The 103462-nt window shown below is 70.4% G+C and carries 141 protein-coding genes and 2 pseudogenes; 104 read left to right on the forward strand and 39 right to left on the reverse strand.

Annotated elements, in window-relative coordinates; genetic code table 11:
* Positions 1–383: 383 nt before the first annotated feature.
* Complete coding sequence (locus ACZ7GZ_RS06190; protein ID WP_471021386.1) at positions 384–800, reverse strand: helix-turn-helix domain-containing protein; 417 nt, start codon at positions 798–800, stop codon at positions 384–386.
* A 174-nt stretch (positions 801–974) separates the two neighbouring features.
* Between ACZ7GZ_RS06190 and ACZ7GZ_RS06195 the strand changes: the two genes are divergently transcribed.
* The 22 genes from ACZ7GZ_RS06195 (at position 975) to ACZ7GZ_RS06300 (ending at position 10896) form a co-directional block, all read left to right on the forward strand.
* Complete coding sequence (locus tag ACZ7GZ_RS06195) at positions 975–1238, forward strand: helix-turn-helix domain-containing protein (RefSeq protein ID WP_471021387.1); 264 nt, start codon at positions 975–977, stop codon at positions 1236–1238.
* A 3-nt stretch (positions 1239–1241) separates the two neighbouring features.
* Positions 1242–1544: a DNA-binding protein gene (locus ACZ7GZ_RS06200; RefSeq protein WP_471021389.1), complete on the forward strand. Its 303-nt coding sequence runs from the start codon at positions 1242–1244 to the stop codon at positions 1542–1544.
* A gap of 93 nt (positions 1545–1637) precedes the next feature.
* On the forward strand, positions 1638–2042 hold the full coding sequence (locus ACZ7GZ_RS06205) for a hypothetical protein (protein ID WP_471021390.1): 405 nt from the start codon (positions 1638–1640) through the stop codon (positions 2040–2042).
* 44 nt (positions 2043–2086) lie between these two features.
* Positions 2087–2464, forward strand: a complete 378-nt coding sequence (locus ACZ7GZ_RS06210; protein WP_471021392.1) for a hypothetical protein — start codon at positions 2087–2089, stop codon at positions 2462–2464.
* Between the two features lie 208 nt (positions 2465–2672).
* Positions 2673–3023 (forward strand): hypothetical protein, encoded by a 351-nt coding sequence (locus ACZ7GZ_RS06215; protein ID WP_471021393.1) that lies wholly within the window; start codon positions 2673–2675, stop codon positions 3021–3023.
* Positions 3020–3307 (forward strand): hypothetical protein, encoded by a 288-nt coding sequence (locus ACZ7GZ_RS06220; RefSeq protein WP_471021394.1) that lies wholly within the window; start codon positions 3020–3022, stop codon positions 3305–3307. Before ACZ7GZ_RS06215 ends, ACZ7GZ_RS06220 begins: the two co-directional genes overlap by 4 nt.
* Complete coding sequence (locus ACZ7GZ_RS06225) at positions 3304–3504, forward strand: hypothetical protein (protein WP_471021397.1); 201 nt, start codon at positions 3304–3306, stop codon at positions 3502–3504. Before ACZ7GZ_RS06220 ends, ACZ7GZ_RS06225 begins: the two co-directional genes overlap by 4 nt.
* Positions 3501–3764, forward strand: a complete 264-nt coding sequence (locus ACZ7GZ_RS06230; protein WP_471021398.1) for a hypothetical protein — start codon at positions 3501–3503, stop codon at positions 3762–3764. The genes ACZ7GZ_RS06225 and ACZ7GZ_RS06230 overlap by 4 nt, the downstream gene beginning before the upstream one ends.
* Complete coding sequence (locus ACZ7GZ_RS06235; protein WP_471021399.1) at positions 3761–4666, forward strand: YqaJ viral recombinase family nuclease; 906 nt, start codon at positions 3761–3763, stop codon at positions 4664–4666. Before ACZ7GZ_RS06230 ends, ACZ7GZ_RS06235 begins: the two co-directional genes overlap by 4 nt.
* Positions 4663–5523 carry a recombinase RecT gene (locus ACZ7GZ_RS06240; protein ID WP_471021400.1) on the forward strand — a complete coding sequence of 287 codons (861 nt, stop codon included), beginning with the start codon at positions 4663–4665 and terminating at the stop codon, positions 5521–5523. Before ACZ7GZ_RS06235 ends, ACZ7GZ_RS06240 begins: the two co-directional genes overlap by 4 nt.
* On the forward strand, positions 5520–5942 hold the full coding sequence (locus tag ACZ7GZ_RS06245) for a hypothetical protein (RefSeq protein ID WP_471021401.1): 423 nt from the start codon (positions 5520–5522) through the stop codon (positions 5940–5942). The genes ACZ7GZ_RS06240 and ACZ7GZ_RS06245 overlap by 4 nt, the downstream gene beginning before the upstream one ends.
* A 70-nt stretch (positions 5943–6012) precedes the next feature.
* On the forward strand, positions 6013–6408 hold the full coding sequence (locus tag ACZ7GZ_RS06250) for a hypothetical protein (protein WP_471021403.1): 396 nt from the start codon (positions 6013–6015) through the stop codon (positions 6406–6408).
* Positions 6408–6887: a hypothetical protein gene (locus tag ACZ7GZ_RS06255; protein WP_471021404.1), complete on the forward strand. Its 480-nt coding sequence runs from the start codon at positions 6408–6410 to the stop codon at positions 6885–6887. The genes ACZ7GZ_RS06250 and ACZ7GZ_RS06255 overlap by 1 nt, the downstream gene beginning before the upstream one ends.
* Complete coding sequence (locus ACZ7GZ_RS06260) at positions 6884–7117, forward strand: hypothetical protein (RefSeq protein WP_471021406.1); 234 nt, start codon at positions 6884–6886, stop codon at positions 7115–7117. The genes ACZ7GZ_RS06255 and ACZ7GZ_RS06260 overlap by 4 nt, the downstream gene beginning before the upstream one ends.
* Entirely contained in the window at positions 7114–7404 is a 291-nt protein-coding gene (locus ACZ7GZ_RS06265; RefSeq protein ID WP_471021408.1) for a hypothetical protein, read from the forward strand. Before ACZ7GZ_RS06260 ends, ACZ7GZ_RS06265 begins: the two co-directional genes overlap by 4 nt.
* The gene (locus tag ACZ7GZ_RS06270) at positions 7401–7769 is read left to right on the forward strand and encodes a restriction endonuclease (RefSeq protein WP_471021409.1); all 369 of its coding nucleotides are present in this window, start codon (positions 7401–7403) and stop codon (positions 7767–7769) included. The genes ACZ7GZ_RS06265 and ACZ7GZ_RS06270 overlap by 4 nt, the downstream gene beginning before the upstream one ends.
* Positions 7766–8047 (forward strand): helix-turn-helix domain-containing protein, encoded by a 282-nt coding sequence (locus ACZ7GZ_RS06275; protein ID WP_471021410.1) that lies wholly within the window; start codon positions 7766–7768, stop codon positions 8045–8047. Before ACZ7GZ_RS06270 ends, ACZ7GZ_RS06275 begins: the two co-directional genes overlap by 4 nt.
* Positions 8044–8790, forward strand: coding sequence for a hypothetical protein (locus ACZ7GZ_RS06280; protein WP_471021413.1), 747 nt, complete (start codon positions 8044–8046; stop codon positions 8788–8790). The genes ACZ7GZ_RS06275 and ACZ7GZ_RS06280 overlap by 4 nt, the downstream gene beginning before the upstream one ends.
* Positions 8787–9413 (forward strand): WhiB family transcriptional regulator, encoded by a 627-nt coding sequence (locus tag ACZ7GZ_RS06285; RefSeq protein WP_471021414.1) that lies wholly within the window; start codon positions 8787–8789, stop codon positions 9411–9413. Before ACZ7GZ_RS06280 ends, ACZ7GZ_RS06285 begins: the two co-directional genes overlap by 4 nt.
* 184 nt (positions 9414–9597) lie before the next feature.
* Complete coding sequence (locus tag ACZ7GZ_RS06290; RefSeq protein WP_471021415.1) at positions 9598–9924, forward strand: hypothetical protein; 327 nt, start codon at positions 9598–9600, stop codon at positions 9922–9924.
* On the forward strand, positions 9924–10325 hold the full coding sequence (locus tag ACZ7GZ_RS06295) for a hypothetical protein (protein WP_471021417.1): 402 nt from the start codon (positions 9924–9926) through the stop codon (positions 10323–10325). Before ACZ7GZ_RS06290 ends, ACZ7GZ_RS06295 begins: the two co-directional genes overlap by 1 nt.
* A gap of 130 nt (positions 10326–10455) precedes the next feature.
* Entirely contained in the window at positions 10456–10896 is a 441-nt protein-coding gene (locus tag ACZ7GZ_RS06300; protein WP_471021418.1) for a hypothetical protein, read from the forward strand.
* Between the two features lie 68 nt (positions 10897–10964).
* On the opposite strand, the gene ACZ7GZ_RS06305 is transcribed toward ACZ7GZ_RS06300, so the two are convergent.
* Complete coding sequence (locus tag ACZ7GZ_RS06305; protein ID WP_471021420.1) at positions 10965–11258, reverse strand: type II toxin-antitoxin system Phd/YefM family antitoxin; 294 nt, start codon at positions 11256–11258, stop codon at positions 10965–10967.
* Between the two features lie 156 nt (positions 11259–11414).
* On the opposite strand from ACZ7GZ_RS06305, the gene ACZ7GZ_RS06310 reads away from it, so the two are divergent.
* The 21 genes from ACZ7GZ_RS06310 (at position 11415) to ACZ7GZ_RS06410 (ending at position 20017) form a co-directional block, all read left to right on the forward strand.
* Entirely contained in the window at positions 11415–12323 is a 909-nt protein-coding gene (locus ACZ7GZ_RS06310) for a hypothetical protein (protein WP_471021421.1), read from the forward strand.
* Positions 12323–12943 carry a zinc finger domain-containing protein gene (locus tag ACZ7GZ_RS06315; RefSeq protein ID WP_471021422.1) on the forward strand — a complete coding sequence of 207 codons (621 nt, stop codon included), beginning with the start codon at positions 12323–12325 and terminating at the stop codon, positions 12941–12943. Before ACZ7GZ_RS06310 ends, ACZ7GZ_RS06315 begins: the two co-directional genes overlap by 1 nt.
* Positions 12943–13236, forward strand: coding sequence for a hypothetical protein (locus tag ACZ7GZ_RS06320; protein WP_471021424.1), 294 nt, complete (start codon positions 12943–12945; stop codon positions 13234–13236). Before ACZ7GZ_RS06315 ends, ACZ7GZ_RS06320 begins: the two co-directional genes overlap by 1 nt.
* 34 nt (positions 13237–13270) lie before the next feature.
* Positions 13271–13465, forward strand: coding sequence for a hypothetical protein (locus ACZ7GZ_RS06325; RefSeq protein WP_471021426.1), 195 nt, complete (start codon positions 13271–13273; stop codon positions 13463–13465).
* A gap of 14 nt (positions 13466–13479) precedes the next feature.
* Positions 13480–13677, forward strand: a complete 198-nt coding sequence (locus ACZ7GZ_RS06330) for a hypothetical protein (RefSeq protein ID WP_471021427.1) — start codon at positions 13480–13482, stop codon at positions 13675–13677.
* Between the two features lie 13 nt (positions 13678–13690).
* Positions 13691–13873, forward strand: a complete 183-nt coding sequence (locus ACZ7GZ_RS06335; protein WP_471021429.1) for a hypothetical protein — start codon at positions 13691–13693, stop codon at positions 13871–13873.
* A gap of 23 nt (positions 13874–13896) precedes the next feature.
* Positions 13897–14076 (forward strand): zinc finger domain-containing protein, encoded by a 180-nt coding sequence (locus tag ACZ7GZ_RS06340; RefSeq protein ID WP_471021742.1) that lies wholly within the window; start codon positions 13897–13899, stop codon positions 14074–14076.
* The gene (locus ACZ7GZ_RS06345; RefSeq protein ID WP_471021430.1) at positions 14073–14450 is read left to right on the forward strand and encodes a hypothetical protein; all 378 of its coding nucleotides are present in this window, start codon (positions 14073–14075) and stop codon (positions 14448–14450) included. Before ACZ7GZ_RS06340 ends, ACZ7GZ_RS06345 begins: the two co-directional genes overlap by 4 nt.
* Positions 14447–14659 carry a hypothetical protein gene (locus ACZ7GZ_RS06350; RefSeq protein ID WP_471021431.1) on the forward strand — a complete coding sequence of 71 codons (213 nt, stop codon included), beginning with the start codon at positions 14447–14449 and terminating at the stop codon, positions 14657–14659. The genes ACZ7GZ_RS06345 and ACZ7GZ_RS06350 overlap by 4 nt, the downstream gene beginning before the upstream one ends.
* Before the next feature lie 53 nt (positions 14660–14712).
* Positions 14713–15039, forward strand: a complete 327-nt coding sequence (locus ACZ7GZ_RS06355) for a hypothetical protein (protein ID WP_471021432.1) — start codon at positions 14713–14715, stop codon at positions 15037–15039.
* A 31-nt stretch (positions 15040–15070) separates the two neighbouring features.
* Positions 15071–15244, forward strand: coding sequence for a hypothetical protein (locus tag ACZ7GZ_RS06360; protein WP_471021434.1), 174 nt, complete (start codon positions 15071–15073; stop codon positions 15242–15244).
* 37 nt (positions 15245–15281) lie between these two features.
* Positions 15282–15761, forward strand: coding sequence for a hypothetical protein (locus tag ACZ7GZ_RS06365; RefSeq protein WP_471021435.1), 480 nt, complete (start codon positions 15282–15284; stop codon positions 15759–15761).
* Between the two features lie 47 nt (positions 15762–15808).
* On the forward strand, positions 15809–16099 hold the full coding sequence (locus ACZ7GZ_RS06370) for a hypothetical protein (RefSeq protein ID WP_471021438.1): 291 nt from the start codon (positions 15809–15811) through the stop codon (positions 16097–16099).
* A gap of 76 nt (positions 16100–16175) precedes the next feature.
* The gene (locus ACZ7GZ_RS06375) at positions 16176–17144 is read left to right on the forward strand and encodes a hypothetical protein (protein WP_471021439.1); all 969 of its coding nucleotides are present in this window, start codon (positions 16176–16178) and stop codon (positions 17142–17144) included.
* Positions 17145–17382: 238 nt separating this feature from the next.
* Positions 17383–17661, forward strand: coding sequence for a hypothetical protein (locus ACZ7GZ_RS06380; RefSeq protein WP_471021441.1), 279 nt, complete (start codon positions 17383–17385; stop codon positions 17659–17661).
* Between the two features lie 60 nt (positions 17662–17721).
* Positions 17722–17925 (forward strand): hypothetical protein, encoded by a 204-nt coding sequence (locus ACZ7GZ_RS06385; RefSeq protein WP_471021442.1) that lies wholly within the window; start codon positions 17722–17724, stop codon positions 17923–17925.
* Complete coding sequence (locus ACZ7GZ_RS06390) at positions 17922–18176, forward strand: hypothetical protein (protein WP_471021444.1); 255 nt, start codon at positions 17922–17924, stop codon at positions 18174–18176. The genes ACZ7GZ_RS06385 and ACZ7GZ_RS06390 overlap by 4 nt, the downstream gene beginning before the upstream one ends.
* Positions 18173–18622, forward strand: coding sequence for a hypothetical protein (locus tag ACZ7GZ_RS06395; protein WP_471021445.1), 450 nt, complete (start codon positions 18173–18175; stop codon positions 18620–18622). The genes ACZ7GZ_RS06390 and ACZ7GZ_RS06395 overlap by 4 nt, the downstream gene beginning before the upstream one ends.
* On the forward strand, positions 18615–19175 hold the full coding sequence (locus tag ACZ7GZ_RS06400) for a DUF6221 family protein (RefSeq protein WP_471021447.1): 561 nt from the start codon (positions 18615–18617) through the stop codon (positions 19173–19175). Before ACZ7GZ_RS06395 ends, ACZ7GZ_RS06400 begins: the two co-directional genes overlap by 8 nt.
* Complete coding sequence (locus ACZ7GZ_RS06405; RefSeq protein WP_471021448.1) at positions 19172–19465, forward strand: hypothetical protein; 294 nt, start codon at positions 19172–19174, stop codon at positions 19463–19465. The genes ACZ7GZ_RS06400 and ACZ7GZ_RS06405 overlap by 4 nt, the downstream gene beginning before the upstream one ends.
* 186 nt (positions 19466–19651) lie before the next feature.
* Complete coding sequence (locus ACZ7GZ_RS06410; RefSeq protein WP_471021449.1) at positions 19652–20017, forward strand: hypothetical protein; 366 nt, start codon at positions 19652–19654, stop codon at positions 20015–20017.
* Positions 20018–20155: 138 nt separating this feature from the next.
* On the opposite strand, the gene ACZ7GZ_RS06415 is transcribed toward ACZ7GZ_RS06410, so the two are convergent.
* Positions 20156–20665, reverse strand: a complete 510-nt coding sequence (locus ACZ7GZ_RS06415; protein ID WP_471021450.1) for a GIY-YIG nuclease family protein — start codon at positions 20663–20665, stop codon at positions 20156–20158.
* Between the two features lie 62 nt (positions 20666–20727).
* Positions 20728–21030, reverse strand: coding sequence for a hypothetical protein (locus ACZ7GZ_RS06420; protein WP_471021452.1), 303 nt, complete (start codon positions 21028–21030; stop codon positions 20728–20730).
* Positions 21031–21198: 168 nt separating this feature from the next.
* Between ACZ7GZ_RS06420 and ACZ7GZ_RS06425 the strand changes: the two genes are divergently transcribed.
* The 8 genes from ACZ7GZ_RS06425 to ACZ7GZ_RS06460 all read left to right on the forward strand — a co-directional run bounded on the left by ACZ7GZ_RS06425 (position 21199) and on the right by ACZ7GZ_RS06460 (position 25841).
* The gene (locus ACZ7GZ_RS06425; protein ID WP_471021453.1) at positions 21199–21468 is read left to right on the forward strand and encodes a hypothetical protein; all 270 of its coding nucleotides are present in this window, start codon (positions 21199–21201) and stop codon (positions 21466–21468) included.
* Positions 21465–21650, forward strand: coding sequence for a hypothetical protein (locus ACZ7GZ_RS06430; protein WP_471021455.1), 186 nt, complete (start codon positions 21465–21467; stop codon positions 21648–21650). Before ACZ7GZ_RS06425 ends, ACZ7GZ_RS06430 begins: the two co-directional genes overlap by 4 nt.
* A gap of 142 nt (positions 21651–21792) precedes the next feature.
* Entirely contained in the window at positions 21793–21930 is a 138-nt protein-coding gene (locus ACZ7GZ_RS06435; protein ID WP_471021457.1) for a hypothetical protein, read from the forward strand.
* Between the two features lie 171 nt (positions 21931–22101).
* The gene (locus ACZ7GZ_RS06440) at positions 22102–22272 is read left to right on the forward strand and encodes a hypothetical protein (protein ID WP_471021458.1); all 171 of its coding nucleotides are present in this window, start codon (positions 22102–22104) and stop codon (positions 22270–22272) included.
* Positions 22269–23162, forward strand: coding sequence for a hypothetical protein (locus tag ACZ7GZ_RS06445; RefSeq protein ID WP_471021460.1), 894 nt, complete (start codon positions 22269–22271; stop codon positions 23160–23162). The genes ACZ7GZ_RS06440 and ACZ7GZ_RS06445 overlap by 4 nt, the downstream gene beginning before the upstream one ends.
* Entirely contained in the window at positions 23159–23452 is a 294-nt protein-coding gene (locus tag ACZ7GZ_RS06450) for a hypothetical protein (protein ID WP_471021461.1), read from the forward strand. Before ACZ7GZ_RS06445 ends, ACZ7GZ_RS06450 begins: the two co-directional genes overlap by 4 nt.
* Complete coding sequence (locus tag ACZ7GZ_RS06455) at positions 23449–25398, forward strand: FtsK/SpoIIIE domain-containing protein (protein ID WP_471021463.1); 1950 nt, start codon at positions 23449–23451, stop codon at positions 25396–25398. The genes ACZ7GZ_RS06450 and ACZ7GZ_RS06455 overlap by 4 nt, the downstream gene beginning before the upstream one ends.
* Complete coding sequence (locus ACZ7GZ_RS06460; RefSeq protein WP_471021464.1) at positions 25395–25841, forward strand: hypothetical protein; 447 nt, start codon at positions 25395–25397, stop codon at positions 25839–25841. The genes ACZ7GZ_RS06455 and ACZ7GZ_RS06460 overlap by 4 nt, the downstream gene beginning before the upstream one ends.
* A gap of 104 nt (positions 25842–25945) precedes the next feature.
* Here the strand turns inward: ACZ7GZ_RS06460 and ACZ7GZ_RS06465 are convergent, their stop codons facing one another.
* Positions 25946–26125, reverse strand: coding sequence for a hypothetical protein (locus tag ACZ7GZ_RS06465; RefSeq protein ID WP_471021465.1), 180 nt, complete (start codon positions 26123–26125; stop codon positions 25946–25948).
* A gap of 140 nt (positions 26126–26265) precedes the next feature.
* Here ACZ7GZ_RS06465 and ACZ7GZ_RS06470 point away from each other — a divergent pair, with 140 nt between their 5' ends.
* Entirely contained in the window at positions 26266–26745 is a 480-nt protein-coding gene (locus ACZ7GZ_RS06470) for a hypothetical protein (RefSeq protein ID WP_471021466.1), read from the forward strand.
* Between the two features lie 52 nt (positions 26746–26797).
* On the opposite strand, the gene ACZ7GZ_RS06475 is transcribed toward ACZ7GZ_RS06470, so the two are convergent.
* From ACZ7GZ_RS06475 to ACZ7GZ_RS06485, 3 genes are read right to left on the reverse strand one after another with little or no spacing between them, the layout of a single operon-like run.
* Entirely contained in the window at positions 26798–27139 is a 342-nt protein-coding gene (locus ACZ7GZ_RS06475) for a helix-turn-helix domain-containing protein (protein WP_471021467.1), read from the reverse strand.
* Positions 27136–27354, reverse strand: coding sequence for a hypothetical protein (locus tag ACZ7GZ_RS06480; protein ID WP_471021468.1), 219 nt, complete (start codon positions 27352–27354; stop codon positions 27136–27138). The genes ACZ7GZ_RS06475 and ACZ7GZ_RS06480 overlap by 4 nt, the downstream gene beginning before the upstream one ends.
* Positions 27351–27704, reverse strand: coding sequence for a hypothetical protein (locus ACZ7GZ_RS06485; protein WP_471021469.1), 354 nt, complete (start codon positions 27702–27704; stop codon positions 27351–27353). Before ACZ7GZ_RS06485 ends, ACZ7GZ_RS06480 begins: the two co-directional genes overlap by 4 nt.
* A 128-nt stretch (positions 27705–27832) precedes the next feature.
* Here ACZ7GZ_RS06485 and ACZ7GZ_RS06490 point away from each other — a divergent pair, with 128 nt between their 5' ends.
* From ACZ7GZ_RS06490 to ACZ7GZ_RS06580, 19 genes are all read left to right on the forward strand, one after another.
* A complete protein-coding gene (locus ACZ7GZ_RS06490) occupies positions 27833–28252 on the forward strand; it encodes a WYL domain-containing protein (RefSeq protein ID WP_471021470.1) in 420 nt (139 codons plus the stop codon).
* Positions 28253–28290: 38 nt separating this feature from the next.
* A complete protein-coding gene (locus tag ACZ7GZ_RS06495; RefSeq protein WP_471021472.1) occupies positions 28291–28737 on the forward strand; it encodes a hypothetical protein in 447 nt (148 codons plus the stop codon).
* Positions 28738–28830: 93 nt separating this feature from the next.
* On the forward strand, positions 28831–29034 hold the full coding sequence (locus tag ACZ7GZ_RS06500; RefSeq protein ID WP_471021473.1) for a hypothetical protein: 204 nt from the start codon (positions 28831–28833) through the stop codon (positions 29032–29034).
* Positions 29035–29080: 46 nt separating this feature from the next.
* Positions 29081–29353 carry a hypothetical protein gene (locus ACZ7GZ_RS06505; protein WP_471021474.1) on the forward strand — a complete coding sequence of 91 codons (273 nt, stop codon included), beginning with the start codon at positions 29081–29083 and terminating at the stop codon, positions 29351–29353.
* An 83-nt stretch (positions 29354–29436) separates the two neighbouring features.
* Entirely contained in the window at positions 29437–29670 is a 234-nt protein-coding gene (locus ACZ7GZ_RS06510) for a hypothetical protein (RefSeq protein ID WP_471021475.1), read from the forward strand.
* A 153-nt stretch (positions 29671–29823) separates the two neighbouring features.
* The gene (locus ACZ7GZ_RS06515; protein ID WP_471021476.1) at positions 29824–30336 is read left to right on the forward strand and encodes a hypothetical protein; all 513 of its coding nucleotides are present in this window, start codon (positions 29824–29826) and stop codon (positions 30334–30336) included.
* A complete protein-coding gene (locus tag ACZ7GZ_RS06520; RefSeq protein WP_471021478.1) occupies positions 30333–31646 on the forward strand; it encodes a phage terminase large subunit in 1314 nt (437 codons plus the stop codon). Before ACZ7GZ_RS06515 ends, ACZ7GZ_RS06520 begins: the two co-directional genes overlap by 4 nt.
* Positions 31647–31805: 159 nt before the next feature.
* Complete coding sequence (locus ACZ7GZ_RS06525; RefSeq protein ID WP_471021479.1) at positions 31806–33398, forward strand: phage portal protein; 1593 nt, start codon at positions 31806–31808, stop codon at positions 33396–33398.
* Positions 33395–34423 (forward strand): head maturation protease, ClpP-related, encoded by a 1029-nt coding sequence (locus ACZ7GZ_RS06530; protein ID WP_471021481.1) that lies wholly within the window; start codon positions 33395–33397, stop codon positions 34421–34423. Before ACZ7GZ_RS06525 ends, ACZ7GZ_RS06530 begins: the two co-directional genes overlap by 4 nt.
* Before the next feature lie 10 nt (positions 34424–34433).
* Positions 34434–35813 (forward strand): phage major capsid protein, encoded by a 1380-nt coding sequence (locus tag ACZ7GZ_RS06535; protein WP_471021482.1) that lies wholly within the window; start codon positions 34434–34436, stop codon positions 35811–35813.
* A gap of 93 nt (positions 35814–35906) precedes the next feature.
* Complete coding sequence (locus ACZ7GZ_RS06540) at positions 35907–36344, forward strand: hypothetical protein (RefSeq protein WP_471021483.1); 438 nt, start codon at positions 35907–35909, stop codon at positions 36342–36344.
* A 1-nt stretch (position 36345) separates the two neighbouring features.
* Complete coding sequence (locus ACZ7GZ_RS06545) at positions 36346–36819, forward strand: hypothetical protein (RefSeq protein ID WP_471021484.1); 474 nt, start codon at positions 36346–36348, stop codon at positions 36817–36819.
* An 85-nt stretch (positions 36820–36904) separates the two neighbouring features.
* The gene (locus ACZ7GZ_RS06550; protein WP_471021485.1) at positions 36905–37360 is read left to right on the forward strand and encodes a hypothetical protein; all 456 of its coding nucleotides are present in this window, start codon (positions 36905–36907) and stop codon (positions 37358–37360) included.
* A 35-nt stretch (positions 37361–37395) separates the two neighbouring features.
* Entirely contained in the window at positions 37396–38262 is an 867-nt protein-coding gene (locus tag ACZ7GZ_RS06555) for a hypothetical protein (protein ID WP_471021488.1), read from the forward strand.
* Positions 38259–39638 (forward strand): hypothetical protein, encoded by a 1380-nt coding sequence (locus ACZ7GZ_RS06560; protein ID WP_471021489.1) that lies wholly within the window; start codon positions 38259–38261, stop codon positions 39636–39638. The genes ACZ7GZ_RS06555 and ACZ7GZ_RS06560 overlap by 4 nt, the downstream gene beginning before the upstream one ends.
* A 2-nt stretch (positions 39639–39640) precedes the next feature.
* Entirely contained in the window at positions 39641–40039 is a 399-nt protein-coding gene (locus tag ACZ7GZ_RS06565) for a hypothetical protein (protein ID WP_471021490.1), read from the forward strand.
* Positions 40039–40497 (forward strand): hypothetical protein, encoded by a 459-nt coding sequence (locus ACZ7GZ_RS06570; RefSeq protein WP_471021492.1) that lies wholly within the window; start codon positions 40039–40041, stop codon positions 40495–40497. Before ACZ7GZ_RS06565 ends, ACZ7GZ_RS06570 begins: the two co-directional genes overlap by 1 nt.
* The gene (locus tag ACZ7GZ_RS06575) at positions 40498–41247 is read left to right on the forward strand and encodes a hypothetical protein (RefSeq protein ID WP_471021493.1); all 750 of its coding nucleotides are present in this window, start codon (positions 40498–40500) and stop codon (positions 41245–41247) included.
* Entirely contained in the window at positions 41247–41693 is a 447-nt protein-coding gene (locus ACZ7GZ_RS06580) for a hypothetical protein (protein WP_471021494.1), read from the forward strand. The genes ACZ7GZ_RS06575 and ACZ7GZ_RS06580 overlap by 1 nt, the downstream gene beginning before the upstream one ends.
* A 2-nt stretch (positions 41694–41695) precedes the next feature.
* Here ACZ7GZ_RS06580 and ACZ7GZ_RS06585 read toward each other — a convergent pair whose 3' ends face one another.
* Positions 41696–42154, reverse strand: coding sequence for an endonuclease VII domain-containing protein (locus ACZ7GZ_RS06585; RefSeq protein WP_471021496.1), 459 nt, complete (start codon positions 42152–42154; stop codon positions 41696–41698).
* Positions 42155–42270: 116 nt separating this feature from the next.
* Here ACZ7GZ_RS06585 and ACZ7GZ_RS06590 point away from each other — a divergent pair, with 116 nt between their 5' ends.
* From ACZ7GZ_RS06590 to ACZ7GZ_RS06650, 13 genes are all read left to right on the forward strand, one after another.
* Positions 42271–42639, forward strand: coding sequence for a hypothetical protein (locus ACZ7GZ_RS06590; protein ID WP_471021498.1), 369 nt, complete (start codon positions 42271–42273; stop codon positions 42637–42639).
* 36 nt (positions 42640–42675) lie between these two features.
* Complete coding sequence (locus ACZ7GZ_RS06595; protein ID WP_471021499.1) at positions 42676–43077, forward strand: hypothetical protein; 402 nt, start codon at positions 42676–42678, stop codon at positions 43075–43077.
* A 120-nt stretch (positions 43078–43197) separates the two neighbouring features.
* Complete coding sequence (locus ACZ7GZ_RS06600; RefSeq protein ID WP_471021501.1) at positions 43198–47280, forward strand: phage tail tape measure protein; 4083 nt, start codon at positions 43198–43200, stop codon at positions 47278–47280.
* 18 nt (positions 47281–47298) lie between these two features.
* Entirely contained in the window at positions 47299–47808 is a 510-nt protein-coding gene (locus ACZ7GZ_RS06605) for a hypothetical protein (RefSeq protein ID WP_471021502.1), read from the forward strand.
* A 102-nt stretch (positions 47809–47910) separates the two neighbouring features.
* Positions 47911–50073, forward strand: a complete 2163-nt coding sequence (locus tag ACZ7GZ_RS06610; RefSeq protein ID WP_471021504.1) for a hypothetical protein — start codon at positions 47911–47913, stop codon at positions 50071–50073.
* Between the two features lie 3 nt (positions 50074–50076).
* Positions 50077–51297: a poly-gamma-glutamate hydrolase family protein gene (locus ACZ7GZ_RS06615; RefSeq protein WP_471021505.1), complete on the forward strand. Its 1221-nt coding sequence runs from the start codon at positions 50077–50079 to the stop codon at positions 51295–51297.
* An 11-nt stretch (positions 51298–51308) separates the two neighbouring features.
* The gene (locus tag ACZ7GZ_RS06620) at positions 51309–51863 is read left to right on the forward strand and encodes a hypothetical protein (RefSeq protein WP_471021507.1); all 555 of its coding nucleotides are present in this window, start codon (positions 51309–51311) and stop codon (positions 51861–51863) included.
* Positions 51864–51872: 9 nt separating this feature from the next.
* Positions 51873–52070 (forward strand): hypothetical protein, encoded by a 198-nt coding sequence (locus tag ACZ7GZ_RS06625; RefSeq protein WP_471021509.1) that lies wholly within the window; start codon positions 51873–51875, stop codon positions 52068–52070.
* Positions 52071–52172: 102 nt separating this feature from the next.
* Positions 52173–53123 carry a hypothetical protein gene (locus ACZ7GZ_RS06630; protein ID WP_471021510.1) on the forward strand — a complete coding sequence of 317 codons (951 nt, stop codon included), beginning with the start codon at positions 52173–52175 and terminating at the stop codon, positions 53121–53123.
* Positions 53120–54007: a glycoside hydrolase family 25 protein gene (locus ACZ7GZ_RS06635; RefSeq protein WP_471021512.1), complete on the forward strand. Its 888-nt coding sequence runs from the start codon at positions 53120–53122 to the stop codon at positions 54005–54007. Before ACZ7GZ_RS06630 ends, ACZ7GZ_RS06635 begins: the two co-directional genes overlap by 4 nt.
* A gap of 10 nt (positions 54008–54017) precedes the next feature.
* A complete protein-coding gene (locus tag ACZ7GZ_RS06640) occupies positions 54018–54335 on the forward strand; it encodes a hypothetical protein (protein ID WP_471021514.1) in 318 nt (105 codons plus the stop codon).
* Positions 54332–54586 (forward strand): hypothetical protein, encoded by a 255-nt coding sequence (locus ACZ7GZ_RS06645; RefSeq protein WP_471021515.1) that lies wholly within the window; start codon positions 54332–54334, stop codon positions 54584–54586. The genes ACZ7GZ_RS06640 and ACZ7GZ_RS06645 overlap by 4 nt, the downstream gene beginning before the upstream one ends.
* A complete protein-coding gene (locus ACZ7GZ_RS06650) occupies positions 54583–54789 on the forward strand; it encodes a hypothetical protein (protein WP_471021516.1) in 207 nt (68 codons plus the stop codon). The genes ACZ7GZ_RS06645 and ACZ7GZ_RS06650 overlap by 4 nt, the downstream gene beginning before the upstream one ends.
* Before the next feature lie 194 nt (positions 54790–54983).
* Here the strand turns inward: ACZ7GZ_RS06650 and ACZ7GZ_RS06655 are convergent, their stop codons facing one another.
* Positions 54984–55166, reverse strand: coding sequence for a hypothetical protein (locus ACZ7GZ_RS06655; protein ID WP_471021518.1), 183 nt, complete (start codon positions 55164–55166; stop codon positions 54984–54986).
* Positions 55167–55266: 100 nt separating this feature from the next.
* On the opposite strand from ACZ7GZ_RS06655, the gene ACZ7GZ_RS06660 reads away from it, so the two are divergent.
* The gene (locus ACZ7GZ_RS06660) at positions 55267–56517 is read left to right on the forward strand and encodes a helix-turn-helix domain-containing protein (RefSeq protein WP_471021519.1); all 1251 of its coding nucleotides are present in this window, start codon (positions 55267–55269) and stop codon (positions 56515–56517) included.
* 91 nt (positions 56518–56608) lie between these two features.
* Positions 56609–57070 carry a hypothetical protein gene (locus ACZ7GZ_RS06665; protein ID WP_471021520.1) on the forward strand — a complete coding sequence of 154 codons (462 nt, stop codon included), beginning with the start codon at positions 56609–56611 and terminating at the stop codon, positions 57068–57070.
* Positions 57071–57786: 716 nt separating this feature from the next.
* On the opposite strand, the gene ACZ7GZ_RS06670 is transcribed toward ACZ7GZ_RS06665, so the two are convergent.
* A complete protein-coding gene (locus ACZ7GZ_RS06670) occupies positions 57787–58017 on the reverse strand; it encodes a helix-turn-helix domain-containing protein (RefSeq protein WP_471021522.1) in 231 nt (76 codons plus the stop codon).
* A gap of 914 nt (positions 58018–58931) precedes the next feature.
* Between ACZ7GZ_RS06670 and ACZ7GZ_RS06675 the strand changes: the two genes are divergently transcribed.
* A complete protein-coding gene (locus tag ACZ7GZ_RS06675) occupies positions 58932–59963 on the forward strand; it encodes an SDR family oxidoreductase (protein WP_471021523.1) in 1032 nt (343 codons plus the stop codon).
* Between the two features lie 34 nt (positions 59964–59997).
* Positions 59998–60237 carry a hypothetical protein gene (locus tag ACZ7GZ_RS06680; protein ID WP_471021526.1) on the forward strand — a complete coding sequence of 80 codons (240 nt, stop codon included), beginning with the start codon at positions 59998–60000 and terminating at the stop codon, positions 60235–60237.
* A 621-nt stretch (positions 60238–60858) separates the two neighbouring features.
* Here the strand turns inward: ACZ7GZ_RS06680 and ACZ7GZ_RS06685 are convergent.
* Positions 60859–62160, reverse strand: a complete 1302-nt coding sequence (locus tag ACZ7GZ_RS06685; protein WP_471021528.1) for an ROK family protein — start codon at positions 62158–62160, stop codon at positions 60859–60861.
* 614 nt (positions 62161–62774) lie between these two features.
* Between ACZ7GZ_RS06685 and ACZ7GZ_RS06690 the strand changes: the two genes are divergently transcribed.
* A complete protein-coding gene (locus tag ACZ7GZ_RS06690; protein ID WP_471021529.1) occupies positions 62775–63269 on the forward strand; it encodes an FBP domain-containing protein in 495 nt (164 codons plus the stop codon).
* Positions 63270–63326: 57 nt separating this feature from the next.
* Here ACZ7GZ_RS06690 and ACZ7GZ_RS06695 read toward each other — a convergent pair whose 3' ends face one another.
* Positions 63327–63935 carry a TIGR03086 family metal-binding protein gene (locus ACZ7GZ_RS06695; protein ID WP_471021530.1) on the reverse strand — a complete coding sequence of 203 codons (609 nt, stop codon included), beginning with the start codon at positions 63933–63935 and terminating at the stop codon, positions 63327–63329.
* 155 nt (positions 63936–64090) lie between these two features.
* On the opposite strand from ACZ7GZ_RS06695, the gene ACZ7GZ_RS06700 reads away from it, so the two are divergent.
* The 3 genes from ACZ7GZ_RS06700 (at position 64091) to ACZ7GZ_RS06710 (ending at position 67848) form a co-directional block, all read left to right on the forward strand.
* Positions 64091–65344 (forward strand): FUSC family protein, encoded by a 1254-nt coding sequence (locus ACZ7GZ_RS06700; RefSeq protein ID WP_471021531.1) that lies wholly within the window; start codon positions 64091–64093, stop codon positions 65342–65344.
* A gap of 70 nt (positions 65345–65414) precedes the next feature.
* Positions 65415–66503: a hypothetical protein gene (locus tag ACZ7GZ_RS06705; RefSeq protein ID WP_471021532.1), complete on the forward strand. Its 1089-nt coding sequence runs from the start codon at positions 65415–65417 to the stop codon at positions 66501–66503.
* A 112-nt stretch (positions 66504–66615) separates the two neighbouring features.
* Positions 66616–67848, forward strand: a complete 1233-nt coding sequence (locus ACZ7GZ_RS06710; protein WP_471021534.1) for a lactonase family protein — start codon at positions 66616–66618, stop codon at positions 67846–67848.
* Here the strand turns inward: ACZ7GZ_RS06710 and ACZ7GZ_RS06715 are convergent.
* Together ACZ7GZ_RS06715 and ACZ7GZ_RS06720 are read right to left on the reverse strand one after the other, a co-directional pair.
* Positions 67816–68541 carry a DUF2470 domain-containing protein gene (locus tag ACZ7GZ_RS06715; RefSeq protein ID WP_471021536.1) on the reverse strand — a complete coding sequence of 242 codons (726 nt, stop codon included), beginning with the start codon at positions 68539–68541 and terminating at the stop codon, positions 67816–67818. The two genes, ACZ7GZ_RS06710 and ACZ7GZ_RS06715, sit on opposite strands and share 33 nt — an antisense overlap.
* Before the next feature lie 80 nt (positions 68542–68621).
* Positions 68622–69227, reverse strand: a complete 606-nt coding sequence (locus tag ACZ7GZ_RS06720) for a TetR/AcrR family transcriptional regulator (RefSeq protein ID WP_471021537.1) — start codon at positions 69225–69227, stop codon at positions 68622–68624.
* Between the two features lie 144 nt (positions 69228–69371).
* Here ACZ7GZ_RS06720 and ACZ7GZ_RS06725 point away from each other — a divergent pair, with 144 nt between their 5' ends.
* Positions 69372–70955, forward strand: a complete 1584-nt coding sequence (locus ACZ7GZ_RS06725; protein ID WP_471021539.1) for a cytochrome P450 — start codon at positions 69372–69374, stop codon at positions 70953–70955.
* Here the strand turns inward: ACZ7GZ_RS06725 and ACZ7GZ_RS06730 are convergent.
* From ACZ7GZ_RS06730 to ACZ7GZ_RS06755, 6 genes and pseudogenes are all read right to left on the reverse strand, one after another.
* The gene (locus ACZ7GZ_RS06730; protein WP_471021540.1) at positions 70917–71780 is read right to left on the reverse strand and encodes a pentapeptide repeat-containing protein; all 864 of its coding nucleotides are present in this window, start codon (positions 71778–71780) and stop codon (positions 70917–70919) included. The genes ACZ7GZ_RS06725 and ACZ7GZ_RS06730 overlap by 39 nt on opposite strands.
* Before the next feature lie 53 nt (positions 71781–71833).
* Positions 71834–73048, reverse strand: a complete 1215-nt coding sequence (locus tag ACZ7GZ_RS06735) for a nucleotide disphospho-sugar-binding domain-containing protein (protein ID WP_471021541.1) — start codon at positions 73046–73048, stop codon at positions 71834–71836.
* Complete coding sequence (locus ACZ7GZ_RS06740) at positions 73045–73845, reverse strand: MerR family transcriptional regulator (protein ID WP_471021744.1); 801 nt, start codon at positions 73843–73845, stop codon at positions 73045–73047. The genes ACZ7GZ_RS06735 and ACZ7GZ_RS06740 overlap by 4 nt, the downstream gene beginning before the upstream one ends.
* Positions 73846–73922: 77 nt before the next feature.
* Entirely contained in the window at positions 73923–74666 is a 744-nt protein-coding gene (locus ACZ7GZ_RS06745; protein ID WP_471021543.1) for a PIG-L deacetylase family protein, read from the reverse strand.
* Between the two features lie 124 nt (positions 74667–74790).
* Positions 74791–76092 (reverse strand): alpha/beta fold hydrolase, encoded by a 1302-nt coding sequence (locus tag ACZ7GZ_RS06750; protein WP_471021545.1) that lies wholly within the window; start codon positions 76090–76092, stop codon positions 74791–74793.
* Between the two features lie 120 nt (positions 76093–76212).
* Positions 76213–76389, reverse strand: a pseudogene (locus tag ACZ7GZ_RS06755) (substrate-binding domain-containing protein); the annotation flags it as partial.
* 170 nt (positions 76390–76559) lie between these two features.
* On the opposite strand from ACZ7GZ_RS06755, the gene ACZ7GZ_RS06760 reads away from it, so the two are divergent.
* From ACZ7GZ_RS06760 to ACZ7GZ_RS06770, 3 genes are read left to right on the forward strand one after another with little or no spacing between them, the layout of a single operon-like run.
* On the forward strand, positions 76560–77315 hold the full coding sequence (locus tag ACZ7GZ_RS06760) for a (Fe-S)-binding protein (RefSeq protein ID WP_471021547.1): 756 nt from the start codon (positions 76560–76562) through the stop codon (positions 77313–77315).
* Complete coding sequence (locus tag ACZ7GZ_RS06765; RefSeq protein ID WP_471021550.1) at positions 77312–78790, forward strand: LutB/LldF family L-lactate oxidation iron-sulfur protein; 1479 nt, start codon at positions 77312–77314, stop codon at positions 78788–78790. The genes ACZ7GZ_RS06760 and ACZ7GZ_RS06765 overlap by 4 nt, the downstream gene beginning before the upstream one ends.
* Entirely contained in the window at positions 78787–79428 is a 642-nt protein-coding gene (locus ACZ7GZ_RS06770; RefSeq protein ID WP_471021551.1) for a LutC/YkgG family protein, read from the forward strand. The genes ACZ7GZ_RS06765 and ACZ7GZ_RS06770 overlap by 4 nt, the downstream gene beginning before the upstream one ends.
* Before the next feature lie 46 nt (positions 79429–79474).
* Here ACZ7GZ_RS06770 and ACZ7GZ_RS06775 read toward each other — a convergent pair.
* A pseudogene (locus ACZ7GZ_RS06775) lies at positions 79475–79648 on the reverse strand (alpha-L-rhamnosidase-related protein); the annotation flags it as partial.
* A 29-nt stretch (positions 79649–79677) separates the two neighbouring features.
* Between ACZ7GZ_RS06775 and ACZ7GZ_RS06780 the strand changes: the two are divergent.
* Entirely contained in the window at positions 79678–80832 is a 1155-nt protein-coding gene (locus ACZ7GZ_RS06780) for a betaine/proline/choline family ABC transporter ATP-binding protein (protein ID WP_471021552.1), read from the forward strand.
* A gap of 6 nt (positions 80833–80838) precedes the next feature.
* Here the strand turns inward: ACZ7GZ_RS06780 and ACZ7GZ_RS06785 are convergent, their stop codons facing one another.
* From ACZ7GZ_RS06785 to ACZ7GZ_RS06800, 4 genes are all read right to left on the reverse strand, one after another.
* On the reverse strand, positions 80839–81756 hold the full coding sequence (locus ACZ7GZ_RS06785) for an ABC transporter substrate-binding protein (protein ID WP_471021746.1): 918 nt from the start codon (positions 81754–81756) through the stop codon (positions 80839–80841).
* Between the two features lie 113 nt (positions 81757–81869).
* Positions 81870–82541, reverse strand: a complete 672-nt coding sequence (locus ACZ7GZ_RS06790) for an ABC transporter permease (RefSeq protein ID WP_471021554.1) — start codon at positions 82539–82541, stop codon at positions 81870–81872.
* Between the two features lie 100 nt (positions 82542–82641).
* Entirely contained in the window at positions 82642–83385 is a 744-nt protein-coding gene (locus tag ACZ7GZ_RS06795; RefSeq protein WP_471021747.1) for an ABC transporter permease, read from the reverse strand.
* A gap of 220 nt (positions 83386–83605) precedes the next feature.
* The gene (locus ACZ7GZ_RS06800) at positions 83606–84178 is read right to left on the reverse strand and encodes a TetR/AcrR family transcriptional regulator (RefSeq protein ID WP_471021555.1); all 573 of its coding nucleotides are present in this window, start codon (positions 84176–84178) and stop codon (positions 83606–83608) included.
* A gap of 164 nt (positions 84179–84342) precedes the next feature.
* Between ACZ7GZ_RS06800 and ACZ7GZ_RS06805 the strand changes: the two genes are divergently transcribed.
* Genes ACZ7GZ_RS06805 through ACZ7GZ_RS06815 form a run of 3 tightly spaced genes read left to right on the forward strand, consistent with a single transcriptional unit; the run spans position 84343 to position 87594 of the window.
* The gene (locus ACZ7GZ_RS06805; protein ID WP_471021556.1) at positions 84343–85200 is read left to right on the forward strand and encodes an AAA family ATPase; all 858 of its coding nucleotides are present in this window, start codon (positions 84343–84345) and stop codon (positions 85198–85200) included.
* Entirely contained in the window at positions 85197–86549 is a 1353-nt protein-coding gene (locus ACZ7GZ_RS06810; RefSeq protein ID WP_471021558.1) for a vWA domain-containing protein, read from the forward strand. Before ACZ7GZ_RS06805 ends, ACZ7GZ_RS06810 begins: the two co-directional genes overlap by 4 nt.
* A 46-nt stretch (positions 86550–86595) precedes the next feature.
* A complete protein-coding gene (locus tag ACZ7GZ_RS06815; RefSeq protein WP_471021559.1) occupies positions 86596–87594 on the forward strand; it encodes a pyridoxal-phosphate dependent enzyme in 999 nt (332 codons plus the stop codon).
* A 375-nt stretch (positions 87595–87969) separates the two neighbouring features.
* On the opposite strand, the gene ACZ7GZ_RS06820 is transcribed toward ACZ7GZ_RS06815, so the two are convergent.
* The 3 genes from ACZ7GZ_RS06820 to ACZ7GZ_RS06830 form a co-directional block, all read right to left on the reverse strand.
* Complete coding sequence (locus tag ACZ7GZ_RS06820) at positions 87970–88326, reverse strand: cupin domain-containing protein (protein WP_471021561.1); 357 nt, start codon at positions 88324–88326, stop codon at positions 87970–87972.
* A 244-nt stretch (positions 88327–88570) separates the two neighbouring features.
* Positions 88571–89215, reverse strand: a complete 645-nt coding sequence (locus tag ACZ7GZ_RS06825) for a transmembrane-type terpene cyclase (protein ID WP_471021562.1) — start codon at positions 89213–89215, stop codon at positions 88571–88573.
* Positions 89216–89524: 309 nt separating this feature from the next.
* Positions 89525–89803 carry a hypothetical protein gene (locus ACZ7GZ_RS06830; RefSeq protein ID WP_471021563.1) on the reverse strand — a complete coding sequence of 93 codons (279 nt, stop codon included), beginning with the start codon at positions 89801–89803 and terminating at the stop codon, positions 89525–89527.
* Between the two features lie 225 nt (positions 89804–90028).
* On the opposite strand from ACZ7GZ_RS06830, the gene ACZ7GZ_RS06835 reads away from it, so the two are divergent.
* A complete protein-coding gene (locus ACZ7GZ_RS06835) occupies positions 90029–90994 on the forward strand; it encodes a pirin family protein (RefSeq protein WP_471021565.1) in 966 nt (321 codons plus the stop codon).
* A gap of 129 nt (positions 90995–91123) precedes the next feature.
* Here the strand turns inward: ACZ7GZ_RS06835 and ACZ7GZ_RS06840 are convergent, their stop codons facing one another.
* From ACZ7GZ_RS06840 to ACZ7GZ_RS06860, 5 genes are all read right to left on the reverse strand, one after another.
* Complete coding sequence (locus ACZ7GZ_RS06840; RefSeq protein ID WP_471021567.1) at positions 91124–92008, reverse strand: polysaccharide deacetylase family protein; 885 nt, start codon at positions 92006–92008, stop codon at positions 91124–91126.
* Between the two features lie 182 nt (positions 92009–92190).
* Complete coding sequence (locus ACZ7GZ_RS06845) at positions 92191–93288, reverse strand: PP2C family protein-serine/threonine phosphatase (RefSeq protein ID WP_471021569.1); 1098 nt, start codon at positions 93286–93288, stop codon at positions 92191–92193.
* Between the two features lie 14 nt (positions 93289–93302).
* On the reverse strand, positions 93303–93812 hold the full coding sequence (locus ACZ7GZ_RS06850) for an alpha/beta fold hydrolase (RefSeq protein WP_471021570.1): 510 nt from the start codon (positions 93810–93812) through the stop codon (positions 93303–93305).
* A 152-nt stretch (positions 93813–93964) separates the two neighbouring features.
* On the reverse strand, positions 93965–95083 hold the full coding sequence (locus ACZ7GZ_RS06855; RefSeq protein WP_471021572.1) for an FAD-dependent oxidoreductase: 1119 nt from the start codon (positions 95081–95083) through the stop codon (positions 93965–93967).
* Between the two features lie 311 nt (positions 95084–95394).
* Positions 95395–95790: an LppU/SCO3897 family protein gene (locus ACZ7GZ_RS06860; RefSeq protein ID WP_471021573.1), complete on the reverse strand. Its 396-nt coding sequence runs from the start codon at positions 95788–95790 to the stop codon at positions 95395–95397.
* A 469-nt stretch (positions 95791–96259) separates the two neighbouring features.
* Between ACZ7GZ_RS06860 and ACZ7GZ_RS06865 the strand changes: the two genes are divergently transcribed.
* On the forward strand, positions 96260–96619 hold the full coding sequence (locus tag ACZ7GZ_RS06865) for a tetratricopeptide repeat protein (protein ID WP_471021575.1): 360 nt from the start codon (positions 96260–96262) through the stop codon (positions 96617–96619).
* A 142-nt stretch (positions 96620–96761) separates the two neighbouring features.
* Here the strand turns inward: ACZ7GZ_RS06865 and ACZ7GZ_RS06870 are convergent, their stop codons facing one another.
* The 3 genes from ACZ7GZ_RS06870 to ACZ7GZ_RS06880 form a co-directional block, all read right to left on the reverse strand.
* Positions 96762–97691 carry a M56 family metallopeptidase gene (locus tag ACZ7GZ_RS06870; RefSeq protein ID WP_471021576.1) on the reverse strand — a complete coding sequence of 310 codons (930 nt, stop codon included), beginning with the start codon at positions 97689–97691 and terminating at the stop codon, positions 96762–96764.
* 6 nt (positions 97692–97697) lie between these two features.
* Positions 97698–98096 carry a BlaI/MecI/CopY family transcriptional regulator gene (locus ACZ7GZ_RS06875; protein ID WP_471021578.1) on the reverse strand — a complete coding sequence of 133 codons (399 nt, stop codon included), beginning with the start codon at positions 98094–98096 and terminating at the stop codon, positions 97698–97700.
* 91 nt (positions 98097–98187) lie between these two features.
* Positions 98188–99588 (reverse strand): PepSY-associated TM helix domain-containing protein, encoded by a 1401-nt coding sequence (locus ACZ7GZ_RS06880; protein ID WP_471021749.1) that lies wholly within the window; start codon positions 99586–99588, stop codon positions 98188–98190.
* Between the two features lie 132 nt (positions 99589–99720).
* Between ACZ7GZ_RS06880 and ACZ7GZ_RS06885 the strand changes: the two genes are divergently transcribed.
* A complete protein-coding gene (locus tag ACZ7GZ_RS06885) occupies positions 99721–100365 on the forward strand; it encodes a peptide deformylase (protein WP_471021580.1) in 645 nt (214 codons plus the stop codon).
* Between the two features lie 8 nt (positions 100366–100373).
* On the opposite strand, the gene ACZ7GZ_RS06890 is transcribed toward ACZ7GZ_RS06885, so the two are convergent.
* A complete protein-coding gene (locus tag ACZ7GZ_RS06890; RefSeq protein ID WP_471021581.1) occupies positions 100374–101804 on the reverse strand; it encodes a dihydrolipoyl dehydrogenase family protein in 1431 nt (476 codons plus the stop codon).
* Positions 101805–101935: 131 nt separating this feature from the next.
* Between ACZ7GZ_RS06890 and trxA the strand changes: the two genes are divergently transcribed.
* Positions 101936–102310, forward strand: a complete 375-nt coding sequence (gene trxA, locus ACZ7GZ_RS06895; RefSeq protein ID WP_471021582.1) for a thioredoxin — start codon at positions 101936–101938, stop codon at positions 102308–102310.
* Positions 102311–102350: 40 nt separating this feature from the next.
* Here trxA and ACZ7GZ_RS06900 read toward each other — a convergent pair whose 3' ends face one another.
* Complete coding sequence (locus ACZ7GZ_RS06900; protein ID WP_471021583.1) at positions 102351–103352, reverse strand: LacI family DNA-binding transcriptional regulator; 1002 nt, start codon at positions 103350–103352, stop codon at positions 102351–102353.
* Between the last annotated feature and the right edge of the window lie 110 nt (positions 103353–103462).

The following is a 103462-nucleotide window of genomic DNA, read 5'->3' on the forward strand; positions in this document are numbered from 1 at the left end:
CTGCCGCCGACGCCCCCGCTGGGCTACTTGCCTACGATGCCCGTCCTATGGGACAGCCGCCGCAGGTTTCGCAGTCCTGGCCCTGTGCCTTCATGAACCGCTTCACGCGCCCCTGAATAGCGCGGTCTCCGGCGGTTGCGGAGGACAGGACACACACCTTCTCGCCTGCTACCTGGGTCGTGTAGCCGAAGCTGGTCGGCCCAAGATCGAGATAGATGACATTACTCACCGGTCCCCCTTTGTCGCCCGTGGGACCTCCCTGGGTGGAGATGTCAGCGTTGCACGCCGAACGTCTGATCGGCAGGGGGTTGTAGAGGTTTCATCAGTCCCTGAAGGTTACGATTTGGTTACGGCGAAAAGGTTGTAGGGACCTTCGGCCCTAGTCAGGAGCCGTTCGCCACCACTCCCACCCTTCGCAAGTTCTCCACAAGCCCTTCAACGAAGGCTTGCAGTTCACCAATCGGGGCAGTTGGAAGGGTTTCCCTCGCCGTCTCCCACGCCATCTCGCGCGCCTGCGCCTCGGTGATCGCGGGCATGGTGGCCGATGACGACGTTGTCGCGTCGCCGACGAAGGCCGGCTCGGCGCCTTCCGCGATGGCGATGCACCCGCCGGTGGCCCAGCCGAGGGCCTTCTCGATTCGGGCATAGGTGGACTCGCGTACATCCTGACCCTCTTCGACGCGCTTCCACGTGTTGCGAGTGACGCCTGCTGCGGCAGCCGCCTCGTCGCGAGACGTGTACTGCTCCAGCCGGTGCGCCTTCACGTGCTTCGCGAGGCGGTCGAGATCACGAGTAGCCATGTCGACATGGTCTCAGGTCCATCCAGTTCCAGCTAGGTCCAACCAAGTAGTCGGCTGGTTTCCGCGCGTAGCGGTCCATCTACAACCAGCAAAGCTCTACCCTTAGGGTTAACTCGGGTCAGAAACATCCATCAAGGGGTAGACAACCAGGGTCAACTAGGGTTAACTCAAGGCATGCACCAACCGACGACCTTCGAGGTCGACGGGGACGCGATCCGCGAGGAGCGCATGCAAGCGGGGCTCACCCAAACCGAGTTGGCCAGACAGGCGGGAATCAGCCCCCGCTACGTCAGCCACCTTGAAAACGGCACCCGCAGACACATGGGCCCCAAGACGTACAGGCGCCTCCGCCAAGTCCTCAATGCGACCGACGCACGCCTCAGGCGCACGCCTCCTCGCCCCACCGAGGACCCACCCCCGCCCCACGAAAGGGAATGACCCGTGCCTACCGACAAGAGCCGGTACCACCAGCCGCAGCCGCCGGCCGACCCGAACCAGGAGTACATGACCGTCCAGGAGACGGCCTACGTCTTGAAGTGCGGCATGAAGTGGCTGCGGAACCTGCTGAAGGCCAACCCGCACCTGTGCGGCCGGAACGGCGAGCGCGGCCGGATCGTCACGGACCGTGCCCAGCGCGAGGCCATCCACGCCGTCCGCAGCGCCGGCGACCCGCGCACCGGCCGCACGATCCCCCGACAGCGCCGCCGCCCGGCTGGCCGCACCCCGGCACTCGCCGGCCGCTGACCCTCTGAACGCGCCGAAGGGCCGCCCAGCTTGCCCGGCCGGCGACCCAACGACTTCGGCAACCCACTGCACTACAGCAAGGAGTGGATCACCATGAGCAAGCCTACAGACCTTCCCGGCCGCAGCACCCTGGTGCTGACGCTGCCGAAGGCGCAACTGACATTCGCCGAGGCGCAGACCGCGTGCCGCCGCAACGAGGTGGCATACGAGACGACGGTCACCGTGCAGGAGCTGCCGGAGGCGCACGTCGCATGGGAGGCGCTGCCGGACCGTGTGCTGGTGACGGCCACGCAGATGGATGTGCTGGCGGAGTGGCTCTTCGTGATGCGCGGCCAGATCACGACGACGGTTCTGCCGTGGGGGCAGACGGTGTGGACGTTGCACACGCGGACGTGGTCGGACTCGCCGGAGTTCCCGTCGGTGCCGGTGCATGTGTCGGTGACGGTGACGTCGGACGAGCCGGTGATGGAAGAGGTCCGTCTGGCGGTGCGCCGATGAACACCAGGTCGGTGAACTCGGCGGCTGGCGTGATCTTGGCCGCGATGCAGCAGAACCGGACGGCGGCGGGGATTGCGCTGGCGTTGGAGTCGGCGGGGTTGTTGATGTCGCCGGAGGCTGCGGCGGATCTGGCGTCGGTGTCGACGGACGCGGTGTCGGTGGCCGAGCGCGCGGTCGGAGAGCTGAAGCGGGAACACGAGGAGAACGCGCGGCTGCGGCAGGAGCTGGCCCACTCCCAGGGCACGCAGCCGGAGCTGGGCACGCTTCCGGCTTGGCTGTATCACCGGTTCGTTCCGGTGGCTGGGGCCCCGGCGTGGGAGTCCCTCACCAACGGGGACCGCGCGTACTGGGAGCACCAGGCCCGCGCCGTACAGCGGGCTGTCGCACGGGGCGGCTTCAAGCGACCGGACAGTACGCCGTGATGTGGCTGCTGGGTGTGACGTTCGCCTGGTTCGGGTTCTGGCTGCTGCAACTGGCCGCCGGATGCCTGCCGAAGCCGCCCCGCCCGCAGCGCACTCCCGGGCCGCGTGTCCCGCATTGGGCGCGTACCGACCACCTCCCTCCCTCACCTGCGGCTGCTGGCCGCCCCTGCCGAAAGGCCACCCGATGAACCACTCCAAGAAGCCCGGCATGAGCTTCAGCCTCGGCGCCAACCACCTCCACGGCGTCGCCCGGTTCGACCAGATCCGCAACGACACCCTCATCCAGCTCGTGCAGTCCTGGGCCGAGCCGAAGGCCCGTGACGAGATCCTCGACGCGCTCGACGAACTCGCCGCCGTCGTGTGCGGGCCCCGCACCGAGGGCGAACTGGACGCCGCGATTGAGCAGGTCGAGGACGCGGCCGGGATGGACACCGCGCAGATCGAGGTGTCGATGAGCGACACACGCCGGCTGCTGGCTGAGCTGACCGAAGTCGCGCGACGGCTGAGCCGTTTCACGGTGAAGCGGCTGTCCGCGCAGCGTGAAGGGAGCGCGGCATGAGCACCCACCCGTACCCGCACCCGCTCGCTGGGCAGACCGTCACCGTCCGGGCCGACCTCCACGGCGAAGGCCCCGGCCCCCACGACTTCCAAGTAGAGGACTGGAACGACCGCCTGTTCGGCCGCTCCTGGATGCACATGGAAGGCCACCCGGCTTCCCTCGCCTACGCCATGCGCTCCGCCGTCGGCGGTCTGCCGCTGGACGACGAGGTCGTGTACGGCAAGGTCGGCTGCCTCGGTCACCTGGTGCACGTCAGCGAGATCGAGGGCGGTGATGAGCGGTGAGCGCCCTCACCGAGCAGGTGGCCGCTCTGGTCACCCGGCAGCGTCTCGCCGACGGTATGGCCGCCGAAGCCCGCCACCAGATGGACCCCGCCGAAACGGACGTGGAGACGGCGTTCTACCGGCTCTGCTGCGAGCATCCCGAGACCTGCAGCTGCGAGCAGGACTACCCGGGGTGGACGCCGGGAGGTGCCCAGTGAGCCGCCCGCCCAAGCGCGCCCGCGCCGACCACAAGAAGACCGCGCAGGCTCTCCGCCGTCGTCCTGGTGTGTGGCTGGCCGTCGGCGAGTACCGCTCCAACGTGAGCGCCGAGGGCATCGCCCGCGACATCCGCAACGGCTACAGCCGCCGCCCCGACGTTCAGAACCCGTATGCACCGCGCGGCTCATTCGAGGCCCGAATGGTGCTCACCGAGTTCGGGACCAACGTCATCGCCCGCTACATCGGGGGTGGCCAGTGAGCATCACGACCGAAGCCGGGGCTCAGGCCCCGGCCGCCGGCCCGGTCGTCCTCGGCTGGTTCGAGCCCGGCTCTGACGCCTGGCACGCCGCCCGCGCGAACGGGATCGGCGGCAGCGAGATCGCCGCCGTCCTCGGCCTCTCCCCCTACGAGTCCGCCTTCTCTCTCTGGCACCGCAAGCAGGGACTGATCGGACCCGTCGAGGAGTCCGAGGAAATGTACTGGGGGAAGGTCCACGAGCCCGCCATCTGCGCCCGGTTCGCCCGTGAGCACCCCGACCTCCCCGTCACCCCAGCGCCGACGTACTCGCATCAGGACCGGCCGTGGCAGATCGCCAACCCTGACCGGCACGCTGGCCCCGACCTCCTGGAAGCCAAGACGTCCCGTGACGCCGAAAACTGGGGCGAGGAGGGCACCGATCAAATCCCCGTGCACTACCGCGCTCAGTGCCTGCACTACATGGACGTGCTCGGCGCCCGCCGCTGCTGGGTGGCTGTGCTGATCGCGGGGTCGGAGTACCGCGAGTACGTCGTCGACTACGACGCGGACGAGGCCGCGTTCATGCGGGTGCAGGCCGAACAGTTCATGGCCTCGCTCGCCGCAGGTGACCGCCCCGCGATCGACGGCCACAACGCCACCTACCAGACCATCCGCGAACTCCCCGACGGCCTGGACGACGTCAACATCGAGATCGAGACCGCCCTCCGCGACCGCTTCCACGCCGCCCAAGACCAGTTCTGGCTGGCCGAAGACGAGCTGACCGCCTGCAAGGGCCTGCTCCTCGACGAGATCGGCACCGGCCGGCGCGCGGTCTGCGAACGCACGCGGGTCGCGACCCGCACGGTCCGCGACGGCAAGACCTACCAGCTTCTGCCCACCCGCACCCGAAGGAACGCCCGATGACTGAGAACACTGTCTCCAACGCCGTCGCCGTCCGCGACAACGGGCCCGGCGCCATGGTCGAGCACTACCGCAACGACCTCGCCATGGTCATGCCGTCCCACGTAAAGCCCGACACCTTCGTCCGGCTCGCCGTCGGCGTCCTCCGCCGCGACAAGAACCTCGCCCTAGCCGCACAGAACAACCCCGCCGCGCTGATGGGCGCCCTGATGGACGCCGCGCAGCTCGGACTCACCCCGGGCACCGAGCAGTACTACCTCGTCCCCCGGAAGCAGAAGGGCCGCCTGGAGATCCAGGGGATCCGCGGCTACCAGGGCGAGATCGAGCTGATCTACCGGGCGGGTGCGGTGTCCTCGGTCATCGTCGAGGTGGTCCGGGAGCGTGACGTCTTCCGGTACACGCCGGGCCGTGACGAGCGCCCGCTGCATGAGATCGACTGGGACGTCGAGGATCGCGGCCCGCTCCGCCTCGTCTACGCCTACGCCGTGATGAAGGACGGCGCCACCAGCAAGGTTGTCGTCCTCAACCGGGCGCAGGTGATGAAGGCCAAGGCCATGAGCCAGGGATCCGACTCGCCGTACTCCCCGTGGCAGAAGCACGAAGAAGCCATGTGGATGAAGACCGCCGCCCATCGCCTCACCAAGTGGGTCCCCACCAGCGCCGAGTACATGCGGGAGCAGCTTCGCGCGCAGGCCGAGGTCGCCGCCGAGCGGCAGGCGCCCCCCGCCGCTGCCGCGCCGGCCGACCCCGCATCGGCTCCGATGCCGGCCGAGCCGCTCGACGAGGGCCCGATCGACGCGGAGTTCGTCGACGACGAGCCCACCTGGCCCGCGACTGCTCAGCCGGGCGGTGCAGCGTGACCACGAACCACCGCGCCGAAGCCGAACGTCGGCTGCTCATGGCTTGGGAGGAAGACAGCACGCCTGAGCGGAACGCGCACTTGGTCGCAGAGGCTCAGGTCCACGCCACCCTCGCCGCTGGCGAGACTGCGGCAGTTGACGCGGCAGCCTACCGGCACACGATCCAGTCGCTGCGGTTCGCACTGGTACGGCAGGTCGCCGAGGGTCTTGCCCTGAGCGAGGGCGACGAGGCCCACCAGCACGCGCGCGGCCTCGCTCAGCACCTGGACTCGGTGGGCTTGAACGTCGACCGCGAGGTGGACGCCTACATCGAAAGCCTGGGCTGGGGCGACCCGCGCGACGCGTGGCTGTCCCCGACGGCCCGCCACGAGAAGTGGGCCGCTGACTGCAAGTCCCCGTGGGACGACACGTCCGCCTAGCCCGCGCACTACGGCCGCCCCCGCGGGTATCGGGGGCGGCCAGCACCCAGCAGACCACACAGCCACCCGATTGGAGAAGCAGGCCATGGGCCGCATGTCCCCCGAGCAGCGGGAGCAACTCGCCGCCGCGCTCAGCCACAGCAATACCGCAGCGCCGGAGCTGGTGATCGCCGCCGTCGACTGGCAGCGCACCCTCCGCCGTCAGCCGTCCTCGGCGAAGGCTGACGTTTCCGCTTGGCGTGCCGCCGACGCCGTCCCCTTCATCGCCCGGAATCTCCTCGAAACGGAGACCGAGCTCGCCACCCTCCGCACGATCGTCGCCCGTTTGATCGTCGCAACTGACCGCGGACACGACTGCACTCTCGGCGACCTGCGCCGCGAACTGGAATGCGCCGGGATCGACCTCACCCACGAGTACACCGCGGCCGAGGCACTCGCCCGCGCAACCGAAAGCGAGGCGCTGTGATGCCCGTACCGCGTTCCGTCCACGAGTCCCTGAAGACCTCGCACAAGAATCTGAAGCGCAAGTACGAGCAGCTCGTCTCCGAGCAGGCCGCTGGGCAGCGCGCCGACCAGGCGACCGCGGCGACCATCACCCGCCTCACCACCGAGAACGGCGCGCTGCGCCGCATCCTCGCCGCTCACATCCGGAGCCTCGAGCGGGAGGGCTGGGTCCAGACCGCGGGCGTCCTGCGTGACCAGCTTGCCGACGCGGGCCTGGACCTGACCGCCGAACTCGCTAGCGGCTGGACGCCGGGCGAGGGTGCGCTGCCCGCAACACGGACGTACACGGCGTCGGAGTCCCGGCTGCTCGCCGACCTGCACCGCCGCAACCAGGCGTGCGGATCCCTCGAGACGCAGCTGCTGCAGGAGCAGAGCATCAACGAGGCACTCGCCCGGCAGATGTACGACGCCGCCGCTCCGGTTGAGGGGGGCGCGGCATGATCCCGCAGATCACGATCGGCGCCGCCTCGCTGATGGGGTCGCTCGTCGTCGCCACCTTCGCGGTGCGGTGGGCGGTGGCGCCGACGGCGGTCCGGAACCGCCGCGAGTACGGCGCCGCTGCACCCCAGCAGCTCGTCAACTGCCCGGCCTGCCGTGGCGTCACCTCGGCCACCGTCCACGGCACCCTGCTCCGCTGCACCGAAGGCCACCAGATCGGCGGTGAGTCATGACCCTCGCCGTCAACCTCGGCTTCGCCGCCCTCGTCCTGCTGCTGGTCATCGCTATCTGGCGGGTGGCTCCGAAGCGTCGGCGCCCGTCCAAGAGGGCCTGCTTCCTTGCTGCCTGCCTGGGTGACGACTACATCTCCCCGATCGATCCGCGGCTCCCCGCTCACATCAACGCCTGGCTCGACGGTCTTGCCGCGATCGACCCGCAGCTCGCCCCGGTCTTCGCGCCGGGCGTCGACCGGCTGCGGAAGGCCATCCGTGACGAGCAGCAGGACGGAGACGAGGCGTGACCAGCAACTACGAGAAGGGCCGCGCCCTCGAGCACCGGGTCCGCGCTCACCTCCGTGAGGAAGGCTACGAGGTACTCAGGACGGCTGGCTCGAAGTCGAAAGTGGACCTGGTCGCGATCAAGACCGGGCAGATCCTGTTCGTCCAGTGCAAGCGCTCCGGAGCCCTGCCGCCCGCCGAGTGGAACGCCCTGTGGGACCTCGCCGCCATGGTCGGCGCGGTCCCGGTCCTCGCCGAGCAACTGCCACGCGGACGCCGCTACTGGCAGCTCACCGGCCGCAAAGACCAGCCCGGCAAACGGCAGCCGTACACGGAGATCGTCCTCGACGAGTTGGCAGCCGACTCCGAGGCGGTGCAACCGCAATGACCTACGTCTACCACCGTGAAAAGGCCGCCCGGATTCGCCGCGCCCGTGGCGTCTCCGGCTTCTACCCCACGGCCGACGTCGCCCGACACATCCGCATCCTGCGGCGCTCTGGATGGAACAACACACAGATCGCCACCAAGGCCGGCGTCAGCTTGACCACCATTAGGAGCATTGCCAGGGGAGCTACGCCCACCGTCCAGTACCGCACGGCTGTCGCGGTCCTGGCCCTGAAAGCCACTGATGCCCCCACGCGGGTGCCCGGTCGGAGGGCCGCATGAGCGCCCCGCGCATTGGCCGACCCCGGGCGCACGCCAGCATCGAGGACGCCTACCGGGCCCACGCTGTTCCCACCACCGACGGCCACATGGAATGGACCGGGATCAAGAACAGCACCACCGGCACACCCATCGTCCAACTCGGCACCCAACGCGTCTCCGCGTACAAAGTCGCGTTCCAGCTCGAGCACAACCGCGAACCCGTCGGCTACCTCAAGCCCAGCTGCGGCAAGCCGGGCTGCGTAGCCGGCGCCCACCTGCAGGACGCCCCTATGCGGGAGACCGCCCGCCCGCCTAAGCGGCAGTTCAACCCGCCGCCCGCCACCCGCGCGGACATCGTCGCCTTGCTCGCCGAGGGCCGCTCGGACCGGTACATCGTCAAGGCGCTCCACACCAGTCAGCCGCGGGTCGCACGCTTCCGCGCCGAGCTGGGCATCCCCCGCCCGAAGCGAACGGCTCTCCCGCTCGAGGAGGCATGGAAGGCCCGCACCCAGCAGACCGACGACGGGCACCTCGCGTGGACGGGCGGCCTCCGGGAGGGCGTCCCGGTCTTCAAGCACGACGGCGAGGAGTACAGCGCCCGCCGGCTCGCCTTCCGCCTGGCCAACGGGCGTGAGCCGGAGGGCCGGGTGAAGACCGGCTGCGGCTGGCTTCCGTGCGTGAAGCCCGAGCACGTCGAGGACCAGCCGATGCGCGACGCCCTCCGCACCCAGTACACCGCGATCTTCGGAGCGATAGCAGCATGAGTAATCACACCGGCACCGTTCCCGCGGCGAAGCGCAAGCCCGACTGGCGGGACAACGCCGCCTGCCGCACCAAGAACCCCGAGCTCTGGTTCCCGAACCCCGGCAACGTCACCGCCGTCCGCGACGCCAAGGCGGCCTGTTTCGGCTGCCCCGTCATGTACCAGTGCGCGCAGGGTGCCCTGGTCCGCGGCGAGGAAACCGGCGTCTGGGGCGGCCTCAGCGAAGGCCAGCGGACCACCATCCGCAAGAAGTACCGGCTCCACCAACTGCAGAACCTGGGCACCGTCAGGAAGGCCGTCAACGAGGCCCTGGACCCGGAACTCAACCCGACCGAGACCCTCCGGGACGTGTGGGAGAAGCACACCCGCACTCTGCCCGGCGGCCACATCGGCTGGAGTGGGCCGTCCGGCTCGTTCAGCTTCCGCGGTTTCCCGACCACGCCGAAGCAGCTGGCGTTCCTCCTCGACCGCGGACACAAGGCAGACGGAATCGTCCGCCGTACCTGCGAGGTCGTGGAGTGCGTGAACCCGCGGCACATGCTCGACAACGAAGAGCGTATTCAGCAGAAGGTCGCGGCTGATCAGGCGCGACTCGAAGCCCTCGAAGCCGACTTGGCGTCGTGACGGGCTGGCTCGGCGGTCTCCACCTGCACCGCATGCAGAAGGGGCAGACCCCGGTCGCGGACTTCCTCTGCACGCGGTGCTGGCTGCACCGCCGAGCCACCGGCCACCGCGCCGTCACTGACCTCGTCCAGTCGGACCCCATCACCACCCACCGGACCCAATGCCCAGCACGAGAGGCCCGCCAATGACCGCGCTGCAACCCACCCTCGACGGCACCCTCCCGGCGCCCACCGAGCTCAGCTATGCGGAATGGGTCGACCGCATCCGGCCCGCGTTCGTCGTCGCCGCCCACTCGGGCCGCCGGTTCACCACCTACGAGATCGCCCACGACAACGACCTGCCCGAGCCTCCCCGGCCGTGCACCGATTGGGGCAACTTCACGCAGGCCCTGGTCCGCGACCGGCTGATCGAACACTGCGGGTTCGACCGGTCCAGCCGGCCGTCAGCGGAGAAGTCCGCCGTCGCGGTTTGGAGAGGCACCCGCGCCGCACAGGCCGGGCGGGTGGCGTGATGGCCACCTACTTCCACGGCGGCTACCCCGGACTCCGCCCCGGCGACCTCGTCCTGCCGCCGGCCACTACGGGCACCAGCCGGACCCTCGCCGAGTACGCGGAACAGCTCGGCGCTGAGCACGTTCGCCGGAACCGCGTGTACCTCACAACTGGCCGTGACGTCGCGAAGGTGTACGCCGCGTTCTACCCGGACGGGGCCCTGTACGAGGTCGAGCCGGACGGCGACCTCACAACGGACCCGGACTGTGCTGTACCGGGCGTGTCCTTCGAGTGCCCGGCCGCCCGTGTGCTCCGCGTCGTGAATCCGGTCGTCCTGCTCCGGGACCGATCCGTGGACGCCTGGGTGCGGCTGCTGAATCGGGCCACCGACGCCGCCGGACAACTGGCAGGCGCCCCATGACGTGCAGCCGTTGCGGTGCACCGGTCCCGCCGAGCGCCGGATTCTACAAGGCCTGCAGCCAGCCCATCGGCCAGTAACAGCACAGCCCCGCCGGGGCCTATCCGGCGGGGCCAACCCCAAGGAGTAGCACATGGACAGCGAACGAGCCTCCACCCTCATCTACGAGGCCCTCGCCTACGCCGTCGCAGGAGAAGCCGACAAGGCCGCCACCAACCTCGTCACCCTCGGCGAGAACTGCGACGACAACCAGATGTACGGCACCTGCTGCGCCATCGCCGAAGCCGGAGCGTTCATGCTCCGCAAGCTCTACGGCGACCAGGCGCCCACCACGCCCGAGCAAGGCATGTGGGTCCTCCAGCCGCTCGTACCGGACGCGGTCGACCAGGACCCGGCCAAGGCGTTCTCGATGCGGTTCCTGATCGCTACCGCCAACGGCGACCGTCCGACGACGCTCGCCCTCTTCAACGCGGCGCTCCGCGCCGGAGGCGACGAGTACGTCGACTCGGTGGGTTCGCTCCTCGCCGACGTCGCCGGCATCACGCGCCTCGTCCTCGAACAGCAGACCGGCTGACCGACCGACGACACAGCAAAGCCCCGCACCACACGGTGCGGGGCCCGGAAGAAGGGAGGAGAACAGTGTCAGAGAACGTCTTCGTCGTCGGTACGCCGGCGCACCTTCACGGTTCGCCTCTTCACCGTGGCTTCGGCCAGCAGCTCCTCGTACAGGTCGGCGTCCGCCGCCTTCAGCTTTTCCACAACGCGTCGCAGCGTCTTGGCCTCGTCGTAGGCGTCCACCGAGATCAGGACGGCTTGGGGCTTCTCCCGCCGGGTGAGCACGACGGGGGTGCCGAGGAGGCGTACCTCGGCGATGACCTCGGTCATGTTCTGGCGCACGTCGGACACACCCATGCGCTTCTCGGCGGGCTGGCTCATGCGCTCAGGATACACAGCAGCCCAACATCTATGTGCGTCGCATTGTACAATTCAGGGGTAGGGGAGGCCCAGCGCAAGCCGCCATGAGAGGCCCTGGTTCCACGCGCCCAAAACCCCTGATCAGCACGGCGAGAGAAGACACCCGTGGGAATCCGCTTGATCGTCGAGGTGCTCACCGCAGCGCCCGAAGCCCTCACGCACCGGGAGAAGCTCCTCCTTGTCGTGCTGGCCGAAGACGCCAACGACGACACCCGCATCACGTGGAACAGCGTCGAACGGCCCGAGGTGCTCCGCGGCGCCAAGCTCAGCCGCGCGCAGCTCTACGCCGTCATCAAGTCGCTGATCGCAAAGGGCGCCCTCTCGAAGCTGGCGGCCGGCCAGAAGAACGGCACCGCCAAGTACAAGATCCCCGCCTTCGCCGCACCTCAGTGTCTCGGAATCCCTGACACTGAGCCCCCGTCTCAGAGTCCCGAAAACCCGGACACTGACGCCCCTCAGTGTCCCGAAACTCCTGACACTGACGCGAACCCTCAGAGTCCCGGAAACGCGGACACTGAACCGTCTCAGTGTCAGGAAATCCGGGACGTCAGTGTCAGGGAATCCCTGACCCCTACCCCTCTATTCCCCTCCTCAACTACCCCCTCAGCTAGCAAGCAGGAGAGCCAGCCCGAGGATCTCGGCGACGGCATCCCCGAAGACGCCCGCCCCCTCGTCGACGGCATCACAGCCGCAGGCGTCTACGTCCGCTGGCCCTTCAAGGGCAACGCCTGGTTCCCCATCCTCAGCATGATCGCCAAAAGCGGTGTCCCCGCCATGGTCGACCATGCCCTGAAAGCCGCCTCCCGGACCAACGTCGAGTCCGCGAAGTACTTCCTCAAGGGCTGGGCCGAACTCCCGCCCCTACCCGCAGCTGGTGCATCTCGCCCCCCGCTCCGCGCAGTGTCCGGCGGCTGGCAGCCCGGTATGCCCCCCCGGCCCTCAACCACCGACCAGCGCGTCCAGCAAGCCATCGATGCCGGGCGCCGCCTCCAAGCCATCGCCGACGCCCAGACCCAGGAGACCTGATGATCAGCTACGAGGAAGCCGGACAGCTCCTCGGACTCGCCGCCGCCAGAGACCAGCGCACCGTCGGCGATGCCGACCTGCTCGCCTGGCACGCCGACTTGAACGCCGCAGGGGTCACCTACCGCGACGCCGAAGCCGCCCTCACCCGCTTCTACGCGGTCGAGATGGCCGGCCTCCAGCCCGACCAGCGACGCCGCGTCACCACCCCGGACGTCATCAGCATCGCCCGGAAGATCCGCAACGAGCGGCTGGAGAACTTCGTCTACGAACCTCCGTCCAACGACCGCGATCCGAACTACCTTCAGCGGCTCCGCGGTCAGCTTGAAACCACCGCCAGCGGCACCGCACCCGCTTCCGTGTCGCGGCCCGAACTCACGGGCTCCGCGTCGGCACCGACGCGAGCGCTACTCAGCAGCGTGGGACGGAAAGTCCCGGACGCCGACGACACCCCGACCGAGCGGCCTGCCATACAGCGGCCTGGACCACTCGGCCGCCAGTGCCCGAAGTGCGCCGCCGCAATCGGCCGGCCCTGCCGCACCCCCGGCGGCAAGGAACGCCCCCCGCACCCTGCCCGTCGTGCCGCATCCGCTCCCCGCTGCCTCGAAGAGGAGACCGCCTGATGGACGCCGACGACCCCCGCATGGCCGCCGTCGAATGCGACCTCGCCAAGTACGACTACGAGATCGGCAAGAACGGGCTGGAGATCGCCGAAGAGTGGACCACCGTCTGCATCACCGCGCTCCTCCAAGTCCGCGAGACGCGAGCCAGGCACCCCCACACCTTCCCCGGCTACGGCGAAGCCACCGCCGAAGAGACCGCCCGCCGCATCGTGGCCCGCCTCCTCGACGCCGGCTGGCGCCCCCCGGACACCGAGTGCCTCAACCTCCCCGCCATCCCGGCCATCGACCTGTGACCGCCGCCCTCCAGCCCCGCACCGAGGAGACCGCATGAACGCCCAGACCTACCCCCGCCGCGCATTCGAGGCCAACGGCACCGTCCACGCCGCCCGCTACACCGGTCGTCGCACCTTCACCACCGCCTGCGCCACCTACCCAGCCCCGGTCGCCGAACGACTCGACGCCTCCTCGGCCAACCCGGTCACCTGCACCAGCTGCCAGACCGTACTCGCCAACAACAACTGAGCTGAAGGAGCCCCGTGCCGTTCCACTACACCGACCCCGACGGCTACCACCTCGAAGTCAAAGCCCAGACCCGCGCCGACGGCACCCCCGTCCTCGCCATCCTCACCGACGACCCCACCGGCTACGCCATGTCGATCCACCTGCCCCTCGACCACGTTCAGGAACTCATCACAGCGATTCGCGCAACCACCCGTGACCACCTCACCCCCTGAAACGGAGGAACCCATGAGCAACCGACCTGACCGCCCGCACCAGTACGACAGCACCGCCACCCTCAAAGCCGCACTCGCCCGCACCAGCGCGGACGCCCAGCACTATGCCCAGACCGGGCCGAAGAAGTACGAGGACATCTGCCACACCCTCGCCGACGAATACCTCACCGAACTCCAGCAGCGAGGCGAACTGTGACCACCCGCAAGCCCGGCGCCCCAATGCCCCAGTCGCTGCGCACCCTCATCAGCACCACGGTCGCCCACCCCGCCCGATCGGTCCCCTGCCCCCACTGCAAAGCCACCGCCGGACAGCCCTGCCGACTCCGCACCACCGGCCGCCACCTCCCCAACCCCCACCAAGCCCGCATCGACGCCGCACAGAACGGAGCCACCGCATGAAGGTCAGCCTCTGCAAGCACTCGTTCCCCATCCAGCCCCCGCACGGCACCCTCACCAACCCCGGCCCCTGCACCGGCTGCGGCACCACATGGGCCGAGGTACAAGCCGAACTCGACCGACAGGAAAACGCCCTCCGCCTCGGCACCGCCCACGAATCCATCTGCACCTGGTGCCACCAGCGCCGCATCGTCTTCCGCTACGTCCGCGAACAGCAGCCCTGGGACGAGCAGGTCCCACCGGTCCTCTGGCTCTGCGCCCGCGACTGGTCCCGCGCCCGCCAGAACGAAGAAGAGACCGGCTTCGTCGACTTCAACGACCTCTTCGACCGCGGCACCGACGAGCAGCTCGCCGCCGGACTGCGAGGCGCGCTGTGAGCCCCCTCGACCGGCTCCTCGCCGAAGCGATCCCCACCCGCCCCGACCCCGCACCCAAACCCGCCCACGAACCCTGGACCGTCGAAGAACAAACCCAACACCTCGCCGACCTCAACGCCGCCCTCGAAGGCTGGCACTGGCAAGACGACACATCCCTCTCCAAGCGCCGCCGCGAACAACGCCGACGCCGCCGGCAGAACGCCGCCTGACCACTGCACCGCACGCCATGGCACCCGCCCCGCCTGACTCGAAGGAGCATCCGATGAGCTACCCCACCGTCTTCACCACCCCCGGTGTGAAGGCCTTCGCCGAGGAGATCGACGCCGAACGTCAGCGGCAGCTTGCCAAGTTCGGCGAGCAGCACCACCGCGACGGCACCGGCAACAAGAGCCAGCAGGACGACGCCGAGCGAGCCCGCCGCTGGTGCCAGGACGCCTTCGGTGCCGGCTACGGCACGTGGGCCGACATCCTCGCCGAGGAGGTGGCCGAGGCCTTCGCCGAGCGCGACCACACCAAGCTGCGCGCCGAACTCCTGCAGATCGCCGCGGTTTGCGCCGCCTGGGTCCACGACCTCGACAGCCGCGCCTGACGCCCCACCACCGCCACCAAGGAGCCACACCATGACCGACGAAGAGTTCGCCGACCTGCAGCGCCGCGGCGACGAGCGCCACGCCCGCCAGTGCCTCAACTGCCACGGCTACGAGCAGGGCCACCGAGACCTGCTCTGGCCCGGACCGGAGCGGAACTGCTTCCGCTACGAGCCGCGCGGCCCGGAACCCCGTCCCTCCGTCTGAGCCCCGTCCCACCCCACCCAGCACCCCAGGAGTCGCCATGCAGAACACCCGCCAGCCCCTCGACCTCGACGAGATCGCCGCCCGCGCCGCCGGGCTGTACGAGTACGCAACCGGCCTCGACGATGCCTGGCAGGCCGAAGCCGACCAGCTCGCCGGAACCGACGTGCCCGCGCTGCTCGCCGAAGTCCACCGCCTCCGCGCCGAACGCGACCGGTACCGGGGCGCGTGGCAGTCCGCCCGCTTCCGCGCTGAGGCCTACGGCGAGGGCATCCTGCGCGTCGTCAAGGACCGCGAGGCGTACCAGGGGTGGCTCAAGCAGGCCGAGGAAAACTACGCGGCCTACCGCACCGGCGCCGAGGGTGCGAAGCGGATGCTCGCCGACCGCGTCAACGCAGTCACCGACCTGTGCGACGAGCAGGAGATGGCAGCCCGCCTGTTCGAACTCCCCGCGCCCGAGTGGATCGCCGCCGTCCGACACGCCGTCGAGCACGGCACCACTGCTCCCGCCGCCGGTTGAGCCAGCACCACACACGACAGACCGCCCACTGCCACCGAAGGAGCACCATGACCGCCGCTCACGACGACGAGACCGTCGCCCGCATGTACGACGCCATCGATCACGCCCTCTGGCAGGACCTCGCCGACGCACTCAACCGGCTCACCGAGTGGGGCGCGGACCCGCTGCTCGCCCTCGCGGACAAGCTCGGCGTGAACAGCATCACCGTCCTGGACCCCGCCGAGCGGCACCACGCGTACCGGCTGCGCTACCGGCCCCCGTTCGGTGAGGAGCGGGACGCGGACGGCGGGCCGGGCTGGATCGTTGAACGCCGGCCCGAAGCCGACGCCAGCGCATGACCCGCACGACGACGGCCGCCCGGGGCGTATCCGGGCGGCCGTCAGCCCCGAACCCTACCCACCACGGAGTGAACCGATGAACCAGCCCGCCCCCGAGGTGTGGCAGCACCTCGTGCAGTGGCAGCCCGCCACCGCCGCCGCGCTCGCCCAGCACATCCGCGCCCTGCCCGACGACTGGCCGCTCCGCGTCTTCGGCGTCGGACGCCCGGACGCCGCGCTCACCCTGTCGCCCGGCGCTATCGGGGAGCAGTTCCCCGACCGGACCCCGGAGATCGCCCCCTACGACGAGATCGCACCGCTGGACGACTGCCCGGCCTGCACGGAGGTGGAGGGCACCTGCCGTTTTCACGAGGGCTACGCCGCCGGGCATCACGAGCAGGTGCAGGCGCAGCTCGACGCGGTGCGGGTGAACCCGGCGATGGGGCTGCGGGAGTTCATGCGGTGGCAGGCGGACGTGGAGGAGGCGGAGGACCGTGGTGAGGAGCCGCCCGTCATGCCTGCCGCCGCGTCTGCCTCGCTGCCGCCCACCGACCGGGCCGCCCTGGAGCGAGTCCGCGCGGTGCTGGAGACGGAGGCCGTCGTGGGCCGAAGCGCCCTTGAGTACCGAGGACTGATCGCCTCCGCCCTCATGGCCACCGAGGAGCAGCAGCCCTCCCGGTGCCCGCATGGCTGCGACGTCAGCCGCTGTCCCTGCCTCGCCTGCGAAGCCGACGACGACGTGGCGCAGCAGCCGACCGACGAGTCGCCGACTGACCGGGCCACCGTCCTCCAGCAGGCCGCCGACGAACTCGACCGCTACGTCGGCCTACAGTCCAGCGAAGCCGCACCGGAGGTCTACGGAGCGCGCTTCGTGATCCGCGAACTCCGACGGATCGCCAACGAGCCCGCGCAGGACGAGGCGAAGCGCTGCGCCCAGTGCAGCCACCCGAAGCGGGACCACGACGGGCGCGCCGACCACCGCGAGAGGCACAGCCCGGTCGTCGCCGGGGACCCGTGGTGCCACGCCTGCAACGCCGCCTGCGACTACGCCCCGCCGTCTGCCTGACGGTCTGCCTGTCGTGTGGGTCGCGGTCTACGCCGCGACCCCACCACGGGGCGAGTTGAGCGCAGCAGGCCCGAGAAGGCCCCTGGACGCCCCTGTAAGCCACGAACGGCCCGACAGCGACTCCACCCCCACAACAACCCCAGAGAGGCGCACAGCGCCCCGCCCCCGCCCGCCGACACGAGGACACCACATGACCACTAACCCCTACGCATCACGAAGCCTCGATCCCAAGGAGCCCATGACGGAACTGACACCCGTCGTCATCGTGCCCCGCAGCCGCGCCGTGGAGTGGATGAACGGCACCCGGCCGCTCGACGGGATGGACGCCAACGACTACTTCCAGGCGGAGGTAGCCACTGGCTCTATCAGCCCGGACCGGGCCCTGGAACTGCACCAGAGGCACCTTCGGCTGACCCGGCAGGAAGCGGCGGTCGCGGCGGGCGCCCTCCTCTGCAAGACCTGCAACGGCGAGCCGCCCCCCGGTTTCGCCTGCCGCAACTGCGGCGCCGAAGCCTGACCGCCCAGCCGTAGCCGCCCGCCGTCCCCGCCCCGCCCGACACACCACCAGGAGCAACACGTGACGTTCCACTACACCGACCCCGACGGCCACCGCATCGCAACCGAACCCGGCTGGGTCGCTGAAACCCCAGCCGTCGCCCTCACCACCTGGAACGGCTACGGCGACACCATCCGCGTCGACATCCCCGTCGACCGCATCGAGGAACTCGTCGCCGGCCTCCGCGACACCGCACGCCAAGCAGCCGGCCAGGAGCAGCAGTGACCACCATCCAGACCATCGCGTGCACCATCGCCTGGACCGCCGCCGCTGTCGCCTGCTGGGCACTCGTCAGCCTGCGGCGGACCGCCCGCGAACTCCGCGCCGCCCGGCGCACCTTCCCCGTAGGTGGCGGCGAAGTCACCGTCACCGCGCCCATGTCCGACGCCGACTACGAAGACCTCAAGGCGCGCTGGATGGAGCGGTACAGCAAGCCCGGCACCGTCAACCACGAGCCGACCGAGGAGCAGCCGTGACTGACCGGAAGACCACGTCCACGATCACCGACACCGAACTCGACCAGCTGTACGACGAGCTGGCCGCGCTCCGCACGGTGGCGCGCGGCTACTGCCCCGCCTGCGGACGCGGCGACGCCGCACCCACCGTCGAAGACTGGGAGCAGCAGCGGCAACGAGCCGACCACCTCACCACCGAGCTCACCGCACTCCGCGACGACCTGAACGGCATCACCGGCGCCCGCTGGATCGCCGACATGCTCGACACAATCCTCCACCAGCCCGCGCCAGCGCCGAGCGTGGCAGCGCCCCGTACGACCGATGACTGGACGCAGCAAGACGACGGCACCTGGACGCTGCCCATCTACAACGGCGGCGGCGTACTCACGGTGCCCGCCAGCATCACAGCTGACGAACGTGCCCGCCTCGCCGCCGCCTGGCCTACCGAGGAGCAGCCCCATGCCTGACCTGCACGCCTGGATCACCCAGCAGGTCACCCACCTCGAAGCCCTCTGCCGCAGCGCCGAGAAAGAACACGGCCGCGACTGGATTGCCACCTGGACCGCGCGCACCGACGACTTCGAACTCCTCGACAGCAACGGCACACTCGTCGCCCGCAGCCTCCTGCCCGGAGCCGCCGGCCTCCTCGCCATCCACGACCCCGCCGCCATCCTCCGTCGCTGCGCCGCCGACCGACGCATCCTCGACATCCACAAGCCGCTCGCCGCCAGTTGGTCCGACTACTACGCCTGCGAAGGCTGCGGCTACGACGGCGCCGACTACTGCTCCGAACCGAACGTCACCCACGTCAACGACTGCCCCACGCTGCTCGCACTCGCCGATGGGTACGGACTTACCGAAGAGCAGCGCGCCGCCCTGGACCGACCGAAGGCGGAGCGCCAGCCACGCAAGACCGGGTCCGGTGGCATGCCGGACGCTCTCGTTGAGCAGATGCTGCGCATCTCCCTGGCCACAATCCCGCCCGGACTCCGCGGACCCAACTGGAAGGAACACAAATGACCACCACCGACTGGACCGTCGAGCACGCCTGGCGCGGACGCATCCAGACCCAGTCCAAGCCCATGATCGGCGAAGACGGGAAGCCGCGCGGCACCCTCCGCGAGTTCACCGGCCTCGTTCACGTCTACTGCAACTGCGGCTTCGCATCCGGCTGGGTCCCCGCCCCACCTGCCGAGCCCGGCTACCACGACCTCAAGGCGCTACTCCCCGACGAATGCCGCGAGGCTGCAGAGCGCCAGGAACGGCAGATCCTCGACGCGTGGGCGCAGGAGCGCGATCCGCTCTGCTGACGCGCCGCGGCCCGCCGCTCGGTATCCCCTCCGAGCAGCGGGCCATGATGGTGCCTCTGAGGACGCCCCTTCGCGGGAACCCAGACGCTACGCCCCACCCGGCCGGAACGGTAGATGCATGCGCCCTTGAACTACAGCGAGCACGGGCGCACCATGAACCCTCGCCTCAGGGGAGGGAAACCAGCCATGGCCGAAGACGACGACCACCGCCTCGTCAGCCGCCAAGACGAGGACGGCACTTACTACGCCGCCATCGTGCGCCGCAGCCCCGAAACCGACCAACTCAGCGACGACGAGATCATCACCGGGCTCGAACAGTGGAGGGCCAAACGCGACCATCCAGCCGGCGCTCCCCATGAGCGGTGGCCCATGCCCGCATCGTTCAGCGACTGGCTCACGGCGACTAAGCCCGGCCCGCCAGAGCCCTGCCCCGAGTGCGGCTGCTACGGCCTCCGTCGCGGCGCCGCCCCGGACAACCCCGCCGATGAGAAGGTCGTCTGTACGAACCTGGAATGCGAGGCGTCCCCGTTCTACCGCGACGGCACCCAGTAGCCGCTTGACACCGGTGTGATCCTGGACCTGCCGCCCGGCGTCACCGCTGCTGCACACCAGGCGGCCTGCTACTCGGGCCCCAACCCGAACACGACGAAGCCCCGCCGACAGCACCGGCGGGGCTCTCGTCTGCGTGGGCTACTCGGCGGCGCGGGCGAACCTCATTTCGATCTGCTCCAACGACGGGTACGTCACGCCGTTCGGGAACGCCCCCGACGCTTCCTTGTAGGCGCGCTCCACCAGCATTCCCTCAGCGATCGCTCGGTCGTCTCCGTAACCGAACCGCTTGAGCTGGCGCACGACCCGATGCCGCAGCTCGTTTGCCTGGTAGGCCACGCGCCACTTCTCGGGCGTAGCAGCAGCCTCGGCCCTGCGAGCGTTGATGTATTCCCATGTGCTGGCCTTGTTGTAGCGCGGCCTCTCAGCGCGGATAGCCCGGCGCTCTACAGCGAACGCCTCCTCTCGGCTCGGTAGCCAATCTTCGGTACGCCGCGCGATCTGCGGCCCCCATGCCTTGCGGCGGTGTTCCTCGCAGCGCCGGTCCGGGTTGTAGCTTGCGCCGATGTACAGCAACGTCCCCTCGGCATCGAACAGGCGGTACACGGCCGCCGGGCGCTTCGTCTCGCCAGCCTCGTTCGGTACAGTCACAGTGCACTGACTCCAATTGGTGCTCTTGGCCCGGGCGGTCTCTCACATCGCTCGGGCTTCTCTCATTCCTCGGCAGGCTTCTTCCGGGGCTTGGTGCCCCACCCGCTGCCATGGCCCCGCTCGATGTTCTGGACGACTCCGAGAGGTAGCTTCAGCCGGGCGGCGATCTTCCTGTACGAGATCTCCTGCGCGCGCATCAGCTCGATCGCCTGCCGCTGGAACTCGCGCAACTCGGGCGCCCGCTCCTTGTAGCTGGCCAACACCTCGCTGCTCGCCACGGCGCGCTCGATCGGGTCCTCGATCTCATCGATCTCTCTCAGAGCGTCGATCACCTTGCGCGCCTCCTCGGTGACGTCGTCAGTCATTCCCGTCCTCCCAATGGGGCGGGCCACTTGCCTCAGTGTATGCCATGGCATACGCTCGGATCGAGGGGCCAGCCCAAGGTCTCTCAGCACCAACAAGTCGGCCCCGGCCGGAGTTCGCACCTCCGCCGGGGCCAGCCAGCCCACCTGCCTACCAGGAGGAATGACCGCATGCAGCCTACCCAGGCGCAACCACAACAGCCCAGCCCCGAGCCGTGGCCCGAAGGTGTCATCGCCCGCTACGTGACCGTGGGTGGCGCGACCGTCGACATCACGTCCGACGACCGCCCGCACTGGCGCTGCACCGCATGTCCCGGTACCAGTCGCGGGGCGTACACCGGCCCCTTCGGCGACCCGTTCACGCTCGCCGAGATCCGCAAGCAGGCCCAGGAGCACGCCGAGAAGTGCCGCGCGCTGCCCCGCCCGGCGGTGACCGCATGACCCGCCGCCTGGGCAACGAGGACACCGCCGCCGAACACCAGCGGCTCCAAAACGCCGCGCACCAAATGCTCGACGCCGCCGACACCGCCGCCCGCAACGGCGACACCACCACCGAGCAACGCGCCCACGACGCCGCCGGCCGACTCCTCGACGCCGCCAGCCAGATCGGACGCGACTGGTGAACGCCGAACACGAGCGCGCCAAAGAGCCGCTACCCACCCGCCCCCGCGGCGGACACGGCTGACCAGCCCCCCTCAAGCCGCCGGGCTGACGCACGCCCCCGTCCGCCAGCCCGGCACCCCAACCACCGGAAGGACCACCCGCATGAGCTTCGACAACCGTCTCTTCCAGGCCGGACAGCACGTCTACGACCGCATCGAGCAAGGCGTCGTCACCGACGTCGAAGCCGAACTCATGGACGCCCACCTCACGGCCTCCACCACCGACGACGAAGAGAAGTAGCCATGACTGAGTGCCAGCTCTGCGGCGCGCCCGGCGGCTACCCCTACTGCAGCGAAGGCTGCCGACAGGCCGACAACCCCGACGACTGATCGGTAGCCCTCGGCCCACGTCCGCCCCGGACGCGGGCCCTGGAGATCCGACCAGCCACCACCAACCAGAGAGGAGACCCGCATGCGACGCCCCTTCCACAGCCCACTCGCCAGATGGGGCTTCACCGCCTGCGCCCTCCTCGCCTGGACGACCGGCCAACCCTGGCCCGCACTCTTCGCCACCACCATCGCCGCCTACGCCTGGCGCACACCCCGCCGCCGACGCACCTCACAGAAGGGACAGCAGCAGTGACGACCACCCACAAGCGGCGCAGCTCACCGCTCATCTACCCGGCGGTCTTCCTGTCGCTCGCCTCCCTCGCCTGGACGACGTGGAGCCTCGTCGACCTCCTCGGCACCGGATGGATCGGCTTCACCGTCGCCGCCGGCTCCGACATCGTCTGGGGTTCCGTCATCATCGCCGAGGCCCGCGGCCTCCGCATCGCCGGGCGCACGTGGGTCGTCCCCGCCCTCGGATGGGGGACCCTCGTCATCGTTGCTGTGTTCCTTGCCTCGCACGGCATCGTCCGGGATTCGATCGCCATGGCTGCGGCCGGCCCGTTCCTGCCGTTCGGCGCGAAGGTGGTCTGGGCGCTGGCCCTGGCCGACATGCGTGGCCCCGCTGCCCTCACTCACGACGAACTCCACAAGCTCGCACGCATGGAGCGCGGCATGGTCTTCGAGGAAGCCGAGCACGACATCCAGATGCGGCAGCAGCGCATGCGCGCCGAGCTCCTCATGTCCGAGGTCACCACCGACTTCGACATCGAGGTGATGCGGCAGGACCGGGTCCGCGACCTTCGCCGCCGTGCCCCGCTCGCCCTGACCGCGTCCACCCAGCCGGACACGATGGACAAGACCCCGGACACCCGTCCGGACACGTCCGGACAGCCGGACAGCGACCAGGACACCGCACAGGACAAACCGCCTGTGATCAGCCAGGACACCCGTCCGGACACGCCGGACGTCCTCAAGCGGATCGCGTCCGCAGCGTCCGGGCCGGCCGACCTTGTCCGGACACTGTGCGCCCACGGCGTCCCCCAGCCGAGCCTCGTATCCGAGGCCATCCGACTGCGCCCGGACATGAACCCGGACAGCATCCGTCGCACAGCCAAGCGACTCGGAGAGGGGCCGTACCTGTGAGTAAGCCGACGCTCTTCCTCATCACCGCAGCCGGCCTGTTCGCCGCCCTCGGCGCGACCAATTGGACGCACTTGCCGGTCGCTGTGGCCGCCGTCTACGTGGCCGTGGTGGCCACCCTCGCGCACGCCACCGGCCACCCAGTCGCCCGCACAGTAGGAGCATCGCTGCTGGTCATCGCCACCTGCCTGATCCTCACCCTGCACGCGCTCCGCAAGCTCGTCGACGTCGCCCTGTGGCTGCTCCAACTCAGCACGCAGGGCGCCCTCATCACCGCGAAGGCCCTCTCATGAGCACCCCCAACCAGAAGGTGTATACGCCGATCCCGATGACGATGACGGGCGAGGCGACGACGCCGACGGCCTACAAAATCCCCTGGTCACAGCCCCACAAGGTGTCGTCGTCATCGTCGTCGTCATCGCGGACGTGGCAGACCTGCCTCTACTGCGCCACCGCAGTGGGCCGGTGGGTGTCCCGCCGCCGGTACGAACTCGCACCCGCAGGCGGCACCAGCCTGCTGACGATCCTCGGCCTCGCACAGGACGGCATAGGCCCCGCCCTCGCCTACGGTGCCCTCGCCACCGCATCCGGCGCCGGCGCGGTCCTCGGGCTGAAGCACAAGAACCAGCTCGTCACCCACGTCGGAGCGGCCGGGTTCATCGCGCTCGGCGACATCACCACCGCCGTGGCCGTGGGCTTGTCGTGGCCGACCGCGACCGCGTGGGCGCTGTCCACGGGTGCCGCATACGGGGTGTACGGGCCGTGGCTTGCGACCCAGCGGAACGCCCGCCTCAAGCTGCACGTCGACACCGTCAAGGCCAAGGGCGTCGTCCCGGAGGCGCTCGGCCTGGAAGCCGCCGACCCCGGGCTCACCGGCGCGTCGCCGGAAGAGACCGTGCTGCGCCGCGGCTTCCACGCCCTCACCGGCGCCGTCCCCCTCGCCGTTCACGCCTTCCACCGCGGCCCGGACGGATCCTGGTCGTGCATCCTCAAGACCCCGCCCGGCCGGAACACCGCACCCGCCGCACTCGTGAAGCGCGCGACCCAGCTGCAGGCGAACATGGGCGTGCCCGGCCGGCTCACCCTCGCCGAAGGTCCCGAGCCGAACGACCTGGTCGTGAAGGTCGCCATGTCAGACACGCTCGCCACTACGCTGACCGTGACAGACACCGGCGTCACCACCTGCCGCGAGCCGGTGCTCCTTGGACGCGACGAGGACGGCGAGGCGTTCCTGCTCCGCCTCCTCTACCGGCACACCCTCGTGGCCGGCGCCTCCGACTGGGGGAAGTCCGGCATCGTCAACCTGATCCTGAAGCGCCTCAACCGATGCACCGACGTCGACCTGTACGGCATCGACATGAAGCCCGGCGCGCCCGAACTCGGCCCGTGGCGCGGCCGCATGGAAGCCCTCGCCACCAACGCAGAGCAGGCCCGCGGACTGCTGGAGTGGATCCGCACCGAGTGTGACCGGCGTGGTGCGATCCTTGCCGAGCTGTCCCGGAAGGCCATGGCCGAGGGGCGCGGCCCGGTGCGGAAGTGGGTGCCGGGCGAGCACGGCAGCGCGATCTTCGTGGTGACGGACGAACTGGCCGAGCTGGTCCGGCAGGAGCAGGAGCTGACCGAACTGTACGAGTCGCTCCTCGCGATCGCCCGGTTCCTTGCGATCCAGTTCATCTCCGCCACACAGCAGCCGTCCCGGAAGGTCTTCGGCGGGTCGACCGATGCGCGCGGCAACTACGCCAACCGCATCAGCACCCGCGCCGGCGAGGCCGGGCACGCCCCGTTCATCTTCGGATCCGGCTGCCAGTCGAAGGGCTGGCGTCCCGAGCTGCTCGACCTTCCGGGCAAGTTCCTCGCGCAGACTCCCGAGCACGACACGCCGCGCGTGTACCGCGCCGAGTACGTGTCGGATGAGGACATCGCCGAAGAGGTCGGCTTCTACTACACCGACGTCCGCGACACCGAGCCGCAGCCCGCGCTCACCGACGAGCCGTGGGTCGAGGCGTTCGCCCCGTTGCGCTTCCCCGACGGCAGCACGGTCACGGCTGGGCAGTGGCCAGACCTGTACCGGGCATTCGTTGCCCTCGGTGGTGGGGCGACGAAGAAGGAACTCGCGCAGACGTGCGGTGTCAGCCGGGACACGGCGATGCGCGCCATCGAGGAATGGGAGCGGCACGGTGTCCTGTCCCGCCGTGACGGTCGCTCCGTGCGCTACTACCTGCCAAAGGAGACGTCATGACCGGGCAGCCCGACATCAGCCACAACGCGGAACAGTTGATCGCCGCTGTAGACCAGGCCATGACCGCCTACCGCGACCAGACCCCTGTCCCGCATTACGGCAGTACACCGCCCGTGCCGCAGCCGGGCCGGCCGCCGATGTCGCAGCGCGCGACCGATGTCAGCGCGGTGATGCTGTCTGCTGGGGTGGCGTCGTTGCCGGTGGGTGCGGTCGCGATCGGGATCTTGCTGGCGTCCGGCCACGCCGACCCGACCGTGATCGGCATGATCTGCGCCGCGCCTGCCGCGGTTGCCGTTCCCATCCTGGCCGTCGCCCGGCTCCTTCGCCGCGTCAGGGAGGCCGTGCCCGACGTGCACCACCACCACTACGCGGGACCCGTGCACCAGCAGCACACCCACACCAGCACCCGCGGCGTGTGGGCGAAGAACGTCAACCAGAAGTGAGGGGAGGCCGTTTGACAGTCGTGCGACAGTGGTTGTGCATCCGTTGGTGAGGGCCGCGGTTGCTCCCCTGGAACCCCTCTGCCGCACCCCGATGGCAGGGGGGTTCATCCATGCTCAGGCTCGTTGGCCGGCAGGGCGGGTACGGCGCGGGCGACCCAGCCGGGTGGCATCGCGTCGGTGGGGAGTGTGCGCGGGACGGCGCCTAGAAGCTGGCAGAGGCGTTCGAGTTCGCGTCGGCAGATCGCTTCGGTTCGGCCGCGCACCATGTACACCACGTCGTCCATGCTGGCAGTGTGCCGAGACGGACCGGTTCGTGTCGCCTGGTTCGGGTGGATTCGGGTCACGGAACGGCGACAACGCCTCCACGGAGCCTTCACGCGGGCGCATCATGCGGCCAGCAACCACACGCCTCGGGGGGAACCCAATGCGCCGCACTGCCGCCGCCATCCTGCTTGCCGCCGGCCTCGCACTTGCCGGCTGCTCTAGTAACGACACGAGCGACCGCGCAGCCAAGAACGCGAGGCCGAAGGCGGAGGCTTCGACCAAGCCGGGCAAGCTTGAACCGGTTTGGGGGCCGAAGCTCGATGCTGCAAAGGGGAAGGACGCCGAATCCACCTCGGCCTGCATGCAACCGTCAAGTAACGCGTGCGCCCGCTACATCAAGGACATCATGGGCGTGGTCTCGGGCGTCGAAGGCGCGATCAAGAAGACGGGGCGTCAGTACCCAGCGAGCATGAAGCAGATCCGTGAGATGAAGGCTGCTCAGGCGGAGTACCTGCGTAACGGCTGCCAGGGCGATGTAACTGCGGAGGATCCTGACTCTCTGTGCCACGGGGTTGTGACCATCACGGTCGGAGCGACCACGCTGGATATCACGCTCTCGACCGACGAGGTAGGCATGTAGCGCGTGAATGCAGCGGCCCCGCACCGGATCGGTCGTCCGGGCGGGGCCGTCGTCATGCGGTGGGCCGTGTGGGTAGTCGGCTGGTCTCGCACTCCATGCACATGAAGCCGGCTGGCGGAGCGCCGTGGCAGGTCTCGCACTCTGCGGGCGGTTCCAGCAGCTCGCCTGGGGTGATCCCGAAGACCGCTGCGAACGCGGCGAGATCGTCGACGTCGACGCGGCGTTCCCCGGCGTCGATCCAGCCCTGCTCAACTGTGGGGATGGCGCGGCCTACTCGTGCGAGGCGTTCCTCAACGTCTCTGTACCCCCATAGGCGTTCCTCGCGAAGGCGTCGGATGTTGCGCCGCACGTTGTTCCCGGCGGGACCGAGCGGGCCGCTCGGCGGCTTGCTCATGTGCCGGGCTCCTCGTCCGGGCGCACCAGGCCCGCGCCGTCGTCCGGCTCGGGGTAGTACGTCGTCAGCTCATCCTCGTTCCACTCGCCGAGAATCTCGTCCTCGTGGATGCTGGCGGGCTCGTGACCGCGCGGGCGGATGCACTCAGCGTCGATGGCCTCGACGTCCGGCCAGAACACCGTGCGGGCGCCGCAGCGATGCGCCTGCTCGCTCACGCGGTCTTCTCCTCGCTGCCCGCCGGGCGTGAGTGGTTGGGCCACGTCGTGGTTCCTTCGTAGTGGCGGCCCTCGTGTCCGGCAGGCAGTTCGCAGCGCTCGGTGCCCGAGCTGTTGAACGCGTCCCCCACGGCGTTGCAGCGTTCCGCGTCGACTCGGTTGGCGATCTTCCGTGCCCACTCGCGGCTGTACGGCGTGTGTTCCGAGATGGTGGTGAGCGGCAGGCCGGCCGCACGGGCGTCGGCGATGGCGTGGTCGAGGGTATTGCGGGTCTTCTCGTGGGCGGCTGTGGCCCGGTCGAGTCTGCGGATGTGGGCGCTTGCGTCGGCGGGGCTGATGTTCGGCGTCATGCAGGGATCGTCTCACGGATCGGCGCCAACTTTCTAGACGAAAGCCTGCCAACTATGTTGCAGTTCGGCGTGGCCTCTGTCATGCTGAATGCGTCAACAAAGTTGGCAGTCGAACCGAGGGGGACCCGATGAGGCACACCAAGAACGAGACCAGCACCGCCACCCTCACCCGCCTCATCACCGCCCTCGACAAGCAGCAGCCGGTCACCATCACCTACCTCAAGGAAGAGAAGGACGACGCCGGCAAGAAGACCGGCCACCTGGTCGAGACCGTGCGCACCGTCGAGATCTACGACTTCTACGTCAGCGCGGCAGGCGACATCCTCGCCAAGGCCATGGACCGCGAGAGCGGCGAGCGCCGCGACTTCCGCATCGACCGGCTGATCTCCTACACGGTCCACCGCAGCGCCTACACCGTGCCCCGGCCGGCCGCCGACGAGCCCAAGCAGCGCACCACCAGCGGCCTCGCCACCGTCACCGTCCTCTACCCCGTCGACCTCCCGATCGCTGGCCGGGTACAGCTCCTGGCCGACGCCCTCGCCGCCTGACCCACCGCCCGCGCACCACCACGAGAACGGACTCCGACATGCGACTCCAGACCTGCCGCCGTCACCCCAAGGCCGCCCCCTTCCTCACCAACTGCCCCGGCTGCGCCCAGGAGCTGTTCGACATCGAGCAGGCCAACCGCGCCCGCGCCGAAGCCGAGCGCGTCGCCACGGTCAACAAGGCCCTCGGATTCGCCAACCGCCGGGCGCCGCAGCCCTTCCTCGGCGAGACCGCCACAAGCCTCACCATGTGGTCCCAGCACGAGCTGAACACCGTCTACGAGCGCGTCGGCGGCACGGTCACCACCCGCATCGTGGAGCGCACCTGCTCCACCGGGTCGACCTGGAAGGCCACCGAGATCACCCTGACCGTCGAGGTGCCCAACGTCGGCCCGGTCACGGTCTCCACCGACTGGGACGAGGAGTCCGGCGGACGGGATCTGCCGCTGATGCAGGCCATTCCCGACGCCGAGCTGATCGCCGTCTGACCTCCCCGCGAACCGCCGCCCTCACACCGAGGGCGGCGCCGCCGTTTGACCCCCGCCGTACCCTCAACCCACCGCCACCGAAAGGACCCCGCCGTGCAGGTCATCAAGGTCACCGACGACGGCGCCGCGACCGTCGAACTATCGCTCACCGAGATCCGCGAGATCGTCGCCGACCTCGACGCCGCCGACTGGAACACGCTCAGCCCGTCGGCGCGCGCCTTGTACCACTACCTCGACATGGTTCGGCCGCCCGCCGCTACGGGCCATGCCGCCATCTTCCCCGGTGGCGGCTTCTGACCCGCCCGCCTCGGCCTCTGACCGCCCGACACGACAGGACGACCCCATGACCGAACTCGCCCACCCCCGCCCGCAGCCGACCGGCCCGATCGTCTGGGTCCTCGCCACCGGCGAAGACCACGAAGGCGGCGAAGTCCTCGGCGTCTACGCCTCGAAGGAAGCCGCCAAGGGCCCGTTCGTGGAGGCGGCCCGCCGCATCCCCTTCGACCTTGACCAGGCGTGGCAGGACGAGGAGAGCGGCGCCGTCCACGCCCACGGCGGATGCGACTGGGTCTCCCTCGAACCGCACCCGCTCATCACCACACAGCAGCTCACCTGACCCGCCGCACGCCAAAGGCCCCGACCCTACCCAGGGATCGGAGCAACCTGACAGCCGCCCTGAACCTGGAGGACACTGAGCCCATGGCCCTCATCCATGACATCGAGCGTCTCGGCCGCGCAGCCGACGCCGGAGAGATCACCCGTGACGCTGCCGCGCAAGCCCTCGTCGACGCCGGTGGAGGTGGCCTGACCCTGGTTGGCGCGGGCGGCATCCTCGACAACTGGCAGAACCAGCGCGCGGCCTACCAGGCGGAGTTCACGCGAGCCGCAGCCACGATGCCCGAGATCTACGGGCTGGACGACATCCAACCCTGACCGCCACGCATGCCAAAGGCCCCGACCCTGCGCCGCAGCAGAGTCGGGGCCTTCGGCCTGCGCGCACCTCACGCCACCCAGCCCGGTTGACGCGCATCGCTACCATCAAACCACGCCAACCATCATACGTATAACGCTAAGGGAGGGGACGCCGTGGCCACCAACGACAACCCCCGCGGCAACCCCAACCAAGACGCCCGCAACCGCATGGGCCGCTACGTCCGCACCCCCGAAAAGGCCGCAGAAGACGCCGCCATCGCCGAACACTGGACCCAAGGCGCCCACAGCTACACCGAAACCGCCAAGCACTTCGGCATCAGCAAATGGGCCGCCATGAGCGCGGTGCGCCGGGCAGTCCGCGAAGTCGTCCAAGAGGCCGGCGAGCAAGCCCTCCGGGTCCATCTCGACCGCATGGAGTACCTGTTCGCCAAGGCCACCGAGGTGATTGAGGCGGACCACGTCGTCGTCTCTCATGGGCGGATCGTGTACGGCGAAGACGGCGAGCCGCTCCGTGACCATGCTCCGGTCATCTCCGCGATCAACTCGGCCCGGCAGTGCCTGGAGTCCGTGCAAACCCTGACCGGCATGAAGAAGCCGACGAAGATCGAGCACTCCGGTGGTGTGAAGTACGAGTTGGTCGGCGTCGACCCGCAGGACTTGGCGTGACCCCAACGGTCGTGCGGTACGAACCGCGCGGCGGCGCCAAGACCCTGCTCTCCGCGAAGGACCAGGAAATCTGCATCGCCGGGCCGGCGGGCACCGGCAAGAGCCTGGCGATGCTACAGAAGGCGTTCTACACCAGCCTCATGGTGCCGGGCTGCCGCAGCCTGATCGTCCGCCAAACGCACGCCTCCCTCACCGGATCCACGCTGGTCACCTTCGAGCAGCAGGTAGCCACGACGGCGCTCGCCGAGGGGGTCGTGAAGTGGTTCGGCGGGTCGCCCCGGAAGCCGGCGGCGTACCAGTTCGCGAACGGCGCCGAGATCCTCGTCGGTGGGCTCGACCGTCCGGAGAAGTTCCTCAGCACCGAGTTCTCGCGGATCTACGTGGACGAGGCGACGCAGATCAGCCTGACCGCGCTGGAGACTCTGATCACCCGCCTCCGTGGCAACTCGGACACGTACCGGCAGATCGTCCTCGCCTGCAACCCTGACCACCCCAAGCACTGGATCAAGCAGCGGTGCGACGAAGGCACCATGCTAATGATCCACAGCCTGCACCGCGACAACCCGTTGTACGTCAACCTCGACGGCTCGCTGACCGAGCGCGGCATCGACTACATGGCCAAACTCGACGCCCTCACCGGCGTCCGCCGACTCCGCTATCGCGACGGAATCTGGGCCGCCGCCGAAGGCATGGTCTACGAAGGCTGGTCCGACCCTGTCCACGTCATCGAGCCGTTCGACGTACCCGCGTCCTGGACCAGGTGGGTCACCGTCGACTTCGGGTTCACGAATCCGTTCGTCGCCCAGTTGTGGGCCGAAGACCCGGACGGCCGGCTGTACCTCATACGCGAGTGGGTCCGTACTCGCATGCTGGTCGAGGACCACGCCGACGTCATCCAGAACCGGCTCCTAAAGGACCAACCGAGGCCGCGCGCGGTCATCACCGACCACGACGCCGAAGACCGCGCCACCCTGGAACGCAAGCTCGGCATGGGCACGCAGGCCGCGCACAAGAGTGTCTCAGACGGCATCCAAGCCTTCTCCGCCCGGCTCAAGGCCCAGGGCGACGGGAAGGCGCGGCTGTACGTGTTCCGGAACGCGCTCATCGAGCGCGACCCCGAGATGGACGCCGCCTCGCTTCCGATCGGCCTCGCTGAGGAAGTCGCGGGCTACGTGTGGGCCGTGAAGCCCGGCAACGCGGGCGGGTTGAAAGAGGAGCCGGTGAAGGCCAACGACCACTCGATGGACGCCGGACGGTACATGGTCGCGGCGCGGGATCTGGGTGGTAGGCCACGCGTTCGCTGGCTGTGAGACTGTCGAAACCCTACAAGCCACCCCAGTTGAGAGTGAGACCGCAATGACCAGCCGAAACGAGCGATTCCGCAGGTGGCCGCACTTGTGGCGGAAGTTGTCGCCGATTCTGCTTGACACGGCTGGGATCATCCTGTTGTCAGGTTCCGCCATGCTGTGGTGGGGCGTGGCAGCAGGCTTGGCGGCAGCAGGCGCCGGATGCTTCGTCCTCAACTACCGGATCCACGAGGGCAGGCCCGGCAGCCAGTAGCGATGGGAGGGGTGTTGGCACGGACCCTCCTCGGCGCGCTCCTCAACCGCGCAGCCACCGTCAGCCAAACCCCGATCCCCTTCACGAGCCGCGCCGCGAGTTACAGCGGCGGCCTCTTCGGTAGCAGCCGCACCGCCGAAGGCCAGATGCGCGCCATGTCCGCCGTCGGCACCCTCTTCGCGATCGTCGACCGCACCGCCAACGCAACCGCGTTGGTCGACTGGAAGCTGTACCGCAAGGCCAAGTCCGGCCGGAAGGAAGACCGCGTCGAGGTCACCAGCCACGCGGCCCTCGACCTGTGGAATCGCCCCAACAACTTCATGCCGAGGCAGGAGTTCGTCGAGAGCTTCCAGCAGCACCAGGACCTCACCGGCGAAGCCTGGTGGGTCATCTCCAAGCGGCCCGGGATCAAACTGCCGCTGGAGATGTGGCCCGTCCGCCCCGACCGCATGACGCCCGTGCCCGACCGGGACGCCTTCCTCAAGGGCTACCTGTACACCAGCCCGGACGGTGAGCAGATACCCCTCGAACTCGACGAGGTCATCCAGCTGCGCCGGCCGAACCCGCTCGACCCGTACCGCGGGTTGTCGCCGGTGCTGTCGATTCTCCCGGACCTGGACACGTCGCGGTATGCGGCCGAATGGTCGCGGGCGTTCTTCATCAACAGCGCGCAGCCAGGCGGGATCATCGAGGTTCCGTCCGCCTTGTCGGACGACCAGTTCGATGAGCTGCGGGACCGGTGGAACGAGCAGCACCGTGGTGTCGGCAATGCGCACAGGGTGGCGATCCTTGAGCACGGCAAGTGGGTCGACCGGACGATCTCGCAGCGGGACATGCAATTCGTCGAGCTCCGCGGCGCCACCGCCGACCGCGTCCGCGAGGCCTACGGCATCAGCAAGACCGCCATCGGCGACTTCGAGGACATCAACCGCGCGAGCGCCCTCGCTGCCAAGAGCTGGTTCGCGGAGCAGCAGACCGTGCCGAGGTTGGAGCGGATCAAGGCCGCGCTCAACTTCGAGCTGCTCCCCATGTACGGGACCACTGGCGAGGGCTTGGAGTTCGACTACGAACCGCCGACCCCGCCCGACCCGGAGATCGAAGCGCAGCAGCTGACCGCCCGCGCCAACGCTGCCGCCGCGCTCGTCACCGCAGGGTTCGAAGCCGCCGGCACCCTGTCTGCCGTTGGTCTCCCCGACATCGCTTACGTCGGGAAGCCCGCCGCGCCGGCGCCAGATACGTCGCTGACAGATTGGCAGGACAGCGTCGCAGGGCTGCTCGGTGAGGACGTCCAGGCGGCGCAGCGGTGGGTGGTGGTGACCGCTGAGGACGGCAACGTGTGCCAGCCATGCGCGGACAACGACGGCCACACGTACAGCAACCGCCAGCAGGCCTACGAGGACTATCCGGGCGGCTCTGGCTACGTCCACTGCCTTGGTGCTGAGCACGGCAACGCATGCCGCTGCAAGGTCGTGAAGCGCGGCCATAAGGGAGAGGGCTCATGACGATCACGCTGCCCGGTAAGGCGGCCTCTTTCATGGCCAGCCAGCGCGACAAGGCTGAGAAGCAGCGCGCGCAGCTGGGTATCGAGGCCCGCTCCTGGTACCGCATCACCAACGCCGCGTCCCCGGACGAGGCCGAAGTGATGCTCTACGACGAGGTCGGCGGCTGGTACGGGGCGACCGCGGATGAGTTCATCGCTGACCTGCGGGGAGTGACGGCACCGAACCTGCGGGTCCGCATCAACTCGCCCGGCGGCAGCGTGTTCGAGGGCGTTGCTATCGCCAACGCGTTGAGGAGTCACCCGGCGCAGGTCACCGTGCAGGTCGACGGGATCGCCGCCTCCATTGCGAGCGTGATCGCAATGGCCGGGGACCGCATCGAGATGGCCCCGAACACCATGCTCATGATCCACGACGCGTCCGGCGTCTGCATGGGCAACGCCGCCGACATGCAGGAGATGGCCGAACTCCTCGACCTGATCTCCGACAACATTGCGGACGCTTATGCAGCCCGCGCCGGCGGCACCCGTGCTGAGTGGCGCGACCGGATGCGCGCGGAAACGTGGTATCTGCCTGAGGACGCTGTCGAGGCCGGGCTCGCCGACGAAGCGGTCACCGCGCCGAAGGCGGGCACCCCCGCAGCCGAACCGGACGGCGATGAGCCGGACATGGCGCGCGCCTACGACCTCGCCGCATACGGCTACCACGGCCCGCGCCGCGAGGGGCCGAAGGCGGAGACCACGCTGACCGAGGACATCCGTTCCCTGATCGGCGAAGAGGTAGCCGCGCAGCTCCGAGCCGCGGTCACCCCGGTCGATGACACCCCGGTCGCCGAGCCGGTCGCCGAGACCACGCCAGTCGAGTCCGCCCCGGAGCCGGCCGCCGAGCCGGAGCCCGAGCCACCTGCCGCCGAACCCGTAGACGAGTGGGCGGCGATGACTGCCCACCTCATCCAGGACGACGCCTGGTCGGCGCTCGTCTCCAACCTGACCGAGCCCACCAAGTCGTCCAGCGCGACGGCAGCCTGAAGGAGGCATTGTGGCAACTCCGACCGTTACCGTCCCGCAGAACGCCAGCGAGCTGGCGGAAATGTTCTCGGACCCCACGTTCCTGAAGAAGTTCTCCAACCAGGACGAACTGAAGGACTGGGTCACCGCCTACGGGCAGAACGCCCAGGGCGAGGGCACTGACCTGAACCGGCTCGTCGCCGAGGAGACGCAGAAGCAGCTCGCGGCGTACCTCAAGGAGAAGGACGTCGACGGCGACAACGCCGACCGAATCCAGCGCCTGAACCTGGACCCGCAGAACCGGCGTGGTGGCCGGTCGTCGATGCTGACGTCGTACGGGCAGGGCGCCGCGTACAACGCGCACGCCCCGGGCTCCGTCCTGGACGGCAAGTTCTCGACCGCGGTGGACTACCTCAAGGCGATCTGGCACCTGAACACGGGTCCCGAGGCTGCGGCGAAGGTGGCCGAGATCCGCAACGCCGCATCGTCCGTCTCCCCGGCGGATGGCGGGTTCCTGGTGCCGGAGACACTCCGCTCGCAGCTGATGGAAATCTCGCTGGAGAAGGCCGTCGTCCGGCCGCAGGCGACCGTCGTCCCGATGGACAGCGCCAGGGTGCCGTTCCCGACGATCGACGTCACCTCCAACGCGTCCTCCGTGTTCGGTGGCATGGTCGCGTACTGGGGTGAGGAGTCGGCGGCCCTGACCGACGCCAACCCGAAGTTCGGCCGCGTGGAGCTGGACGCGAAGAAGCTCACCGGCCTCAGCGTCGTCCCCAACGAGCTGCTGCAGGACTCCATCGTCTCCTTCAGCGCGCTGATCGAGCGGCTGTGGCCGATGACCCTCGCGTTCGAGGAGGACAGCAAGTTCATGACGGGCTCCGGCGTCGGGGAGCCTCTCGGGTTCCTCGGCTCCGGCAACCCCGCTGCGATCGCGGCGGCGGCGGAGTCCGGGCAGGCTGCGGCGACTCTGGTTTACGAGAACGTCGTGAACATGTACGCGCGGATGCTGCCGTCCTCGCTGAACAACGCCGTGTGGATCATCTCCCCGGACGTCATCCCCCAGCTGTTCACCATGGCCCTCTCCGTCGGCACCGGCGGCAACAGCATGTTCATCGTCAACGCCGCAGGCCCCGGCCCGGCCACCCTGTTCGGCCGTCCGATCATCGTGTCGGAGAAGGCCAACACTCTCGGCTCGCGCGGCGACATCGCGTTCGTTGACCTCTCCTACTACCTCGTAGGTGACAGGCAGTCGATGACCGCGTCCTCCAGCACGGACTGGAAGTTCGGCAACGACCAGACCGCCTTCCGCATCATCCAGCGCGTCGACGGACGGCCCTGGATCAAGTCCGCGATCACCCCCAAGAACGGCGGCAACTCCCTCAGCCCGTTCGTGGAGCTGGCCGCACGGTAACCCCCGGCCGGCCGTGGCATTCACACCCCGCGGCCGGCTTCCACCCGGGTCGGCAGTGTCGCCCCGACAGGAACCCACAGACAGGAGAACCCGATGGCGCAGAACGCGCTCGGCAGGCTGGTGAACTTCACCCCTGCCGCCGACGGCAAGTGGATCAACCTCCGGGAGGCGGGAGGCATCCTCTTCGAGTGCTACCTCTCCGGCGCGGCCGGAGACACCTACACCCTCCAGGAAGCCAAGGACTCCAGCGGCACCGGTGCGCAGAACCTCGCGGTCATCACCGAGTACTGGACGAACACCGGTGATGGCACCGACGCCTGGACACGGCGTACGCAGGCTGCGGCGGCGACTGTCGTGACGGCGGCTGCCGCTACGCAGAACGCGATGGCGGTCGAGGTCGCGGCGACGTCCCTGTCCGACACGTACAAGTACGTGAAGCTCACGTCTACGGGTGCGGGCACGGTCAACGCGAACACCCGGGATCTGATGACGCAGCGCGCTCCGGCGAACCTGCCCGCGATGGGAGCCTGACGTGACGACGATCATTCAGGGCAGCCAGCTGCGGAAGCTGCTGCTGGGTACGCAGGTTGCCAACTCCAGCGGAAAGACCGTCCCGCAGAATGCCACGTCCACGATCTTCACCGTGTCCGGTGGCCGGGTCGCCGTCACGTCGCTGGTGGGCAAGGTGACGACGGTGATCGGCGGGACTACCCCGTCCGCAAAGATCGTCGCCACCCCCACCGTGGGCTCGGCGAATGACCTGTGCACCGCCACCGCCATCACCTCCGACGAGGTCGGCACGCAGTACAGCATCCCCGGCCCGACTGGCTCCGCTCTGGGTGTGTCCGGCTCCGGATCGGGCGGCGTCACCGGGCAGACAGCGCCGGTGATCGTCGCGGCCGGGACGATCGGCGTGAACGTGTCCGCGTCAGACGCCACCGGGGCGATCCAGTGGGCGCTGACCTATGTGCCGATCGATGACGGCGCATCGGTGACGGCGGCCTGATATGGCGACCGAGGTCTGCGAGGAGTGCGGCACGCGGTGTGCTGTGGGCGTGCCGCGGTGCCCGCACTGCTCGTCTACCCGACTGGTGCCGGAGGAGCAGTTGGCGGCGTTGGTGCCGTCGCTGACCGTCTGCTGCACCAATCAGGCCTGCGCCGTGCAGGGCGTTCAGCGTCGGGTGGGGCTCGTTCAGGTCGTGCCCGGCGTGCTGGTCCTGCCGCGGCTGGTCTGTGCCAGGTGCGGCTACGAACTGTTGAAGGTCACGGAGGACATCGTGCCGAAGATCACCGTGCACGGCGGGCCGAGCAACGCCGCCGCCGAGAGTGAGGAAGGTGAGGACGTATCAGCTGGTATCAGCTCCTCGACATCCTCCGAGACGGGCAAGAACTCGCCCGAATCGACGCCCAAGAGCAGCGACAAGGGCCGATCGCCTGCCCGAACGACGGAGAGCCGCTCGAAGCGGCGCCCGACGGCGGGGTCTTCTGCCCGTTCGACGGATGGCGGCCAGGCGGCCGGTACGTCGGCGACCGCTGCTGACGCGTAGCACCAACACGCCGCGAGACCGAGGGAGGAGGAGAGATGACCGCAACCGGCTACACCAGCACCACCGGCGACGCCCGCAAGGTGTCCAAGTCGGGCGACGCCATGACCGGTGACCTGGTCCTGAATGACTCCTCCCCGGACACCACCACCTCGGCAGCGTCGAAGGGGTACGTCGACACCGGGCTCGCGACCAAGGCGTCGGCCAGCACTCAGATCATTGCTGGTGCTGGCCTCAACGGTGGTGGCACGCTCGCCGCCGACCGCACGCTCGCGGTCACGTATGGCACTACGGCCGGCACCGCGGCGCAAGGCAACGACGCGCGTCTGTCCGACGCCCGGACCCCCACGGCGCACGCGGCCACGCACGCGTCGGGCGGAACGGACCCGGTCACCCTGGCCCAGTCCCAGATCACGGGACTTCTGACCGCGCTTGCCGCGCTGCTGCCCCTCGCCGGCGGCACGATGACCGGCGACCTCACCGTCACCGGCGCCAACCTCACCGTCAAGCGCGGCGACGGCACCGGCGCGTACAGGTTGAGGGTGACTGGCGGCGGACTCGATCTGGAAATCGGTGGTCTCGACGTCATCATCTCCTCTTGGTCAGGCGCCGACTTCACAGGCACCCAACACAACCTGTTGCGCTGGGAGTCGGCCGGCCCGCACCTGATCGGACGCGTCCAGTACGGCACGACGCCTTTCGATAACGTTCACGACATCGACTCCGGCACCGGCGTTGCCTCGCTGGGGAAGAAGAACGGGCTCGGCAACATCCGTCTCTGTGGCCTCAAGGCGACCTCAGGCGCGCCCACGACGGGCACGTGGACTACTGGTGACGTCGTCCTCGACTCGGCGGGCGCCTGGCATCTGTGCTCCACGGGTGGGACCCCGGGGGTGTGGACATGACCGAAGTCATCGCAGGCCAGAGCGTCACCCTCCTCGCTCAGTTCTTCGACTTCTCCGGCGGCACGCTTACCGACCTCGACGCCACCCCGTCGATCGGCATCACCAGCGTGGCCACCGGCAGCACGGCGCTCGCTGCGACCACGACGGGCGTCACCCACCCCAGTACCGGCAGCTACGGCTACGCCTGGACACCCTCGAGCAGCCTCACGGCTGGCCTGTACCTAGCCACCTGGTCCGGCCTGAAGTCCGGCGCACCGGTGACCGCGACGGAGACCATCACCGTCACCGCGCCAGCCACCGCCGACGCCACCAACACCAGCCCCGAAGGCGTCTGGTACTGCAGTCGCGAGGACATCATGCGTGCCCTGGACGTGCAGATGACAGCCAGGAACCGGCGGCAGATCGACGCCGTCATCGAAGCCGCCTCCCGCAGCGTCGAGGGCCTGTGCCACCGCCGGTTCTACCCGGTGCAGGCGACCCGCTACTTCGACTGGCCGGCGCGCCCGGCTGGCGGGTACACGCCGTGGGTTCTCCGGCTTGATGCCTCCGAGCTGATCTCCGCGACCAGCGTCACCAGCGGCGGCATCAACATCCCCCTCGAGGACATCAACCTCGAACCCAACCGCAGCGGGCCCCCGTTCAACCGCGTTGAGATCAAGCTCAGCACGTCGGCGGCGTATGGCGGCGGCTCGACGTACCAGCGGGACGTCACGATCTCCGGCCTGTGGGGCTACCGGACCACCGAGTCCACGCTCGGCGCGACCACGGCCGCGGTGACCAGTGCGACCGCGACGACGCTCACCGTGGACGGCCCGACGTCGGCTGTCGTCGGCGTCGGCAGCATCCTCCGCGTGGACTCCGAGCAGATGATCGTCACCGAGCGGGCACAGACCAGCATCGGGCAGACCGGCACGATCACTGCAAACAAGGGCGACGTGTCCCTAACCGTTGCCAACGGCTCCGCATTCGCGGTCGACGAGGTGATCCTCCTCGACTCCGAGCGGATGCGGATCGACGACATCGCAGGGAACACCCTGACGGTCGAGCGGGCCTATGACGGCACTGTCCTCGCCGCCCACACCGCCGCCACCATCTACGCGCCCCGCTCTCTCACCGTGACCCGTGGGGCGCTCGGCACGACAGCCGACACCCACGGCGCCGCGTCCACCGTGTACCTGTGGCAGCCGCCCGGCCTGATCCGGCAGCTGGTGAAGGCTGAAGCGATATGGGCTTTGTTGCAGGAGCGGTCCGGCTGGTTCCGTCTCGCATCGTCGACCGGGAAGAGCGCCCCTGAGGTGTCCCGGACTGCCCTCGAAGCCCTCCGCGACCAGGCGTACACCGAACACGGCCGCAAGGCCCGTCACAGGGGGGTGTAGGCATGCCTGGTATCGAGTTTGACGCACGACTCGCCAAGCGCGGCCCACTCTTCGACGGCCGCACAGCTAAGGCCCTGCACACCTACCGCGACGAGATTAGCCTCCGCATCGCCGAAGAGGGCGAGAAGCTCATCAGGCAGCGCCTCCATGTGGTCCTGCAGCACCCGACGGGCTACTACGAGTCGAGGATCAGCGTCGACCGGGCCGGGGAGGGCTACCGCGTCTCTGACGGCGACGTGATCTACGGGCCGTGGCTGGAAGGCGTCGGAAGCCGCAACAGCCCCGTGACCAGGTTCCCCGGCTACGCCACCTTCCGGCGCACAAAGCCGCTCGTCGACCAGAAGGCTCGGCAGATCGCCGTGCAGCTCCTGGCCCGGTACAAGGCGATGGGGCTGATCTGATGGCCCTCGACATCACCACCATCCTCGACACCGTCCAAAGCCACGCCCTGGCCAGCGGGTACTTCGACACGGTCAACGGCCACGAACCGAAGAGCGCGCCCGGGAACGGCCTGTCGGCGGCGGTGTGGGTGGAGCAGATCGGGCCGGCACGCGGCGGCTCCAGCCTGGACCAGACCAGCGTCCGACTGGCCCTGTGCGTGCGCCTGTACACGCCGATGGTGTCCGAGCCCGAGGACGCCATCGACCCCAACCTCATGACCGCCCTCGACGCCCTGATGGCCGCCTACAGCGGCGACTTCACCCTCGGCGGCGTCGTGCGGGAGGTCGACCTCCTAGGCATCTACGGCGACCCGCTCTCCGCGCGCGCCGGCTACCTGACGACTTCCGGCGCCGAGTACCGGGTGATGACGATCACCCTTCCCCTCATCGTCAACGACCTTTGGGAGCAGGTGGCATAGGTGGCAAAGACCTCAGGTCTCGGCGACAACCTCTACATCGCCGGATTCGACGCGTCCGGCGACATCAGCGCACTCAGCAACGTCGGCGGAGGCCCAGCCGCACTCGACTTCACCGCGATCAACAAGAGCGCGATGGAACGGCAGGGCGGCGTCCGCGACGGCCGGCTGGAGTTCACGGCCTACTTCAACCACGTCGCCGCCGGCACCGGCACGCACGAGAAGCTGTCAGCGCTGCCCACTAGCGACATCATTCTCACGTACTGCCGTGGTACCAACCTCGGCGACCCCGCCGCGTGCCTGGTCTCCAAGCAGATCAACTACGACGGCAACCGCGGCACCGACGGCTCGTTCACCTTCTCCGTATCCGCGCAGGCCAACGGCTACGGCCTTGGCTGGGGACGACAACTCACCGCCGGACTACGCACGGACACAGCGGCCACGACTGGCACGTCTATCGACACCACCGCGTCGGCGAACTTCGGCGCTCAGGCGTACCTGCAGGTGACTGCCTTCACCGGCACGGACGCGACCGTGAAGATCCAAGACTCAGCGGACAACGTGACCTTCGCGGACGTCACGGGGCTCACCTTCACACAGGTCACAGCCGCCCCTACGTCGGAGCGCATCGCCACCGGATCGACCGCGACCATTCGGCAGTACCTGCGGGCGGTCACCACCACGACCGGCGGGTTCACGTCGCTGACGTTCAGCGTGGTCGTGGTGAAGAACGAGTCGGCGGTGAGCTTCTGATGACCCGGATCGAGCCGCAGATGCCGGCGGAGGCGTACAAGACGTACGCGATCGTTGCCCCTCGCTCCACGCACTGGGTGGACGCTACGTGCGCGGAGGTGGACTGCGCGCACTACCTGCAGGGCTGGCAGTCCGTCATCGACGAGGCCACCGAACTCGGGCAGAGGCAGGCGCACTACATCCGTAAGGAGTCCGGGCGCGCATTCCGGGAGCGGCGTCGTGAGGACGGCCTCACGGTCTTCTTCTTCGAAGCCGGCCAGGCGTGCTTCGACGCCCAGCGGCATCAGCGCCGACTGGACCGCCCGGAGCTGTACATCGTCCGGGACGGCGACCACCGCGGTAACCCGCGGGGTACGCCGCTGCGGCAGCACGTGAAGGCTGCGGACTGGGTCGAGGACTTTGCCGAGCACCAAGCGGCACTCGCCGACGAACACGCGAAGGGGTGAAGTCAGTGACTCTTCGCACGGTCGCGGTCGAGGTACTGGACGCACGCCTCCATGAGGTGCACGTCTTCGCCGAACAGACCGAGCGCGCGATTGCAGCTCGTACACAGCAGCCCACGGATGGCTCCCGTGGTGTGGCAGTGGTCGACGGCCAGGCGGACGGGCTTCCCCTCGCGCGCAACTCTTTCAGGACGTCCGCAGATGGCGCACACGCCGCCTTGTGTGGCGAGAAGCGCTTCGTACTGCTCGGGTGTGAGGTCGTAGCCGCGCTGGAGCTTACGTCGCCTCTGTGTGGCGGCGGCCCGCTCAGGGTTCTTTCGATACCAGTTGCGCGCTGCTTCCGCCTGGCACGCCTTGCAGCGGCTTCGGTAAAGCGGCTGCCCGTCACGCTCACCTCGCCTTCCGAAATCGGCGAGGGGCTTCATCTGGCGGCACTTCGTGCACGTCTTTGCGGCAATCGTCACCGCCGCATTCTAGTCCATCTCCTAGCCATGCCTGGCACCTCCGCGTGACTGGCAAAACAGACAGAAGGGTGTAAATCATGGCAAAGGCAAGCGGGTTGGGTTGGTCGACTCTCTCGGTGGATGACAGCAGCGGCACCGTCAAGGACATCAAGAATGACGTGACGAACTTGCAGTTCGCGACCCCGCGGGCGACGCAGGACATCACCGGCGTCGACAAGTCCGCGATCGAGCGACTCCTTCTCCTGGCCGACTTCTCGATCACCCTGAACGGCGTCTTCAACTCGGCCACCGGCAAGAGCCACGACGTGTTCAAGACCGTCCCGTCGACCTCCGTGGCCCGGACCGTGTCGCTCACCGTCAACGGTGTCTCCCTGAACAACGAAGTCCTCTTCACGGACTACCCGCTGACCCGATCCAACTCGGGTGAGCTTACGTGGGCGGTGCCTGGCGTCCTTGCGGACGGAACGGTACCTACGTGGAGCTAGTTCGTAATTCGGACAACAATTGAGAGGAGGCCCGGCATGGGCTGCAAGCGAGTTCCCAAGCACTACAAGCTCAAGTTCGCCGACGGCGACTACGCCGGCCTCGAAGTGACGATGCGGTCGGTGTCCATCGGCGAGATGCGCGCGCTGCAGGGCACCGACGGCGAGGAGTCCGGCCGGGACGGTTTCGACCGCATGGCGGAGCTGGTGGCCAGTCACATGGTGGCCTGGAACCGCGAGGACGAGGACGGCAACTCGCTGCCTCCGACGATGGAGTCCATCGAGGATGAGGAGCCGTCCCTCATCAATTTGATCATCGACCGGTGGACGGACGCGGTCGCTGGTGTGTCGGCCCCTTTGGAGCAGCCCTCGAGCTCTGGCGCACCTGTCCCGGTGGAGTCCATTCCGATGGCTCCGTTGTCACCGAGCCTCGCGAGCTGACCGACGCGAAATTCATCCTCGGCCTGTGCGACCGCTGGCACAAACTCCCCAGCGAGATCTTGGCCGAGCCTGCCGAAACCCTGCGACTGCTGACGATCGAGAGCTTGGGGGTGCAACCGGATGACCAACGTGGTTGAGATCGTCGTGATGGCGAAAGATCTCGCATCGCCCACGATGGCGCGCGTGAACGCCCAGGTCAACGGCGTCAGCAGGGGCATGGCAGCGTTCCACAAGACCGCACTCATCGCCGGTGCCGGGCTCGCAGCCATCGGCGTCGAGTCGGTGAGAATGGCGTCGAAGTTCGACTCGTCGATGCAGCTGCTGCATACGCAGGCCGGCGTGTCCCAGTCGAAGATCGCCGGGTTGAAGAAGGGCGTTCTCGACCTTGCCGGGAAGGTGGGGCAGGACCCTGACAGCCTCGCCGAGAGCCTGTTCCACGTGGAGTCGAACTTCGAGTCCATGGGCATCTCCTCGGCGAAGGCCCTGAAGCTCACCGAGACAGCAGCAAAGGGCGCCACAACCGGGCACGCGGACCTGGTCGACGTCACCAACGCCCTTACCGCCGCCGTAGCTTCGGGCATTCCTGGCGTCGAAAACATGGACAAAGCCATGGGCGTCTTGAATGCGACCGTGGGTGTTGGCGACATGAAGATGCAGGATCTCGCCTCGGCGTTCGGGTCTGGCATGGTCGCCACTGTGAAGGGCTTTGGTCTTTCCATCACCGACGTCGGAGCAGCGCTGGCAGTATTCGGTGACAACAACATCCGTGGAAGCCTCGCCGGCAATCAGCTCCGCATGTCCGTGATGGCCCTCGCTCACCCCGTCGCCACCGCTGGGGACGCGCTGCAAAGGCTGGGTCTGCAGCAGGACACCCTTAGCCAGGACATGCAGAAAGGCGGCCTGAAACTCGCCCTCGAAGACCTCGTCGGCCACATGAAAAAGGCCGGAATATCCTCCAAGGAACAAGGTGACATCATCACCCAGGCGTTCGGTCGAAAGGCCGGCGCGGGCCTGAACGTCCTTGTCAGCCAGATGGACCGGTTGGAGTCGAAGTATCCGGCTTTGGCCGCCGGTGCGAACAAGTTCGGTGATGCCTGGGCTAGTACGCAGAAGACTTTCGCGTTCCAGATGAAGGCGCTGCAGTCGAGTTTCGACGCGTTGATGATCAGCTTGGGGGAAAAGCTGATTCCGCCCTTGCAGAGCTTCGTGTCTCTGCTTCTCGCGCATAAGGGCGCGGCGACAGCTGCAGCGGCTGGCATGGCGGCACTCCTCGCCGCGACGTTCGCGGTGTCGGCGGCGATGAAGGTTGCTGCTGCCGCGACGCTCGTGTGGAACGGCGCGATGCGCGGCTTCGCCGCCATCCAGGGCGTCTTCCAGACGATTGCGCTGCGGGCGATGTACATGCGGGAGGCGTTCATCGCTGCTGGCGGTGGTGTCGCTGGTCTGAGGGCGGCGTTCGCTTCGTTGGGCGTCCTCGGTAAGGCCACGGTGATTACGGCCGGTTTGGCGGCTGTGGTTGCGGGCGTGATGGCGCTGTCGCAGGTCGGCAAGCGGGTGCCGCCCGACGTGGACCGGATGACGACCGCGCTCGGCAAGCTGGGCTCTACCGGGCAGGTGACCGGCGAGGCCTTGCGGATCTTCGGTAAGGATTTCGGGAACCTGTCCTATGACGTCGACCGGCTCGCCGGCAAGTCGGAGGGCATGGATAAGTTCAACGACGTGATGAACAAAATCTTCACGTTGGGGATGAAGAAGTCCAACTCGTTCAATATGGCTAAGGAGGATATCGACGCCCTCGACAAGTCTCTGGCGAGCCTTGTGCAGGGCGGGAAGGCCGATCTCGCCAAGGCTGCTCTTACGGACATGACGAAGGGCATGAAGCCTGGAGAGGTCAAGAAGTTCCGGGGTGAGCTCGACGATTACACCAATGCGCTGACGGGGTCGTCACTGGAACAGAAGCTTGCGGCTCAGTCGATGGGCCTTTTCGGGGATGCGGCGGTGTCGACGCAGAAGGCGCTGGATGGTGAGGCGCAGTCCGCGAAGGGCCTCGAAGAGTCCATCATGGCGCTCAACGCGGTGCACCGAGCCGCGTATGACGCGGAGACCGCGTTCTACCAGGCCATGAGCGACGCGTCGAAGGGCGCGAAGGAGAACGGGAAGACCCTCGACATCACCACGGACGCGGGCCGAAAGAACCGGTCGCTGCTGTCTAACCTGGCGGCGGCGACTGAGACCTACGTCGACAAGATGAACAAGCAGCACTTCGCTGCCGACAAGATCGACAAGGTCTACCAGCAGGGCCGGAAGAACCTCATCGCCATGGCTGAGGCGATGGGAGACACCGCGCCACAGGCGCAGAAGCTCGCGGATGAACTGCTCAGTTTCCCCGGCGCGAAGAAGCTGAAGGTACAGCTTGACGACGCGCAGGCGAAGAAGGACCTGGGCGCGTTCAACGCGGCGGTGAAGAGGACCCCGGGCGCGAAGTCGGTGACGCTGAACACGCTGTCGAGCGAGGCCGAGAAGGTGCTGGAACTTTTCGGTTACCACGTCCAGCACTTGAAGAACGGCAAGATTAAGGTCACTGCGGACACCGGGGCCGCACTCGGTGCGATCGGAGATGTGCAGGGCGCCGTCGATGCGTTGCACGGCAAATCGATCGGTATCGGTGTCTACACCACGAACTACCAACGCACGGTCGATCAAGGAACCATCCACTCGGGCCCGCAGTTGCCTGGCATGCCGGGAGCCGCGCGTGGCGGTCTGATGCCGCGCTACGCCGGCGGCGGGGACGTCCAGGTTGCCCCGAACGGGCTGGTGCGCGGGCCTGGTACGGGCACGTCGGACAGCATCATGGCCCTGTTCGAGTCCGGTGCACAGGGCATGATCTCGGACACCGAGTTTGTGGTGAACGCGCGCTCGACGCGGAAGTACCTGCCGCTGCTGGAGCTGATCAACAAGGACAAGCTGGGGCACTTCGCAAAGGGCGGCCACCTGACGAAGGCACAGAAGGCGGCGCAGGAGAAGGCGAAAGAGCAGGCGAAGGCCGAAGCTGAGGCCGGGCACGAGCTCGGCCGCGAGTTCGGGATCAGCTACTTCGGCCGGGTGGCTGGGTACAAGCGGACGCCGTTCGAGCGCGGCCTCGGTGCGCCGGAGAACCTTGACGCACTGGTGTCCGCGTTGAACGACGCCGCGGGGAAGATCAAGGCCGCCTTCCACGGCAAGACCGAGTCGAACCTGCTCAAGCACCTCGCGAGCGTCGGCAAGGCCCTGATCAACCACGAGAAGGCACTCGCCAAGATCACGGCCAGCCTGGACAAGGCAAAGGACAAGCTCAACTCGCTGAAGGACGCCGCGAGCCAACTGTCCAGCTCGGTGAAGTCGAACCTCATCAGCTCGGCGAACATCACCAAGGCGGCATCTGGGAACGACGGCGGCACGCTGACGCTGTCCGCGGTTCGGCGGCAGATGGTCGTCAGCCGGGACAAGGTCACCGCATTTGCCAGCGCGCTCAAGGCCCTCAAGGCGAAGGGATACAGCAGGAGCATCATCCAGCAGGTCGCCGAGGCTGGAGTCGACGGCGGCGGCTTGGAGACCGCGGGCGCGCTGCTGCAGGCGTCGGCGTCCGAGGTCACGACGATGAACGCCACGCAGGCGCAGATCGAGAAGGCGGCCGGTTCGGCGGGGAAGACTACGGCGGATGCCGTGTACGGGGCGCAAATCAAGAGCCAGGAAAGGTTCGTCAAGGAGCTGGAGATCCAGCAGAAGCGCCTCACCAGCGCTATGGACCGGCTGACCAAGAGCCTGGAGAAGCTCCTTTCCAAGGCGCTGAAGGGGAAGGCCACGGGCGGCATCGTCGGCATGGCTGCCGCGGGGGGCCTTCGCTCGTCGCTGACGTGGGTGGGCGAGCAGGGCCCGGAGCTGCTGGACCTGCCGGCCGGGTCGCGGGTGTGGTCGAACCCCGACAGTCGGCGGATGTGGCGGGAGGCTCAGACGCCGTGGGCGTCGATGCTCAACACTCCCCGCGGGACGTCCGCCGGGTACGCGCCAGCCGCTTCGGGGCCGGCGTCGTCGAGTCAGCCGATCGTGATCCGGCTGCAGCTCGGCAAGCACGAGTTCGAGGAGATCTGGGTCGACACGGGCCGCGAGGCGGTCCGGGCTCGCGGCTCGATTGAGGCAACGCTTCGGCCGCCGCGCGGCCGGTAAGACGAGAGAGGAACGAGAGTGCCCTATACGACCTGGAACGCGGCGGCGCCCACTACGGCAGCGCTGGCGTCCGTCACGACTGGCACCAGCATCAAGACGATGCTGCAACTGGCCACCCCCAGCACGCGCATGATCCAGATCCTGGAGTGGGGGTTCTCCCTGGACGACCCGCCGGGCGCGGACGGTGTCATCGAGCTGCTGCAGACCGACGTCGCCGCAACGGTGACGGCTCACGTGGCGTCGGGTGTCATCAACCTGGACCCCAACGGGACGGCCAGCCTGCTCACGCTGGGTACCAGCGCGACTGGCTATACGGCGTCGGCGGAGGGCACGATTACGGCGACGCGCCCGTTCGACGCGGTGTCGCTCAGCTCGGTGTCCGGCGAGTCCGGACTCTCATACGTCCGCACGTTCATGCCGGACGACCGACCCATCGTCGCCGTCAGTAAGTTTTTGCGGGTCCGCGCGACGACCCCCACCACGGCGAGCGACATGCGCTGCTTCGTCACGTTCCAGGAAGTGGGCTGATAGGTGGCCGGGCTCGTCCCTCAGATAGCTAGGTGGCGTCGCCGCCTGGCGCTGCGGCCTGCGCCGGCGCGCGGATCGGGGGAGGCGTCCACCGGCGACCCGGTGACTGTCGAACTGCTCGTCAGCGGCGTCTGGACGGACATCACCGGGTACACGCTGGTCCGGGACGAAAGCGGCCAGATAGCCATCACCAGCGGCATTCGTGACGAGGGCTCGCAGACCGAGGCTGGCACGTGCTCTCTGGAGCTCGACAACCGTGACGGACGTTTCTCCCCGCGGAACCCGTCCGGCCCGTACTACGGGCTGATCGGCAGAAACACTCCGGTCCGTGTCAGCGTCCCGGACGGCCTCGGCGGCAAGAGCTACCGGCTATGGGGCGAGGCCTACGGGTGGGCGCCGAACTGGGACACCAGCGGCAGCAGCGTGTGGACGGACGTGTCCGCGTCGGGCGTCCTCCGCCGCCTCGCACAGGCGCCAGCGCCGGAACGTAGTGTCATCTACGACGCGATCACCGATCCAGCGCCGTCGGGGCTGGTGGCGTACTGGCCGTGCGAGGACGCCACAGGGGCTACGACACTTGCGTCGGCGCTGACCAACGGGTCGGCGATGACCTGGAGCGGCGTGCCTACGCTCGCCTCGTACAGCGGCTTCACGGCCTCCGACCCGCTGCCCGACATCAGTAACGCAAAGCTGTCAGGCGGTGTCCCCCGGTACGACGACCCGACCGCGACGCAGGTCCGCTGTCTTGCGTACATCCCGGCGTCTGGCTTGTCGGACGGCAAGGTGCTGTGCGCCATAGACCAGGTCGATTACAGTGCCGGATCAGCACAGTTCTGGGAGTTGTACTACAGCACGACCGTCGCGTCGAACTCGTTCGTATTGCGGTCCTGCGACTCCGATGGGAATCTCCTCGGTGCCGAGCTGGTGCACACGCTGGACGTCCGCGGGCGGCTCCTGTACGTCAGCATCGAGTTCCAGGAATCCGGTGCGAATATCAGCCGGCAGATCCAACTCAAGGACGTCAGCACCGGCCGTGTCTACGCCGTCAGCGACACGGAGAACGTGACCCAACTGACCCGCGTCACCAAGATCCAGTTCGGGCCGGCAACGCGATCCGCCGTTAGCCCGTCTGGAGGCACCGAGTTCCTTCCGGGTGTTGCCATCGGTCACGTGACAGTGGAGAACGCCATCACGGCGATCGACGCTCTCGGTGTCCGCCTCAACCCGACGGGCGAGACCGCGGGGCGCCGGATTCAGCGGCTGTGCGGGGAGCAGGGCATCGCGTTCGAGTGGGTCGGCAACCTCGACGACACGACCGCGATGGGCGCGCAGGGCAAGAGCAACCTGTTGACGTTGGCGCAGGAGTGCGCCCTGGCGGACGGTGGCCTGCTGTACGAGCTGCGGTCGGGGCTCGGTCTCGGCTACCGCTGCCGCACGTCCCTGTACAACCAAGACGCGGTGCTCACCCTGGACTACTCGGGGGCGCAGCTGGCTCAGATCCCTGTCCCGGTCGAGGACGACCGCTTCACCCAGAACAAGGTCACCGTGACCGTGAATGGCGTCAGCGCCAGCTACGAGGAGACCAGCGGGCACCTCGGGACCGCGCTGCCGCCGGCCGGGGTGGGCGTGTATGGGCAAGAGGCCACGCTCAACCTGGTGTCCACGGATGCGGCGACGCTGCGGGATCAGGCGGCGTGGCGGGTGCACTTGGGGACGGTGGATGAGGCCCGCTACCCAACGATTGCGGTGAACCTGGCGCACCCGTCGATCACGCCGGATATGCGGCGGGCGATCCTCGGGATGCGGATCGGTGACCGTATCCAGATCACCAACCCGCCCGCGTGGCTGCCGCCGGACGTGATTGACCAGCTCGTCATCGGTACATCGGAGACGATCACCCACTTCGAGCACCGGCTCACCTTCAACTGCCAGCCAGCGAGCCCGTACACGGTCGGGATCCTCGACAGTGACGCTACGCGCTTCGACACGGACGGCTCCCAGCTGTACGCGGACGCGGGGTCCGCGGATACGACACTCAAGGTGGGCCCCTCGCCTGGCCAGACAGGCCTGTGGACGACCGACCCTGATGAGTTCCCGTTCGACATCCGTGTCGGCGGAGAGGTGATGACGGTCGAGAGCATCACTGGCGGCGTGGCTGACGCCTTCAACCGGAACGTCACCAGCGGCTGGGGGTCGGCGGACACGGGCGAGACGTGGACGACGACGGGCGGCTCGGCTTCCGATTTCAGCGTAGTGGGGGTGTAGCCAATGGCCGATACATACGCCAACTACGCAGACTTGGCCTCGCATGAGGTTGAGGGCGTCGACTACGAGCGGCGCAGCGTTCCGACGGCCGGCGCAACCTGGTGCGCAATAGCCATCCACGGTGGCGGCATCGAACCCGGCTCCGGCGAGGCCGCACGCGCGGTCGGCGCCAGCCTGATGAACCACTACGAGTTCGCCGGCATCAAGAGCAGCAACAACTCGACTCTGCACATCACGAGCACGAACTTCGACGAGCCGAACTGCGTCGCGATCGTCACGGCCGCCAAACGCTGCATCTCTTTCCACGGCTACGTGGGGGCGCCCGGGGTGGCGGAGACGTCGCTGGGTGGCCTGGACACGGCAACCGGCACCCGGGTTGCGAACGCCCTGCGATCCGCCGGCTTTAGAGTCGTCGCGGCGTCGCAGGAGCTGAACGGAAACGACACGGCGAACATCGCCAACAAGACGACCATCTCGGCTGGCGTGCAGCTGGAGATGAGCAACGCCCTCCGCGCGAGCTTCTTCCCTAACGGCGACCTCAGCCGGGCCATGCGCGACTCTGGGCAGCGCACGGACACTTTCAACGCCTACGTCTCCGCGGTCAGGAGCGCGTTCGACGGGCAGGGCCGGATGGCCTGCGGCAGCGTCAACGTGTCCCGGTGGGCGACGGTGCCGTGGTCGTCGGCCGACCTGGACATCAAGGCCCGGATGACGACCGATGTCCTCGCTACCGGTGGAAGCCACTACCTGCATCTCGCGGGCCGCTTCATCGACACCAGCAACAACTACCTCGCCCGGCTCGCGTTCAACACGGACCAGACGGTCACGTTGACACTGCGCTCCCGTATCGGCGGGACGGAGACGCAGCTCGCGACGGCCGCCGACACCAGCGCCTTGACGCACGCTGCGGGACGGTACTTCTGGCTGCGGTTCCAAATCGCGGGAACCACGCTGCAGGCAAAATCCTGGCAGGACGGCGGGTACGAACCGCCGTGGATGGTCACCGTCACGGACAACAACCTGCGGTCCGTGGGGCAGGTCGGCATCCGCTCGATCCTGTCGTCAGCAAACACCAACACCCTGCCCGTCACCGCGTCTTACGACGACTTCCAGCAGGTCACCCCGCAGACTTTCCAGGTGATCCGCTCCGTGAACGGCGTCATCAAAGCCCACTCGGCAGGCGACGACGTCCGCCTCGCCAATCCGACCATCCTGGCCCTGTAGGAGGCACCACCATGGCTGAGGCGTACCCGACACTGCTCGCCGGGCAGCGGCTCACCGCGTCGCTGCTCCGGTCGATGCAAGTCCAGTCGCTCCGTAAGACCGCGGACACGAGTCGGTCGGCGACGACGACACCAGCCGCGGATCCGCATTTGCAGATGGATGTGGTAGCGGGCGGCGTGTACACGCTGTGGGGCTGGCTTAAGTACGACGCGCTGGCGGCGGCCGACATCGTGGTCGGTTTCAGTTTTCCCACGGGCACGCTGGGCGAGTGGACCGGGACTGGCGCCGGTATCACGGTGACGTCGGCGACGGCGGGTGGCGGCACGCAGCAGGATGCGTCCAGTACGTGGGGTTACACCGTGCGTCTTGAGACGACCGACGTCGTCAATACCAGGAACTTCGGTGCTTTGGGGGTCGGGACGACGCTGACCGCCCTGATCAACGGCACCTTCCGGATCGGGGCGACCGCTGGAACGTTGGCGTTGACGTGGGCGCAGGGTGCGTCGAACGCAACGGCGTCGACCTTGTACACGGATTCCTGGATCAATGTTCTTCGGGTTGCGTGAGGGAGTGTCATGGCAAGCTATGTGATCACCGCGAAGAACAGCAACGCGGAGTCTTTGGTGTCGGTGCAGATCAGCGCAATCAGTCAGGACCAGCAGGTCGTCGCTGAGCTGGACGTCGTGAACTCGGTACGCACGCTGCTGTCCGGGGTGACCGGTGCCGTGTCGGTGACGGCGCAGAAGTACGAGCAGGTCATCACCGCCGTCTAGGTCCTCTCCGTCTTCCGAGGGAGCGGATAGACAAGCCGCTTACGATTTCAACTAGACGGCCCGTCTCGTCTCGTAGCTCGGCACCTGCCGTGAAGGGATCCCATGAGCACTCGCAAGTACGGCCGCCGGGCACCGAGTCGACGGCGTGCCATCCCCTTCTCCCGCGTCTTCACCGGCAAGGTCCCCGCGCACCCAGCGGCAGCCGACTACCTCGCACGCCTGAACGGCGGCTGGCAGATGCTCGGCAACGACATAGCCGGGGACTGCGTGGCCGTAACGTGGGCCAACTTCCGGCGCCTCGTTACCGCCATCGCAGGCGCCGAACGCTACCCGGACCAGGACGCCGTATGGGCGGTCTACCGGACGCAGAACCCCGGCTTCGACCCCAACGGCACGGACGACACGAACGGACCGGGCTCCGTCCACGACCAGGGCATGGACATTCAGACCCTGCTCGAATACCTCGTCAAGCACGGCGGCCCCGACGGCGTGAAGGCCCTCGGCTTCGCGAAGGTCGACCCCACCAACGTGGACGAGGTCAAGGCCGCCATCGCCATCTTCGGCGCCCTGTGGACGGGCATCGTCGTCCAGGACGCCAACGAGCAGGAGTTCGCCGAGGGCAAGCCGTGGGACTACCACCGCAGTTCTCCGGACGCCGGTGGCCACTCCGTTCTCACCGGCGGCTACGGCGCTCCGGGCGAGGGCCCTCTCGGGGGCGATGAGCGGATGGAGACGTGGGGCGAGGAGACCTCGTTCACGGACCGGTACTGGAACCGGAAGGTCGAGGAGTGCTGGGTCGTGATTTGGCCCGAGCACCTCACGCACCCGGACTTCCTGGAGGGCGTCGACCTTACGGCGTTCGCCGCCGCGTACACGGCCATCACCGGCCGCCCGTTCCCCGTCGTCGTCCCGCCGCAGCCGGCCCCGGTGCCGACCCCTCCTCCGTCGCCCACTCCTTCTCCGGTTCCTGCGGTGGATCCTCGACTGGTTCAGGTCGTGGCGCTGATGGATGAGTGGGCGCACGACAACAACGTGCAGGTGAACGCGTCATGATCCACGGGATCGACGTCTCCGCGTACCAGTCGGCGAACTACGACACGACCGGTCTGGACTTCGTGTTCACGAAGATCACCGAGGGCCTCGGCTACGTCAACCCGCGGTGGGCGGCTCAGCGTGACCACGCCAAGAGCCAGGGACTCGTGTGGGGCGCCTACCACTATCCGCATATGGCCAACGACCCAAAGGCGGAAGCCGACTACTTCCTGAGCCAGGTGAAGTGGGCTGCCGGCGATCTGATCGTCCTGGATTGGGAGGGCTACGACGCCGCCAACCAGAACGTGCCGAAGGCGCGACAGATCGCCTACCGCGACGCCTGGCTGAAGTACGTGAAGGGCAAGATGCCGTCCCACCGGGTCGGCATGTACTGCAACACCGACTACTGGCGCAACGTCGACCAGACGTCGAACTGCGGTGACTTCCTGTGGATCGCCACCGGCGGCGCTGCCGCTGGCCAGCCCGGCATCGCCTTCCCATGGACGTTCCACCAGTACAGCACGGCGAACAACGTGGACCACGACGTCGCCAACTTCCCCAACCGTGCCGCGCTCGCCGCCTGGGCGGCCGACAGTCCTCAGGAGGACGACATGCCTACTGCCGATGAGATCGCTACGGCGGTGCTGAAGAAGGACGGCGTGATCGTCGTCCCTGGGGCGCCGGCGACGAATCCGACGTGGACTCTGTCGAGCGTGCAGACGGAGATTCTGAAGCGGCTCGACATGGTGCGCGCCTCGGAGGCTGCGCAGACGGCGGCGATTGCGAAGCTCGCCAGCCTGATCGGCTCTGGCGTGGACACGGCCACCGTGGTGGCGGCCGTGAAGGAGGCCATCGCGGACGCGGTGGTGAAGGTGTCGGTCGACGTGACCGGACCGCAGAGCTAAGGAGCTTGTCATGACTGTTTCCCTCGACGCCGCGTACTGGATCGGCCTCGTCATCTCTGTCGTCCTGCCGGTCCTCGTCCGGCTCGTCACGACGCATGTCACCAGCGACGGCGTGAAGGCCGTGCTGCTGCTGGCTCTGTCCACCGTCAACGGGTTCCTCGTCGAGTACGCCGGCCCGCACCACGACGGGTACAGCGTGGCCACGGCCGCGGTACTGGCCGCGGTCAGCTTCGGGACCGGTGTGCTGGCGCACTTCGGGCTGTGGGAGCCGACCGGCGTGGCCGACAAGGCTCAGGACTCCCTGGTTACCGCGCGGGCGGGTGCGTGACGGCGCCGGGCGAGACGAGCGTAGCTCTGGAACTCGCAGAGATCCGCAGGTCCGTCGAGGTCGGTTTCACCGAGCAGCGTGGGCAGTTGGCGCTGCTGGTGCAGCGCGGCGACCAGACGGACAAGGCCATCGAGGACCATGAGCGGCGACTCGATGCGCTGGAACGAAACCGGTGGCCGCTGCCGTCACTTGCCGCGGTGTGTGGCGTTGGGGCGCTGGCGATCACGGTGTGGCAGGCGGCGGGTCGGTGAACGCGGGGGATGCGGTGTGGGGCGGTCTGATCCTGGCGGGTGCCGGTTTCGAGACGTACGCGCTGCGCACGGCCCGGCAGGAGCACACGTTCAGTGCGTCGACCCGTCGGTGGTTCCGCGTCCACACGAAGGCGGGCGCCGTCTGCTTCGCCGTGGCGTGGACCGGATTCGGCGTCTGGTACCTCGACCACATCCTCCGCTGACCGCGCAGGCGCTACCATCGCAGTACGGCAGGACGCGCACGCCGATCCTTCGGGAGAAGGCCCTCGGGGCCCGCGTACAAAGACGGGAGCGCCGCCGGCAGACAAGGGCTGTTGTCCAGAGCTGGCGCCGGTACCGGTTCGACTCCGGAACGGCGGCGTCGCCTGACCACCCCGCCCCTTGTGGGCGGGGTTTTTCACGCCGCCGCCGTGACGTCCCCGCGCTCGACCCGCGCCAGCTCGGCGCACAGCCGCTCGTACTCCGCCCGCTGCTCCCGCGACAACGGCACCTGCGGATGCGACCACAACGCACGGATGCGCTCGTTCAGCTCGGCAGCAGACCGCACCGGACCAGGGCTGGTCACAAGATCGGGGGACATGGATCAAGAGTACGCCGACCAAGCGCTGCAAGGGCTGACATGAGAAAGGCCCCGCCCCATACCCTGACAGTGACGAGCTGCTCAGAGAAGGGGCGAGACCATGCCATCTGATGCTACCCCCGACCCATACGCCGACCCACTGCGCTTCGGCCAGCGGGTGCAGATTCTCCGCGAGCGCCGCGGCATGACCCGCATGCAACTTGCCGACCTGATCGGCGTGTCACCGCACACTCTCAAGAAGATCGAGAACGGGCAGCAGCAAGCACCCGGTCTCGAGATGGTGATGCGGATCGCTGAAGCCCTCCGGGTCCGGGACCTCGCCGACCTGACAGGCCAGCCCGACATGCACGTCGACCTCTTCATCGGACCCGGCCACCCCCGCCTCGCCGCGGTGAAGGCCGCCATCGACAGCTTCCCGCTGTCCTCAAGCGTCGAGCCGCCACCAGTGGCGCACCTCGAGGCCCGGCTGCACGCCGCGTGGAAGGCCCGGCACCAGGCGCCGAATCACCGAGAGGTCATCGGCCGGCTGCTGCCGGATCTCATCCGGGACGCACAGGCCCTGGTGCGGCACGCGGACTCGAGCGGCGAGCGGCGAGCGGCGCAGGCCCTTCTTGCACAGACGTACTCGCTGTCGCAGTTCTTCATCGCCTACCAGCCGGACTCGAGCCTGCTATGGCGCGTAGCTGAGCGCGGAATGATCGCCGCGCAAGAGTCGGAGGACCCGCACACGATCGGCGTCGCTGCGTGGCTCCTGGCCCAAGCTCACCGGGACAGCGGTCCCCGCCACTTCGATGCTGCTGACGCAGTGAACCTTGAGGCCGTCCGCTTCCTCGAGCCGCTGCTACCTGACAGCACGGACGACGTTCTCGCCATCGCCGGGGCGCTCGAGTTCGAACTCGGCTACACCGCAGCCCGACGCCGAGACACCGGGACGGCGTGGCGGCACTGGGACAAGGCCAACGACATGGCCGCCCGTCTGCCCGCCGACTACTACCACCCGGTCACGTCCTTTTCTCAGGCCATCATGGGGGCCCACGCCGTCACCGTAGCCGTGGAACTTCATCAGGGCGGCGAGTCCGTGCGGCAGGCTGCTCGAGCGGACGAGGTCACCATCCCCTCGAGGCCGCGCCGCGCACGGCACCGGATCGAGGAGGCCCGCGGCTACCAGCTGGACGGGCAGCCAGACGTCGCCATCGCCACACTCGAGAAGGCACACCGCGCGGCACCTGAGACAGTCAAGTACAACGGGTACGCGCGTCGCATCATCCTCGAGGAAGTCGAGTCGAAGCAGGCCGCCCGTCGGCGTCGTGCGTCGGAACTCGCGGGTGAGGTGGGCATCTTGGCGGCGTGAAGGGGGACCGGATTCCGGTCCTCGGTCCTGTAACCGGGCCTCTACGGTCAGTTGTGTGAGACGGAACACGCTGATCGTGGAGGCCTGACCCATGTCTGTGGAGTACCGGACCGTCGTGTGGCTCGCCAGCGCAGCCGACGACCCGCACGCGGCCCACAACGAGTGGATCGAACGAGGCGTCACCCTCCTGCGCTGTAACCGAATTTTTGGCGTCGTCCGCATCCCCGCCGCGCTCCTGCACGCCGGAATGGGCGGCCTCGACTTCTCCAGCGATGACTTGCGGTTCCACATTGGCGGCCCGGTCATCCACCGCCCGGAGGGGCAGTACTGGGTCCTGATCCAGAGCCATGCGGGGCTCGTCTGGGACGAAGGCGCGGACGTGCCTTCCCTCGGCGCCGACCACTACCTCGGTGTCCCCAGCCTCGCCCGGACGGCGCCGCCTGGCCCGCATTGGGTCGTGCCGCCGCGGTACGAAGGAGACGTGTGCCGGCCGGAGACGTTGCGCAAGTTCATCGGGTACGCCCGGAAGAAGCTCACCCCGGTGGATGCGTGATGAACCAGCAGACGGCCCGCGACTCGGACGCCTTCCGTGCGGCGGGTTACTGCGGCGCCAAGCACCCGGCTAGTCATGCCCGCTGCACCCGCTCGCCAGGGCATGCCGGTCAGCACGTGGACTACTACACAGGCCGCCAGTCCGTGACGGACGCTGAAGGTCTCAGGTGGGGGAAGTAGATGCCGTGCCCGGCGTACGCCGATTGCGTCGGGCACGGGCTGGGCTCCGGCGCCTTGCGGGCGTCGGCATGCTGCCCGGACGGCGATAGGGCAGCCCGCAAGTCCATGACCGACTTTGACCGAAGTCGGCAGAACCATGGATAGGAGAAGCGTATGAAGCGCAAGCTGGACACCATGGGGTACGGGGGCGACGACGGCGGCGGCAACAGCCCCGGCGACCCCGGTAACCCCGTGCCGCAGCCTGAAGACGACCCGTCAAGCCCTTCGGAGTGACCCATGACCGCTAGCCCTGGCTCTGCCTTCGTCCCTCACCACGTCCGGCGCGCGCTGGACGCTGAGGACTGGCGAGTCGACAACCTAAGGCCCCGGAAGTACTGCCCGGTTCACCGGAATCAGCAGATGTTGCCGCCGATGGCGCCGGGCCTGTCGGACGTGTGCCCGATTCCCCACGGCGGGGGGAGCGAGTCGCAGGGCTAGCGGCCCCAAGGACTGCCCCGTCTGTCTACCTTCCCCGTGGTGGATGGGCGGGGCTTTCTGCTACCTGACGAGGTCGGCGAGGGGGACGTCGAGGGCGTCGGCGATGAGGAGAAGGTCGGTGAGGTCGGGGGCGCGGAGGGCGTTCTCCCACCGGCTGATGGTCTTGTGGTCGCGGCCGATGCGGTCCCCGAGGGCCATTTGGGAGAGGCCGGCGGCGCGGCGGGTGGTCCGGATGCGTAATCCGATCTCGGCGCGGCGGCGGGGTACCCAGTCGGGGAGGGGGTCGAGCACCCGCTTGATGCTGGGATGATCTTGACAGAAAGTCTTTACCTGCCTGGGTAAATCTGGCCCTGTCGGGGCACTCGACAGATATATGCGCCTGGGGCTACTAATGAATCGTCAGCAGCGTGTAGCGGGAACGCACCTGAGTGTGTTGGGATGGGCATATGCCAGATCGGACAGACGTTCGATCCGGTGGTTCCTTGACGTCTAGATCCGCCACCCCCCAAGCGGACCCGGCGCGGCGGTGCCGTGCCGGACGGGCCGCCCGCCCACCGTGAGCACCCCCTCGACGGTGGGCGGGCGGAACCTGACCGCTTCCCACTGAACGAGAGTCAGACTCGCTCGAACGAGCGAGTGACGGGTGCAGAATGCACGCGTTACACATGCTGGGCCAGGGTGGGGGCAGTCCCGCCTCCCTGGGTGGTCGGCCCCCACCCTGGTCCCACAAGGATGGCCCTCGGCGTCTCGTACGCCGAGGGCCATTCGGCTCCCATGGGAGACGGATGGGAGATAGATCTTGGGAACCAGGGTCAACCTCAATCAACTCAGATCAACTCGGGTCAACCTCTCCTTGTCCCCCGCCTGCAGCAACACCCTGACCAGCCCCTACGCGGCTTGGTTCCCAGAACTCCCACATCTCGTGGCCCATGTACGCACTGGCGACGAAGACGGCGACGGGCCCGTTCGCGGGACCGTGGTCGACGTAGTGCAGACGGGTACCGTCGACGGGGCTCTCGAAGTACGGCATGGGTGCCTCCTCGGGCGGTGGACCAGGTGCGACGCGGCTCGGTCGCGCTGACGTCCTCGATACTCCCGGGAGCGCGCGCACGGGTCGATTACCTGTCGCGTCATGCCGGGGTGTGCGCGCGCCCGGGCCCGGGTACCCGGCCGTCCGCCGAAGTGTGGGGCGAGAGGAGCCTGAGGTGAGCAGCGCAGCGGGCAGCAGGGTCGTCGTGACGGGTGCCACTGGCAATGTCGGCACGAGTGTGGTGCGGCTGCTCTCGGAGGACGCCGGGGTCAGGTCGGTGCGCGGACTGGCCCGGCGTACGCCCGAGTGGTCGCCGCCGAAGACCGAGTGGTCCGCGGTCGACATCGCCTCCGACCAGGCGAACCTGGCGGAGCGGTTCGAGGGCGCGGACGCGGTGGTGCATCTGGCGTGGGCGTTCCAGCCGACGCACGATCCGGCGGCCACCTGGCGGACGAATGTGCTCGGCGGTATCCGGGTGTTCGAGGCGGTCGCCGCGGCACGGGTGCCGGTGCTGGTGCACGCCTCCTCCGTGGGCGCGTACTCGCCGGGTCCGAAGGACCATGCGGTGGACGAGTCCTGGCCGACGCACGGCTGGCCCGACGCCGCGTACTGCCGCGAGAAGGCCTATCTGGAGCGCACGCTGGACGTGTTCGAGCGGGACCATCCCGAGGTGCGGGTGGTGCGCATGCGCCCGGCGTTCCTGTTCAAGTGGCAGTCCGCCAGCGAACAGCGCCGGATCTTCGGCGGGCGTTTCCTGCCGGGTCCGCTGGCCCGCCCCGAGCTGATGCCGTTCCTGCCGGACATCCCGGGGCTCCGGGTGCAGGCGCTGCACACGGACGACGCCGCGGAGGCCTACCGGCTCGCGGTGGCCTCGGACAGCGCCCGGGGTGCCTTCAACCTCGCGGCGGATCCGCCGCTCGACGCCGCTGTGCTCGGCGAGCTGCTGGGCAGCCGCCCGGTACGGCTGCCGCGCGCGGCGGCCCGGTCGGCGATCGCCGCGGCCTGGGGGCTGCACCTGCTGCCGGCCTCGCCGCACCTGTTCGACGCGGTGCTGCGGCTGCCGCTGATGGACTGCGGCCGGGCGCACACCGAGCTGGGCTGGCAGCCGCGGCGCACGGCGACGGAGGTGCTTCAGGAGTTCCTCGACGGCCTGCAGAAGGGCGCGGGGATGGAGACCGAGCCGATGCGCGGGCGCAAGGTCGGCTGACGCGCCGTACGCCCACGTCCGAGGGGAGAACGCCATGGCCGCACAACGGGAGACCGAACCGGGTCAGGACAGGGGCCCGGTCCCGAGGGACATGCCCGACCAGCAGGCGGGCGCCGGCGAGGACCCGTGGGAGGTCACGCCGGGCCGACCGGGCGTGGACGACACGGCCGACGACGTCCCCGACACCGACGAGGCCGGCTCGGGTCCCCGCGGCGCACCCCACCCGGGCCCGGACCAGTCCGAACACCCGTCACCGGACGAACCGTCGGCTTGAGCGGCGCGGAACGGTGCTCGACGTGTGCGCGGCCGGCGGACACCCCGCGGGTCACGCCTTCGTCTTCGTCATTGCGCGCTGGTCACCGGCTTCCGGAGCGTCGCGCGCAATGCGTCGGCAGCGGGCCGGAAGGCGTGTTCGGGCGGAGCTGCGAAGCCGCCGAGCAGACCCGCGGGGCGCCCGCGGGGATCGACGTGGAGTTCGGACAGGCCGCGCGGGGCGAGTCCCTGCCGGGCGCACAGCGAGAGGATCTCGTGTTCGGGCGGCCAGCCGTCGGGGAGGGCACCACGACTCGCCCCTGGATCGATAGAACCCGGTCGGGGTCGAGTCGGTCGAAGGTGCACACCGGCTGGCGGCAGCGGTCCGGGGCAGCGCGCGGGACGTCGAGGCCGTCATCGAGATCGACAGCGGACTCCACCGCACCGTAGTGGCACCGAAAGCCGCAGGTGAGGTGGGCAGGGCAGCCGCCGATGCCGGACTGCGGGCCACGTCGTGAGCGGCGGCTCCACTCCCACCTGCGCACACTGGCGGCCCGGAACCTTCAACGAACTGCGTCCCGGCGTCCATGTCGCGACGACGTCACCCGGCCGTGGTCTCATCAGGTGTTCGCGCCACGGGCGGTCACCTGCCAGCGCGTGGCGCCCGCTCGCGAAGCGCCGCGCGCCACGCCGGCAGACGGGCCTCGGTGATCGGTTCCGGGCGTCGGCCGCCGCTCGCGAAGAACTCGGCCAGCGGCAGGATCGCCGCGCCGACGGTGACCGCGTCCGGGCCGAGCCGACCGAGGTCGACGGTGACCTTGTCGGCCGGGTGGCGCAGCGCGTACGTCGTCGCGTGGCGCCGTACGGCGGGCAGCAAGCGGGGGCCGAGCTGCAGACCGGCCCAGCCGCCGATGAGGATCCGCTCGGGCTGGAAGAGGTTGATCAGGTCGGACAGGCCGGCGCCGAGGTACTCGGCGGTCTCCTCCAGGACGGCCAGCGCCACCGGGTCGGGCTGGGTGCCCTCGGGCGGGTAGGCGGCGGTGAGCATCGCGGTGAGCGCGGTCTCCTCGTCGGTGCCCTCGGGGGGCCGGCCGCCCTCCTCCCGCCAGCGGGCGAGCAGCGACTCGGCACCCGCGTAGGCCTCCAGGCAGCCGGGCGCGCCGCAGCGGCAGCGGCGCCCGCGCACCCGTACCGTCAGATGGCCCCATTCGACGGCCCGCCCGTGCTCCACCTCCGGGGTGACCACGCAGGCGCCGACGCCGGAGCCGAAGAGCACGACGACGGCGTTGCGGGCGCCGCGTCCCGCGCCGAACCACATCTCGGCCTGGCCCAGGGTCTTGGCGCCGTTGTCGACGAAGTACGGGATCTCGTCCCGGAGCGGAGAGGCCGAGTGGAGCAGCCGCTCCAGCGGGACCGCGTCCCAGCCGGTGGTCTGGCCGTGGACGACGGCACCCTGGTCCGGGGTGTGCTCGACGATGCCGGGCACGCCGACGCCGACCCCGAGCAGCCGCTCGGGCGCGGCCTGTTCGGCGCCGAGGACCTCGGCGATGCCGTCCCGGATGTGGCCGGCGATCACCTCGACGTCGTAACACCCCCGTGGGGTCAGCCTGCGTTCGGTACGGGCGAGTTCGGTCAGGGCGAGGTCGAACAGCTCGACGCGGACCCTGGTTTCGCCGACGTCGACGCCGATCATCTGGCCGCTGTCCGGGGCGACGCGCAGCAGGGTCCGGGGCCGGCCGCCGTCGGATTCGACGCTGCCGGCCTCCTCGAGCAGGCCGTCCGCGGTCAGGTCGGCGACCACGTTGCTGACCGAGCCGCTGCTCAGGCCGGTGGCCGGACCCAGCTCGAACCGGCTGAGGGGGCCGTCGAAGTACAGCTTCCGCAGCACGGCCGTACGGTTGCCCCGCCTCAGGTCGCGTACCGTGCGCCCGTTACGCTCCGCCATGCGGCTCCCTTCACGAACCGTGTCCGACCTGCAACATACCCCTTCGGGCGAACGGAAGGCGCTATTCTCCCAACCCTTAGTTCATGATCTGAGCTAAGTGGGGCGCTCCGCGGGCTTCGCCATTGGCAGGAACCGCTTGGTGCGCGGGTGGTCCGGCGCGGGCAGGTCGTACGCCTCGGTCACCGTCATCGGGACCAGTTCGTCCGCTCGGCGAGGGCGTCCAGCGGGCCGCCGCTCAGTGTGCGCACCTAGAGGTCTCGGCCGAGCAGCCGGTGCCGGGGCCTGCCGGGCCCGAGCGTGCCGGCCGCAAGGAGCCGCGCGCCGGAGCCAGCCGCCCGAGAGGGGGCCGTGACCGGGGCGCCAGGGCGGACGACACCTCGGAACGGGCCGGGCGCGAGCCCGGAGCGGGCCGTGCGCGAGGACGCCGGGCCGGAAGGCACCGTCCTCACCGGAGGCGCCACCGACCGCCGGCACGCGGTGGCAGCTCCAGCCCCGTCCGCACGCACGGTGCCGGTCCCTGCCCGAAATCCATTGGCCCACCCTCCCCCTGGCTACCTACGCTAGCCCTGAACCTAGACCCCCTAGGTTACGTTGGCGAATCCGGAAGGGCCCCCATGAGATCGCTCACCGAGCAGGACATCCGCAACTCCTTCATCAACTGCTCGAAGGGGGAGGCCAAGCGGCTGGCGGTACCCCGGGATCTCGGTGAACGCCCCTGGGACGGCCTGGACTTCCTGGGCTGGCGGGATCCGGGTGCGCCCGACCGCGGCTATCTGGTCACCGAGCGGGAGGACCGGCTCGTCGGCGTCGCCTTCCGCTTCCAGACGGCCCAACGCGGTTTCCTGCACCGCAGCATGTGCTCGGTGTGCCTGACCACGCACCCCGGCGGCGGAGTCTCGCTGATGGCGGCGAGGAAAGCCGGCGCGGCGGGCCGCGAGGGCAACTCGGTGGGTCTGTACATGTGCACCGACCTCGCGTGTTCCCTGTATGTGCGGGGCAGGAAGGTTCCGGAGTCCGGCGCCCGGTTCGAGGAGAGCCTGACGATGGAGGAGCAGATCGCCCGCATGACGGGCAATCTCTACGCGTTCATCGACAAGCTGTACCTCTGACGGCAGGCCGACAGCCCCTCTCCTGTCGCCGCAGACGGCTGCCCGGGGCCCGTGCGGTCAGGGGAGCTCAGGCGTCCACCGGGGGTCGCGGCCGAGGAAGGCGAGCAGGGCCGCTGCCTCGTCCAGGGGATCGTCGGGCGCGAGGGCCGGTGCGAAGACGCCGTACTCGCGCAGTCCCGGCACCAGGTGGTCGGCGGCCGGTCGCAGGCCCGCGGCCAGCGCCGGGGCGAGCGGCCGGTCCCGCCCCGTGGCGACGGCGATGTCCCAGGCGTGCACGGCGGCGTCCAGCGCGCCCGCACCGGCGGCCAGCGGCAGGGGCAGCGGGCCCAGCGGCGTCGGCACGGACTCCGCGTCGGCGGGCAGCTGCGCATAGGCGTCGGCCACGGCGTCCAGGACCTTGTCCAGCTCGGCCACCGGATCGCCGTGGAGGGCGTCGGCCGGCTGGAACGAGTCCTCGTCGGGCCGGTCGGCGGCAAGCGCGAGACCGTACGCGTGCTGGTCGATCCGCGCGTGGTTGAGCACCTGCCGCACGGTCCACTCGGAGCACGGGGTCGGCCTGCCCCACGCCTCATCCGGCACCGCGGCGACCACCTCGCGCAGGTAGGCGTGCGCCTGCTGGAGCAGCTCGATTCCCCCGGGCTTCCCGGCGCCCTGGATCTCCCCCATGCCGACCCCCTCCGTAACCTCTCGACCGCCTCGCGAAGGCCTCTCGGTCCGGCAGCCACTCCGCCGCCGAACTCACTGCACGAACCCTCGCGGACACTTACGGTCCGCGATCGAAGCACGTTCGTGCGGCCCGCGGAAGGGGAACAGGCCAAGGGATGCACGACGTACGCAAGTGGACCACGGGACTCCTGCGCCTCCTGGAGCGCCGCCGGCAGCCGGTGGTCGTCCAGACGCTGCGGTCGGCGACGGCGGCGACGATCGCCTACGTCGTCGCGCTGCGCCTCAGCCCGGAGCCGGCCCCGCTGACCTCCCCCCTGACCGCGCTGCTGGTCGTCCAGGTGACCTTCTACGCCACCCTCACCAACGGCATCCGCCGGGTGAACTCGGTGGTGGCCGGGGTGCTGGTCGCGATCGCCTTCAGCGTGCTGGTGGGGCTCACCTGGTGGAGCCTCGCGCTGCTGATCGTGGCGTCCCTGGCGGTCGGGCACCTGGTGCGGGTCGACGAGTACGTGGCCGAGGTGGCGATCAGCGCCATGCTGGTGCTCGGCGTGACCACCGTGGGCTTCACCGCGTGGGCGCGCATCGTGGAGACGCTGATCGGCGCGGTCGTCGGGACCGCCTGCAACCTGCTGCTGCCACCCCCGGTGTGGGTGGACGAGGCGGGCCGGTCGATGGAGGACCTGGCGCGCCGGATACGGCAGCTGATGCTGCGGATGGGTGAGGAGGCCGCCGGCCGGATCCCCTGGGAGCGGGCGGCCGAACGGCTGCACGAGGCACGCCGGCTGGACCAGCACATCGCCCATGTGGACGCCTCGCTGCGGCAGGCCGAGGACAGCCTGCGGCTCAATCCGCGCGTCAAGGAGGGGCTGCTGCACCGGGTGGTGCTGCGCACCGGCCTCGACACGCTCGAGATCTGCACCGTGGTCCTGCGGGTGCTGGCCCGGTCCTTCACCGACCTGGCGAAGGCCCGCGGGGCCGAGGACCTGTTCCCGCCCCGGGTCGGGGTGACCGTGGAACAGCTGCTGTCGGAGATCGCGGACGCCGTGGTCAGCTTCGGGGTCCTGGTCACCACCCATCTCAGTGAGGACGCCGAGTCGGCGGAGGCCCGCCTGTCGGCCGAGCTGCACACGGCGGCCGGCACCCGGGACCGGCTGGCCGAGCTGCTGCGGGAGGAGATCGGCAAGGACTGGACGAACTGGCAGCTGCTCGGGGCCGTGCTGACCGAGACCACCCGGATCATCGACGAACTGAACACCGAGCACCGCACCCGGCGCCTGTTCGAGGAGCTGGACCGGGTCTCCCGCGGGCAGCGGGCGAAGCTGCCGCGGATGACCCGGCTGCGCGAGCGCCTCGGGGTGCAGGAGGAGCTGTGGCGGAACCGTACGGGGTTCGGCGAACGTTATCCGTGAGGAAGCCGCCGGGCGGGGCCCGGCGAGGAAGGTGCCGGGCAGGCCGGCGCGTGAGGCGAGGGGGCGACGGATGACCGGTTGCGGAGTGCGGATCGACGGGGACACACTGCGGCTGCCGGGCGGGGTGGCGGTGCGGTTCGTCCGCACGCTGCGGCTGCCGGAGACGGGCACGCATCCGCTGCCGCCGGGACTGGGCGAGTTCCCGGTCCGGCGGGTCGCGGACTACGCCGACACCGTCCCGCAGGAGTGGCGGGCGCGCGGCGGGGTGATGCTGCCGGTGTATCTGCGCGAGGCGATGTGGCTGAGCTTCTCCGGCACGAGGGAGCCGGCGGCGCTCCAGGTCGGGGTCGGCAAGGTGTGCGCGGTGTCCGGCCGGCCCTGGAGCGACCGTCTCGCCCGGGATCCGCAGAACTACGTGGTGCTGCCCCGACAGCCCTGGCTGGACGGCATCAACTCCGGGAAGGGGACCGTCCGCCAGTTCGTCGCCGTGCCGCTGGGTCTCGGCGCGACGGTGGAGGGTCAGGTCACCGGCGAGGAGGCGTGGGGCGGGGTGCAGCTGCAGTCGTTCCCGCTGAAGGAGCCGGTGCTCGCCGAGTGGCGGCGCCGCGAGCGGCAGCGGGAGGAGGCGCGCCGCAGGGCCCTGTCGGCCGGGCCGGCCGGCGGGTACGGCGGCCCGGCCATGCCGATGATGGCGTCCGCTCCGGGCGGTGCCCCGCCCGTGCCGGCCGCTCCCGGCGCGGCCCCGCCGCGGGCCGCGGGTGCGGCCCCCCGGCGTGCCGCGGCCATGGGTCTCGGCGTCGGCGGCTCGATGCGGCAGGAGGTCTACAGGGACGAACGGCCGCTGTCGGACTGGGCCGGGGAGCCCGCCGGGCGGGTGTTCGTGCACCTGGTCACGCCGCCGGAGTGGCGGCGCATCACCGGCGAGGCACCCCCGCCGTCCCCGGTGGACCGGGCGGCGTACACACGCGCGGGACTGCCCTGGTACGACTACTACGACGCCGATGCCGAGGATCTGGCCCCCGCGGACACCCTGGAGGCGGTCAAGCCGGTCGGCGACTGGCTGGGCGGCGACCTGGACCCCTGGCAGCCGCCGTCCGCGGGCCAGGTGGCCCCGCTGAAGGACGCGCCGGGCAAGCCGGTCGAGGACGGGGAGTGGTGAGCCGGCCGCCCGTTGCACACACCGCAACACCCGTTGCCCGTCTTGCCCTTGGCGGCGGGTCCGGGCCAAGGTTGCTGTCACGAGCGGGGCAGCCGACGACCTGAGGTGCGGTATGGGCAGGGAGGCACGGGCGGCACGACGGGGATCTTCCGCGCGCGGGCGGGAGTCCGGAGGCGGCTGGAGCCGGCGCCGGTTCGTCGGGGCCGCGGCGGGCGCGGCGGCCGTGGTCGCGGTGCCGTCACCGGCGGCCCCGCGGGCCCATCCCCCGGCCGCGGCGGACGAGCCCGGCGCCGCCCCGCCTGCCCGTAGGGCGTCCGGGCCGCGCCCCCTGTATCTGGGCACGTACACGTCGGCCGACGGCGGCGGTACCGGCATCGGGCTGGCCTCCTACGACCCGTCGACCGGCCGGATCACCGGTTCCGGCACGCTCACCGGCGTCCCCGACCCGTCGTATCTCGCCGTGCACCCGGACGGCCGCACGCTGTACGCGGTGGACGAGCGGGAGGACGGTGGTGTGACGGCGGTACGCCTCGCGGACCGGCGGCTGCTGGGCAGCCGGGGTACGGGCGGGGCGGGGCCCTGCCATCTGTCGGTGCATCCTTCCGGACGGTGGCTGCTGAGCGCCAACTACGGTTCGGGCAGTGTCGCCGTGCATCCGATCGACGCCTCGGGCGCCCTCGGCGAGCGCACCGCCTTGGTCACGCACTCCGCTCCGCCACCGGGTCCGGGGCAGCAGGGGCCGCACGCGCACCAGTTCCTCACCAGCCCGGACGGTGGTCATGTCCTCGCGGTCGACCTCGGCACCGACACCGTCTACAGCTACCGCCTCGACCGGGCGGAGGGCACCCTGACGGAGGTGGCGCAGGCACCCACGCGGCCCGGCGCCGGACCGCGCCATCTGACCTTCCATCCGGGCGGCCGGTACGCGTATCTGGCCAACGAGGTGGACGACACGGCCGCCGTCTGCGCCTTCGACCCCGCGTCCGGCCGGCTGGCGATCGGCGAGCCGCAGCCGACGGGCTCGGACGGCGGCACCAACTACCCGGCGCAGTTCGTGGTGACGGCGGACGGCGGGTACGCGTTCCTGGCCAACCGGGGCCACAACAGCCTCGCGCGGTACGCGATCGAGGCCGGCGGTGCCCGGCTGCGGCTGCTCGGCACGGTGCCGGTGGGCGGGGACTTCCCGCGGCAGATCGCCCTCTCGCCGGACGGCGGGCTGCTGTTCGCGGCGAACCAGCACTCGGGTACGGTCACCGTCTTCCGCGTGGACGGGGAGAGCGGCGGACTCCGGTCGGCCGGTGAGCCGTTCGCCTCACCCGTCGCCGTCTGCGCGCTGCCGCTGTAGCGCGCGGGGGCAGGCGGCGGCAGCGGCCTGGGCCAGCAGGGCGTGCATGCGCTCGGTGAGCTGGGTGACGTCGTCGGCCGGCGTGTGGAAGGGCAGCCGTACGTCGCCGTGGGCGCGGGTGCGCTCGATACGCAGGGTCAGTCCGTGCCGGTCGACGGCGAGGGGCAGGACACGGGTCGCGGCGTGCAGGCTCTCCGGCCGCACGAGGCGGGTCAGCCGCTCGACCGCGTCCGGGTGGGCGTCGGCGAGGTGGGTGAGGAGCCGGGCCTCGGCCTCGGCGAGCGGGTCGGGCCGGGCGGCGGCGTACTCGTCGAGGTCGAGGACCACGGCTCCGGAGGACTGCCGCAGCACCGCTCGCGTGGGCCGGAACAGCAGCGTGCCGCGGTCCGGGGCGAACCAGCCGGCGAGGTGGAGCCGTGCCCGGATCCGGCCCCGTACCGGTACGGGCGCCACGTCGGCGAACTCCAGCACGGCGGAGGGTTCCTGGCGCGGGGCGCAGATGGCCGCGGCCAGCAGGGCGCTGTCGTCGGGCACCGTCAGCCGCACGGCGCCGTCGTCGGTCACGGTGTGCGCGCCGACGTACTCCTCGCGGGCGCCGTCCGCGGTCACCGCGCACGACCAGGCGGCGGCCAGCACCGATCGCGCCCGTTCCGCCGCGCCGGGTGCGGCCGTCCAGTCCTGCGTGTCACCCATCCGAGATCTCCTTAGGTAAGCCTTGCCTAACCTACCGAAGATCGGGGTGCACGCCAACCACTCCCCTCGACGAGAGGGAATCAGGCGATGACGCCCAACAGCGCCCGCGCACACAGGTCGCGCACCTGCTCACGGGTCAACCCGCCGTCCCGCAGCCACTCCAGGCACACGGCCGTGGTGAAGGCGAGCCAGCCGCGCACGGCCAGGCGCACCTGCGGGGCACCCTCGAAGACGGGCCCGAACTCGGGGTCGGCGGCGAGCGCGGCGAGGATCTGCTGCTCCTGGGCGGCCAGGGCCCGCTGGTAGACCCGGCGTACGGCCTGGTCACCGGCCGCGTCGGCGCGGTGGAAGGCGCGGAAGCCGTGCGCGTGGGCCTGGACGTAGGCGAGGTAGGTGTCGAGGCCCGCGGTCAGCTGCTCGCGCACCGGCACGCCGGGCACGGCCGCCGTCATCCGCAGCATCCGCCCGCTCTCGCGCTCCACGACCGCCGCGAAGAAGTCCCGCTTGGTCGGGAAGTAGTGGTACAGCAGCCCGCGGGAGACCCCGGCGATCTCGGCGACCTGCTCGATCCACACGTCGTCGTAGGGACTCTCCGAGAACAGCTTCGCACCGACCGACAGCAGCTGCTCACGGCGTTCTTCCGTGCTGAGTCTGCGCCGGGCGCGCTCCCCCTGGTTCGCGGGCATGGCGTCACTTTACTTGACGCGGGTTCAACAAGCGGCCCACACTGGAACGCGTTATTGAACCCACGTACAACACGCGCGCCACGGATGCACGTCACAGGTGCACGTCACAGATCAACGGCCGCTGGATCAAGGGAGATCGGCGTCATGGCGGAGACGGCGGAGAAAGCGCGGACGACAAAGACGCCGACGGGGCCCGGGCTGCCGAAGGGATTCCGGAGCGCCGAACAGGGCTGGCCCGAACTGCACCGCATCCCGCATCCGCCGCGCCGGGTGCCGCTGCTCGGCGACGTGCTGGGCGCCGACCGGCGCAGGCCGCTGCAGGACTCCATGCGCTTCGCACGCGACCTGGGGCCCATCTTCCGGCGGCGGGCGTTCGGCAAGGAGTTCGTGTTCGTGTGGGGGGCGCGTCTGGCCGCGGACCTGGCCGACGAGTCCCGGTTCGCCAAACACGTCGGGCTGGGCGTGGCCAATCTGCGTCCGCTCGCCGGCGACGGCCTGTTCACCGCCTACAACCACGAGCCCAACTGGCAGCTGGCGCACGACGTCCTGGCACCCGGGTTCAGCCGGGAGGCCATGGCGGGCTATCACGGCATGATGCTGGCGGTCGCACAGCGGCTGACCGATCACTGGGACCGCGAGGCGGCGGCCGGGCGCAGGGTGGACGTACCCGGCGACATGACGAAACTGACGCTGGAGACCATCGCGCGCACGGGCTTCGGGCATGACTTCGGCTCCTTCGAGCGGGACCGGCCGCACCCGTTCGTCAGCGCGATGGTCGGCACGCTCACCTACGCCCAGCGCCTGAACAGCGTGCCCACGCCGCTGGCCCCACTGCTGCTGCGCGCCGCCGCCCGGCGCAACGCCGCCGACATGACCTACCTGAACCGCACGGTCGACGACCTGGTCGCGGCGCGCCGTCGCTCCGGCCGGGCAGACGGTGACCTGCTGGACCGCATGCTGGAGACCGCGCACCCGCAGACCGGCGAGAGGCTGTCGGCGGAGAACGTCCGCAAGCAGGTGATCACGTTCCTGGTCGCGGGTCACGAGACCACCTCGGGCGCGCTCTCCTTCGCCCTGTACTACCTCGCCCGGCACCCCGAGATCGCCGCCCGGGCCCGCGCCGAGGTGGACCACGTCTGGGGCGACACCGAGCAGCCCGGCTACGACCAGATCGCCAAGCTGCGCTACGTCCGCCGGGTGCTGGACGAGTCGCTGCGGCTGTGGCCGACCGCTCCGGCCTTCGCCCGTGAAGCCCGCCAGGACACGGTCCTCGCCGACGGGCATCCGATGCGCCGGGGCGCCTGGGCGCTCGTCCTCACCCCGATGCTGCACCGCGACCCGGAGGTGTGGGGCGAGGACGCCGAACGCTTCGACCCGGACCGCTTCGAGGCGGCGGCCGTACGGGCCCGCCCCCCGCACACCTTCAAGCCCTTCGGCACCGGCGCGCGCGCCTGCATCGGCCGCCAGTTCGCCCTGCACGAGGCGACCCTGGTCCTGGGCCTGCTGCTCCGCCGCTACGACCTGTCGGCCGACCCGGCCTATCGCTTGAGCGTCACCGAACGGCTGACCGTGATGCCGGAGGGGCTGCGGCTGGGGCTGGGGCGACGGCGAGTGGCGCCGCTGAGCGGGGCCGGGGAGCAGCGCCCCGAAGGGGCGGGGGGAACTGCTCGGCCGGCCACGACGAACCCGTCAGCGACCCGCTGCCCAGTGCACGGGCCGAGTGACTGACGCAGGCAGACGGGTACCGGCGTTACCGCGGGCCGCGTTGATCTGCGGCTGGGTAAGGAAGAACGCGCCGGTGAGGTCCGCGTCGGTCAGGTCGGCGTCCCGCAGATCCGCACCGATCATGTCCGCGTCGCGCAGATCGGCGCCGGTGAGGTCGGCGGCGATGAGGTAGGCGCCGCGCAGGCTCGCCCCGCGCAGGTCGGCGCCCCGGAGCCGGGCCCCGATGAGGTCCGCGCCCCGGCGGTCCTTCCCCCTGCCCCTGCCGTTGCCCTTCTTGCCGCTCTGCGCGTCGGCGACCCCGGCCCGGGCCAGCTCGCTGGTGCGCAGGAGCAGGCCGTTGACCCGCTGGCGGTGCGCGGCCACGTCCAGCGCGGCCAGCTCCTCGGGGGTCTGCCGGGTCAGCCGCTCGGTCTCCTCCAGCGCCCGCCGCAGCTCGGGACGGACCGGACGGGCGGCGGACAGGCCGAGCGCCTCGGTCAGGTACCACAGCAGCTCGTGCAGCTGCCGTACGACCGGGAACACGTCGAACATCCGGCGGGCGTGCTCCTTCGAGCCGGCGCGCCAGTCCTGGCCGCCGAAGGTGACCTGTGAGACCTTCTGTCCGGCACCGAAGCAGTCGTACACCGTGCAGCCGGTGAACCCCTTCTTCCGCAGGTCGGCATGGATGCCGCAGCGGTGGTCTCCCTGGAGGTTCGGGCACGGCTTCCCGGCGGGCTTGTCCATCGCGAAGTCGGCGGACGCGGCGAAGGGCAGGGCGACGCAGCACAGTCCGAAGCAGCGCGCGCAGTCCCCGCGCAGCTCCGAAGGGCCCGCTATCTGGTCTGGCATGAGGGACAGCCTACCGGGGGCGCCTCCTCCCTGATCCTGCAGGATCGCGCAGGTCAGCGCTGTGCGAGCTGTTCGACGGCCTTCCGTACCCGGCCCGCGCCGTCCTCCCCGGCCAGGTGCGCCGCGGCGGTCGCGGCGCACCTGCTGTACCCCTGCTGCCGCACCGCCCGCTCGAGGGCCTCGGCGAGCCGGCCGGCGCTCAGGGCGGCGAACGGGACGGGCTCGGTGGCGGCGCCGATCGCGGCGAGCCGCGCCGCCCAGAACGGCTGGTCCGCCGTGACCGGCACGGGAACGGCCGGGATCCCGGCCCGCAGCGCGGCGGCCGCGGTGCCCGCCCCCGCGTGGTGGACGACGGCGGCGAGCCGCGGCAGGAGCAGGGCGTGCGGCACCTCTCCGACGGTCAGCACGTCGTCGCCGTCGGCGGCGAGCCCGGCGGCGCCCGACTGCAGGATGCCGCGCAGCCCCGCGCGCCGCAGGGCCTGAACGGCGATCTCACTCAGCCGCTCGCCCTGGCCACCCGCCATCGACCCGAAGCCCACGAGCACCGGCCGGGGCCCGGCCCGCAGGAAGTCCTCCACGACGGCGGGCAGTTCTTCGTCGGCGGCGACGTGGGGCCAGAAGGTTCCGGCGACGTCCAGTCCGGGACGCCAGTCGGCGGGGCGTGCCACGAGGGCCGTGCTGAAGCCGTGCAGCACGGGCCAGTTCTCCCGCTCCCGGCGTCGGCGCATCCCGGCCGCGCTCAGGGGCGGCAGCCCGAGGTGGCGGCGCAGCTCGGTGACCGCCTGCCCGAAGACGCGGTCGGCCATGCGCAGGGCGAAACGGCCCGCCGCGCGGTTACCGGCCCGGCCCAGCGACCGTACGCCCGTGACCACGGGCGGGAAGTCGCCGGTCGGGGCCGTCGGCTGGAGGTAGACGCCGAGGCTCGGCGTTCCGGTGGCCTCGGTGAGGTGCCAGCCGAGCGGGGCCGTCGTGGCCGACAGCATGAGCAGATCAGCGCCCTCTGCGACCACGTCGGCGAACCCCCGGCCGAGCTCGGTGACGAAGGCGGCGGCCGTGCGCATCAGTTCACGCCTGCCGCCGGCTCCGCCGTGCGCCCGCGGGTCGGCGGGCAGCCGCCGGAAGCCGAGTTGGGCGCCGCGGGCGAGCGGGGCGAAGGCGTCGGTGGTGGCCAGCGTGACCTCGTGCCCGGCGCCGGCCAGCGCCGCGCCGAGGCCGGTGTAGGGCGCGACGTCGCCGCGTGATCCGGCCGTGGCGATCAGGATTCTCATGGGTGCTCCTCGGGATCGGTGCGCGAGCCGTCACGGCGCGAGGCGTTGGCGTGGATCGCCTTGTTCACATAGGCGGCGAGGCCGGGGCGTCCGTGTGACGGGGGGACGAGGAGGGCGAAGGCGCGCGGGTCGGCGGCGAGGTCGTCCGCGATGCGCCGGTGCGTGTCCGGCGGGCACGGGGCGAACCAGCGGGTGAGGTGGCGGCGGTGCTCCTCGGCGAGGTCCATCGCCCGCTCGCCGTCGGCGGGTTCGTCCGCGTCGAAGGCGGCGAGCAGCTCGGCCCGCCATGCGGCGGCCTCGCTCATGAGCCGCCGCCAGTCCTGCTTGGTGTGGGCGCCGGCCCGTGCCATCGCCTCGCGGTACGCCGCCGAGTGCCGCCATTTCAGCTGTGCCTCGGTGGCGTAGCTGAGGTCGAAGGAGATCTCACCGAAGACCTCGAAGCGTTCCTCGGGGGTGAGGGCCACCCCGGTGCGCTGCACCTCGATGGCCTGTTCGGCCACCTCGGCGAGGCGCTCCAGCCGGTCGATCTCCTCGCGCAACTTCCGCTGCCTGGACCGCAGATGGTGCAGGGCGTTCGCCTGCGGGCCGCGCAGGATGACGGCGATCTCGTCGAGCGGGAAGCCCAGTTCCCGGTAGAAGAGGATCTGCTGGAGCCGGGCCAGGTCGGCGTCGCTGTAGGAGCGGTAGCCGGCGCGGCTGCGGTCGCTCGGTGAGAGCAGCCCCTCCTTGTCGTAGTGGTGCAGCGTCCGCACGGTCACCCCCGCGAACGCCGCCACCTGCCCCACCGAGTAGCCCATGTGCCTGCCCTTTCGTCCGCTCACAGCCTCAAGCCTGACGTAAGGGGAGGGTCAACCCGGTGCGGTCCTGAGCCGGTTCAGCGGCTGAAGACCTCGAAGGCCACCGCTGGTGTGCCGCCGAAGCGCTCGGCGACGGCGGTGGTCTGCGTGGTGAGGAAGTCGCGAACGTAGGTCTCGGGGTCCTGGTCGGTCAACGCCTCGAGGTAGGTGCGGTGTTCGAGCAGCGAAGCCATCGCCCGCTCCAGGCCGGGTGTGGCGTCGACGGCGTGGGTGGGGCTGCTGGAGCCGGCGACGGCGACCCAGCGGACGCCGTCGAAGGGTGCGAGGCCCTGCTCGGTGAGTTCGGGGAAGATCCAGCGGTTGCCCGCGTCGGCCGCGGCGTCCAGGGTGGCCCGGCCGACGGCCACGTGGTCGGGGGTGTTCCAGGTGATCCCGCCCCAGGTGTCCCGGTGGTTGAGGGTGAGGACGAGTTCGGGGCGGTGGCGGCGGATCGCGGCGGCGATGTCCCGGCGCAGCGCGGGGCCGTACTCGATCACCCCGTCCCGGTGGCCGAGGAACTCCACCGTGGTGACGCCGACGACGGCGGCGCTGGCCCGCTGCTCGCGCTCGCGCAGCGGACCGCAGGTGGCGGGGTCCAGGGCGTCGATGCCCGCCTCGCCACGGGTCGCCAGCACATAGGTGACCTCCCGGCCGGCGTCGGTCCAGGCCGCGATGGCCGCGGAGCATCCGTATTCGAGGTCGTCGGGGTGGGCCACCACGGCCAGGGCGCGCTGCCAGTCGTCGGGCAGGGGCCGGAGTTCGGTGATCTTCGCCTCTGTCATGGGGCGCAGCGTATGCGCTCCGCTGGGATGCCGCGCCGCAATATCGTCTGCCCCCGTCTGCCGTACGGCGACCGCGGGTGGTACCTGGCTGGGTCGCGCAATTCCCCGCGCCCCTCGGGGCGCTTCACACCTCGTCGCGCGCCAGTGCCAGCAACCGGTCCAGGACCCTCGGCGCACCCGCGCGGAGGCCGTCGTGTTCGAACTCGTCGGTGACCCAGGTGCGCAGGCCGCGGATGGCACGGGCGGTCTGGAGGGAGTGTGCGGTGTCGACGTACATGTCGTCGTGGTAGATCGCGGCGGCGACCGGGACCTCGTTGGCGGCGAGGCGGGCGGGGTCGTACAGCGGCTGCCAGTCGGTGCGGGCGGCGAGCAGGTCGGCCGTCTCGCGCAGCGGGCGCAGCGCCGGGTCGGTCTCGAACATCCACGGATGGATCGTCTCGCCGGTGAAGAGGACCGGCGTGTCGCCGGCGAGCGCCTTGGCCGCGTCGAACTGCGGGAACTCGGTACGGACCCGCTCGGCGGCCCAGGCGGTGGGGCGGGTGTCCTGGCCGTAGATCGACTCGTGGACGAGCGCGTAGAGGGGGTGTGCGGCGTACGACAGGAGGGACTGGGCCTGCTCCTGGAAGGCGTCCGACAGCTCCGGGCCGCCGGGGGCGCGCACGAAGGCGTCCTCCAGGAGGTGGTGCAGCCGGTGGCTGCCGTCGCTCGTGCCGAGCATCAGGCCGAGGGACTGGAAGGCCTCGACGGTGAACCGGTAGCCGTTCGGGAGGACCACGTCGTGGGTGAGGAGGTGGTCGGCGATCCGGCGGACCCGTTCCACGTCCTGCGGGTAGCGGGTGTAGTGCGCGGTGACCTTGCGTTCGATGCGCGGGTAGGCCGCCCGGTAGACGTCGTCGGCGTGGGCGTGCAGGGAGGGCAGGCCGCCGGTGATGACGGCGGTGGCGAGGCCTTCGGGGGCGAGGGAGAGGTACGACACCGTGCAGAAGCCGCCGAAGCTCTGGCCGAGCACGGTCCACGGGGCGCCGCCGGTGACCTCGGGGCGGATGGTCTCGCAGTCCCGGACGATGGAGTCGGCGCGGAAGAGCGTGAGGTAGTCGGCCTGCCGGGCGGGGCCGCCGCGCAGCGGGAGCGTCTGCCGGGTGGCGGGTGTGGAACTGCCGGTGCCGCGCTGGTCGAGCAGGAGGACGCGGTGGTCCCTCAGGGCTCGGTCGAGCCAGGCCTGACGTCCGACGAAACGATTCGCCCCGAAGCCGGGCCCGCCCTGGAGATACAGCAGCCACGGCAGCTCCTGCCCGGCCTTGTCGCTCGCGACCGCCTCCCGGGCGTACAGCTCGATCGTCTCGCCGTCCGGGTCGGCGTGGTCGAGGGGCACGGTGAAGCGGCGGTCGGTGAGGATGACGCCGGGCTGGCGGTAGCTGAGGCTCAACGGGTCTCCCGGGACGGATGGGGCGGACGAGTCCCAGTTCAGCACATGAGCAAGCGCGTGCCGACCCCCGGGATCATGGATTGTCACTGAACTTCCGGTCAGCGCCCGGCCGGGTGCGGCTCAGCGTGCGGCGAGGCTGGAGCGGCGTACCACCAGCTCCGGCTGGAGGACCACCCGGCGGTGCTCGTGCGTCCGCTCGTCCTCGCCCTGCTCGGTCTCCTCCAGCAGCAGTTCGGCGGCGAGAGCGCCCATCGTGACGGCGGGCTGCCGTACGGAGGTCAGCGGTACGGCGACCGCTGTGCCCAGCCGCTGACCCGGTACGCGCCCCGTGGCGACGGCGCCCGCTGGCGGGAAGCCGAGGCGCGGCTCGCCGCGCGGTGAGGCGTGTGCCCGGCGAGGCCGTCTCCCCTCGGCGGTGACCGCCCACTACCCTGCACTCGTCCGATGACCGATCCCGAGGAGCCGCGATGCGTGTCGCCCTGTTCCTGACGTGTGTCAACGACACGCTCTATCCGGACACCGGCCGCGCCGTGGTGAAACTGCTGACCAGGCTGGGGGTCGACGTCGACTTCCCGAGGGGCCAGAGCTGCTGCGGGCAGGCGCACTACAACACCGGTTACCGGCACGAGGCGGAGCCGCTGGCCCGGCACTTCTCCGACGTCTTCCGCGAGTACGAGGCGATCGTCACCCCGTCCGGGTCCTGCGGGGCGATGGTGCGGGAGCTGTATCCCCGGATGGGCGAGCGGGCCAGGGCCGAGGGGCGCGGGGACTCGCTCGCGCGGACACTGGCGCCGGTGGTGCCGAAGACGTACGAGCTGACGGAGTTCCTGGTGGATGTGCTGGGCGTGACGGATGTGGGTGCCTACTACCCGCACACGGTCACCTACCACCCGACCTGCCACGGGCTGCGCGGCCTGGGGCTGGGCGACCGGCCGCGCCGGCTCCTCCAGGCCGTCAAAGGGCTGGAACTGGTCGAGCTGCCGGGTGCCGAGGAGTGCTGCGGGTTCGGTGGCACGTTCGCGCTGAAGAACGCCGAGGTGTCGGCGGCGATGGGCGCGGACAAGGTGCGCAGCGCCGAGTCGACCGGCGCCGAGGTGCTGTGCGCGGCCGACAACTCGTGCCTGATGCACATCGGCGGCACGATGAGCCGGCTGCGCACGGACATGCGGCCGGTGCACATCGCGGAGATCCTGGCGAGCACGGAGGAGGAACCGGCGGTATGAGCGGAACGTTCGTCGGCATGCCCGCCTTCCCGGAGGCGGCGCGTGCAGCGGTCCACGACCCCGTCCTGCGCGGCAATCTGCGGCATGCCACACACACCATCCGCGCCAAACGCGCCCGCGCGGTCGCCGAGTTGGACGACTGGGCGGCGCTGCGCGAGGCGGGCCGCCGGATCAAGGACCACACACTGCGCCATCTCGACCGCTACCTGGTCCAGTTGGAGGAGTCGGTCACCGCGGCGGGCGGTACCGTCCACTGGGCCGCGGACGCCGACGAGGCCAACCGGATCGTGGCCCGCCTCGTCAAGGAGACGGGCGAGTCGGAGGTCGTCAAGGTCAAGTCGATGGCCACGCAGGAGATCGGGCTCAACGAGGCCCTTCTCGAAGAGGGCATCCGCGCCTACGAGACCGATCTCGCCGAGCTGATCGTGCAGCTGGGCAGGGACCGGCCCTCGCACATCCTGGTGCCGGCCATCCACCGGAACCGGGGGGAGATCCGGGACATCTTCCGCTCCGAGATGGGCGCGTGGGGCCGGCCGGCTCCCGAGGGCCTGACCGACACGCCCGCCGAGCTCGCCGAGGCGGCCCGGCTGCATCTGCGGGAGAAGTTCCTGCGGGCCAAGGTCGGTGTCTCCGGCGCCAACTTCATGGTCGCCGAGACCGGCACCCTGGTGGTCGTCGAGTCCGAGGGCAACGGCCGGATGTGCCTGACCCTCCCCGAGACACTGATCTCGGTCGTCGGCATCGAGAAGATCGTGCCCACCTGGGGGGACCTGGAGGTCTTCCTGCAGACCCTCCCCCGCTCCTCCACCGCCGAGCGCATGAACCCGTACACGAGCATGTGGACCGGCACGACGGACGAGGACGGGCCCGGGACCTTCCACCTGGTGCTGCTCGACAACGGCCGCACCGACACCCTCGCCGACCAGGTGGGCCGCCAGGCCCTGCGCTGCATCCGCTGCTCGGCCTGCCTGAACGTGTGCCCGGTGTACGAGCGGGCGGGCGGCCACGCCTACGGCTCGGTCTACCCGGGCCCGATCGGCGCGATCCTCAGCCCCCAACTCCGCGGTACCGCAAGCGAGATCGACGCCTCGCTGCCGTACGCGTCGAGCCTGTGCGGGGCCTGCTACGAGGTGTGCCCGGTCGCCATCGACATCCCCGAGGTCCTGGTGCATCTGCGGGAGAGGGTGGTGGAGGGCGGGCCGGCGGTGCGGCGGGGCAACAAGGTGCTGCTGAAACCGGCCAAGGGACACGCGGCCGAGCGGGCGGCCATGCGCGCGGCACGCTGGGCGTTCACCCACCCCGGCGCCCTGCGCGCCGGTCAGCGGCTCGCCTCCCGCACCCGCCGGCTGCACCCCCGTACCCTGCCCGGCCCGGGGAAGGCGTGGAGCGGCACGCGGGATCTGCCGGCCGTGCCGGCGGAGCCGTTCCGGGACTGGTGGCAACGCACGCGCGGCGGAGAGGACGGCGCCAGGTGAGCAGCAGGGACAGGATCCTGGGCCGGGTCCGGCGGGCGCTCGCCGATGTGACACCGGACGAGCGGCCGTACGGGGAAGCGGTACCCCGGGACTATCTGCGCGAGCACGGGGAGCGCACGACCGAGCAGACGGTGGAGCTGCTGGCCGAGAACCTGGCGGACTACCGGGCGATCGTGCACCGCGCCGACGCGGAGGAACTGCCGCTGCTCGTCATGCGGCTGCTGGCCGAGCGCGGCGCACAGGAGGTGCTGGTGCCGCCCGGGCTGCCGCCGGAGTGGATGGCCGCCGCGGACGCGGTGCGGATCCACGACCGGGCGGTGGACACGCCGCAGCGGCTGGACCAGGTGGACAGCGTGGTGACAGGGTGCGCCGTGGCGATCGCGGAGACCGGCACGATCGTCCTGGACGGCTCCCCCGACCAGGGCCGGCGCCGCATCTCGCTCATTCCGGACCACCACATCTGTGTCGTGCGCGTGCCCGGCCAGGTCGTCCCCTCGGTCCCGCGGGCCCTGCAACGCCTCGACCCCGCCCGCCCGTTGACCTGGATCTCCGGCCCCTCGGCCACCAGCGACATCGAGCTGGACCGGGTGGAGGGCGTGCACGGTCCGCGCACGCTGGAAGTGATCCTGCTGAGCTGACCCGGTGACACCCGCGCTGTGCCACCGGGTCGGGCAGCCGGTCCGTGTACGCCGTCATCGAGCGCCGGCCCCGGTCGATGACGGTGCTGTCCCCGGACATCTGCCACAGCGTCCACGGCAGGACCGCGCCCACGCCGGTCCAGCCGCTCATCGCCTCGGTCGCATGTGTCCAGAGACGTGGCGTGACTCCTTTCATTCGTTTCACTTCGCCGGAGGGCATGCCGGGGACGGCGCCGTTAGCGTGAGGGAATGATCCGCTTCGAGCACGTCACCAAGCGGTATCCGGACGGCACGACGGCCGTGGACGACCTCTCCTTCGAGGTGGCCGAGGGTGAGCTGGTCACGCTCGTCGGCCCGTCGGGCTGCGGCAAGACGACGACCATGATGATGGTGAACCGCCTCATCGAACCGACCTCCGGCCGGATCCTCGTCGACGGCGAGGACATCGCCGGCGTCGACCCGGTGCGGCTGCGCCGCCGTATCGGGTACGTCATCCAGCAGGTGGGCCTCTTCCCGCACCGCACCGTCCTGGACAACACCGCGACCGTGCCCGCGCTGCTCGGCTGGAAACGCGGGAAGGCGCGGGCGCGGGCCGCCGAACTGCTGGAGCTGGTGGGGCTGGACCCGAAGACGTACGGGCCGCGCTACCCGGAACAGCTGTCCGGTGGGCAGCGGCAGCGGGTCGGCGTGGCGCGGGCGCTCGCCGCGGATCCGCCGGTGCTGCTGATGGACGAGCCGTTCGGCGCGGTCGACCCGGTCGTGCGGGAGCAGCTGCAGGACGAGTTCCTGCGCATGCAGGCCGCCGTGCGCAAGACGGTGCTGCTGGTCACGCATGACATCGAGGAGGCCGTCCGGCTCGGCGACCGCATCGCCGTGTACGGGCAGGGCCGGATCGAGCAGTTCGACACGCCGGGCGCGGTGCTCGGGGCGCCCGCGACCGGGTACGTCGCCTCCTTCGTGGGCGCCGACCGGGGACTGAAGCGGCTGTCGGTCACCGCGATCGAGCGGGACGACCTGGAACAGCCGCCGGTGGCCCGGCTGGACGAGCCCGCCGAACGGGCCGTCGAGCGGCTGCGGGCCGAGGGCGCGCGGTGGACGGTGGTCCTCGACGGGCACGGGGATCTGCACGGCTGGGCCGGTATCGACGAACTGGCGGCCGGCGGCAGGGTCGGGGATCTGGCCCACCGGATGACCGCGTGGGTGCCGGTGGGCGCGCCGCTGAAGCAGGCGTTCGGGGTGATGCTCCAGTACGACGCCGGGTGGGTCGCGGTGCTGGACGGCGCACGCTTCCTCGGCGTGCTCACCCCGGCGAAGCTGCACGAGGCGCTGCGCCGCTCGGTGGACGCGGACGCGCGGGGCATAACGCGGGGGCAGGTGCCGTTCGACTCGGTGGCCGATGCCTGACACAACCTAGCTCAGCAGGCCTTTCTGCTTCAGATAGGTGCGGGCCACGTCGGCGGGCAGCCGGCGCCAGCTGTCGACCCGCCGGTTCATCTCCGCCAGGTCCTTGGTGGTGAGGACGTCGTTCAGCCTGCCCAGCGCCTTCGCCACGCGGTCGCTGCCGGCGCGGGAGCGATTGACGACCGGGACCACGTAGTCGGCGTTCTGCAGACGCCTGTCGTCAGCGAGCAGGACCAGGCCGAAGGAGTCGAGCGTGGCGTCCGTGGTGGTGGTCAGCACCATCTGGTCCCGGCCGTCCTGTACGGCCCGCTTCGCCTGGGTGGTGCCGACGCCCTTGGGGTCGACGCCGGTGATGCCGATGCCGTACACCTTCTTCAATCCCGGCTCGCAGTACGGCCGTTGCACGCATTCGTCACCGGCGGCGAGCCGTACCCTCAGCTTCGCGGCGCCGAGGTCGCTGAGGGTCGTGAGGTGGTGCTCACGGGCGTAGGCGGCGCTGACCGCGAAGGCGTTCTGGTCGACCGCCCGGCCGGGTGGGAGGACGGTGAGCCCGCGGGGCGTGGCGAGCGTACGCAGGGCCTTCAGGGTGGCGGCGAGGTCGGGTGAGCCGACCGGTTTCGCGTCGGCGCCGTGGGTCTTGGCGTTCAGCCAGTCGGCGAAGGTGGCCGCGTACTCGGGCACGACGGCGATCTGACCGGATTCGAGGGCCGGTTCGTACAGTTCGCGGTTGGCGACCGTCAGGATCGAGGTCCGGTACCCGGCCTGGTCGAGGAGCTGGGCGTACATCTGGGCGAGCAGGTCGCTCTCGGTGAAGCCGGCCGTGCCGATGGTCAGGTGGTGGCTGTCGCCGGGTGGCGCGGTGACCTGTCCGCGCTTCTCCAGGGAGGGGCCGGTGGAGCAGGCGGCGAGGGTGAGGAGGGTGACCACAGCAAGGGCTGTCCTGGCGGGCCGTTCCGGACGTGTGGCGCCTTTGCGCGTCGGCCGTTCGTGGCCGACGGAGGCTCGGCCCGCCGACGGGTCCGGGCCCACGCCGCCGCCGGTCACCGGCCGGTCCTCGCCCACGCCGGTGCCAGCCTCTCCGCGAGCTCGAAGACGCCCTCGACCACGAGCGCGAAGACGGCGACGAGCAGGGCGCCCGCGACCACCTGGGGCGTGCTGGCGAGGTTGAAGCCGGCGGTGATGATCCGGCCGAGGCCGCCGCCCCCTGCGAGCGCGGCGATGGTGGCGGTGGCGACGAGCTGGACGGCGGCGATCCGTACCCCGTTCAGAACCATCGGCAGCGCGAGGGGCAGCTCCACGCGCAGCAGCATCTGCCGTCCGGTCATTCCCATGCCCCGGGCCGCCTGGGCGATGCCGCGGTCGACCTCGCGCATGCCGACGTAGGCGTTGGTGAGCAGCGGTGGGACGGCGAACAGCACCAGCGCCACCACCGTGGGCCCCTCGCCCCACCTGCCGACCGGCGTCAGGAGCAGCAGGACCAGAACCGCGAAGGTGGGCACGGCCCGGCCGACGTTGGAGATGTTGACGGCGAGCGCACCGCCCTTGCCGAGGTGGCCGAGGACCAGGGCGACGGGCAGCGCGATCAGGCAGCTGAGGACCAGGCAGACCACGGTGAGCACGAGGTGCTGGAGCAGCCGGTGCCGGACGCCGTCGTCGCCCGACCAGTGCGCGGGGTCGGCGAGCCAGTCCCAGGTCGCGGTGAGCGTACTCATGCACGCCTCGCCCCCGTCCATGCAGCCCCCACGCCCGCCACCCCTGCGCCCACCCCAGCAGCACCCACGCCCACCTTCCCAGCGCCCGCCCGCGCAGCGCTCATGCGCGGCCCGCCTTCGTCCGGACACCCCTCAGGCGCGCCCTGTCTCGCCGGGGAGGCACCCGTGCGCGGCCCGCCCTGGTCCAGGGCGTGATCAGCCATTGCACGCCCAGCAGGAGCAGGTCGGCGGCGACGGCGATCAGCACGCACAGCACGGACGCGGTGAGGACCTGGGCCTTGAAGTAGGTGTTCATGCCGGCGTAGATGAGGTTGCCGAGGCCGCCGTACCCGACGATCGCGCCGACCGTGACCAGCGAGACCGCCGAGACGGTGGCGATGCGCAGGCCCGCCATCGCGGCGGGCAGGGCGAGGGGCAGTTCCACGGTGAGCAGCAGGCGGATCGGACCGTAGCCGAGGCCGCGCGCGGCTTGCCGGGTCTCCTCGGGGACCGCGCGCAGGCCCGCGAGGATGTTCCGGACGAGCAGGGTCAGCGAGTACAGCACGAGCCCGGCGACGACGAGGGTGGCCGAGAGCCCGTACAGGGGCAGGAGCAGGGAGAACATCGCGAGCGACGGGATGGTGTAGAGGATCGTCGTCACGGCGAGGACCGGACCGGCCGCCCAGCCCCAGCGGCGGGCCAGCATCGCGAGCGGCAGGGCGATGACCAGGGCGACGAGGACCGACAGGGTGGTCAGCCGGAGGTGCTGGACGACCGCGTCGAGGAGGATCTGACGGCGGGTGCTCAGATAGGCGCCGCAGATCCACTCGTTGCGCGCGAGGCAGTCGTCCGGAGGCGCGGTCACCGTTTCATTGGACCGGGTGGACGAGCGGATCGGCGCGTTGTGCTGGCCCGTACGGGTGCGCTCCGACGGACGGGCCGCGGTGTGCCGTCGGTCGAGTGCGGCGCCGTCGTGGCTGGACGCGTTCGCGCGGCGGTAGCCGCCTGTCAGGCACAGCCCCACGTCCCTTCGGGTCGCTCTCCCTTCAGGGCGCTCTCCCTTCGGGGCCCTCCTCTTTGGGGCGTTAGGCCATCCCCGCCGCGTCCAGCAGCGCCGTCACCGTCGCCGTCGCCAGTCCGTCGTCGAGGCGTTCCACTTCCGCACCGGCCCGGGCGCTGGCGCCGTCGAAGACCAGCAGGAGCTGGCGGGCGAGCAGTTCGGGATCGCGGGCGCCGCCGCGCTCCGCCTCGGCGCGGAAGGCCCCGGTCAGCCGCTCCTTGACCGCGCGGGCGACCACACTCGCCGGATGCTCCGGGTTCTTCAGCTCCACCAGGACGGCCAGATAGGGGCAGCCGTGGTAGCCGGCGTCCACGGAGGCCTGTTCCAGACGCTCGAAGACGTACAGGATGCGCTCGCGCGGGGTCGCGGCCTCCGGGTCGGGATGTGCGAACCGGGCCTCGTACCGGGGGATGCGCCGCTCCAGGCTCGCGGCCAGCATCGCGTCCTTGCTGTCGAAGAGCTGGTACATCGACCGCTTGGAGACGCCCGCCTCGCGGCACAGCGCCTCGACGCCGACGGAGACGCCGTCGCGGTAGGAGAGCCGGGCGGCCGCGTCTAGCAGACGGTCACGCGGGGACAGCTTGTCTGTGGAGGCCATGCGGCGAGGGTAACCGGGCGACGGACGAAAGGAAACCGATCGGTGTATAGCGCTCGGTCTCCCCATGTCCGTGTGGCCGGCTCTCGAAACCGCATGACAGAGGCTCTGAACAAGCGCTTAGATAGCGGTGACCGGATCCCGCTCCCGACCCGCCGGAGGCCCCGTTGTTCACGTCCGTCGACGACGTCTCCGCACGCCTCGCCGAGACCGGCTATCTCGCCTCGCCCGCCGTCGCCACGACCGTGTTCCTCGCCGACCGGCTGGGCAAGCCCCTGCTCGTGGAGGGCCCCGCCGGGGTCGGCAAGACCGAGCTGGCCAAGGCCGTCGCCCAGGTCGCCGGGGCGCGGCTGGTGCGGCTGCAGTGCTACGAGGGCGTGGACGAGTCCAGGGCGCTGTACGAGTGGAACCACGCCAAGCAGCTGCTGCGGATCAGTGCCGGCCGCGACGAGAGCTGGGACGAGACCCGCACCGACATCTTCAGCGAGGAGTTCCTGCTCCCCCGCCCGCTGCTCACCGCCATCCGTGGCGACGAGCCGACGGTGCTGCTGATCGACGAGACCGACAAGGCCGACGTCGAGATGGAGGGCCTGCTGCTGGAGGTACTCAGCGACTTCCAGATCACCGTCCCGGAGCTGGGCACGGTCGCCGCGACCCGCCGCCCGTTCGTCGTCCTCACCTCCAACGCCGGGCGGGAACTGTCGGAGGCGCTGCGCCGCCGCTGCCTGTTCCTGCACATCGGCTTCCCCGAGGAGGAGCTGGAGCGGCGGATCGTACGACTGAAGGTGCCGGGCCTCGGCGCGGCGCTGGCCGAGTCGGTGGTCCGGGTGGTCGGGGCGCTGCGCGTGATGGACCTGCGCAAGGCGCCGTCCGTCGCCGAGACCATCGACTGGGCGCGCACCCTGCTGGCCCTGGGCGCCGGCACCCTGGACGAGACGGTCGTACGGGACAGCCTCGGGGTGATCCTCAAGCACCAGGACGACATCCAGAAGGCGGCGGCGAAGCTCGACCTGGACGCGCTGTGACCGCGGTCGCCGAGCGGATCACCGGGCTGGTCGGCGCGCTGCGCGCGCACGGGGTGCGGATCGGCACGGGCGAGACGGTGGACGCGTCCCGGGCGGTGGAGGCGCTGGGGATGGCGGACCGGGAGCGGCTGCGGGAGGGGCTGGCCGCGACGCTGTTGCACGGCCCTGGGCAGCGGGCGGTGTTCGACCCGGTCTTCGATCTGTACTTCCCGCGCGGGGTCGGCGGCCCGGACGGGGAATCCGGGGACCGTAAGGCGCTGCGCGACCGCCTGGCGCGGGCCCTGGCGGCCGACGACCGTGCCCTGATGGCCCGGTTGGCGACGGAGGCCGTCGACGGCTTCGGCGGCTACGGCAGTTCGCCCGGCTCGGACGGCTGGTCGGCGTACCAGACCCTGGACCGGCTGCGCCCGCAGACCCTGTTGGCCCGGGTGCGGGCCGATGTCCGGGGCCGCGAGGGGAGCGGGGCAGGCTTCGCGGACCGGTTGCTGGACGACGAGATCCGGCGCCGGATCGAGGCCTTCCGGCGGATGGTCGGGGCGGAGGCGCGACGCCGGGTCGCCGAGCGGCGCGGGCGGGACGAGATCGCCCGGCGCGGTGTCGTACCGACCGCCGACCGGGTGGACTTCCTGTACGCCAACCGGAACCAACTGGCCGAGCTGCGCAGGGCCGTTCAGCCGCTCGCGCGCAAGCTCGCCACCCGGCTGGCCGCGCGCCGCCGCCGTGCCGCGCGCGGGACCGTCGACCTGCGCCGCACGCTGCGTTCCTCGCTGTCCACGGGCGGGGTGCCGATGCGGCCGGTGCTGCGCCGGTGCCGCCCGGTCCGCCCCGAACTGGTGCTGCTGTGCGATGTGTCGGGCTCGGTGTCCGGCTTCTCGGACTTCACGATGCTGCTGGTGCAGGCGCTGCACGACCAGTTCAGCAAGGTCCGGGTGTTCGCCTTCGTCAACCGGCTCGACGAGGTGACCGGGCTGCTCGGCCACGGCCGCGCCGACCCCGACGGCTTGAGTGCCCGGATACGCGCCGAGGCCACGCTGACCGGCTGGCACGGCAGCAGCGACTACGGCGTGGCGCTGGGCGAGTTCGCCGAGCGGTACGGCGGCGCGGTGGGCCCGCGTACGACCGTGTTCGTCCTCGGGGACGCCCGGACGAACATGAGCGACCCGAACCTGGCCGCCGTACGCGACGTCGCCCGGCGAGCCCGCCGCGTGTACTGGCTCAACCCCGAGCCCCGCGCCCAGTGGGGCACCGGCGACTCGGCCGCGCCCGCCTACGCCGACCTGGTCGAGATGCACGAGTGCCGTACCGCCCGTCAGCTCGGCGCACTGATCACCCGGCTGCTGCCGGTGTGATCGACTGGTCCGGAACGACCGCGATCAGCACCGAAGGGCGTACGCCATGAGCCACTCCCCCGTACCGCTCGGGACTTTCCCCACCCCCCTCGAACCGGCGCCCCGGCTGGCCGTCGCGCTCGGGCTCGGCCCCGAGGACCTCTGGATCAAGAGGGACGACCTGACCGGACTGGGCGGCGGCGGGAACAAGATCCGCAAGCTGGAGTGGACGGTGGGTGCGGCCCTCGCCGAGGGTGCGGACACGCTCGTGACCACGGGGGCTCCGCAGAGCAACCACGCCCGGCTGACCGCCGCGGCGGCTGCCCGGCTGGGCCTTTCCGCCGTCCTCGTACTGCGTGGCGCGCCGGGCGCCTCGCGCTCCGGGAACCTCGCGCTGGACGGGCTGTTCGGGGCGCGACTCGCCTGGGCGGGGGACGTGGACCGGGCGGGGCTGGACACGGCGGCGGCCGAGGTGTGCGCGCGGCTGCGGGCCGGCGGTGCCCGGCCCGCGCTGATCCCGTTCGGCGGGTCGGGTGTGCTGGGCGCCCGTGGCTCTGTGCGCTGCGGCGAGGAACTGGACGAGCAACTGCCCGAGCTGCGGACGGTGGTGGTCGCGCTCGGCTCGGGCGGCACCATGGCCGGGCTGGTCGCGGCCCTGGGCCGCGGTGCGGTGCTCGGCGTCGACGTGGGCGCCCTGCCCGACCCGGCGGCGGCCGTGGCGGAGTTCGCGGCGCCGCTCACCACGGAGGAGGTCGCGGCCGAGGGGCTGCGGGTGCGCCGGGACCAGGTGGGCGCCGGGTACGCGACGCTGACCGGCCCGGCGAGCGAGGCGCTCCGGCTCGCCGCCCGCACCGAAGGCCTGGTCCTGGACCCCGTCTACACGTCCCGGGCCCTCGCCGGCCTCCACGCGGCCGTCCGCGACGGTGACATCCGCCCGGGCGAGAAGACGGTGTTCATCCACACCGGCGGCCTACCCGGCCTGTTCGGCCACCCGGACACCGTCACCTTCGCGGAGGAGGGGGCGGGGGCCTTCGAGGGGGGCGAGGCTGGGGCCTTCGGGGGCTAGGGAGCCGGGAGCTTCGAAGAGTGCGGGGCTGGGGCCTTCCGGGGCTAGGGAGCCGGGACCTTCGAGGGGGGCGGGGCTGGGGCCTTCCGGGGCTAGGGAGCCGGAACCTTCGAGGGGGGCGGGGCTGGGGCCTTCCGGGGCTAGGGAGCCGGGACCTTCGAAGGGGGCGGGAGCCGGGGCTTCGAGGGGTGAGGACACGGGTGACTCGTCGCGGCCCGCGCCCCGGGCCGGCCCTTCCTCCCGAAACGACTCAACGGCCGGCGGCGAGCCCTCTTTCAGCGGCGGAGGAACGCGGCCCCGGACACCGGTACGGCGACCGGGCCGCACCGTGTGCGACCCGGTTCTGCGAGCGGGCTGACCGCCGTGCCCGCTCGGTCAGCCCTTCGCGTACTCCTTCGCCATGGTCCCGGCGAAGTCGAAGACCACGACCGGTTCGTCGCCCACCACCCAGGCGTCGTGGCCGGGCGGGCACACGAACACGTCGCCGGGGCCGACCTCGGCCTCGCCGCCGTCGTCCATGCGCAGGTGCATCCGCCCCTGCACCACGTAGCCGTTGTGGTGGACCATGCAGCTCTCGGTGCCCGCGATCGGCGCCACGGACTCCGACCAGCGCCACCCCGGTTCGAAGGTGCCCACTGCGAAGTCCAGCCCGGTCAGATGGAGCGCTTCGAGGTGACCGCGGGGGAAGTCACGCCGTTCGTCCGGCTTCTCGACCGTCTTCACTTCCAGCATGACGGTGTCCTCCCTTCAGGCCGCTGACCGCGGCCGAGGTCGGCCACCGTCCCCCGGCGGCCTCGGACGGCACCGGCGCTGCGGCGGCGGCCGTACCCCACGCCACCATCGTCGGCCCGGCGCCGGTGCGGCGCCATTCGGGGTCGGACAACGATGTCGGCCGTATTCCGGCCCGGTGCCAGATGCGTCGCCGTGCACTGCGGCGACCGGGCACGCAGACGGGTACCTTCCGGCGGTCAGCGCCTCATACCGGGGCGGTGACGGGAACTGTCCGCTCGCTTCGGCGTACGGCGGACAAGGCGGCGGCGTAGGCGAGATCGAGCAGGAAGCAGCCGACGTAGAGGTAGTGCATGAGGGCGCTGTCATGACGCGGCACGGGGTCCGGGTCGGTGAGCATCGAGAGGGAGGCACAGGCCGTCCCGAGGAGCTTGGTCACCGCGATGCCCGGGGACTGGCCGCGCGTGCCCCGGCGGGCGGCGAGCATGGCGAGGAACATGCCGGACATCGCCAGGTTGCTCCCGAACGCGGTGATGGCGCCGCCTCCCCCTTCGAACTGCTCCGAGGCGTAGTCCATGCCCGGGTAGGCGAAGCCGAGCAGTACGGTGAGCGCGGGCAGGAACAACCGGCCGGGGACGTACGGGAATTCGGCCCGGCCGAAGCGTACGAGCGTGTAGCCGACGGCTAGGTCGAAGCAGAACCATACGACGTTGACGACGTGCATGAGCCCGGACGGGGGCCGCACGAACGCGAACATGAACTCCCAGCTGATGTTGGTGGCGAAGGCGACGACGGGCATCCCGAACGTGCGCTCCCGCAGCCCCGTCCGGACCAACAGCACATAGGCCGCCGTCCAGAACAGCCCCGTGCCGAGCAGGAACGCCGTATGCATGGAGACCCCCGTCGGCCGGCCACTCGCTCTGCACCCGTGACCACTCTGACACGGTGACGGCCATGGACACAGCAAGACCGGGCATCCGGAGGGACGGGGCCGGGCCCCTGGCGCGGGCAGGTGAGGGGTACGGGCGGCCCCGCCACCACCTGATCACCGGCCGGGGGAGATTTCCCGGTCGTCGCCTGCAATCCCGAACGACCGGAGGAACCCGTGTCCGGACACCACGCATCCGTGCCCGCAGGCTGCGTACCGTCCTGGGGGTCTCGTCGCAGGCGCGGCCCTGGCCGTCGCCGGCACCCTGACCGCTCAGGGGGCCCAGGACGGCAGCCACGCCGCGGTCCGCACCGGCGCCAACGACCACGCGCCCCCGTCCCCCGTGCCCTCACCGGCTCGCACCGCGACCGCTTCCCCCATGTCCTCCGTCCCGCCGACCTGCGCCCCCTGCGCCCGCCGACGGCCGCGGCCCGGCCCCGCCGGGTGCTGCTGCGCCGGGCCGTACTGGGCGCGCTGGCGCTGGCCGCCGTGGCCGCGCTGGTGTTCTTCACCGCGCGCGGCGGCCCTTCCCGCCCGGCGGAGCCGGCTCACGTCCCACGTCCGACGGTCGGCACGCCGTCCCCGCTGCCGAGCGCGGTCACCCCGTCCACTGCCGAGCCGTCCCCGAACGCGCCACACCCGTAGCCAGGCTTCGGACGGCCGCGCCCACGTGTGAGGTGCACGCAACCGCACATGAGCCGGTTGCTTGGCTTACCGAAGGAAAATCCCCGTTTCCGCACCCACCGGTACGACGCTCGCCCCGCTAAGTTGGGCGCCATGAGCAATCTTGACCGCGCGCCCGTGCCCAGTGTCTGCGGCGGTCGCGGATTCGTCGTCGCCGAGCCGGTCCGCGAACTGCTGAGCCCCCGTCAGGTGAAGCTGGGCGAGTCGACCGAGGTGCGCCGGCTGCTGCCGAACCTCGGGCGTCGCATGATCGGCGCGTGGGCGTTCGTCGACCACTACGGCCCGGACGACATCGCCGACGAGCCCGGTATGCAGGTCCCGCCGCATCCGCACATCGGGCTGCAAACGGTGAGCTGGCTGCACGAGGGCGAGGTGCTGCACCGCGACTCGACGGGTGGCCTGCAGACGATCGGGCCCCGGCAGCTGGGCCTGATGACCTCGGGCCGCGCGATCAGCCACTCCGAGGAGAGCCCCCGCCCGCACGCCCGCTTCCTGCACGGCGCCCAGCTGTGGGTGGCGCTGCCCGACGAACACCGCCACACCGACCCGAAGTTCGAGTACCACCCGGACCTGCCCACGGTCACCGCGCCCGGCCTGACCGCCACGGTGATCCTCGGCGACCTCGACGGCTCCGCCTCGCCCGGTACGACGTACACCCCGATCGTCGGCGCCGACCTCGCCTTCACCCGGGGCGCGGACGTACGGCTGCCGCTGGAACCCGACTTCGAGTACGGCGTCCTGGCCATGTCCGGCGAGGTGCACGTGGACGGTGTGCCGGTACTGCCCGGTTCGCTGCTCTACCTCGGCTGCGGCCGCTCCGAACTGCCGCTGCGCGCCGAGTCGGACGCGGCGGTCATGCTCCTGGGAGGCGAACCGTTCGCGGAGGAACTGGTCATGTGGTGGAACTTCGTCGCCCGCACCCAGGACGAGATCGCACAGGCTCGCGAGGACTGGATGAAGGGGGCACGTTTCGGTGAGGTGAAGGGCTACGCCGGGGGTCCGCTGCCCGCGCCCGAGCTGCCGCCGGTGCCGTTGAAGCCACGCGGAAGGGTGCGCTGACCGGGCCGGCAGCTCGATCACAGGGCGATCAGCGCTGCGGTGTTCGGCGCCGGACGGCAGTCGTTCCGAGCGGAGCTCCTGGCACTGACACTCGCCAGGGTGATCCGCGGCAGGCACAGCCGGGAGCGGTCAATGGCCTCGGTCACCGTCACCGTTCGGCGCGCTTGCCTTGAGGTCCTTGTCTGCGGTCGACGCAGGGCGGCTCGGGGAGGTGAGGAGGGTGCGGAGGTCGATGATGCGGTATCCGCGTGAGGTGATCGCATCGAGGATCCGTGGCAGGGCCTCGGCGTCGATCACCTCGGTGCGGCCCTCGGACGCGCCGACGTGCATCTGCAGGACGGCCCCCGGGCGCAGGACGTCCAGCGCCCTGGCCACTGCCCTGTCCGCGGTCATGCCGCCTTCGGTGCCCATCCAGCCGTTGGTGTCGGTGGTGAATTCGATGTCCGCGAATCCGAGCGCGTTGACCTCCTTGATCTGGGCGGGACTGGTCTCGCTGTAGGGGAACCGGAAGAACGGGGTCAGGGCCGCTCCTGCCCCGGCCGCGCGCAGGGCCTCGTCCGCAGTCCGGACCTCACGGCGTCTTCCGGCCGCGGTCAGGTCATTGAAGTAGGGGTGGCTGTAGGAGTGGTTGCCCAGTCCGTGCCCCGCAGCCGCGATCCTCCTCACCACTTGGACGTAGCGGTCGGCGAAGTCGCCGGTCAGGAAGAAGGTGGCAGGCGTGTTCCGACGGGCGAGCTCAGCGAGGATGCTGTCCAGACCGGCGTCGTTCCACGCCGCGTTGAACGTCACCGCGACCACCCGCTCACGTGTACGGATCTCGCGGTTCTCCGATCCGAACAGTGCCCGCAGCCCTTCCCCGTCCGCAGCCGCCGCCAGGCGCGGCGAAAAAGCCTTGGCTGTCGGGGCCCAGGGCCTGCGCACCACCACCCAGACGGCAGCGAAGAGCCCGGCGACCGCCTGGAGCCGGCGGCGGGACATGAGACGCCGTGGGACGACGACAGAACGCGATTCCATGCCATCGCCATCGGTCGGCCGGGGCCCGCCCTTGAGCCACCGTGGTCCGGATACGAACACGACGACTTCCGGGCGGGCGCGGGCGTTCCCCCTTCTCGTGCTTCGACGCGTTCGGATCAGGAGCAGCCGGCGGGAGAGGCTCTTGGTCCAGCTGTACGCCACGGCCGCGGTCTGCGCCGGGCTTACTCCGCGGGTTCGTACAGGCGCACGGCGAGGGCGGCGATGTCGTCGTCAAGGCGTCCTCTGCTGTAGTGGAGGAGGTCACGGTGAAGAGCCGTGAGCAGCTCATGGGGCGGCGAGGGGGGCTGTCGGCGCATCCAGGCCGCCAGCGGGAAGAACTCCCCGTCGTGGGCGCGGGCCTCGGCGACCCCGTCGGTATAGAGAAGCAGCAGGTCGCCGGGGGCGAAGTCGAAGGTGTCGACCGTGTAGTCGTCGCCGATCAGCTCCGCGAGGTTGAGCAGTGGCGAGGGGGTTGTGGGTTCGAGGGCACGGAGTTCCCCACGGTTCAGGAGCAGCGGCGGGGGGTGTCCGCAGTTGAGGATCTCGATACGCCTGCCCTCGTGCGGGATCTCGACGAGAAGGGCGGTGGCGAAGCGCTCCATCGGCCCCTCGGGGGGAAATGCGGCGTTGTATCGGGTGCTGCTGGCATCGAGCCGGCGCGCGACGCTGACCATGTCGGCCTCGCCGTAGGCCGCCTCCCGGAAGGCGTTGACGATCGCCGCCGCCGCCCCCACCGCCGGCAGGCCCTTGCCCCGCACGTCACCGATGAGCAGCCTGACCCCGTATCGCGTGTCGGCCACCTCGTAGAAGTCCCCGCCGATACGGGCCTCCGCCGCAGCCGCGAGATACAGCGACTCGATCTCGACGCTCCCGAAGCGGCGCGGCATAGGACTCAGCACCACCTGCTGCGCCGCGTCGGCGACGAGCCGCACCTGAAAGAGGGTGCGCTCCCGCTGGAGTCGGACATGACTTCCGTACGCGGCCGCCACGGTGACCGCGATGATCCCCGCAGCCGTCCACCACGTCCCCAGACCGGGGAACACGAGGCTGAGGCCGATCATCAGAAAGAGGCAGACCGTCCCCAGCAGGACGGTGGGGAGCACCGGCCACATGGCGGCGGCGAGGGCAGGCGCGGCGGGCAGGAGACGACTGAAGGCCATTTCCGGCGGAGTGGCGTATGCCAGGCTGGCGATGACGACGGTCAGGATGACCGGCGACAGCCGTACAAAGCTCCCCGTGCCGTAGCTTCGAAGGTGCCGCGGCCGTCCAGACTCGATCACACTTCACAGAATATCTACGCAATGAGGGCATAGCGCTCTGACCGATCAGAGTCGGCCGCCTGCCTCGGAGCGGCTCGCCAGCCCTGTTGCATGTGGACGGACAGCACACCAAGACCGAGATCATCGCCATCCACCTGTCTGGACACATGTTCGAACGAGGATCTTGGACGGCCGAGGACGACGACCAGCCGATGAGGCCGGGGACGATGGCCCCGCTGACGGCCAGGCGGGTGACGCGGTGCGCGATGGCGGGAGGCGAGGGCGTGGCCGACCAACATGCCGAGGTCGTAGCCGACGACGGCGAAACGGTCGTGGCCCAGCGCGGCCATCAGGGCGGCCAAGCCGTCAGCGAGCGTGGCCGCGTCGCAGCCGGTGGCGGGCTTGTCGCCGGCTCCCATGCCGTGCAGGTCGGGGGCGACGACGGTGAAGTACCCGGCCAGGGCGGGCATGACCAGACGCCAGCCGTACCAGGACTGGGGCCAGCCGGGCAGGAGCACCAGCGGCGGCCCGTCACCGCCGACCACGGCGTGCAGGGCCAGGTCGCCGGTCTTGACGGTGTGGCTGGGGGCGTCCGCGCGTTCGTCCGGCGGTGGTTCTGCCGCAAGGCACTGCGGCGGTGCCGTACCGACCCGTGAAGCCGTGGCGAGCTGTTGGTACCGGCTCTCGCTCTCGGCGGTCAGGATGGCTGGACTTGGTCGAAGTGGGCGAGGGCTTCCGTGGGGTCCGGGCTCACGAGGCGGTCCAGACCGGCCGTCGTGATTTTCGCCCACCTGCCGGCCCGTGCCCACATCCGCTCCTCGAAGGCGCGGACGGCCTCGTCCAGATCTCCACAGCCGGTGGCGATGGACTCGGCGAGTTCGGCGCCTTCCAGCATCGCGAGATTCGCGCCCACCCCCAGCGGGGGCATCAGATGGGCGGCGTCGCCCAGCAGCGTCACCCCGGGGACGTGGGTCCAGGTGTGGGACACGGGCAGGATGTAGAAGGGGCGGTGGACGAAAGCGGTGCCGTGCCGGAGGAGGTCGAGGACGGGAGCGGCCCAGCCGTCGAACAGAGCCAGCAGGCTCGATCGCAGGGCCTCGGCGTCGGCCGGGTCCACGTTCGTGTGCCAGTCCAGCGGCGCGCGGAACTTGGCGTACACCTTGACGTGGCCGCCGCGGTTGCGCTGGGCGACGAGGGAGCGGTTCACGCCGTACACAGCCACGGAACCGTCGCCGATCAACCGGGCGAGCTCAGGGTGGCGGGTGTCGACGTCGTCGAGGGAGGTCTCGACCGAGGTGACGCCGGTGTAGTGCGGCGTCACCGACGAGACAGCCGGGCGGATCCGGGACCAGGCGCCGTCCGCGCCGACCACGAGGTCGAACGTCTCCTGTCGCCCGTCCGCGAAATGGACCAGTACGCCATCCCGGGTCCCCGGCACCACGTGCGTCACGCCGCGACCCCACTGGACGTCGAGAGGGCCGAGCAGCAGGTCACGGAGTTGCCCGCGGTCGATCTCGGGATTGGCCCGGTCATCCGGTCGGGGTCGCCAGTCGCGCAGGACGGTCCCGTCCGTGTCCAGGATGCGCATGGCCTGCCCTTCGGGGCGGGACAGCGCCTGGAACTCCGCCAGCAGCCCCGCCTTGTCCAGCGCGAGCTGGCCCAGTCCTTCGTGCAGGTCCAGCGTGCCGCCCGGGGGGCGGGCGTCGGGGGCGGGGTCGCGTTCGAGGACGGCGACGGGGTAGCCATGGCGGTGCAGGACACGGGCGAAAGTAAGGCCGGCAGGGCCGCTCCCGACCACGGCGATACGATGTCTCATGCCGATACACTGTATCTCCGCATGGCGAGGCATCGCAATAGAGAACGGGCCTGTCCAAGCGCGACCGGCCGCGCGTCTCCGGCCCGCGTGTGAGGGGGATGCTGGCCACGGGCCGCTTCCCGGCGCCGGCCAAGGCCGTGTACGGCGGCACGGACGTGGACGCCGAGGCATCCGTCGCGACCGGCCACCGGCCGTGGTGCACCGCTTCCGCTCCCTCGCCGCGCAGTGCGGTCACCAACGTGCCGCGGCAGCGCGGGCTCAGCCCGGTGGACAGGGCTGTCCGGGGCGACTCCGACGCCGTGATCGCCCGGCTATTTCCTGCCCTTCTCGTCGTTTTCCTTGAAGCAGACGACGAACCAGTTTCCGGAGCCTGACTGGGTGAGCGAGCCCGTCGTCCCCGGGACGTCGGAGCACGCCAAGGTATCGACGACCGCGTCCTTGTCCATCTTCAGGACCTTGTAGTCGGCGTGCGGGTCAGTGCAGTCGAGCTTCTTGGTCTTCGCTTCCTTGTCCGTCCCGATGTTCTGGAAGCAGTCACCGGCCTTGAGCGTCGCGGACTGGTCCTTCGTGTCGTACGGGCCCAAGGCCCAGAACGTGACCATGCCCGCGACGACAAGGACAAGGCCGAGGAGGATCAGGCGGTTGCGTCGTATCTGCCCCGAGGTGTACGAGGCGTTCTGGCCGCCCAGGGGCGGTATTTGGGACACGGGCAGTTCCTCAGGCAGTGGGGACGTGCGAAGACGATCACGAATCTAGCCCACCTGCCTGTACTCGTCGTTCGCCGCCCCCTTTTGGTCCTGGCGGTGTCCGGCCGGTGGGGATCACGGAGCTCCGCTCGAAGCGCCGCTGGAGCCGGGGCGGTTCGAGTCGAGGCGGGGTTTTCGGACCGTGGGGCCGTGCGCGCCATGACCGCGGGCGGTTGGCCCGCTCGCCTGGGGACCGCCAGGGCCGGCCGCGACGACGACACACCGATCGGCGGGAGGACTCGGTGGGGATGCTCCTTGCGTGCTGCACACCCTTCGGTCCGGACGGCACCGACCCGGTGACCGGCAAGCACCTCACCCCGCCCGCCGGGAGCAGGCCCGGCGGTTCGTCGACACCGTGCTCGCTTGCGCGAACAGTCGGTGGAATATTGAACAACTGCGTTCCGTTGTGCGCCGTCGAAGGAGGTCACGAGTGGAGACGCAAACGGAGACCACGTACTACGACCACGGCACGCCGGCCGAGCGCTGGGAGCGCGCGCGGCGGTTCTTCGACGCCAAGGACTACGCGGGCGCGGCGCGGGTGCTGACCGGGCTGGTCGAACAGGTGCCGGAGCAGACCGGACCCCGGCTGCTGCTGGCCCGCGCCTACTACCACTCGGCCCAACTGCGCCACGCCGAAGCCGAGTTGCGGCTCATCGTCGAGCGTGACCCGGTGGAGCACTACGCCCGGCTGATGCTGGGCCGTACGCTCCAGCGGCAGGCCCGGCACGAGGAGGCGCAGCGGCATCTGCGGATCGCCTCGGCGCTCGCCGGCGACTTCCCGCGGGAGTGAGACGTGGGAAGTGGCCTGCGAAGGGGCCCGGTTCCCGGCGCGGGACCGGGCCCTCGGCATGTCTCACATGGACGGCCGTACCCCCGGATGAGGCCCGTGGCCGAAGCCAGGGGTCGTGCCGAGAGCACCGTCTGCCCCTGGATCACAGCGAGGCCGTCGCGCGCAGGATCAGGAACAGGGTGACGGCGGAGTTCGCCGAGGACATCGCGGACACCAGCGCCCCGGCGGCGGCGCCCCACGCGGCGAGGCCGACCGAGGTGGAGGCCGGCGGCCACGTGCGGGCCACGGGCGCGGGGGCCAGCAGCGCGGCGACCCGGCGCGGCACGGGACCGGTGGCCGCGAGCGCGGCGAGGGTGGGGGCGGGTGTGCCGGCGGAGAGCAGGGCCGCCCTGCCGATGGCCCGCGCGACGGTGCGCCGGTCGCCTACCGTCCGGGCCGCCTCCTCGTCCGCCCAGCGCTCGGCCGTGTAGACGACGGCGGTGCGCAGCGGCCGCAGGAACGGGTTGGCACGGGCGGCCAGGTGCGCGGCGAGCAGATGGCGGTGGTGACGGGCGGTCAGGTGGGCACGTTCGTGGGCGAACAGGGCGCGCCGCTCGGCGGGGGCGAGCCCGGCCAGCAGCGCGGTGGTGACGACGATCCGGCCCGGACCGCCGGGCAGGGCGTAGGCGTACGGCGTGCTGTCGGGCAGGACCGCCACCGCCCTGCCCGGCAGCGCGGCGAGGGCCCGGCGGGCGCGGCGGGTGACCCGGCGGTGCCGGCGCAGCGTGCGGGCGCAGGCGACGGCGACCAGGGCGAGCGCGGGGATGGCGGCCCGGCCAGCGATCTCGTCGTACGGGACTGCGGCCCGTACCTGCGGGTCGGACCAGCCGTCCGGGAGGGGGTTGCCGGGCAGCTGGGCGGTGCCGACCACCATGAGCAGGGCCAGGCAGAGCGTGCTGCAGACGGCCATGACGACGGCGACCGCGGTCAGCAGCCGGGTCGCGGTGCGCGGATGCAGCCGCGTCTCGGCGAGCCGGGCGACCGGCCAGGCGGACAGCGGCAGCACCAGTGGCAGGAAGACGAAGACCCCCATGGCCGATCAGTCTTCCGTGCCCGCGCCGTCCGTGTGCGTGGCGTCGAGCAGGGCCCGCAGGACTTCCTCGTCGCCCGGCGGCAGAGCGGTGACGAAGCTGGCCAGGACCGCCTCGCGGTCCCGTTCGCCGTCCAGCAGGCGGCGCATGCGCAGGGCGGCGAGCCCGGCCACGTCGGCCGTCGGCGTCCACCGGAAGGAGCGGCCGTGGCGTTCGCGGGCGACGACGTCCTTGGCGAGCAGCCGGGTCAGAATGGTGACGACGGTGGTGTAGGCGAGGTCGCCGCCCAGGCGCCGGCGCACCCACTCGGCGCTGACCGGCTCCTCCGCCTCCCGCAGCGCGCCGAGGACCTGGCCCTCCAGTTCGCCCTGTCCGCGCCGCCGGGCCCGGCCGCCTTCCCGCGCCATGTCCCCGTCTCCCCTTCTTTCCGGCTCGGTTCGCCTCCGGGACGCCCCGTCGGCTCACCCGCCGCTTCGGCGTCGGGCGTGTCGGACCACGCTACTGCACGTCGGGCGCGCTCCCGTAGGTCCGCCGGCCGCACCGGTGGGCGATCTCGCCGAGGAGGACGTCGACGGCGAGGAAGGCGGCCAGCGGGATGCCGAGCAGCGGCACGAAGTAGCCGAGTACGGCGACGGCCGCGAGCGCCGGGACCAGGAGGTGCGGCGGCACCTCGGCCCAGGCGCCGCGCGGGACGGGCCGGCCGAAGGCGGAGCCGCGTCCGCGCTGCCACCACATGCGGTAGCCCCACAGGACCAGCAGGATCAGGGCGAGGGCGAGCAGCGCGAGGGCGATCTGGTTGACGAGGCCGAAGAGGACGCCGGTGTGCAGGTCGATGCCCCAGCGGGTGAGCTTGGCGAGCACCGGGTAGTCGGCGAACCGGAGTTCGTCGGTGACCTTGCCGGTGGCCGGGTCGACGGCGACGGCGTCCTGCTTCTCGGGCCAGCTGCGCTGGATCTGCTTCACGACGTAGGCGCTGCGGGCGTCGGCGGGCGGCACGATCTCCACCGGGTCGTTCAGTCCCCTGGCGCGGGCCGCCGTGAGCACCTTGTCCAGGCCGACACCGTGCACCGCGGTGCCGCCGGTGCCGGACGGCGTACCGTGGCCCGCGTGGTCGCCGCCCGCCGCGGACGCCGAGACGGACGGGGTGGCCTGGCCCAGCGAGGTGCGCAGCTCGTCGATGTGCGCGCCGGCGTACGTCGACCACGTCAGCCCGGTCGCCGACAGGAAGAGGAACCCGGCGGCGGTCCACACCCCGACGGTGCCGTGCAGGCCGAGGGTGCGGCGCCGCCCGCCGGTCCCGCGGACCTTGCGCAGGGCGCGGCGGCGGGAGAACCACAGGACCAGTCCGCCGGCCGTGATCACCCAGAGCCAGCTCGCGGCCAGCTCGCTGTAGAGGCGGCCGGTGTCGCCGAGGTGCAGATCGCGGTGGAGTTCGTCGATCCAGGTACGCAGGGGCAGCGCGCCGGTCGAGCCGTACTGTTCGAGCGCGCCGCGGACCTTGCCGGTGCAGGGGTCGACGAACACGGCGAGGGTGTGGTCGGGGGTGACGCCCTTGACGCCGGAGAGCAGCACCCGGGTGGTGGTGCCGGGTTCGGGGGCGGGGCGCACGGCGGCGACGGTGCCCTCGGGGCGGGCCTTGCGGGCGGCGGCGACCTGGGCGGAGACCGGCAGTTCGGTCTTCCCGGCGGGAACGGTCAGCTCATGGCCGTAGACGAGCTTCTCGGCCTGGAAGGAGCCCGCGTACAGCAGTCCGGTGACGGCGGCGACCAGCAGGAAGGGGGCGACGAGCACGCCGGCGTAGAAGTGCAGGCGCAGGACGAGCGGGCGCAGGGGTGCCCAGCCGCCGCGGGCCCGCGGGCCGGACGCCTCGGTGCCGGCGGCGGGGGGAGCGGAGGTCATCGGGGAGTTCTCCGGGGACGTGGTGCGCAAGCGGGGACGGTTCAGTAGTCGGACCGCCAAGGGGCGGAGTTCCCCGGGGTTTTGGTGACCTGTGCCACAGGGAGTGCCGGGAGGTCATGGCATCCTGACGCGATGGCACCTCCCCGTGATCACGCGCCGCTCGCCGAGCGGGTCGAGGAACTCCTCGCCGCCGGCGGCCCCCTGCCCATCGTCGCCGCCGGGCAGCCGGTGCTGCGGCGCGGCACCGAGCCGTACGACGGTCAGCTCGGCCCGGCCCTGCTCGCCCGTTTCGTCGAGGCCCTGCGCGTCACCATGCACGCCGCGCCCGGTGTGGGCCTCGCCGCACCCCAGGTCGGCGTGGGCCTGCGGATCGCGGTCATCGAGGATCCGGCACCGGTGCCTCCGGAGGTGGCGGTGGCCCGTGGCCGGGTCCCGCAGCCGTTCCGGGTCCTGGTCAATCCGGTGTACGAGCCCGTCGGCACCGCGCGTGCCGCGTTCTTCGAGGGCTGCTTGAGCGTGCCGGGCTGGCAGGCGGTGGTGGCCCGGCACGCCGAGGTGCGGCTGCGCGGCGAGGACGAGCACGGCCGCGCGCTGGACGAGCTGTTCACCGGGTGGCCCGCCCGGATCGTCCAGCACGAGACGGACCACCTGGACGGCACGCTGTACCTGGACCGCGCCGAGCCGCGCTCCCTGTCCACGAACGAGGCGGTGGCCGCGCTGTGGGCCCAGCCGACACCGCGGGCGGCGGGCGAGGCCCTCGGGTTCGATCTCCCCTAGTTCCGGGCTCAGTTGTCCCGGTACGCCTCCAGCAGTCGCAGCCACACCTCGCTCAGCGTCGGGTACGACGGGACCGCGTGCCACAGCCGGCTCACCGGGACCCGGCCGGCGACGGCGACGGTCGCCGAGTGGATGAGTTCGCCGACGCCGGGGCCGACGAAGGTGACCCCGCGCAGGATCTCGTTCTCCAGGTCGACGACGATGCGGGCGCGGCCCTTGTAGCCGTCGCCGTACAGGCCGGCACCCGCGACCGAGGAGAACTCGACGTCGACGGCACGGACGCGGTGCCCCGCCTGTTCCGCCTCGGCGAGGGAGAGGCCGACCGCGGCGGCCTCGGGGTCGGTGAACACGACCTGGGGTACGGCGTGGTGGTCGGCGGTGGCCGCATGCGCGCCCCAGGACTCGTCCAGCACGGGGTCGCCGGACGCGCGGGCGGCGATGGCGGCGCCGGCGATGCGGGCCTGGTACTTGCCCTGGTGGGTGAGGAGGGCGCGGTGGTTGACGTCGCCGACCGCGTACAGCCAGTCGGTGCCGGTCACGCGGAGGGTGTCGTCGACCTCCAGCCAGGAGCCGGGTTCCAGGCCGACGGTGTCGAGGCCGATGTCGTCGGTGTGCGGGACGCGGCCGGTGGCGAAGAGGATCTCGTCGGCCTCGATCCGGTCGCCGGCGGAGGTGACCGCGACGACGGTGCCGTTCTCCCGGGTGACGGACTCCAGGGAGGTGCCGGTGCGGATGTCGGCGCCCGCCTCGGTGAGCGCCTCGGCGACCAGTTCCCCGGCGAACGGCTCCATGCGGTTCAGCAGGCCCTTGCCCCGCACCAGCAGGGTGACCCGGGAGCCGAGGGCCTGCCAGGCGGTGGCCATCTCGGTGGCGACGACACCGCCGCCGACGACGACCAGCCGGCCCGGGGCGGCCTTGGCGCTGGTGGCCTCGCGGCTGGTCCAGGGCTTCACCCCGTCGAGTCCGGGCAGGTCGGGCAGCTGGGCGCGGGTGCCGGTGGATACGGCGACGGCGTGCCGGGCGGTGAGGGTGGTGACCGTGCCGTCGGGGGCGGTCACGGTGACCGTGCGGGGGCCGGCGAGGCGCCCGTGGCCGCGGTGGAAGTCGGCGCCGGTGCCCTCCAGCCAGGCGACCTGGCCGTCGTCCTTCCAGTGGGAGGTGTACGCGTCCCGGCGGGCGAGGACCGCCGGGGTGTCGAGCGGGCTGAGGACCGCCTGGGCGAGGCCGGGCAGCCGGCGCGCGTCGGCCTGGGCGATGACCGGCCTGAGCAGGGCCTTGCTGGGCATGCACGCCCAGTAGGAGCACTCGCCGCCGAGCAGTTCGCTCTCCACGACCGCGGTGGTGAGTCCGGCCGCGCGGGTGCGGTCGGCGACGTTCTCCCCCACGGGCCCGCCCCCGATCACCACGACGTCGTACGCGATGGTTTCCGTTTCCGTCATGGGGTCAGTCTGGTGGGTGGTGTGCGCCACGGCCACACGGGTAGGGGCGCGGAACACGTCGCGGAATACGTCACCGGGCGGCCGTGTTGTGCCCACGGCTTCGCCCGCACCTAGGAACGAGGGAGCACGCCATGAGCAGCACCGTGGAGCTGACCAAGGACAACTTCGACCAGACGGTCACGGAGAACGAGTTCGTTCTCATCGACTTCTGGGCGGAGTGGTGCGGGCCCTGCCGGCAGTTCGCGCCCGTGTACGAGAAGGCGGCCCAGGACAATCCCGACCTGGTGTTCGGCAAGGTGGACACCGAGGCGCAGCCCGAGCTGGCCGCGGCCTTCGGCATCCAGTCGATCCCGACGCTGATGATCGTCCGCGACAAGGTCGCCGTCTACGCCCAGCCGGGCGCGCTCCCCGAGCCCGCCCTGACGGACATCATCGGGCAGGCCCGGAACCTGGACATGGACGAGGTCCGCAAGAGCATCGCCGCTCAGCAGAGCAACGCCGAATAGCGCACCGCGGGGCAGCCACGGGCAACGGGACGGTGCCGGGTCAGCTGGACTCGCGTCGGATCACCGAGGCACCCAGGACCGTGTGCACCTCCGGCTCGGCGCCGGGGTCGCGCACCGCCCGGTCGACCAGTTCGGCGAGGTCGCGGCCCGAGGGCAGCTCGATGTGGACGGTGCTGAGGCGGGGCCGCAGCAGCCGGCCGAGCATCAGGTCGTCGGCGCCGATCACGGCGACGTCCTCGGGGACCCGCAGCCCCTCGTCCTGCAGGGCGCGCATCAGCAGCATCGCGTACTCGTCGTTGTAGGCGAACACCGCGTCCAGGCCCGACTCACGCCACCCTGAGGCGAGTCGGGCGGCGGCTTCCTCCGTGTACGCGAGCGGCAGTTCCGTGACGGCGGCGTCCGTGCCGTGCAGCGCCTGGCGCACTCCGGCGAGCCGGGGCCGGGAGTAGGCCTCCAAGCCGGGCTCCTCGGGTACCACGACCCCGATCCGGCGCCGGCCGCGGGCGTACAGATGGGCGCCCGCGCTCTGGCCGACGGCGTCGTGGTCCATCAGCAGGGCGTGCGCGCCGTCGACGCGCTCGGGGCCGAGGGTGACCACGGCACGGGCACCGGAGCGTTTGAGGACGCCGACACCCTGCGGCCCGAGTTCCGCGCCGGGCACCAGGACGGCGACCGGCCGCAACTCCGCCCAGGCGCGGGCGGCTTCGTCCCCTTGGAGGCCGACGGTGCCGTACTGCACGACGGTGTAGTCGAGCCGGCCGAGCGCCCACTGCAGCTCGTTGAGGAACCTGCCGTACAGGTGGCCCACCGGGATCGCCGGGGCGGGCATGAGGACCATGCGACTGTGTCCGGCACGCAGGCTGCGGGCGGCGGCGTGGGGCACGTACCCCAGTTCCCGCGCGGCCTCGCGTACCCGGCGGCGCGTCGGTTCACTGATCCGTACGGCGCTGGTGTTGTTGAGGACGTAGGACACGGTCGCGCGCGAGACGCCGGCCAGGCGGGCCACGTCGGCACTCGTGGGCGTGTTCGGTATCTGCACCATGACAGACCGCATCTTGGCAGAGGGGCGGGGGCCGGGAGCAGGCGGGGCAACGTGGTTCATCGTTCGACGAAATCCGGCGTACCGGTGGCTTGGGCGAACGAACCACCTGC

The organism is Streptomyces sp. NPDC037288 (genome assembly GCF_055603265.1).

Excerpts from the sequence above, each read along its gene's own strand:
- ACZ7GZ_RS06190 (WP_471021386.1), bottom strand. The coding sequence starts at position 800 with ATGGCTACTCGTGATCTCGACCGCCTCGCGAAGCACGTGAAGGCGCAC.
- ACZ7GZ_RS06195 (WP_471021387.1), top strand. The coding sequence starts at position 975 with ATGCACCAACCGACGACCTTCGAGGTCGACGGGGACGCGATCCGCGAG.
- ACZ7GZ_RS06205 (WP_471021390.1), top strand. The coding sequence starts at position 1,638 with ATGAGCAAGCCTACAGACCTTCCCGGCCGCAGCACCCTGGTGCTGACG.
- ACZ7GZ_RS06210 (WP_471021392.1), top strand. The coding sequence starts at position 2,087 with ATGCAGCAGAACCGGACGGCGGCGGGGATTGCGCTGGCGTTGGAGTCG.
- ACZ7GZ_RS06215 (WP_471021393.1), top strand. The coding sequence starts at position 2,673 with ATGAGCTTCAGCCTCGGCGCCAACCACCTCCACGGCGTCGCCCGGTTC.
- ACZ7GZ_RS06220 (WP_471021394.1), top strand. The coding sequence starts at position 3,020 with ATGAGCACCCACCCGTACCCGCACCCGCTCGCTGGGCAGACCGTCACC.
- ACZ7GZ_RS06240 (WP_471021400.1), top strand. The coding sequence starts at position 4,663 with ATGACTGAGAACACTGTCTCCAACGCCGTCGCCGTCCGCGACAACGGG.
- ACZ7GZ_RS06255 (WP_471021404.1), top strand. The coding sequence starts at position 6,408 with ATGCCCGTACCGCGTTCCGTCCACGAGTCCCTGAAGACCTCGCACAAG.
- ACZ7GZ_RS06260 (WP_471021406.1), top strand. The coding sequence starts at position 6,884 with ATGATCCCGCAGATCACGATCGGCGCCGCCTCGCTGATGGGGTCGCTC.
- ACZ7GZ_RS06265 (WP_471021408.1), top strand. The coding sequence starts at position 7,114 with ATGACCCTCGCCGTCAACCTCGGCTTCGCCGCCCTCGTCCTGCTGCTG.
- ACZ7GZ_RS06275 (WP_471021410.1), top strand. The coding sequence starts at position 7,766 with ATGACCTACGTCTACCACCGTGAAAAGGCCGCCCGGATTCGCCGCGCC.
- ACZ7GZ_RS06280 (WP_471021413.1), top strand. The coding sequence starts at position 8,044 with ATGAGCGCCCCGCGCATTGGCCGACCCCGGGCGCACGCCAGCATCGAG.
- ACZ7GZ_RS06285 (WP_471021414.1), top strand. The coding sequence starts at position 8,787 with ATGAGTAATCACACCGGCACCGTTCCCGCGGCGAAGCGCAAGCCCGAC.
- ACZ7GZ_RS06290 (WP_471021415.1), top strand. The coding sequence starts at position 9,598 with ATGACCGCGCTGCAACCCACCCTCGACGGCACCCTCCCGGCGCCCACC.
- ACZ7GZ_RS06295 (WP_471021417.1), top strand. The coding sequence starts at position 9,924 with ATGGCCACCTACTTCCACGGCGGCTACCCCGGACTCCGCCCCGGCGAC.
- ACZ7GZ_RS06300 (WP_471021418.1), top strand. The coding sequence starts at position 10,456 with ATGGACAGCGAACGAGCCTCCACCCTCATCTACGAGGCCCTCGCCTAC.
- ACZ7GZ_RS06305 (WP_471021420.1), bottom strand. The coding sequence starts at position 11,258 with ATGAGCCAGCCCGCCGAGAAGCGCATGGGTGTGTCCGACGTGCGCCAG.
- ACZ7GZ_RS06315 (WP_471021422.1), top strand. The coding sequence starts at position 12,323 with ATGATCAGCTACGAGGAAGCCGGACAGCTCCTCGGACTCGCCGCCGCC.
- ACZ7GZ_RS06320 (WP_471021424.1), top strand. The coding sequence starts at position 12,943 with ATGGACGCCGACGACCCCCGCATGGCCGCCGTCGAATGCGACCTCGCC.
- ACZ7GZ_RS06325 (WP_471021426.1), top strand. The coding sequence starts at position 13,271 with ATGAACGCCCAGACCTACCCCCGCCGCGCATTCGAGGCCAACGGCACC.
- ACZ7GZ_RS06335 (WP_471021429.1), top strand. The coding sequence starts at position 13,691 with ATGAGCAACCGACCTGACCGCCCGCACCAGTACGACAGCACCGCCACC.
- ACZ7GZ_RS06340 (WP_471021742.1), top strand. The coding sequence starts at position 13,897 with ATGCCCCAGTCGCTGCGCACCCTCATCAGCACCACGGTCGCCCACCCC.
- ACZ7GZ_RS06345 (WP_471021430.1), top strand. The coding sequence starts at position 14,073 with ATGAAGGTCAGCCTCTGCAAGCACTCGTTCCCCATCCAGCCCCCGCAC.
- ACZ7GZ_RS06355 (WP_471021432.1), top strand. The coding sequence starts at position 14,713 with ATGAGCTACCCCACCGTCTTCACCACCCCCGGTGTGAAGGCCTTCGCC.
- ACZ7GZ_RS06360 (WP_471021434.1), top strand. The coding sequence starts at position 15,071 with ATGACCGACGAAGAGTTCGCCGACCTGCAGCGCCGCGGCGACGAGCGC.
- ACZ7GZ_RS06365 (WP_471021435.1), top strand. The coding sequence starts at position 15,282 with ATGCAGAACACCCGCCAGCCCCTCGACCTCGACGAGATCGCCGCCCGC.
- ACZ7GZ_RS06370 (WP_471021438.1), top strand. The coding sequence starts at position 15,809 with ATGACCGCCGCTCACGACGACGAGACCGTCGCCCGCATGTACGACGCC.
- ACZ7GZ_RS06375 (WP_471021439.1), top strand. The coding sequence starts at position 16,176 with ATGAACCAGCCCGCCCCCGAGGTGTGGCAGCACCTCGTGCAGTGGCAG.
- ACZ7GZ_RS06380 (WP_471021441.1), top strand. The coding sequence starts at position 17,383 with ATGACGGAACTGACACCCGTCGTCATCGTGCCCCGCAGCCGCGCCGTG.
- ACZ7GZ_RS06400 (WP_471021447.1), top strand. The coding sequence starts at position 18,615 with ATGCCTGACCTGCACGCCTGGATCACCCAGCAGGTCACCCACCTCGAA.
- ACZ7GZ_RS06405 (WP_471021448.1), top strand. The coding sequence starts at position 19,172 with ATGACCACCACCGACTGGACCGTCGAGCACGCCTGGCGCGGACGCATC.
- ACZ7GZ_RS06410 (WP_471021449.1), top strand. The coding sequence starts at position 19,652 with ATGGCCGAAGACGACGACCACCGCCTCGTCAGCCGCCAAGACGAGGAC.
- ACZ7GZ_RS06420 (WP_471021452.1), bottom strand. The coding sequence starts at position 21,030 with ATGACTGACGACGTCACCGAGGAGGCGCGCAAGGTGATCGACGCTCTG.
- ACZ7GZ_RS06425 (WP_471021453.1), top strand. The coding sequence starts at position 21,199 with ATGCAGCCTACCCAGGCGCAACCACAACAGCCCAGCCCCGAGCCGTGG.
- ACZ7GZ_RS06430 (WP_471021455.1), top strand. The coding sequence starts at position 21,465 with ATGACCCGCCGCCTGGGCAACGAGGACACCGCCGCCGAACACCAGCGG.
- ACZ7GZ_RS06435 (WP_471021457.1), top strand. The coding sequence starts at position 21,793 with ATGAGCTTCGACAACCGTCTCTTCCAGGCCGGACAGCACGTCTACGAC.
- ACZ7GZ_RS06440 (WP_471021458.1), top strand. The coding sequence starts at position 22,102 with ATGCGACGCCCCTTCCACAGCCCACTCGCCAGATGGGGCTTCACCGCC.
- ACZ7GZ_RS06455 (WP_471021463.1), top strand. The coding sequence starts at position 23,449 with ATGAGCACCCCCAACCAGAAGGTGTATACGCCGATCCCGATGACGATG.
- ACZ7GZ_RS06460 (WP_471021464.1), top strand. The coding sequence starts at position 25,395 with ATGACCGGGCAGCCCGACATCAGCCACAACGCGGAACAGTTGATCGCC.
- ACZ7GZ_RS06465 (WP_471021465.1), bottom strand. The coding sequence starts at position 26,125 with ATGGACGACGTGGTGTACATGGTGCGCGGCCGAACCGAAGCGATCTGC.
- ACZ7GZ_RS06470 (WP_471021466.1), top strand. The coding sequence starts at position 26,266 with ATGCGCCGCACTGCCGCCGCCATCCTGCTTGCCGCCGGCCTCGCACTT.
- ACZ7GZ_RS06475 (WP_471021467.1), bottom strand. The coding sequence starts at position 27,139 with ATGAGCAAGCCGCCGAGCGGCCCGCTCGGTCCCGCCGGGAACAACGTG.
- ACZ7GZ_RS06485 (WP_471021469.1), bottom strand. The coding sequence starts at position 27,704 with ATGACGCCGAACATCAGCCCCGCCGACGCAAGCGCCCACATCCGCAGA.
- ACZ7GZ_RS06490 (WP_471021470.1), top strand. The coding sequence starts at position 27,833 with ATGAGGCACACCAAGAACGAGACCAGCACCGCCACCCTCACCCGCCTC.
- ACZ7GZ_RS06495 (WP_471021472.1), top strand. The coding sequence starts at position 28,291 with ATGCGACTCCAGACCTGCCGCCGTCACCCCAAGGCCGCCCCCTTCCTC.
- ACZ7GZ_RS06505 (WP_471021474.1), top strand. The coding sequence starts at position 29,081 with ATGACCGAACTCGCCCACCCCCGCCCGCAGCCGACCGGCCCGATCGTC.
- ACZ7GZ_RS06510 (WP_471021475.1), top strand. The coding sequence starts at position 29,437 with ATGGCCCTCATCCATGACATCGAGCGTCTCGGCCGCGCAGCCGACGCC.
- ACZ7GZ_RS06530 (WP_471021481.1), top strand. The coding sequence starts at position 33,395 with ATGACGATCACGCTGCCCGGTAAGGCGGCCTCTTTCATGGCCAGCCAG.
- ACZ7GZ_RS06540 (WP_471021483.1), top strand. The coding sequence starts at position 35,907 with ATGGCGCAGAACGCGCTCGGCAGGCTGGTGAACTTCACCCCTGCCGCC.
- ACZ7GZ_RS06555 (WP_471021488.1), top strand. The coding sequence starts at position 37,396 with ATGACCGCAACCGGCTACACCAGCACCACCGGCGACGCCCGCAAGGTG.
- ACZ7GZ_RS06560 (WP_471021489.1), top strand. The coding sequence starts at position 38,259 with ATGACCGAAGTCATCGCAGGCCAGAGCGTCACCCTCCTCGCTCAGTTC.
- ACZ7GZ_RS06565 (WP_471021490.1), top strand. The coding sequence starts at position 39,641 with ATGCCTGGTATCGAGTTTGACGCACGACTCGCCAAGCGCGGCCCACTC.
- ACZ7GZ_RS06570 (WP_471021492.1), top strand. The coding sequence starts at position 40,039 with ATGGCCCTCGACATCACCACCATCCTCGACACCGTCCAAAGCCACGCC.
- ACZ7GZ_RS06580 (WP_471021494.1), top strand. The coding sequence starts at position 41,247 with ATGACCCGGATCGAGCCGCAGATGCCGGCGGAGGCGTACAAGACGTAC.
- ACZ7GZ_RS06595 (WP_471021499.1), top strand. The coding sequence starts at position 42,676 with ATGGGCTGCAAGCGAGTTCCCAAGCACTACAAGCTCAAGTTCGCCGAC.
- ACZ7GZ_RS06600 (WP_471021501.1), top strand. The coding sequence starts at position 43,198 with ATGACCAACGTGGTTGAGATCGTCGTGATGGCGAAAGATCTCGCATCG.
- ACZ7GZ_RS06615 (WP_471021505.1), top strand. The coding sequence starts at position 50,077 with ATGGCCGATACATACGCCAACTACGCAGACTTGGCCTCGCATGAGGTT.
- ACZ7GZ_RS06620 (WP_471021507.1), top strand. The coding sequence starts at position 51,309 with ATGGCTGAGGCGTACCCGACACTGCTCGCCGGGCAGCGGCTCACCGCG.
- ACZ7GZ_RS06625 (WP_471021509.1), top strand. The coding sequence starts at position 51,873 with ATGGCAAGCTATGTGATCACCGCGAAGAACAGCAACGCGGAGTCTTTG.
- ACZ7GZ_RS06630 (WP_471021510.1), top strand. The coding sequence starts at position 52,173 with ATGAGCACTCGCAAGTACGGCCGCCGGGCACCGAGTCGACGGCGTGCC.
- ACZ7GZ_RS06635 (WP_471021512.1), top strand. The coding sequence starts at position 53,120 with ATGATCCACGGGATCGACGTCTCCGCGTACCAGTCGGCGAACTACGAC.
- ACZ7GZ_RS06640 (WP_471021514.1), top strand. The coding sequence starts at position 54,018 with ATGACTGTTTCCCTCGACGCCGCGTACTGGATCGGCCTCGTCATCTCT.
- ACZ7GZ_RS06655 (WP_471021518.1), bottom strand. The coding sequence starts at position 55,166 with ATGTCCCCCGATCTTGTGACCAGCCCTGGTCCGGTGCGGTCTGCTGCC.
- ACZ7GZ_RS06660 (WP_471021519.1), top strand. The coding sequence starts at position 55,267 with ATGCCATCTGATGCTACCCCCGACCCATACGCCGACCCACTGCGCTTC.
- ACZ7GZ_RS06665 (WP_471021520.1), top strand. The coding sequence starts at position 56,609 with ATGTCTGTGGAGTACCGGACCGTCGTGTGGCTCGCCAGCGCAGCCGAC.
- ACZ7GZ_RS06680 (WP_471021526.1), top strand. The coding sequence starts at position 59,998 with ATGGCCGCACAACGGGAGACCGAACCGGGTCAGGACAGGGGCCCGGTC.
- ACZ7GZ_RS06685 (WP_471021528.1), bottom strand. The coding sequence starts at position 62,160 with ATGGCGGAGCGTAACGGGCGCACGGTACGCGACCTGAGGCGGGGCAAC.
- ACZ7GZ_RS06690 (WP_471021529.1), top strand. The coding sequence starts at position 62,775 with ATGAGATCGCTCACCGAGCAGGACATCCGCAACTCCTTCATCAACTGC.
- ACZ7GZ_RS06695 (WP_471021530.1), bottom strand. The coding sequence starts at position 63,935 with ATGGGGGAGATCCAGGGCGCCGGGAAGCCCGGGGGAATCGAGCTGCTC.
- ACZ7GZ_RS06700 (WP_471021531.1), top strand. The coding sequence starts at position 64,091 with ATGCACGACGTACGCAAGTGGACCACGGGACTCCTGCGCCTCCTGGAG.
- ACZ7GZ_RS06705 (WP_471021532.1), top strand. The coding sequence starts at position 65,415 with ATGACCGGTTGCGGAGTGCGGATCGACGGGGACACACTGCGGCTGCCG.
- ACZ7GZ_RS06710 (WP_471021534.1), top strand. The coding sequence starts at position 66,616 with ATGGGCAGGGAGGCACGGGCGGCACGACGGGGATCTTCCGCGCGCGGG.
- ACZ7GZ_RS06715 (WP_471021536.1), bottom strand. The coding sequence starts at position 68,541 with ATGGGTGACACGCAGGACTGGACGGCCGCACCCGGCGCGGCGGAACGG.
- ACZ7GZ_RS06720 (WP_471021537.1), bottom strand. The coding sequence starts at position 69,227 with ATGCCCGCGAACCAGGGGGAGCGCGCCCGGCGCAGACTCAGCACGGAA.
- ACZ7GZ_RS06725 (WP_471021539.1), top strand. The coding sequence starts at position 69,372 with ATGGCGGAGACGGCGGAGAAAGCGCGGACGACAAAGACGCCGACGGGG.
- ACZ7GZ_RS06730 (WP_471021540.1), bottom strand. The coding sequence starts at position 71,780 with ATGCCAGACCAGATAGCGGGCCCTTCGGAGCTGCGCGGGGACTGCGCG.
- ACZ7GZ_RS06735 (WP_471021541.1), bottom strand. The coding sequence starts at position 73,048 with ATGAGAATCCTGATCGCCACGGCCGGATCACGCGGCGACGTCGCGCCC.
- ACZ7GZ_RS06740 (WP_471021744.1), bottom strand. The coding sequence starts at position 73,845 with ATGGGCTACTCGGTGGGGCAGGTGGCGGCGTTCGCGGGGGTGACCGTG.
- ACZ7GZ_RS06745 (WP_471021543.1), bottom strand. The coding sequence starts at position 74,666 with ATGACAGAGGCGAAGATCACCGAACTCCGGCCCCTGCCCGACGACTGG.
- ACZ7GZ_RS06760 (WP_471021547.1), top strand. The coding sequence starts at position 76,560 with ATGCGTGTCGCCCTGTTCCTGACGTGTGTCAACGACACGCTCTATCCG.
- ACZ7GZ_RS06765 (WP_471021550.1), top strand. The coding sequence starts at position 77,312 with ATGAGCGGAACGTTCGTCGGCATGCCCGCCTTCCCGGAGGCGGCGCGT.
- ACZ7GZ_RS06780 (WP_471021552.1), top strand. The coding sequence starts at position 79,678 with ATGATCCGCTTCGAGCACGTCACCAAGCGGTATCCGGACGGCACGACG.
- ACZ7GZ_RS06790 (WP_471021554.1), bottom strand. The coding sequence starts at position 82,541 with ATGAGTACGCTCACCGCGACCTGGGACTGGCTCGCCGACCCCGCGCAC.
- ACZ7GZ_RS06800 (WP_471021555.1), bottom strand. The coding sequence starts at position 84,178 with ATGGCCTCCACAGACAAGCTGTCCCCGCGTGACCGTCTGCTAGACGCG.
- ACZ7GZ_RS06815 (WP_471021559.1), top strand. The coding sequence starts at position 86,596 with ATGAGCCACTCCCCCGTACCGCTCGGGACTTTCCCCACCCCCCTCGAA.
- ACZ7GZ_RS06820 (WP_471021561.1), bottom strand. The coding sequence starts at position 88,326 with ATGCTGGAAGTGAAGACGGTCGAGAAGCCGGACGAACGGCGTGACTTC.
- ACZ7GZ_RS06825 (WP_471021562.1), bottom strand. The coding sequence starts at position 89,215 with ATGCATACGGCGTTCCTGCTCGGCACGGGGCTGTTCTGGACGGCGGCC.
- ACZ7GZ_RS06835 (WP_471021565.1), top strand. The coding sequence starts at position 90,029 with ATGAGCAATCTTGACCGCGCGCCCGTGCCCAGTGTCTGCGGCGGTCGC.
- ACZ7GZ_RS06840 (WP_471021567.1), bottom strand. The coding sequence starts at position 92,008 with ATGGAATCGCGTTCTGTCGTCGTCCCACGGCGTCTCATGTCCCGCCGC.
- ACZ7GZ_RS06855 (WP_471021572.1), bottom strand. The coding sequence starts at position 95,083 with ATGAGACATCGTATCGCCGTGGTCGGGAGCGGCCCTGCCGGCCTTACT.
- ACZ7GZ_RS06870 (WP_471021576.1), bottom strand. The coding sequence starts at position 97,691 with ATGGGGGTCTTCGTCTTCCTGCCACTGGTGCTGCCGCTGTCCGCCTGG.
- ACZ7GZ_RS06875 (WP_471021578.1), bottom strand. The coding sequence starts at position 98,096 with ATGGCGCGGGAAGGCGGCCGGGCCCGGCGGCGCGGACAGGGCGAACTG.
- ACZ7GZ_RS06880 (WP_471021749.1), bottom strand. The coding sequence starts at position 99,588 with ATGACCTCCGCTCCCCCCGCCGCCGGCACCGAGGCGTCCGGCCCGCGG.
- ACZ7GZ_RS06885 (WP_471021580.1), top strand. The coding sequence starts at position 99,721 with ATGGCACCTCCCCGTGATCACGCGCCGCTCGCCGAGCGGGTCGAGGAA.
- ACZ7GZ_RS06890 (WP_471021581.1), bottom strand. The coding sequence starts at position 101,804 with ATGACGGAAACGGAAACCATCGCGTACGACGTCGTGGTGATCGGGGGC.
- trxA (WP_471021582.1), top strand. The coding sequence starts at position 101,936 with ATGAGCAGCACCGTGGAGCTGACCAAGGACAACTTCGACCAGACGGTC.
- ACZ7GZ_RS06900 (WP_471021583.1), bottom strand. The coding sequence starts at position 103,352 with ATGGTGCAGATACCGAACACGCCCACGAGTGCCGACGTGGCCCGCCTG.